The sequence below is a fragment of the Mycoplasma putrefaciens KS1 genome (genome assembly GCF_000224105.1).
Lineage (GTDB): Bacteria > Bacillota_I > Bacilli_A > Mycoplasmatales > Mycoplasmataceae > Mycoplasma > Mycoplasma putrefaciens.
In genome coordinates this window covers 749,729-832,603 of the sequence record NC_015946.1, presented here as the reverse complement: position 1 = coordinate 832,603, position 82,875 = coordinate 749,729, and the positions used below count along the sequence as shown (strand labels likewise).

The window sequence follows — 82,875 nt, the reverse complement described above, 5'->3', positions numbered from 1 at the left end:
AGTGTTTACTCCATTCAAAATTATTATAAATAAACATATGTTAAAATGTTTAAAAAGTTTATTATGCTTAGTAATTTAAAGGTTATCCACATTTTAAAATGATCACTATTTCATTTAAAACTGCATTTAAACTGGTTTATCTACATTTTCACATGTTGTTATATTTTTTGTTGAAAACTGTGTTAATTTCTTTTTGTAATTTTTGGTGTTGAATTAATCTTATTTTAGAGATGTAATTCTAAAACAAATTATTATATAATAGATGATGAAACATTATTTTTAAAAGCAAGGAGGTTTGGGTATGAAAAGAACTTGACAACCATCAAAAATTAAACACGCACGTGTTCATGGTTTTAGAGCTAGAATGGCTACTAAAAATGGAAGAAAAGTGATTAACGCTCGTAGAGCTAAAGGTAGATCTAAATTATCAGCTTAATTAATCACTTAGAATATGAAAAACAAAAGAATAATAAAAAAGAACTTTGAATTTCAAGAGATTATTGCTAATAAGAACTTTGCAAAAAATATTTGTTTTGTTCTATACTATAAACCCAACGATAAAGGTTATTTAAGATACGGAATAAGTGTTGGTAAAAAAATAGGTAATGCAGTGGTTAGAAACAAGATTAAACGCCAAATAAGAATGATTTTTAATGAAGTTGTTTCTTTATATGGTGATAAGTCATTTGATGTGATAGTGATAGTTAGAAAAGCAATGTTAGAAGTTAAATTTGACACATCATCTAATGCATTAAAAAAAATGATAAAAAATTTAAATAGTTAGGAGGAAACCGCTTGTATAAACAAAGCAGTAAAGTAATGAGTTACTTAAATCCTGAAAAAGGAAAAAAATCCTCAAAATCTTCTAAAGAAATTTTAAAAGTTGCAGTTAAATGACTAAAAGTTTTAGGTTTTTTATTTATTTTGGTTTCAATGCTATGAGGTTGTGTACAAATGTATCAACCACAATATACAGTTAACCAAATAGTTGATCTAACAGGTAAAAGTGTTTATGCTCCAGGAGTTGCATTTGAAATTATTATTAAATCTTTAGGTGAATCAGGATCAAAAATTCATCATTTTGCATACCAAAATGGAAAACTTATTGAATATGGTTTTCATTCTATAACTTCATGACAAGACACATTTGCTCAAACCCAATCACCGTTTTATGGATTTTTTGTCTATCCAATTGCTTGAGTTTTAACTGGACTAATTAGGCTATTTGCAGGAACATTAAATCCTATGTTAGATACTGCATCACAAACAAGTTATGGAGTTGCAGCTATCGCATCTATTTTTCTAACAGTGTTATTAATAAGAGCATTAACACTTCTTTTTACTTTTAAATCACAAGCAAATCAATATAAAATGCAAGACCTACAATTAAAAGTTGCTGATGTTCAAGCTAAATATAAAGATAAAAAAGATATGCAATCAAGACAAAAGCAACAAGCTGAGATTCAAGCAATTTATAAAAAAGAAGGTCTGAGTCAATTTTCAACAATAACAGGCTCATTTGCACCCTTACCGTTTTTATTTGCTATTTATGCAATTGTTAGATCTACAAGATCGTTAAAAATCGCAGCAATAGGTCCAATTGCTTTAATTGAAGGTCCTTGACAACAAATAACTCAAGGAAATTATATTTACATCACAATCATTGCTATTTATTTACCTTTGCAAGCAGTATCAATGTTATTACCAACCTTATTGCAAATGAAACGTCAAAAATCAATTTCACTAACTGAAGCTCAAAAAAAAGCCAGAAAAAAACAATTAATAATGCAAATTGTTATGATGGCTGTGTTTGTTATAGTTATTTTATCTGTAGCAACAGGAGTATGTATTTATTGAATTTTTTCATCATTATTTCAAATTATTCAAACTTATGCTTTTTATAAGTATAATGAAAAACATACCAAAGCTTCAAATCAGGAAAGACAAAGACGTTTACGTCAACAAGAAAAATTGAAACTTAATAATAACTAGAAGTGCTAAGTCACTTCTTTTTTTGTCTTTAGTTGAAGTACTTTAATGATTTTAATTTAGTATGATCTTTAAAATGCTTGTCTTATTTTTAACAATAAATAATAAAATTAAGATATAAACCAGAAAGGGGCGTTGCATGCCAAAATACTTATTTTCTGATTTTGATGGAACTTTAAGAAATCATAAAAATAAAAATAGTTTAGATATAGATCCTAAAGACTTAGAGTTTATCAAAGATTTTCAAAAAGATAATAAACTAGTTATTGCAACTGGAAGACCTTACAAGCAGATAAAAAAATATTTAATAGAGAACTATAATTTGTTTGCAGATTATTTTATAGTTAATACTGGTGCTGCTGTTTATGATAATAATGACAATGTTTTATATAAAATGATAATCCCAACAGAGATTAAAAATAAAATTATTGGATTTTTAAAAACTATTCAAGATCAGATTGAAGCTTTAGCGTTTACAACTGAGTATCAAGAAGCGTTTTTATTTCATAAAACAATAACACCAGAAGTTAAGAAATTCTTTTTAAATATTGATGTCTATCAACAGGACTTAAACTTTTTACTTGATAAAGACTTACTATGTTTTAAAATTCAAACCGATCAACAAACTTGAGATAGAATAGAAGACTTTTTAATCAAAAATAACTTTAAGGTTAATATCACTAAAAATAGTATCAAGAATAAATTATTTAATGAAATACACGCATTTGATGTAAGTAAAGGTGCTGCTATTAAAGGGTTGCAAAACCAATTAAATATTTTAGATGAAAATATTATTGTAGTTGGTGATGATTATAATGATCTTTCAATGTTTGAAATGTACTATCAAAACTCTTATATTTGTAAACAAGAACATAATAAACAGTTTAGAAATAAAGCAAGATATAGTATAGACTTTATAAGTCAAATAAAATATAAGTAAATAGAAACAAGGTGATTTTATGAGCAAAGATATAGAAAAAGTAACTGAATGAGTTATGAAAAAATTCCCGTTTAATGAAGATTTTGCTGAAGCTGTTGGAATCTTATGTATGGATGCTAATGATGATGCTGCTAAGATTGGAGAAACTAAAGAAGTTTATTTCCAATCTCCAGTTGGTGGGGCTTTATCATTGGTAAATTTTTGAATCGAAAAGTGAAGATTTCAAAGAGGCGCTAACTTTACTAATCTAGCTGCTGATATTATTTTTGATTTATCTACAAAAAATAAATTCACAGACGGAAATAAAAGAACAGCTTTATTAACACTTCTATACTTTTTAAAAATGTCAGGTTTTTGAATCAAAGAACCAGAATCAGCTGATTATTGAGACAAGTTAATCGAAGATGTTGTTGAAGAATTTAATCAAACAAAAGATACTGAAAAAATTAAAGAAAAACTAAGATCTAAAATTTTAGATAATTTAATTGTTGTTGATCAAAAGTATGAAGATATTACTGATGGTATGCAAACAGATCCAAATAGTGAAGTGATAACAGCAGAATATGTTAAAAATAATATGAGATTATGACAACAAGAAATTAAAGAAAATGAAGCTATTATGAATTCATTAAAAAGACTTGCTTCTAAATAGCTGATATTGCTAAGAGATCACAAAACAAATTAACAGACTAAATAGTAGTTAATTAAGAACTTTAGTCTTTTAGTTATTGAGAATAACTAACAAATTATAATATAATTAATATGCCGTAATAAAAATAACATCTGAATGAGTCAGGACCGGAAGGTAGCAGCTATAAGGAAATGTGTTTTGTATTACGGTTTTTTATTTGGAGGTTCTATGAAAGAATTTGATAAGATTTTAGAAATACTAATTCAAGAAGCTAAAAAAGCATTAATTAATCATGATATTCCAGTTAGTGCTTGTATTATCGATCAAAACAATAATATTATTAGTTTAAGTTATAATACTAATCAAAAAGAAAAAAGTATTTCTAATCATGCTGAAATCAATGTTGTTAATAATGTAATTAAAAAACTAGATAATTTAAACTTAACTAATTACAAATTAATTTCTACTTTAGAACCTTGTCAAATGTGTTATGCAGCAATTAGTTATTCAAAAATCAGAGATATTTATTATTTGTTAGATAGCATTAAGTTTGGAATTACTAACAAATATAGTATTAATGACATAAACATCAATTTAGTTCAAATAAAAAACCGTAAAAAACAAGAAGAATACCATAAAATACTAAATAACTTTTTTTGTAAAAAACGTTAATAAATATATAAGTTGTTTTTTAAAAAAATCTAAGAAGTTTTTAAAAACTCTTAAGTACCAGAGATATTAATTCTTATGTTCTTTTAGAACTTAAATATAAGATAAAATATATATAACCTGGCTAGGAGAATATATGAAATCAAATAAACAATCTCTATACAGAATTTACAGACCTAAAGATTTTTTGAATGTGGCTGGTCATAAAAATGTTATTGAAATTCTAAAAAATCAAATTAAAGATGACAAAATCAGTCATGCTCTTTTGTTTGCAGGTCAAAGAGGAACTGGTAAAACAAGTGTTGCTAGAATATTTGCAAAAACTATCAATTGTTTACAATTACAAGACTTTAACGCTTGTGATAAATGTTCAAACTGTATACTTGCAAATGATTCAAAATCATCAGATATTGTTGAGATTGATGCCGCTTCAAATAATGGTGTTGATGAGATTAGAGAAATTAAAAATTCTGTTTTAACAATGCCTTTAAATAGTAAGTATAAAGTTTATATTATTGATGAAGTTCATATGTTAACAAAACAAGCATTCAATGCTTTACTAAAAACATTAGAAGAACCTCCAGTTCACACTGTATTTATACTAGCTACTACTGAATTTGCAAAGATTCCACAAACTATATTATCAAGATGTCAAATTTTTAATTTCACTAAAATAGATAAGCATTCTTTAATTCAGAGATTGAGTTATATTTGCAGAGAAGAAGAATTTGAAATTGATCAGGAAGTTTTAAATGAAATTTATTATTTATCAGATGGAGCATTAAGAGATGCAATCAATATTTTAGAACAGTTAATGCTAATAAGTGATAAGCAAATCACTATTAATAATTTAAAATCAATATTTTTAATAGCGACTAAAAAAGAACAGCTTCAAATAGTTAAACAAACTTTAGATGATAATCCAGAATTTATTATTTCTTATTTTGAAAAAGCAAATGATCAAGCAATGAATTGAGATGTATTTGCTTTAGGTATCATTGAAATTATTAAGGAAATTGTTGAATATAAATTAACTAATAAAACGAATTTTTTAAGTGTACTAGGTATTGATGATGTTAGATTATTTGATGATCAAAAATTAGAAAAGATCTTTGTTTTAGCTGATAATCTGGCTGATGCTTATTCTAAAACTAGAAATTCAAATATAAGTTACAACTACTTGTTATTAAGTTTATTAAAATCAATTAACAGAACTGTAAATAACACTAGTACCAGTTTATCAGATAATTCAATACAAAATTCTCATCAAAATTTAACAGAAAATTTAGTTGCTGAATTTAAAGAAATTGAAAAAAATGCTAATAAAAAACAGCCACATATTGAACAAAAAAGTGTAACAATTACTCAAGATTCACAACCAAGCAACCGCACAAAGTTTATAAAACCTAAAATTGAGATTGTTCAAGATAGTAAAGATGATCTTTGCTTAACTATTACTGATTTAAAAGATAAATTAGATAATAGACTATGAGACTTTTTATCAACTCAGTCAACTTTATTAATTGATAACATTGATTTAATTAATTTCTTAGTGGCAACAAAAGAATTTAAAGAAGAAAAAAATAAAATTGATTACTTATTTGATGAATTATTTTCAACTTCAGAAAATGAATTATTAATTAACAGCACCCAAGCTAATAATTTGTACATGTTGTTGAACACAAAAATAATGACTGTTACTGATAGCGTAATAATTTTAAAAACACCAACTAAAGCACAAGCTAATTTAATTAATCAATTAATGTTAGATGAACAACTTTTAAACTTCATTAAAATTTGATTTAAAAAACCATATTTTATTTTTGCAATTGATGATATTAAAAAAAAGGAACTATTTACAATTTTTAGCGACTTAAAGTCAAAAAATAAATTGCCACAATACAATAAGATAACATTTGAACAAATAAAAAGTAAGTATTTTTCTAATCAATCAACAACTGATCAAAAAACTGAAGATTTAATTAGTAAAGCCAAAGTGTTGTTTGGTGATGATGACTTTATAATAGGTGATTAAGATGTCAGAAGTATTATTTGACAAAATAGTTGAAAAAATCAAAAATACTAAAGGTTTAACTAAAAAAACTTCAGAAAGATTATTAAGTGATTTAATCATGAGTAAAAATAAATTAGAAGAATTTATTGATCAGTTAATTTTATTAAAAGAACATATTTCAATATGTAAAATTTGTGGTTATTTGTCAGAAGACAAGCAATGCTTAGTTTGTGATTTACAAAAAAGAAATACTGATTCTATTTGTGTGGTTAGCTCAATACTTGATGCTAAAAATATTGAAACAATTAATAAATATAAAGGTGTTTATCATATCTTAAATGGAGAAATCAATTTAAATAGAAATATCACCCCAGATAAACTAAATGTTAATAAATTATTAGAAAGAATCAACTCTAATTCTGAAGTGATCTTAGCTTTAAATGCTACTTTTGAAGGTGAATTAACAGCAAATTATTTAAATAAATTGCTATCTGAACAAAACATTAAAGTTACTAGGCTTGCTAAAGGAATACCAATGGGAGCAAGTTTGGATTATATGGACGAATACACATTAGAAAATGCTTTTAACAATAGAAAAAAATATGGAGAATAGCATATGTTTATTACATTTGAAGGAATAGATGGAAGTGGTAAAACCACAGCCTTATTGGATGTTAAATCAGAACTAGAAAAAATGGGTTATAAAGTTTTAGTTACTCGTGAACCTGGTGGAGAGTTGATAGCTGAACAAATACGAAAAATCCTTTTAGATAATAACAATTTAACAATTAATCCTTGAACTGAAGCATTACTATTTATTGCTGCAAGAAAAGAACATCTAGAAAAAGTAATTAAACCTGCACTTAAAAATAATATTATTGTTATTTCAGATAGATTTATAGATTCAACTAGCGCATACCAAGGTAGTGCTAGAGAAATTGGAGTTGAAAATGTAGATCGTATTCAAAATACCGTTTTAGGAGATTGCATACCAGACTTAACCTTATTTTTTGATATTTCATTTGACCTTGCTGAAGCTAGAATAAACATTAGAGGAAAAACTACTAAAAACCGTTTAGATAAAGAAAAAAAAGATTTTAAGCAAAAAGTTTATCAAGGATATAAGACGCTAATTAAAAAAAATCCTGATCGAATTAAAGTGATTGATGCATCTAAAACTTTAGATATAGTCTCAAAACAAGCATTAGAATTCATTTTAGAAAAAATTAAAGAAAATGAAAAAAGAACAAGTACTTAATAGATTAAAACAAATGATAGATAATAATAATTTGTTTTCAAATATCATTTTAAACACTAATAACAATGAGATTGGCTTAGAAATTATTAGTGAAACTATTGCATATGCTTTTTGTAAAAATTCTGCTAACTATAATTTTGAAAAAATCAAAAAACAAGTTTTAGAAAACAAACACATTGATGTCATGTTTATTGGTAATAGTAGTGTTGCTATTACTAATAAAGAAGTTAATGAGCTAATAGAAAAAATGAGTTTATCAGCAACTGGTGAACAAAATTTAAAATTCTTCATAATTAGAAATGCTGAAAATTTGAAGAGCTCAGCAGCTAATTCAATTTTAAAATTTTTAGAAGAACCTCCTGTAAATACCTATGGATTTTTATTAACAAATAATTATAGCGAAATACTAACTACCATTTTATCTAGATGTCAGCTAATTAATATTGAAAATAAAAGAACTTTAAATTCTGAAATTAATGTTTTTGAACAATTACTAATTAGTAAAAATAAAGAGCAAATTTTATTATTTAATAATCAATTAAAATCAATGACAAGAGAAGAACAGATTAAGTTAGTAACTGATGCTTATCACAAAACTATAATTCATAAGTTTTATAACTTAATAGAACCGACTTTAGAATTTTTAGATGATCTTAAATTTTTACCAATAACTACAGTAGCAATTGATAATTATCTAATTAGAATTTGTGAGGAAATCTAATGAAAGTATTAAATGATCTGCTTGGATATAAAAATAGAAAATTATATCAAGATAGTGAAATGTTTAACTTTACATTAGATAGTGTTTTGGTAGCTAGATTTGCTAATTTAACAAGTAAAAGAAAGATGATTGTTGATTTTGGAACTAATAATGCCGTAATTCCTTTAATTATTAGTAAGTACACAAAAGCTAAGATAATTGGAGTAGAAATACAACCAAAAGCAGCCGAATTAGCACAACAAAATATTTGATTAAATAACTTATCTAATCAAATAGAAATTGTTTGTGATGATATTAAACATTTTGCAAAAACTCATAATCAAGTGTTTGATTTAGTAATTTGTAATCCACCTTTTTTTAAAATGGATGGTAAACCTAAGTTAAAAAAAATTTCTCAAGAAGTTGTTAATGCAAGACACGAAACTTTAATCACATTAGAAGAAATTATTTATTGTGCAAGTAAGTGTTTAAAAAATGGTGGCAATTTTACAATTGTTCATCGTGCTGAAAGAGTCGGAGAAATCATTAATTTATTTTATAAATATCATATTTATCCTAAAAGAATGATGTTAGTACAATCAAAACCAGACCAAGACGCTAAAACTATTTTAATTGATGGCATTTATCAAGGAAACGAAGGAATGCAAATTCTACCAACACTAATTACTCATAATACCGATGAAACTTATACTGATGAGCTTTTAAGATATTTTCATGATTAGATAAGAATTAAACATAGTCAATCGCTGTTATATGATAATTAAAAAGAAGAGGCACAATATCTATGAAAGTAGCAAGCACTATTTCAAAACTTAAACAGTTAGCAAAAGATCAAGATTCTAATGCCAAAATTACAAGTGAAAAAATTTTAGATAACATTGAACTAGTATCAAATTCAAACATTTCTAAAGTTGCTGAATTAATATACACTTCTCCTGCAACTATTATTAGGTTTTGTAAAAATTATTTAAACTTATCAGGATTTAGCGAACTTCAAACTCTTTTACGTATTTATTTAAGTGAACAAGATGAAATTGAAAAAGAGCACAAATTTATATTAAAATACAGTGAAATTATTGAAATTATTGATCAAACTGACAATTTAAGTGAGCTGCAAGAGATAGATAAAATTGCTAAAGCCATTCTTCAAGCACAAACTATTTGTATTATTGTTCATGACTTAAGTGTTGAATATCTGGCAATTGATTTGGTAGAAAAAATCAATTTATTAGGGTTATCTGCAATTGTTATTGCTCAACAAAAACAATTAGACTATTATTCAAAAATATCTGATCAAAATTGATTGTTTATAGTTATTTCACATAATAAAGAGAATATGACTTTTCAAAAAAAGCTTGAAAAAATCTATAATAGTAATTCAGTTATTGCTTTATTTTCTATGAACCAAGCAAGCGATTTTTCACAATTAGCTAATTATTGAGTTAAGTTTGCTTTAATAGATCCAGATAATAAAGATTTTGATACTATTTCTCCGCTTTATATTGTTGAGCTATTAATTAACAGAATTGTTAAAACAGATCAAAAACGTTTTAAGAAGATGACTAAAATCTTAAAAATTTAGCTAGGAACATTAATTATGAATGATCTAAGTATTGATATTACAAAAAAATATTTAGTTGCTGTTTCAGGTGGAGCTGACAGTATTTTTATGTTAGATCAACTTATAAAAATCATTGATAATAAAAACATAGTAGTTTGTCATGTAAATTATAATTACAGAAGTGATTCAAATTTTGATCAACAATTAGTTACTGATTTTTGTAAACAAAATAACTTACAACTAGAAGTGCTAAACGTAAAGCAAAATTATTCAGAATTAAAAAACAATTTTGAATCTTGAGCAAGATTTAAAAGATATGATTTTTTTAACAAGATTGCTAATCAGTATAAAATTTTTGATCTATTAGTTGCACATAATTATAATGATTTAATAGAAACTTATTTACTACAAAAACAAAGAAACAGTCTAGTCAGTTATTATGGCTTAAAATCAATAACAAAATATAAAGATCTAACTATTTATAGACCAATACTAGCTGTTAAAAAAAGCTATATTATTAACTATTTAAATGAAAGCAAAATTAACTACATAACTGATTGAACTAACGATGATCTTAAATTCCAACGTAATAAAATAAGATCGACCTTAAACGAAAATGATTTTGAAAGTATCTTAAATCAAATCAAGATTGATAATTTAAAGTTGGAAAAAATTAATCAAATCGTTGACAACTTTTTAGATGAGAATTTAGTAAATGATGAACTAGAATTAACTAAACAACTTTATGAGTTTGATCATCAAGTTGTGCAAAGAATTATTTATAACTATTTTAAGAAAATCAATAAAGAACATTTATTAATAAATCGAAGTAATAAAACAATTGTTGAAATTACTAAAACCTTAATTAGTTCTAAAAAAAACTTTTGAAAGATAACTTTAAATAATTTTAGCTTAATAAAAGACTATAATAAACTGTTTATAATTGCTAACGATTCATTAAAAACTAAAACTCTCGAAATTAATAATCTAGATGATTTAGCAAACCAAACACTTTTTAATAACATTTCTGAACTAGAAAAAATCATTATTGATCAAAAAAAATTTAGCTACATAATTACTAATGATTTTGAAAAATATAAGTTAGAAACAACAGTTGATCATAAAAAGACCAATAGATATTTTATAGACAAAAAGATTAGATATAAATCGAGAATTTTGAATCCGGTTTTATATAATAAAAAAGATAAAATAATCTTAAATAAAATTAAAAAATATTACTAATAATTTTTAATATAAATTAGTAAAAACCAAAGATTAAGATGTTAAAAAATTAGGTTAAATCTTAAATTTATGTTCATAATGTTCAAAATAATTTAATAAATTTAAAGTTATCAATTGTGATTTTGGTTTTAACTGTAGAAGCTGTTAAACTTGAAAAGCATCGTATAAGGACTATAATTATTATGCTTAGTGTTTGAAATTATTAATGTGATAATATAAATGTATTATGTAGATAATTCTAGATAGGAGAACATCATGGATAAGAAAAAAAGAAGAACGACCCTATGATTTTGAATTATTCTTATTTTAGCTGTGATACTGATCTTTTTTATTATTAGTATGACTGCTGCTGGATCAACTCAGAACTTGAGTCTTGAGCAACTAAATAACCTTTTTAAAGAAGGAAAACCTTTTAATAATTTAGTTTTACAAAAATATGCTTATGGCACAGATGTAATTACAGGATGATTTTTTAATGGAGCTGGTTGAACTAAATTTGTTGTAAATACAAGTGATGATGGTATTAAATCACTAGGACCAAGTTTTTCCAACTGAATTTTTGGTTCAAATACAACAGTTTATAAAAACTCATCATGAACATCAGTTCTTTCTTCATTATTACCAATGATTATTTTAATAGTTTTTTATGTTGGTCTATTCTACTTTATATTTAAAAGTGGAGCTGCTGGCGCAGGTGGTGCTAACGGATTATTTGGAATGGGCAAAAACCGAGCAAGAAGAGAAAAATCAAATGTTAGATTTACTGATGTTGCTGGGATTGAAGAAGAAAAAGGCGAACTAGTAGAATTAGTAGATTATCTAAAACAACCCGCTAAATATGCTTCAGCAGGAGCAAGAGCTCCAAAGGGAGTTTTAATGGAAGGTCCACCAGGAACAGGTAAAACTTTACTAGCTAAAGCGGTTGCTGGAGAAGCAGGAGTTTCATTCTTTTCAATAGCAGGTTCTGAATTTGAAGAGATGTTTGTTGGAGTTGGTGCCAGCCGTGTTAGAGAAATGTTTAATGAAGCTAAAAAATCAGCACCAGCAATTATTTTTATTGATGAAATTGATGCTGTAGGTCGTAAACGTAACTCAGGAATCGGAACAGGAACTAACGAACAAACTTTAAACCAATTACTAGTTGAGATGGATGGTTTTGAAACTAACTCAGGAATTATTGTTATGGCTGCAACTAACCGTGTAGATGTTTTAGATCCAGCTTTACTAAGACCAGGTCGTTTTGATAGGGTTATCCAAGTATCTCTTCCAGACATTAAAGAACGTGAACAAATTCTAAAATTACATGCAAGAAATAAAAAAGTTGACGCAAGTGTTGACTGACATAGAGTTGCTGAAAGAACACCGGGATTTTCAGGAGCACAACTTGAAAACGTTTTAAATGAAGCTGCCATTTTAATGGTTAGAGAAGGAAAAACTATTATTTCAATCAAAGAAGTTGATGAAGCTATTGATAGAGTGGTTGGTGGGCCAGCTAAAAAATCTCGTGCAATGACACTGCAAGATAAAGAAGTTGTTTCTTATCATGAATCTGGTCATGCACTAATTGGATTAAAATTAGATAGCGCTTCAAAAGTGCAAAAAGTTACAATTATTCCTCGTGGACATGCCGGAGGTTATACAATTATGACTCCGAAAGATGAAACATTATTCTCATCTAAAAGTGATCTATATGCAATGATTGCTGGGTATTTAGGTGGTCGTGCTGCTGAAGAAATTAAGTTTGGAAAAGACAAAGTAACTACTGGAGCTCACGATGATTTTGATAAAGCAACTGCTATAGCAAGAAGAATGGTAATGCAATTTGGTATGTCTGAATTGGGAATTACTAAGTTTCTAACAATGGCTGAAGAAGCTTATGGAAAAATGGAAGGAAGTTATTCTGAAGAAACAGCAGCTAAAATTGATGCTGAAGTAGCTAGAATTTTAGAAGAGTCATATAAATTAGCTATAAAAATTATTAAAGAAAATATGGATACTTTAGAATTACTTGCTGAATCATTAAGAGTCTTAGAAACTATTACTGCTGAGCAAATTGATTATATTAACACTCATAAAAAACTACCTGAAGCTGTGCTATATGAAAAAGAAAAATATGCCAAAGAACAAGAAAAAATTAATGCAGGTAAAATCATCGAATTAGATATTAATGATATTAAAAAAGAAACTGAGCAAGTTGAAAGCCTAGTTGAACCAACTGCTAAAAAACCAAAAAAGACAAGTACTTCAAAAAATAAAGAAGAACAAAGTTCTAAAGCTTTAGATAAGTTAAATGATAATAATAAAAAAGAGGAAGTTGAATAATTTCCTCTTTTATTATGATCAGTCAATTGTTTTTGGATCAGCTGGATTTGGATTACGTTCAAGTTTATCAATAACCCCATTACGAATATGAATAACAGTGTTAGCAATTTTAGCAATATTTGGGTTGTGAGTAACAACAATAATTGTGGTTTTATATTCTCTATTAACTTTAACTAAAATTTCTAGAACTTTACGACCCATTTCTTCATCTAAGGCACCTGTTGGTTCATCAGCAAACAAAATGTCTGGATTTTTTGCTAATGCTCTAGCAATAGAAACACGTTGCTGTTGCCCACCCGACATTTGGTGGGGGTATTTATTCATTTGTTCTTTCATACCAATTGTTTCAAAAATTTCTTCGATTGTCATTCCACCTTTTGACTTAGCTAAGTTTTCTCCAACTTCAGCATTTTCTTTAGAAGTTAGGTTAGTTAGTAAGTTATATTGTTGGAAAACAAACCCAACTGTTCTTCTTCTAAATTTGGTCATATGTGAGTCTTTTAACAATGATAAGTTTGAACCTAGGATAAAGACATCACCTTCGCTAGCCTTATCCAATCCTGAAATGATATTTAAAAAGGTAGTTTTACCTGATCCAGATGGTCCTAAAATAACAATAAAATCAGATTTATCTAATTTAATATCAATTCCCTTTAAAACTGGAGTTTCTAAATCTCCTGTGATGTAAGATTTTTTAACATTTTTTAATTCTATAATGTGTTTATCTAAGTTAGGAACATGATTTTGTGTTGTAACAACAAAACCCTTATTTAAGATATCTTTTGAATATTTACTTGTTAATTTTTTTTGAAGCTTTAGCTTTTGTTTTAAACCCTTAACACCATCTTCAAACTCTTCTGTTTGAGTGATATTAATAAAATCACGATCATGATTTTTAATTTGATCTGCCATTAGTGCTCCTTTAATTTAATAAATAAAACAATGTCTTTTTTATTGTATCACAGTTTAAATTTTTAATTAATTGAGTAAAGTTGCTATCTGGTCTGGGGTAATCAAACGATTTTGGTTACAAAAATTACAAGTAACTTCAGCATCTTTATTTTCTTTAACAATTTCTTTTAGTTCTTGTTTTGATAGTAATTTAAATGAATTTAGTGACTTTTCAAATGAACAGGTACATTTAAAAATAACTTTGTTTTGTTCTAGAATTTCAGCATCATTAATTATCTCTTTAATTAGTGATTGGTAATTAGTAGATTTTAGTAAAACATCTTTTACATATTTTGTATTACCTAGTTTTTCAGCAATTAATTTTTCATCATCAATGCTATGATTTGGTAACATTTGCACCATCATCCCAACAACTTTTTTAACATTTAAATCTTGATCAATCTCACATTCAGTGACAATAAATGAGTTTGTTTGTGATGATTTTGTCCAATATTTAGTAAAGTCATAATCTACATTTCCAAATTCAATTTCAATATTTGAAACATAAGGTTCTTTTAAACCTAAATCTCTTTTAACTATTAAAAATCCGTTATTTCCAGCAATCGCTTTAATAGGATCTTTATCAACAATATTTATATAATCAGTTGGATTAAAATCTCTGTTTTGTACATAAGTTCTTAACTGGTTATTTTGAAACTCAGTTATCATGGTTTTTACTGCTCCATTATTAGTCGTTCAATTTGAAAGAGTTTTTTCATTATTTTTTGATTCCATTCCAATTAAAGCATTAGCCGCAGTAAACTTAGCTAAAACAATACTAGCAAAGATATTTGTTTTTTGAAGATTAACTATTTTTTTAATTGACTCAGAAATATCTACAATTGAAATTTTTAGATTATATTTTTCACTTATTGCTCTAATACTTAGATCCATAATTACTCCTTTTATATGATTATATTAATTAGAAAAATCTTGAGTGTTGTTACAATAAAAGATTTTATTATTTGATAAAGTACTTTATTTTATAAACCATTATTCTAGTATCTACACTAACTTTTATATAATTGTTTATGGTAGATGTTACTTTCATCTACCGGTTGTTGTACAACCCCTACACAACCTTACTAATATGAAAATTGGAAATTAAAATTGATTTTTATACAAACTTTCTCATTTCTTTAAGGAACGTTTAATAAAATTAATAATTTTATTACCTTAAAATAAAATAATATAATAATCGAATATAAAACCAGTGCCCCTAAGCTGGTTTTTTTATTTTGTAGTAAATTAATTAATTTTTAGACTAGTAAAATATTGTATTTTCTGCTTAGTTTACATTACTTAGAGTGATAAGTACAATTAAGCTCGAGGGGAATTAATAATAAATGAAGAAATTAATTAATGTATTAGCTGGTTGTTTGTTGTTAACAACAACAATCGCACCAATAAGTTATCTATCAAAAAGCAGTCAAAACCTAATGACTAGTTTTAAACAAGAAACTGTAGAAGAACCAATAGTTGAAGCTAATGAAGACCAGCCAACAGTTGAAGTTGAAGAAAATATATCAGAAATTGGAGAAGAGCAACCAAACACTGAAGAAAACAAACCAGAAATTCCAAATAACAATGCTATTGTTGAAACAGTCAAAGCTGAATATAACCTAACCGAATGTACTAAAATAGGATATACAGTTTATCAAAATAATGAAGTTGTTATTGAAAAATTTAAACCAGAAACAACTAAAGTTCCTGATGTGTTACCTGAAAATATTACAAGTTTGAAAGATGCTTTTAAAGAACTGACAAGCTCAACTGTATCTGGTATTGAAAAATGAAATACTTCAAAAATAAAAGATATGACAAGCATTTTTGATACTGCTAGAGCATTTAATCAAGATATTTCTAATTGAGATATCTCAAATGTTGAAACAATGGATTTTATGTTTACTAGAGCAGAAGAATTTAATCAAGATATTAGTAACTGAAATACTAAAAATGTAAAAAGTATGAGAGGTTTATTTAAAGAAACAAAACAGTTCAATCAAAATTTAAATAACTGAAACACATCTAATGTAACTGATATGAGCTCGATATTTGAAAGTTCAGAAGCATTTAACAATAAAATATCAAACTGAGATACTTCTAGTGTGTTATACATGAGTAATATGTTTCAAAAAACTAAAGTTTTTGATTCGCAAATAGGCAGTTGAAATACCAAAAAAGTTATCAAAATGGATAATATGTTTGAAAAAGCAGAAATGTTTAATCAAGATATTTCTAATTGAAATACATCAGATGTAACTATTATGAACAGTATGTTTCAAGAGACAAAGCAATTCAATCAAAATATTAGCAACTGAGACACTTCTAAGGTTGTAAATATGAATTATATGTTTGCATCATCTGAAAAATTTAACCAAGACATTTCTAATTGAGACACAAGTAATGTGAGTGATATGGTTGGAATGTTTAAAAATGCAAAACAATTTTTTCAGAATTTAAGTAAATGAAATATTGCTGAAATCAAAGATCCTAAACAAAAAGCTTGAGAATTTAGTGACGGTTCAAAACTTACTGCTGAACAACTACCAAGATGAGATAAAAGATTAGACTCAGTTTTGGCTAAAGATTCAAATTTTAAAACTGCTAAAAATATTAAATATCAAAAACTTGATTTTAATGAATATGAAGTTTTTGGAACATTTGACTGAGAACTTAAATCTGAAAAACTAAAATCAGTTAAAGTTAATAAAAACTTAATTAAAGTTGAAAACAATACTGCTAAATTTCAGTTTGTACCTACAACCAAAGAACAAAAATTTGAAATCACTGCAACTTATCAAAAAAATGGTACTACTGAAGATGCAACATTAATAATAAATTTAAAAGCTAAAAAATCTATTACACCGATAATTATTGCTTCAAGTGTTGCTGTTGTAGGAGTTGTATTTGGTGTTAGCTTGCTAGCTTTTATAAAGCGTAAAAGCAAAAAATAAATTTATTAAATATTATAAAAAGTTTAAAAAATTATTTAAATTTTTCTAGAATGAAAGATCAAGTATAACACTAATGTTCTTGATTTTTTATTATACTTTTTTCATTTTATAAAAACATTAAAAATTATTTTTTGAATTTTGAAAATCAACAGAATTTTAAACATGCACTTTAAGTCAAAAATCGAAAATCTTGAAGGTTATCAAATACTTTTAGAGAATTTGTTTAGAACGCACGGATATTAGAAAAATTTAGTTACAGATAAGAGAAATAACTTTAATATGAGTGATAAATCACTATTTAGAACTGCTCAAGTTATTTTTGATAGAGGTATTAATTTTTATACATCATCAAATCTTATAACAAAATCACACATAAAAAGAAAACGAGATATAGTTCAAAAGAACTTAGCACTTTGATTTCTATGCAAAAGATTAAATTAGTTAATGAATTGAATCTAAGAAAACAAAAATAATTAACCCTTTTAAATTCTAAAGCTTATTGTCAAACAAGAAGTGTCAAATCAAGTTCTTTTACTTTGTTACTAAATAGTGAAAATTATAAATTCTTTGATTCACCAATTGAAAGAAAAAAAATATTAAGAAATGGTGTGATTGAGTATGACAATATTTATCTTGTTCTAATAGATGAAAATACAAAAGGAGTGAGACTTGAAAGTGAAAGTATTTTAGAATTTGTTTCAGGATCTGATAAAAAGCTTAACTTTAGATTAGAACTTTTGATAAACCTTATAAAGCAGAACTTTTAGCTAGAGATGAAGAAGAGTTTATTACCTATCTAGCAAATAAAAATGTTCTTGACTTAAATGACAAGACCGCTAAAAAACTATTAAAAATATCTTCAGTAACAAAAAATATAAACTTACACACCCAAAGAACTTATCAATAGTTAAGTCATTAATTAATAATGAATCAAGTGTAAATTTGGGAAATGTTAACTAGTTAATTAAGAAAGTAAATGAACTTATATTGAACTTGAACCTAATGAATTCTGGTGCACAATTTCTAATAAAAAGTAATACTGGATGAATGAATTAACGACTATAGACTTATTAGAGATCAATATTTATAATAATTTTGATCGGTTCAAAACAGACAAGAACGCATATTTCATAACTGAGAAAATATTATGTTTCGTCTTATAATTACGATCATAAATGATTAGAGGTGAATTAAGTGAAACTTAAAAGAAATCTATCGTTAGTAGGAGTTTCGCTGTTTGTTATTCCTATTACATTACAAACTGCAAATCATACTTACACTAAAATCGTAAACAAAAATAGTGATTTGAAAGTTTTTAAAAGTGCAGCCGATGAAATAGATGAGCACTCAAAACTTGTAGATGACGCCTTTTCTGGTCAGAAACAAGAAGAATATTTCAAAAATGCTAGTGATCTAAAATTTGAAGATCTATATTCAGAATCAGAATATAATTACGATAACCAACAAATTAAAAAAAGTTTTAATTACACTAATTTAGCCAAATTTAGTGCAAGTAATGATGAAATAAATAAAAAACAAGCTATTAAAGATAATTATGAAAAAATTATTAGCGGTAAATTAAAAGTTTCTGACATATTAAATGATGCAAAAAATATGCTTTTATCACATAAAAAGGAGTTCATTTCTTTTAAAAAAGAGTTGGATAAAAGTATAAAATTATATGAACTAGAACATTTGTCAGAACCAGAAGATAAATATACTGAAAATGAATTAAAACATATACAAACATATAAAAGTTTAACAATGTCATCTGACTGGAAAAACAAATCTATTAGTAGAGATGATATTGAATCAGTACTAAAACTAGAAAAATTACAATGAAAGCTAGATGAATATATAACACACAAAAAGAGTTTTGTGGATATTAAAGTTGCAATAACTGCGATTGCTTGGGGGACTGTAGCATTTTATACAGCTTCTTGATGAATGTTTGGGGGTAATATTCCTTTTATTGTAGCAGCAACCTTACAAGCAACAACGCTTACAATTTTAACAATTAAATCTAGAGAGGAAATTGATTTTCTAACAGGAACAGTAAATGAAATAAAAGAAAAAATAAAAAAACAAGATTCAAAAACATTATTTAAATTTATTAAAGATTTTCTAAGAATTGAATTTTATAAAAATTTAAAGGATCTTCTTGAAATTTATTTAGACAAGTTCTTGGAGTTTGTAGTTTCTAAAGAGGGATTTGAGTATGAATTTTTATACAACATAATTAGACAAATTAAATCATTACCCGATGAAATTGAGTATTTTTTACCAAAATATTATGATAATAAATTTAATGAAGTGATTTCAAAAATAAATATAACTATTGCACTTACTGTAGCTAAGAATGTTGTGTTTGCTACAACAGCATGAGCATCACCTGCTATTCTTCAAGTTATAAATTACGCTTCTCTTATAGAAGAAACCGCAGAAAAGGTAATATCATTAGCAAAATTAGGATTAGCAAGATTAATATAGGGAGAATTGAATATGACAAATAGTAATCTTGAAGAAAAATTCAAAACATATTTAATTGTACTTTATATTTATATGGTTTTGATTACAATATTTTTTATAATGTCTATTTATTTCATGTTGTTTAGGAGAAAGAAGTTTTTAAAAAAATATTTTCAAAAGTATATAGATATAGAATCTCTAGACCATATAAGAATAAAAAACATTCTTGAAATTATCGTTTATCTTATACTATATCTAATTGCATTAGCACTTCCTATTTGATATTTATGAACATCTCTAAGGTTTAGAACAATTTCAAGAAACAATTCATCGTTTATATGAATTCCGTTTTCAGTTTGTGTTTCGTTATCACTTATTTTAGTGATTCTTAGCTTTATAAAATTTTCAAAGATTTTCACAACTTCATCTAATTATAAAGAACAACTATGAGCAAATGAAGTTAAAAAGGTAATTGAAGATAATACAGGTGTAAATAATTTTTATAATTTAGAAATTCTTTATAAAAAAGATAAAACTACTAATCTTTATATTAATTCTGGATTTGAAATATGAATAAGAGCATATCAATGAAAGCTTAGTTTGAACATAAAAATAATGAGTATAATAAAATTTAATGATGAAAATTTTTTAAATAAGATCATAGGATATACTTTAATTGGGTTTATGGACTATTTCACAAGAAGAATCATGTTTTTAAGAAATCGTAAATTAGTAAAATTCGAAGATTATTCTATATTAGTAAATGGTTCTAAACAAATCACATTTGATGAAATAGGTGAATATTTAATAAGTAATTATTTATATTATGTCGATAGAAATATTAAAAAAATATTCCCTAAACAAGGATAAAATTATTCAATTTCTTTCTTTAGCAAAAAGTTTAAAAAATCTAAACCATAACAAAATTATTAGACTAAATATTATTACTATATACACCTCATAACACTTGAGGTGTTTTTCATTGAAATTTACTTCAAATTCTTGTATTGTTATATTAATCTATAAAATCGTCTTTATATTACTTTAATTCACTGAAGGTGATTTTCTTAATTCTATACCTAATTATAATACTTATATTTTTTATGTAGGAACCCTATCATTTTACTAGTAGGAACAAGAGTTTATGAATTTTCAATTTATAGGAAGTAAAATTTTTTCTTATTAAGAGCACTGTTTAAATATTTATCATAATATTCAGATATTTTTTTCATTCATTAACATTGAGTTGGTTTCTTCTTTTGATAGAGATTCCTTTCAAAAAATAAACTCTCTAAAGATCTACTCCTAGAAATTCTAAAAATTTTGTCGGCTTTAGTGAAGGAGTGTTTATCACCCACCTATCAAATAAAAATAGCCTTAACTTATTAAATGACAAGACCACTATTAAAAGCATCTTCAGTAACAAAAAAATATAAACTTACACACCCAAAGAACTTATCAATAGTTAAGTCATTAATTAATAATGAATCAAGTGTAAATTTGGGAAATGTTAACTAGTTAATTAAGAAAGTAAATGAACTTATATTGAAATTGAACCTAATGAATTCTGGTGCACAATTTCTAATAAAAAGTAATACTGGATGAATGAATTAACGACTATAGACTTATTAGAGATCAATATTTATAATAATTTTGATCGGTTCAAAACAGACAAGAACGCATATTTCATAACTGAGAAAATATTATGTTTCGTCTTATAATTACGATCATAAATGATTAGAGGTGAATTAAGTGAAACTTAAAAGAAATCTATCGTTAGTAGGAGTTTCGCTGTTTGTTATTCCTATTACATTACAAACTGCAAATCATACTTACACTAAAATCGTAAACAAAAATAGTGATTTGAAAGTTTTTAAAAGTGCAGCCGATGAAATAGATGAGCACTCAAAACTTGTAGATGACGCCTTTTCTGGTCAGAAACAAGAAGAATATTTCAAAAATGCTAGTGATCTAAAATTTGAAGATCTATATTCAGAATCAGAATATAATTACGATAACCAACAAATTAAAAAAAGTTTTAATTACACTAATTTAGCCAAATTTAGTGCAAGTAATGATGAAATAAATAAAAAACAAGCTATTAAAGATAATTATGAAAAAATTATTAGCGGTAAATTAAAAGTTTCTGACATATTAAATGATGCAAAAAATATGCTTTTATCACATAAAAAGGAGTTCATTTCTTTTAAAAAAGAGTTGGATAAAAGTATAAAATTATATGAACTAGAACATTTGTCAGAACCAGAAGATAAATATACTGAAAATGAATTAAAACATATACAAACATATAAAAGTTTAACAATGTCATCTGACTGGAAAAACAAATCTATTAGTAGAGATGATATTGAATCAGTACTAAAACTAGAAAAATTACAATGAAAGCTAGATGAATATATAACACACAAAAAGAGTTTTGTGGATATTAAAGTTGCAATAACTGCGATTGCTTGGGGGACTGTAGCATTTTATACAGCTTCTTGATGAATGTTTGGGGGTAATATTCCTTTTATTGTAGCAGCAACCTTACAAGCAACAACGCTTACAATTTTAACAATTAAATCTAGAGAGGAAATTGATTTTCTAACAGGAACAGTAAATGAAATAAAAGAAAAAATAAAAAAACAAGATTCAAAAACATTATTTAAATTTATTAAAGATTTTCTAAAAAGTGAAGCTAGTAAAAGTCTTGAAAATATTTCTGAAGCTTTTTCAGACTTGTTATTTAATTTTATAACTGTTATTAATGGGGAAAGTCCTCTAACTGCATATAATGCGATTAGACAAATTTCAACAGCATTTGATGATATTGAGTATTATTTACCAAATTTTTACTCTTCTAAATTTGATGAAGTGGTTTCAAAAATAATGGCAGCTGCATTGGTTCTTTCACGTGCTATTGCTGTGTGTGTTGCAACAACATGAGCGTCACCTGCTGCTGTTAAAGTTATAACTTTTGCTTCAATTATAGAAAGATTTGCAGATAATATAACATCACTAGTAAAATTAACACTAGTAAACTTGGTATAGATAGAATTGAATATGGCAATTAGTAATCTTGAAAAAAATATTATAATATATCTAATTGTGATTTATGTTTATATAGTTTTGATTACAACTTTCTTTATAATGTCTGTCCGTTTTATGTTGTATAGAAGAAAGAAGTATTTAAAAAAATATTTTCAAAAGTATATAGATATAGAATCTTTATACTCTATAAGACCAAACAACATTCGTGAAATTATTTTTTATTTTCTACTATATATTGCTGCATTATTATTACCTTTTTTATTTTTAGAATCATTATTTCTTGATCGTTCATCCTTGGAGTCTATAACAATTTTATGAAAATATTTTTGATTTTTATTAGTTCCGTCTCTAGTTAGTTTTTTCTTATCACTTATTTTATTTATCATTACCATTAAAAAATTTTCAAAAATTTTTACAACTTCATTCGAATATAAAAAAGAACTACTAGAGAATCAAGTTAAAAAAGTAATTAAAGAAAATGAAGGTGTAAATACCTTTTATAAACTAGAAATTCTTTACAAAAATAATAAAACTTCTAATCCTTATATTAATTCTGGATTTTGATGATGAAGAAGTGTGTATCAAAGAAGGCTTAACATTACTGCGATAATAATGAAAATAACGAATAAAATTAAAATTACTGATGAAAGTTCTTTCATTATGATGATAGGATATAACTTAGTTGAATTTATAGATTATTTTACAAGAAGAATCATGTTTTTAAGAAATCGTAAATTAGTAAAATTTGAAGATTATTCTATATTAGTAAACGGTTCTAAACAAATCACATTTGATGAAATAGGTGAATATTTAATAAGTAATTATTTATATTATGTTGATAAAAATATTAAAAAAATATTCCCTGAACAAGAATAAATTACTGATCTCTTTCTTTAGCAAAAAGTTTAGGAAATCACCTAAACTTTTTTTATTATTCAAAACCTTTACAATATTCTAAATTTACATATGCATTATATCCAAGTTTAACTGCATCATCATAAGTTGCTTTTACACATATTTCAGTAACAACTCCAACTATTTCTAGTTCAGTAACATTATTTTGTTTCAGATATTCATTTAAATGATTTGATCTACCTTTATCATCAAAAAAACCACTATAACTTTCAGTATTTTTATCGTGACCTTTTTGAATAATTAAATCTACATAAGTTGAGTCAAAATACAGTTCTGATCCTTTAGTATTTTGAACACAATGACTAGGTCACTGATTGAAAGAACAATGATTTTTAGGATGTCAGTCCTTAGTAGCTACTACTATTCATCCTTGTTGTTTTCTTTTTTTAGATAATTCAAATATTTTATTACTTAGCTCTTCAGCACCTTTTACATACAAACTACCGTTACTACAAGCAAAGTCATATTGATAATCAACTATAATTAAAGCTTTATTCATATAGCTTCTCCTTGTTAATATTAATACTAGCTTGTGCTTACAAATCTAGGACTATATTTTCTTTTTTGTTATGTTTATATTAATATATATTAAGAATTAAAAAGAAGGTGAATTTATGCAGACAAATTATGATGTTATTGTTGTTGGTGGTGGACATGCTGGAGTTGAAGCAGCATTAGCTAGTGCACGTTTAAATAAAAAAACAGCTTTAATAAATTTATATGAAGACAAAATAGCTACTATGCCATGTAATCCGAGTATTGGTGGACCAGCGAAAGGAATCGTTGTTAGAGAAATCGATGCCTTAGGTGGCGAAATGGCTAAAGCTGCAGATAAAACCGCTCTTCAAACTAAATTGTTAAATTCATCACGTGGTCCAGGAGTATGAGCTTTAAGAGTACAATCAGATAAAGATAAATACTCTGAATATATGAGAAACAAAATTAAAACTCAGCCAAACTTAGACTTAATTACTAAAGCCTGTGAAGGTTTAATTTATAAAGATAATGTTGTTAGTGGAATTGTGTTTGATGATGGATCATCTTTAAGTGCCAAAGCAGTGATTATCACAACAGGAACTTATTTAAAATCTGAAATTTTAAAAGGTGTTGAAAGATTTGAGTCTGGTCCCAATCATGAACAAACAACTAAAGGAATTAGTAAGTCATTATTAGATTTAGGAATTAAATTACTACGTTTTAAAACTGGAACACCTGCACGAGTTTATCGTGATTCAGTAGATTTAAGTAATGCAATTAAAGAACCTGGAACAGATATGAAACTAGCGTTTAGTTTTCTAACTGATAACTACACTCCAATTGCAAAACAAGAGTTATGTTATTTAATTCATTCAACACCTGAAACTAAAAAAATTATTGAAAAAAACTTAGAAAAATCAGCAATGTATTCAGGAACTGTTGAATCAATTGGTCCGAGATACTGTCCTAGTTTTGAAGATAAAATTGTCAGATTTAAAGATAAAGAAACTCATCAAATATTTATTGAACCAGAGACTTTAAATGGGGATACTTGATATGTGCAAGGCTTTTCAACTTCAATGCCAATTGAAGTTCAAGAGCAAATGTTAAAATCACTTCCTGGGTTTGAAAATGTTAAAGTTAAACACTGAGCATATGCAATTGAATATGATTGTATCGATCCAACCCAACTTTTTCCAAGCTTAGAATTAAAAAATGTGCAAAATTTATTTACTGCTGGACAAATCAATGGAACCAGTGGTTATGAAGAAGCGGCTAGTCAAGGTTTAATTGCTGGAATTAATGCTTCTAGAAAAATAGATGGTTTGGAACCATTAATTTTAAGAAGAGATGAAGCTTATATCGGAGTTATGATCGATGATTTAATTAACAAAGGTGTTTGAGAACCATACCGATTATTAACTAGTCGTGCTGAACACAGATTGTTATTAAGAAATGATAATGCAGAATTAAGATTAAAAGAATATGGAAGAAAAATTGGTTTAATTTCTGATCAAGAATGACAGGCATATCAAGTTTATTTAGATCAAATTAATGATGCTATTAAAGAATTAAAAGAATTAAGATTTACACCAAAATCTCAACTAGCAATTAATTTAAAAAATAAGAATCAAGCTAATATTCAACATGGATATAGTGCTTATGAACTTATTAAAATCCCGACTGTTGAAATTGAAGAATTAATTGAATTTATTCCAAGCTTAAAAAACTTAAAAACTAATCAGCTGCAATCAATAGTTATTGAAACCAGATTTGAAGGTTATGTTAAAAAAGAACGCCAACAAGTAGAAAAATTAATTAAATTAGAACGTAAAAAAATACCTAATAATATTGATTATTCTAAAGTTGAAAATTTAGCTACTGAAGCACGACAAAAACTAGAAAAAATAAGACCTTTAAATATCGGACAAGCATCAAGAATTACAGGAGTTAATCCTGCAGATATTCAAATGTTGTTATTTTATTTAAAAAAGCAATATTCTCAAGAAAGTAATTCTATTTAGTATAATCTATCCTTTTTATATAGTTTTATAATGTTGTAATAAAAAAACAGTAAAGTAAAAATAATATAATAAAAATAGGCTAGGAGTATGAAATCAACTCAAAAAAGCCCCAAATTAGATACTTTTTAAAAAATAGTACTAACTATAAAATTGAAGAAAGGATATTTTAAAATATGAAAAAAGAACGTGAAATGGCTAAACCCTTGTCATTGTTTGTTGCTAGAATGTTCTTAGTGTTTTTTTTCATTTCTTTAATAGCAACTATAGTTCTTAAATTTGCTAATGTATGATCATCATCAACAAATGGTGGTGGAAAACCTGATCCAAAATTTTTATGATCATTAAATAATTTCAGTTTGATGTTTAATGGTACTTTCGTGTGAGGTACTAGCGATCTTGACATGTTTTTAAACATTTTACTAGTTACATTAGTTCCTTTATGCTTATTCTTTTCATTACTTGCTTATATTCATTATTACAAACACCAACCAGCTGTAGAACACAAAAAATCTGCATCTAAAAAAATGGCTAAAAACTCAAGTTCTGAAATGAAACACAAAGACCCTGTTAAGCAAGAAAAGAAAGCTACAATTATTCAAACTCCTGTTTCTGAAAACATTATAATTATTCCAAGTGATTCAATGATAACAAATAAAGTTCATGAAGAAAAACCAAAACCAAAAACCGTTAAAAAAGAAAATGTTAAGGCTGCTGAACCAATTAAAATGGTGGCTGAAGAACCATTTGAAGACATTTTAGAATTAGTGTCTGTTAAAAAAGTTCGTAAACCAGCTAAGAAATACCCACAAGTTACTAAAGCGGCTCTTTTAGAATCTTTATATTCTTCAGAAGAACTAAAATCAATGACTAAAGTCGATGTTAAAGAAGTGTTTGAAAATGCATTCACTGTTCTTAAAAAACACTTAGAAAATGGTGAAGAAATCTTAATTCCTAAATTTGGTAAATTTGAAGTTGTTGAACGTGAAGCTAGAGAATCATTCAACCCTCAAACTAGAGAAAAAATTAATATTCCAGCACACAGAGTTGTTAAATTCCAAGTTGCCAAATCAGTTAAAGAAAAAATGAATCCTAACCGTTAATTTAAGTTAATTTAAAATGGCTTTAGCCATTTTTTATTATGCTTGTTTTTTTGGTATTGATACAATATTATAAATTTAAAAGGATTAGAACAATGTTTAAGAAAAAGACTAAACAAGAACAGTTAAAGTATAGTCATCAAGATTATGTTTTCAAAGTATCTAAAACTAATGTTAATAAATTAGAAAAACTTTTAGGATCTAATATCGGACTTGATGACCAACAAAGAGAGCTAAACACTTTAAAATTTAAAAATAATTATATAGTTACTAAAAAATTTGAAGTTATCAAAAAGTTATTAGAAGCTCTGTTTGAACCTTTTAATATTTTGTTATGAATCATAGGTATTTTAGAACTTATTATTTATTTAGTTGTTGATAATAATATCATTACTTTAATATCAGCAATTATGATTATTTTTATGATCTTTTTAGCTAGTACTGTTGATTTTATTCAAGAATATAAAGCTTATCAAACTAATATTAAATTAAATAAAATGATAGAGAATCACTTTTTTGTTTTAAATAATCAAATTACTGATTTTAGTAATTTGACTTTTGAAAAAATAAAATCTAATTTAATAGAACTAGAACAGTCGAAATTAACAATAGGTGATGTTATTTTATTAAATAAAGGCGATATTGTTCCAAGTGATTGTCGTATTATTTGAAATGATAATTTATATGTTGATCAGTCAACTTTAACTGGTGAAAATCAAGCAATTAGAAAAGATATTAATAATAAAAACAAAACCTTAATTACTTTAGAAAATATTTTATTTAAAGAAACTACTGTATTATCTGGAACATGTTTAGCTGTGGTTATAAATGTTGGAGAAAATAACTATGCAAATTCATTATTAAAAATAGCCGATGATGAATCATTAACTGATTATGAAAAATCAATGAGAAGAATTACTAAAATCTTAGTAGTTTTTATATTAACTTTAGTTCCTATCATTACAATTATTTCATTATTTAAAAATGGTTTTTTAACCTGAAGTTCAGCAATTATTTTTGGACTTTCGATTGCTGTGTCTTTAACTCCTGAAGCATTACCTGCAATTATTTCATCTAATTTAAAACTAGCAAGTAAAAAATTATCTAAACAAAAAGTAGTTGTTAAAAAACTATCTGTAATTCAAAATATGGGTTTAGTTAATGTTTTTGCAACTGATAAAACTGGTACTTTAACATTAGAAAATATTAAATTAACTGATTATAAAAATATTAATAATAACAGTTCTGATAAATTAAAAAAGTATTTATTTTATAATGCTTATTATCAAAAGAACTTGTTTAATAGTATTGATAAAGCAATTCTTAATTCTATTTTAGATGTAGATTTATCAAAGATAAGTTTAATAGATGAACAACAATTTAGTCATGAAACTAGAATTAATTCAGTTTTAATTAATGATAGCAAGCAAACTATTCAAATTACTAAAGGTAGTGCTGAAGAGGTTTTAGAAATTATTTCTTTTGTTTATAAAGATAATAAGGTTATTAAACTTACTAAAAAGTTAAAATCTGAGATTTTAGATCAGGTTAATTATTGAACAAAAAAAGGATATAGAGTTATTTTAATTGCTTCTAAAATAACTGATACTATTCAAAATAGTAATTTAGTTTATCAAGGTTTAGCAGTTTTTGAAGAAATTTTAAAACCAGATGTAGACAAAACAATTCAAACGTTTAAAAAATATGGTATTGAGATAAAAGTTTTAACAGGTGATTCAAAAAATACCACTAAACATATTACTGATAAGATTAAGATTAATTCATCCAAACTTATTTCAGGTCAACAACTAGAAAAGTTAAATTCTTTAGAGTTAGATGAATTAGTTCAATCAGTTAACATTTTTTATAAATTATCTCCATTTCAAAAAGCTCAAATAATTCAAAGCTTAAAAAAAGAGAATGTAGTTGCCTATTTAGCAGATGGAGTTAATGATGCTGTTGCACTTAAAAAAGCTGATGTTGGAATTTCAGTTAACAATGCTACTCCACTAGCTAAAGCAAGTGCTGATGTTATTTTGTTAGAAAAAGATTTAGATGTCTTAGAAAATGCTTTTATTAAAGGAAGACAAACCTTTGCTAATGCTATTAAATATATCAAAATTACTGTAGCATCAAATTTTGGAATTATGTTAACTTTATTAATTGCAGCTATGTGATTAAATTTTGAAGCAATGTCACCAGTTCAGCTTTTAATTCAAAATCTAATTTTTGATTTTGCTAACCTAATCTTTGTTTTTGACAACGTTGATGAGATTAGTATTCAAAAACCTAAAAAATGAAATTTTAAAACGATTATTCCCTTTGGTTTATTTAATGGATTAGTTCAAACGATCATTAGTCTTATTAACTTTTTTGTTTTATACTTTGCTTTTGATCTTAAAGGACAAAATCCCGATGTTATTAATCAATTTCAAACAGCTTATTTTATTGAAGCGGTTTTAACTCACATTGTGATAATTTTAGTGTTTAGAACTGAACAAATTGCATTTATTAAATCTATGCCATCAAAACAAATGATTTTTGGTATGCTATTTTTTGCTACATTACCTTTTATAATTGTTTTTGCTAATATTTATTCAAGCAATCTTTTTAACTTTGAATTAATAAATAATGGTTTAAATTGCTGACTTTTAATCCTATTAGGCTTGGAAATATTTGCTTGAGTTTTAGCTGAAATATTTAAAAAAGTTTATAAAGTAATCTTTAAATCTTGATTATAGGTTTTATTTTCAATAATTATTAGATTTTTATAAGTAAATTTGTCATTTAATTACTACTTAATATAAATATTGCTAAAGTATATAATATTAATTGAGAGGAGCAGAAAGGTATTTATATTTATGAAAAATAAAGGAAAAATGTTTGAGTTTCTTACTTTATTTGCCATGGTTATTGGTACTGTTGTTGGTGCTGGAATTTATATCAAAAATAAAGAGGTGCTAACCGGAACACACAACCCGATTATTGCAATTATTTTGTGACTAATAGTTGGGTTATCTTGTGTTGCGGTTGTTTATTTATTTTTAGAAATCTCATCTTCAACTTTGAAAGAAGGTAGTGGTACAGTAAGCGTTTAAGCTCAAAAATTTATAAATCGTAAATGAGGTTCATTTTTTTCAGTTTTACAATCTTATTTATATGCACCGATTATTCAGTCGGTTTTTACAGCTACTGCAGTTAGTTCCGCTCTTAAGATTGCTAAGTTTGAAATACCAGGTTATGCATACGTGATTTTAATGTTAGTTGTTGGAATTGCTATTATTGCAATCACTGGTTTAATTAACATATTAAGCTTAAACGCTTCAAAAAAAATTCAAACTTATGGAACAATCTTTAAATTTATTCCGCTAATTATTGCTTTGATAGGTGGGTTTACTATTGCTATAATCTTTGGACTAAAAGATGGAACATTTGGAAATAATGGAATAACTCCGGGTATAGCACCTAATGAAGCTTGAAGCATCAACAGATGAGAGCCTTTACTATTTTTTAGAGGTTTTGGTGGAATATTATTTGCATTTGACGGATTTATTTATATTTGTAACTCACAAAAAAGAGCAAAGCACAAAGATGTAGTTCCTAAAGCATTATTATTTGGAATGGTATTTGTTGCACTATTTTATTCTCTAATGGCTATTTCGCTATTTTTGGGTTCACCAGATGGAACTATTGAAGCATTATTAAAAAGAATGCTTAACAAAGGTCAAGTTTTAGAGACAGCTAATATTATAATTAGTTTAGTGGTTGGTATTATTTTAATCATTGTTCCTTTACTAGGAGTTATGGCATATTCTTATATAGCAATAACTGGTTTAGAATCGGATATTGCTGATAATCTACATCATAAAAAAATTGAAGAAATGTCAATTAAAAAGATCGGAATTACAACAACATCAATCGCAATTATCGCATACTCACTATTTATTATTGTTGGAGCATTTTCTGGCCTTGAGAAAGGCTTGCTTGCTACTTACTCATCTGTAGGTGTAGCCCAAGATCCGGGTGCAAGCGATAAAATAGCAAACTTAATAGGAATTTTTTCATCAGCTAGTTCATGTTTTTCATTTGGAATTGTCACAATAATTCTTATAGCAGCTTTATGAAATAGAAAAACAAATAAAGTTGAAGTTCAAAAACGTAAAGGGTTTGTGCCAATTTGTATTGCATCAATTATCGCATTTTCATTATTTACTATTATGGGAATCTTTACATTTGCAGTTCCACTTGATGTTATTGAAGGAAAAGCAAATTGGTTTAAATCTACAGGTTCTCAAGGTCCAATATTTGTTTTATCTACAGTTTTAAGTCTTGGGTATGTTTGAGTACTTTGATATATTCAAGAAAGAAAAATGAAAGTAATTTCAGTGAATAAAAATGATACAAAAAGATACATTTCAAAATAATAATAATAATAATAATAAGCAATTAGTAAAATTAACAAAACAAACTAAAAAAGCAGTGTGAAAACAATATTTTGCAATTTCAAGTTCAAAAGTAGCATTGCTCTCAATGTTGCTAGCACTAGAAATTGTTTGTACATTATTTTCTAAATATGTAATGGGTTTAATACCAATTTATCAATTTTTAGTCCTAGAGCTAAGTTATTGAGTAATTGCTGTAGTTGTTATTTCAACAAACTTATTCTGGGCTTCGATGTTTACTTTAACTGCAATTTTTATGAGATTTATTCTAGGAAGTGAACCTGTTGGGTTACTTTCTATGACTTTAATTGATCTTAGTGCGGTTATAGTTTTGTCAACATCACTATTTATAATTAAAAGAGTGCATTTAACTTCTAATAGATATCAAAGATTTCTTGACTATGAAATTTGATGGACAATGCTAGCTTGTTTTATTTCACTTGTTGTTGCTTCATTGGTTGCTCTTATAACTAACTATGGTTTTATTTTTAAGTTATATAACATACCTATAGAAACATATAAAGTATATCTACCAGTTACATTTGGGTTTACTATATTAAAATTTACAGTTAATTACACAATCTTTTTAATCATTTTTAAAAGGGTAAGTATTATTCTTAAACAATTAGAAAATATGAGCTAATTATTTTGGCTCTTTTTTATTCTTGGCTTTGGTTAACTTGACTTTATTTTTTCTAAAATTTAAGTGTGATAAAATTAAAGCAATTGTGAGGTTGGATATGAAAAAAAGTAATATTAATATACCAAATATATTAACTACTATTAGAGTCTTTTTAGTACCAATTATTCTGGTTTTATTAATAACAGATTATTATTTAGATGATCCTAAATTTAGTAGAATAGCTTGATATACTTCAGGAGTAATCTTTATTATTGCTTCACTAACAGATTATATTGATGGTTGATATGCTAGAAAATTTAACTTAGTAACCAGGTTTGGGAAATTTTTTGATCCTATTGCAGACAAGTTATTAGTTAATTCAACACTTATTTTGTTTGCAGTTTTTCAAGTGTTACCAATCTGAATAGCTATTATTTTAATTCTAAGAGATACAATAGTTGATTTTATTAGGATGATTTTAAGTTCAAACAACATTACCTTAGCAGCTGGTATGGGCGGCAAGCTAAAAACAACATTTCAAATGATAGGATTAAGTATTTTATTTTTCTTTAATACAAAATTTTATAATTGATCTGAATTTAGTTGACAAAACCAGTTAGTGTTAATACCTATGTATCTAGCTACTTTCTTTAGTGTTTATAGTGGAGTTGTTTACTTTATTAAAGCTAAACCTAACTTATTTTAATGTTTAATCATTGAGAAATATTTGATAACTATAAGAACTTTGCTATAACAGAAGAAATAAAAACTAAGTTAAACTTGTATTATGAACTATTAATAACTGAAAATAAAAAGTATAACTTAACAAGAATAACTGAACTTAATGAAGTATTTGAAAAGCACTTTTTAGATTCTTTATTATTTGTTGAAGAATTTGAAATAACTAATCAAAAAATTGCTGATATCGGAACAGGTCCTGGCTTTCCCGGGTTAGTTTTAAAGATATTTTTTCCAGAGATTAAACTAACTTTAATTGAATCTAATAATAAAAAAGTTAATTTTTTAAAACTAGTAGTTGATAAATTAACACTAAAAGATGTTGAAATTATTAATAAAAGAGCTGAAGAACTAACTAGTCAATACAAAGAAGCTTTTGAGATAATTGTTAGTCGTGCTGTTGCTTATTTAGATATTATTTTAGAAATTGGAGTGCAATTATTAAAAGTTGATGGAATGTTTATTTTACTAAAAGGACCTCGAGCATATCAAGAAATAAATGATCTAAAAAATAAGGATCAAAAATTAAGTTTAAAGTTAATAAATACTCAAAAAATATCTGATTCTGGTTTTGGACTAAGAGTTAATTTATTTTATAAAAAGCTAACTCACACCAATCCCATCTATCCAAGAAAATATTCACAAATTAAAAAAGAGAGCAAATAAAATGAATTACTTAGATTTAGAAATAGGAGATTTTATTGAGTTAAAAAAGACTCACCCAAGCAAAACCACCAGATGAGAATTGATCAGAATCGGAGCTAAGTATAAATTTAGAAGTTGTGATAAGTTTGATTTGTTTATTGAATTATCAAGAGAAAGATTACAAAAGCAGTTAAAAATAATAATTAAGAAGGAATAATTATGGGATTAAAAGTAGCGATCGTAGGTTTACCAAATGTGGGAAAATCAACTTTATTTAATGCAATCACTAATTCAAAAGTTGAAGCAGCTAATTATCCGTTTGCAACAATTGAACCAAATATTGGAATTGTTGAAGTACCAGATCAAAGACTTGATAGATTACAAGAGATTTTTAATTCTAAAAAAAAGATTTCTACAACAATTGAGTTTGTCGATGTTGCTGGTTTAATTGCTGGAGCAAGCAAGGGCGAAGGATTAGGAAATGCATTTTTAGCAAATATTAGAGAAACGGATGCAATTTGTCAAGTTGTTAGATGTTTTGATAGTAAAGATATCACTCATGTTGAAGGAAGTGTTGATCCTATTAGAGATATTGAAATTATTAATTTAGAATTAATATTAGCTGATGAAGCAACTTTAAAAAAGAGATTAGAAAAAATAAATCCTAAAGTTAAGAGCGGAGAAAAAACATTTGTAGCTGAAGCTAGTTTAATAAATGAGTTATTAGAAACTTTAAATAAAGGACAATTATTAAACACTCTAACTTTAGAGCCTGAAGAAACTAAAATATTAAAATCTTATCAATTGCTAACTTCTAAACCTATTATTTATGTATGTAATGTCAATGACGATTCATTATTTGAAGATAATGAATATGTTTTAAAAGTTAAAGAATTTGCAAAAAATAACAATAACCAAGTAGTAAAAATTTGTGCCAAAATTGAAGAAGATCTATCAGAAGCTAACCGAGAAGAAAAAATAGAATTCTTAAAAGAATTAGGAGTGACGCAATCTGGTTTAGATCAGTTAATACAAGTTAGTTATCAAACCTTAGGATTACAAACATTTTTTACAGCTGGAGTTCAAGAAGCAAGAAGCTGACAATTTAAAAAAGGTTGAACTGCACCTAAATGTGCTGGAGTGATCCACACTGATTTCGAAAAAGGGTTTATTAAAGTTGATGTTTATGCAATTAATGATTTATTTGAATTAGGTAGTGAAAAAGCTGTTAAAGAAGCAGGCAAAATGAGACTTGAAGGAAAAACCTATGTTATGCAAGATGGAGATATCTGCTTTTTTAAATTTAACGTTTAATTATGAAAGAAAAACACCAACTAATATATCAAAAAAATCTCATAACATATTATGTAATTTATAAAAATCAAAAAAATATCATTCTTAAATTAATTGATAATCAGATAGTAGTTTCAGCCCCAATAAACACACCAATTTATTTAATAGAACCCTTTGTTTATAAACATATTTCAAAATTACTAAGGGTTCAAAATAGTTATGAATTTTTAAAAGCTTATGATTTTTATAGTTCAAAACCTTGAGTCAAAGTATTTGAAAATCCATTTGAAATACAGTTAGTTGATGATAATATTCATTCGAAAATCATTGATAACAAAATAGTTATGAAAAACTATTTTAACAATCAGATTCAACTAGAAAAGATCTATAACCTATTAGCTAAAAGTTATAAAAATTGATTTGTAAGTCGAACAAATTTTTGGGCTGAAAAAATGCAAATTGAATTTAATGGCGTTTCTGTTAAAGTTTTGAAGTCAAAATGAGGTTATTGTAATACCAAACAAAAAAATATCGTTTATAACACTAAACTTATACATTTTGAACCAAAAGTAATTGATTATGTAATTGTTCATGAGTTATCTCATATTATCTATCCTAATCATTCAAAAGATTTTTGACGATATCTTTCAACATTTTTGCCTGATTATCAGAAGTTACAAGAGAAATTAAACTCTAAAGGAATTTAAAATAATCCAAAGCATATTGACAAATATGCTTTTATTTTGGATATTTTTATTTTGATGATTTTAAGTATAATTAATATCAAGTGCATCTATTTTGCTAGAAAGGAGAATTATATGAATAGTCATCAGACTAAGACAAAATCAGCGCCCAGTAATGATTTTGAAAGCAAAACAATCAAAAAAAAGCGTAAGTTTAAGATGATTTCTTCTTTTAGCATTCTTCTTTTAATCATGTTTGTTTTAATGTTAGTTTCTTGAATCTTATACTGAGCTAATGTCCAAACTGATATTGATAAAAAAATAGCTTTTGTAGATTGAAAATATGATTCAACACTAAAAAATGTCTATGACAAATGAGTTCAAACTAAACCAAATGTTCAACCAGGTAATAATCATGAATGAATAGAGTTTATGGATAATCTAGTCTCACAAGGTTGAACTAAAAACATGAAAGATAGTGTCTGACAAAACAATAGCTATGTTATTGGTTTTGATGGTGTTGCAAGATTTGTTGGTAAAGCAAGAATTCAAGCGATTGGTATTGCCGATGTTATGTACGCTCCAATCAAAGGATTTATAGATAAAGCAGACATTATTATCTTTGTTTTATGTATTGGCGCATTTATTCATATGTTAGTAGTTTCAAAGGCTTTGGAAGGATTTTCTCAAGCTATTGTTGCTAAATTAAAGGGAAAAGAAGTTTGAGCAATCATTCCATTAATGACATTCTTTTCAATATTTGGATCAGTTGAAGGAATGGCTGAAGAATCACTAGGATTTTATATGATTTTTATTCCATTAATGTTAATGGCTGGTTTTGATGTTTTTACTGGAGTATTGATTGTTATGGCTGGTGCTGGTGTAGGAGTTCTTGCTTCTACAGTTAACCCATTTTTAGTGCCAATTGTTATCGATGCAATTAATAGTAAACTACCTGAAACTGCTACAAAAATGACTGTTGGAAACGGACTAATCTTACGTATTATTTTCTGATTTATACTTACATCATTTACAATTGCCTTTACTATGATCTATGCGATCAGAGTTAAAAAAAATCCATCAAAATCTGTTACTTTTTCAACTTTAGAAGGAGATAAAAAATTCTTTTTACATAATAGAGTTGATCAAATTAAATTGGATTGAAGAAAAAAAGTTTCATTAGTGATTTTTGCTTTAACATTTGTGATAATGATTATTTATTTAATTGGTTGGGATGCAATATTTAATACATCAACTATGGCTGATCATGCTAATTGAATCAAACAACACATTCCTTATTTATCTGCTGTAATTCCAGGATGAGGAAATGGTGGGTTAGATGTAACTGCTGCAATGTTTTTATTTAGTGCCATTATTTTAGGTTTTATCAACTGAATGGGAGAAGAAAAATTCCTTAAAGTATGGTTTGAAGGTGCAAGTGACATTTTATCTGTATCTTTAATTATTGGAACAGCTGCAGGGGTTGGATTTATCCTAGATCAAACAAACCTACAATCATTATTTGTTGCTGGAATTAGTAATTCAATTGGTGGGATTACTAATAGTATAGTAAAATCGTTAGTTTTATTTATTCTATTTATTCCATTATCATTTTTAATTCCTTCAACCACAGGATTTGCTACTGCAATATTTCCTTTACTAACTAGTTCTTTGATGAAAAATAATCAACTAGATTTATATGCAGCAACCGGAGCTTTAACTGCATTTCAATTTGCTTCAGGAATAGTTAATTTAATAACACCAACTAGTGGAGTTGTTATGGGAGCTGTATCTATTTCAAGAGTTGGATATTCAAGATACTTAAAAGGAATTATGCCACTGGTTGGATGTTTAACAGTGTTATCAATTCTATTAATTGTACTAACTGGAATACTACCAATCTCAATTGTTGGATAAGATATTAATTAGGTAAGTTGTGAGCTTATTTGCTTGCAACTTTTTTAGTTTAAAAAAAGCATCAAAGTGATGCTTTATTGATTTTAAGTTGACTTTTGAATTTGAACTAATTCAACCATTTCACTTTGATCACGTCTCTTTTTAAGAATAAAGTGTAATCCAATCCCAGCAGCTAGTCCAATTGCTGCAAACACTAATACAGTAACTAGAATTAACTGATTACCTAGTTTATCTGCAACTTGAGTACCATCATTAAGATTCATATGATGATTTCTTTCGATTGCTGATCTAATTTGTTTAAAGAAAGCATCAGGACTAAAAGCAATAACACTAATTATGTTTACTGCAGCAGCGTAATTATGATTTTCAATTCCTAAATCGGTTCCGATTGGAGATCATCTAATAGTTACTGCTGCTCATGTTACAGCTCCTAATAAAATTAGGTTTAAACAAGCAGCTACTTGTAAAATTATTGACACTGCACTATTATCATTAAATTTTTGATTTGGGTTAAGTTCTGGTAAAACAATTGCCACAGCTACTAAAACCATTCCTATTGCTAGAGCAATACAAATTAGAGGTATGTATGATTTTTTCTTGTCAGCATATCTTCCAAACCATCCAGCTATTAGAAATCTCATGGCATAGGTTCTAAATGTTCCCACAATTCCAACAATCACTGTAGGAACTAAAAAGATATTTTTTAGGTAGTTGATATAAGAGCTTAATCCCATTTGTAACATATAAACACCTAAAATTAAAATAGCTAATAAAACAACAGTTTTTTCTTTTAAAACATCAATAATTGATTTAAAAGAAAATGTTGGAGGTTCTTTTGTTTTAGGTTCATGAATAAAAAATAAAGTTAATATTAGTGAAATGATAATTAGACTTGTATAAATAGAAATTAGAATTAAAAAGCTAATATTAACTCCTGCAACTTTTCCTAAAATCGCAGTACCACCATCTTCTTTACTTAAGTAGAATAATAATGTTCCAAATAAAGCAATTAACAATCCCATCAATCCATTTAACATTCCTTGGATTCCATTATTTTTACCAACCTTTTTTTCTTTTAATTCTTCTGGTAAGTGATCAACATTTTGGTTTTTAACTAATTTTCATAGTGGTGCTCAGAATAATGCACAAGTAGCAAATGCAAAACCACCATATATCACAAATAATTGTGTTCTAACTGCAATTAAAATTTCGCCAGTGATTTGTTGATCTGTAACTCCAGCAAAATATGGAATAAATGGTACAAAGATATATCAAATACCTAAAAGCCCGGTTATACCTATTCCAGCCATAATCAATGACTTACTTCTGAATTTATCTCCAAGTCAGGCACCTATTAAATAACAAGGCAATGAAACAAAACCATAAATTGCTCCAGCTTGTGAATAATCAGCTTGCGGAAGTTTGAAGTTGGCATTAATGTTTGGAATAAAGTTATCCATATAAAATGGAATTGCCATAATTGAAAGATCTGCTAAAGCTAAAATAAACAAGGTAAAGTTTTCTTTAATTAAGTTTTTTAGTTTAGCAAATAAACTTTTTTTCTGCTTCATACTTTCTCCTTTTGTTTTTTTATAAGATTGAAACATATGAAAAAATCCACAGTTACTAATTAATTTTACTAATTATTGTTTGAATTACAATTAAAAACAGTTGTTTGTGATAAACAACTGTTTAAACTATAAAAATCTTTTAATTTAGTTTTTTTCCTGCTTAGAATCTTGTTCCTTAGCTGCGGGAACATATTCTTTTCAAGTTCCATCAGGTTGTTCGTATTCTCGATATCCACATCCTGTTTTTGTAAAGTTTGAACAACCTCTACCTCGATTAAATTTAGATTTAATGAAAGTCAAATTTGCTTGTTTACATCTAGGACACAATACATCAGTTGTTACTTGAGAAATTTCTTCTTTAACTTTTTTGTCTAGAGAAGCAAAAATCTCACTTAATCATAATTGATAATCAAAATCGCCTTCAATAATTCTATCTAGTTTTTCTTCCATCTCAGCTGTGTAGTTTAGATTGAAAAAATCTTTGTAGTGTTGGTATAAGAAATTATTAGCCTCATAACCTTTAGTTGTCACAGTGATTGGTTTTGATCTTGGATATTCAATATATTGACGATCTTTTAATTTTGTTAGTATTGGGTTGTATGTAGATGGTCTTCCAATTCCTAAATTTTTTAGCTCTTTAATTAAACTTGCTTGGTTAAACATTTTAGGCGGGTTTGTTTTAGCATCTTCAACTTTAATATGTTTTTTTGATAGTTTTAACTCAAATCCCTTATTGAACTCAAAACGAGGTTTTTGTTTTAAAATTTCTTCAACTTCTTCATCTTCATTTAATTCAATATTTTCATCACTTGATGAGTGTTTAATAGCTTGATATCCAAGATCTAAAACTTCTTGTCATGATTGTTTAAATTCATAGTTATTATTTTTAAATGTTCATCTATGATTAAATCCGCTAGGACCTTTCATTAAAGATTTAATAGAGTTTCACCAAATTAAACTATAAACTCTTTGTTGAACTGTGTCTTGAATTTCTAATTTTGCTTTTTCTGGAGTTAGTCAAATATCAGTTGGTCTAATTGATTCATGAGCTTCTTGACTATTTAAATCTTTTTTACCAGCAACAGGCTCTTTAAATAGCTCTTCTGAATAGTTCTTATTAATATATTCTTTAGCATCTTTAATAAAATGATCAGAATATTTAACTGAATCTGTACGAATATAAGTAATATATCCAAGTTCATATAATTTTTGTGCAGCTAGAGTAATTTGACCAGCGCTTAATTTTAATTTACTGAATCCATCTTGAAGTAATCCAGCAGTTGAATAAGGTTTAAAACTTCTTGTTTCAAAAGCAGTTGATTTATAATCAGTACATTTATAAATTTCAGTTAGTTCTTCAACAATTTCTTTTGCTTGTTGATCTGTGATGTAGTATGTTTTTTCAGTATTTACTAATCTATCATTTTTGTCTTTAGTTAAAACCAGTCTAATAGTTTTTAATTTATCAATCACAAAGATCTTTTTATATAAAGTTTCTTTGAATTTTTTAATAATTTCATCACGTGTTGCAAGAATATTTAGTGCTGGAGTTTGAACACGGCCTGCACTCATTAAACCTGTTGATTTTTGTAGTGATTTTGATACTAAATAACCAATAATTTTATCTAACATTTGTCTTGCAAATTGTGCTTGAACTAGGTTCATATCAATTTCTCTTAAATTATTAAAAGCTTCGCTAACTGCTTCTTTTGTAATTTCATTAAAAGTTGCACGTTTAATTTCTTTATCTTGATCTTCAAATAATTTGGCTAAGTGTCAGGCAATCGCTTCTCCTTCTCTATCTGGATCTGAAGCAAGAACGATTAGATCAGCTTTTTTACCTTCTTTTTTAATTTCAGAAACTATTTTAGATCTAGTTTTTTCTAACACAAACTCAGGTTGCATTGTTTGAAAATCAATTCCTAATCCTCAAGTTCCTTTATCGGCTATTTTTGCAATATGTCCTCCACTTGCAAGTACTGTGTATTGATTATTTGGAAAGCTTTGTTGTAGATATTGTTGAATTTTAGATATTTTTGATGGTGATTCTAATAGAACTAAAACTTTCATAATCACGCTCCTATATTTCTGTCCATTTTTATATACTATCATATTTATAATGCTTTTGTTTTCAATAGTCAATTATAGATAGTTTGAGCTTAAACAGTAAGTTAGTAATTTTGTTATAATTTATAAATTAATTGTGAGATTTTTGCTAATACAATAATGAGAGCTAATAATTACAATCAAATTATTTTCAATGGTTTTTTGAAAATAAATAAATATAGTCCTTTTTTAAAATTTGGTATTACAATATATACGATTGTAAAGGAGATAATTTATGTCATACAGATTGCGTTATGCACCATCACCGACTGGATTTTTACATATCGGGAATACAAGAACTGCTCTAATGGATTTTTTATTTGCTAAACATTATAATGGTAGTTTTATCGTGCGGATTGAAGATACTGATTTAGAAAGAAATGTTTCAGGAGCAATTGAGTCTCAATTTGAAAATTTAAAATGACTAGGAATTAATTGCGATGAATCTGTTTTTAACCCTGGAGATGCAAAATATGGAAAATATGTGCAATCACAAAAGTTTGACAGATACAGAGATTTAGCCAATCAACTAGTTGAAAAAAAACTTGCTTATAGATGTTTTTGTACAAGTGAAGAACTAGAAAAAGATTATCAGCAACAAACATCCCAAGGAATTATTGCAACTAAATATTCTCAAAAATGTTTGAAATTATCTGAAAAAGAAATTCAACTAAAATTAACTAATAATAAAGAATTTTCAATTCGCTTTAAAGTTCCTGAAAATAAGAAGTGAATAATTAATGACATAGTTCGAGGAGAAGTTAGTTTTGATTCAAAAGATTTAGGTGATTTTATAATTATCAAAAGTAATGGCATTGCAACTTATAATTTTGCTGTTGTTGTTGATGATTTTGACATGCAAATTACTCACGTTTTAAGAGGTGAAGAGCACATTTCCAATACCCCTCGTCAGATGATGATTTATGATGCTTTTAATTGAAATTATCCAGTCTTTGGACACTTAACTTTGATTGTTGATTCAACAGGTAAAAAACTATCAAAAAGAAGTGGTAACGCATTATTTTTTATAGAGCAATATAAAAATCAAGGTTACTTACCTCAAGCAATCTTTAACTATATAGCTCTGTTAGGTTGATCTCCTAAAGGTGAACAAGAAATCTTATCTGTTAGTGAATTAATAGAAATGTTTGATGAAAAACGTTTTAGTAAGTCCCCATCTACTTTTGATATGATTAAGATGAAATGAATTAATTCAGTTTATATGAAACAATTAAGTGATGATCAATATCTTGAGTTTGTAACTAAATTTATTGATACCAATAAATTTGATATTACTAAAAAAGAAAAGTCTTGATTAAACGCTGTTTTATTATTATTTAAAAAAGAGTTAGAATATGGTGCGCAAATAAATAAACATTTAGATTTATTTTTTAGTGATTTTGATTTAGATGATAAAACCATCAACGAACTATCTAGTTTAGAAAATTCTCAAAAAGTTATTGATGTGTTTACAACTGCAATTAATAATTTAGATACTTGAAGTTTAGAAAATATTAAACAAGCCATCAAATTAACAAGTCAAAAAGCACAAGTTAAAGGTAAAGAATTATTTATGCCTATTCGAATATTTACTTCAAAATCTCAACATGGTCCTAGCCTAGCAGATGTTATTTTCTTATTAGGAAAAGAAAAAGTCTTAAATAACATAAATTCTTTTAGTAAGTAATAGGTGATTAAGATGTATGAAAAAGTAATTAGAGATAATGTTCACGGAGATATTTATTTTGATCATCCCGTTTATATTGAAATTATTAATACAAGTGAAATGCAAAGACTAAGAAGAATTTTGCAACTTGCTGGAACACAATTTGCCTATCCAAGCGCCACACACACAAGATTTAGTCACTGTATTGGTGTATATCATGTTTTAACAGAATTTTTTAAAAATAAAGCTTTTCAATTTATTGATAAAAAAGAACAAATGCTAGTTAAATTGGCAGGTTTGATGCATGATGTAGGTCACACAGCTTTTTCTCACACATTTGAAAAAATCACAAATAAATCTCACGAACAATACACAGCTGAAATTATTAAAAATCCCAATGGAGATATCAACAAAATTTTAAGAAACTATCAAATTGATGCAAATGATATAGTTTCAATTATCCAAGGAACGTACAAAAATAAAATTATTAATTTATTAGTTAGTTCACAAATTGATGCTGATAGATTTGATTATTTAATTAGAGATTCTTATAACTGTGGCGTTGATTATGCAACTTTAGATGTTAAGTGATTAATTAGAAACGCTCAAATCAAAGATGATAAAATTGTCTTTCCTTTTAAAACAATCTATGCTATTGAATCTTATTTGCTAGGAAGATATCATATGTACCAGCAAGTTTATAATCACAAAATTTCAATTAGTTTTGATGCTGTATTTATAAGTTGATTTAAAAGAGTTAAATCTTTATTTAAAAACAAATATCAATTTAAAGATGATAGAATAGTAGGGTTGTTTAATAATCTATTCAACAACAAAGATCTTGAATTAGAGCAATATCTTAAAATTGATGATTATTTAATGTTTAACATTTTTTCAAATTGTAAAGAAGAAAATGATCAAATATTAAGTGATTTATCAAAAAGGATTATTAATCGAGAACTATTTGCTTGTAAAGATCAACAAGTTGTTGATAGAAAAACAATAGTAGATAAATTACTTCAAAAAGGATATGATCCGGAGTATTATTTATTAGAAATTATTACAAAACCATCAGTTATGTATAAAGTAAAACAAGATAATTTTAAAGATGAAAATATCTATTTAATCGACAATGTTACAAATCAAATTAAAACTCTTGAAGAAGTAAGTAAATTATTTTGTACTATGAATGAAATAAACAATCAACCAAATGAGATAAAATACTTATTTCCAAAAGAAGTAGAGTAATAAACAGAAGGTGAAAACATGACAAACAAAACAAATTTAAACTTAGTCTATGATTATCTACACGAAGTTAAAAAACCAACAAGTCTAAATCAAATTTGACAAGCTATTTCAGGTGATGTGATAAGCCAGAAAAAAGATGAAATCTCAGTTATTGCTGATTTATATGGAGACATGGTTTTAGATAATCGTTTTGCTTTAACTTCAGATAGTTTATGAGCATTAAGTATAGATCCTGAAGTTGAAGATATTAAAAGACAATTTGCCAATAATTTTGTTGATGAGTCAGAAAAAAAATCAAAAACTTCTAATTCTCAAGATGATTTAGATGATCAAACAACCATATTAGATGAAGACGATTATTTTAATCAAGAGCTAGACGAAGATTATGATGATGAATTTTATGATGAAAATGATGATTATGATGATATAGAAGATAGTTTTAATTTAGATCATGACGATGATTATGATGAATAATTTCTAAAAGTTGTAAAACTTATGTTTTTACGACTTTTTTATTTTTATTATTAAAATTATTATTGAAAACTGAAAGGAGAAAAATATGGCAAAGTTTATATTTATAACCGGTGGAGTTGTTTCTGGGTTAGGTAAAGGAATCACAGCTAGTTCTATAGGAGCATTACTAGAAGCAAGTGGATTAAAAGTCTTTATGCAAAAATTTGATCCATATTTAAACGTTGATCCTGGAACAATGTCTCCTTATCAGCATGGTGAGGTTTTTGTCACTGCCGATGGTGGAGAAACTGATTTAGACTTAGGTCATTACGAACGTTTTGTTAATGAAGAATTATCAAAAATCTCATCAACGAGTGCTGGAAAAATTTATTTGGAAGTAATTGAAGGTGAAAGACGTGGAGACTCACATGGTAAAACCATTCAAGTAGTTCCTCATATTACTGATGCAATCAAACATAAGGTTTATCTAGCTGCTCAGAGAAGTAAAGCTGATGTTGTGATTTCTGAAATCGGTGGGACAGTGGGAGATATTGAATCTCAACCATTTATTGAAGCTATTCGTCAAATTAGAATGGAACAAGGAAAAGAAAACGTAATGTTTATTCATGTTGTTTTATTATTATGACTAGCTGCTTCTAAAGAATATAAAACAAAACCTATCCAATATTCAGTAAGAGAAATTGTTAAGCTTAGGAATTCAACCCGATGTTATTATTTCAAGAAGTGATAAAAATTCACCACAAGAAATTAAAGAAAAAGTATCTTTATTTTGTAACGTTCCTATTCAAAATATTATTGATGCTGTAGATCAAGACTCAATTTATCGAGTTCCACTGGCTATGGCTGATCAAAATTTACATAATTTAATAATTAGTCAATTAAGGCTAAAAGCAAAAACAATTGACCTATCATCTTGAAAACAGTTTAATAAAAAAATAGATACTTCAACTGAAGAAATCGAAATAACATTTGTTGGAAAATATATAGAATTACAAGATGCATACCTTTCTGTTATCGAATCTTTAAAAATCGCAGGTTGAGAATTTAATAAAAAAATTAAAATTAAATGAATTCAAGCAGATAAGTTAACTGAACAAAACTATAAAGAATCATTAAAAGTTTCTCAAGCAATTTTAGTTCCTGGAGGCTTTGGAAATAGAGGAATTGAAGGAATGATGTTAGCAAGTCGCTTTGCAAGAGAAAACAATATACCTTATCTTGGAATTTGTCTAGGAATGCAAATTGCAACTATTTCTATAGCTAGAGATTTATTGGGATGAAAAGATGCTAATTCAACTGAGTTTGATGAAACAACTTCTCATGCAATTTTTGATTTTATTAAAGGAATTGATCGACACAATATTGGTGGAACATTAAGATTGGGAACAATGCCAACTAAATTAAATCCAGAATCAATTGTTGCTAGATTATATCAGTCTGAATATGCATTTGAAAGACATCGCCATAGATATGAATTTAACAATGAATTTAAAAAAGATTTTGAAAGCGTTGGATTAAGATTTTCAGGAATTTATGAAGAAAAAAACCTTGTAGAAATAGTTGAAATACCTTCATTAAAATTTTTTGTAGCAAGTCAATTCCATCCAGAATTTACTTCACGTCCTAATAAACCAAATCCGTTATTTAAAGGCTTTATTGAAGCAATTGTTAAAAACAATAACTAATAGTTATGCCTAATTTTCAAACAATTAATAAGCTTTAAAGATGATAAAATAAACCTGTAAAAGGAGAAAATAAAATGCCAAAGTTATATCATAAAAGACTAGTCAATGCTACTAAAATGGTTAATGATGCCCATAAAAATAAATATGCAATTGGACATTTTAATATCAATAACTTAGAATGAACAAAATCAATTTTAGAAGCTGCTCAAGCTTCTAATACACCAGTTATTTTAGCAACCAGTGAAGGTGCTATTAAATATATGGGCGGGATTGAAACTGTTGTAGGAATGGTTAATGGATTATTGGACTTTTTAGATATTACAGTTCCTGTTGCTTTACATTTAGATCATGGTCAATCAGTTGAAATGGCTAAAAAATGTATTCTGGCAGGTTATTCATCAGTGATGTTTGACGGTTCACATTTACCATATGAAGAAAATCTAAAAATGACTAAAGAACTAGTTGAATTCGCAAAAGAATATGAAGTTTCAGTTGAAGCTGAAATTGGTTCAATTGGTGGTGAAGAAGATGGTGTTGTTGGACAAGGAGAGCTAGGTGATTCAGCTCAAGCAAAAGAAATTTCAACAACAGGAATTTCAATGTTAGCTGCTGGAATTGGAAACATTCATGGGAAATATCCAAGCTGATGAACTTCACTATCATTCGATACTTTAAACTCACTGCAAAAAGCATGCAACATGCCAATGGTATTGCATGGTGGATCAGGTGTTCCACAAGAACAAGTTAAAAAAGCAATTTCACTAGGAATTTCAAAAATTAATGTTAATACTGAATTACAATTAGCATTTAGAGATGCAACTAGAAAATATATTGAAGAACAAAAAGATCTAGATGATGCTAAAAAAGGATTCGATCCTCGTAAATTGCTAAAACCAGGTTGTGATGCTTTAAAACAAACTTTTTTAGAATTAACAGAATGATTTGGATGCAAAAACAAAGCTTAAAAGCTATAAATTTAAATAATAATAAATAATACATTCATTAATTTGGATGTATTTTTAGTAGTTATTAAATAGGTTAATATAGATTAACAATAATCTCATCATAAAGTAATTTATTAAAAAATAGTCTATTTAAAATCTCTATTAAAAATCCTTAGACTTAGTATTTAATTATTATTTTTTTGATGTAATTAAAAATTTTATTTTCTATTTTTTTGTTATATACTTTATATCGTATCAAATATCAAAATGATAACATAGCAAGGAGCAAAGACTATGCCAAAAAGTGATATTCAACCAAAATACTTTAATGAAGCAAAATTTGTTTGCACAACTTGTTCAAATGAATGAATTTGTGGAACTACTAAAGCAGAAGAAGTAAGAATTGATATTTGTTCAAATTGTCACCCTTTCTTTACAGGTGCCCAAACATTTGTTAATAATGCTGGACGTGTTGAACAATTTAAATCTAAATTTGCAAAAAGAGACTCAATTAAAGCAACTGTTGAAAAACATTCAGCTGATCAAAAAGCTAAAAATAAAACAAGTAAATAATCAATTTATACTCACAACTGCATTGTTGTGAGTTTTTCTTTAATAAAGAAAATAAGGCTTAAATAATTTAAAATAATATATAGATAAATGGGATCGGAGGTAGACAAATGTCGTATCGATTTAGTGAATTAACCTTTTTGTCCAAAGATCCGAAAATAGAAAAAATTAACTTTACTGCTGATGATGGTGAAATAATAAATGTTGTCATTCAAGAACCTGAAAAATTTAATTTCTTTAAAAGAGTTTTACTAGGAAAAGAAAAAAATAAAACAGGAAGATATCAGATAGATGATATTGACATTGTTAGCAAACAATTTGTTAAAAATAATGTTGAATACATCAAAAATAATAATCTTTTTAAGAGATTGATTCCTGCTAAATGAGTATTAGCTTTGTCATTATTATTTGATTCAAGATTCTTAAGAAAAGCGATGGTTAAATATAATGAAGAAAAATATAATTATTTTTCTTTTGTTGCTTCAAAAAATGAAATTAACGATCAAAAAGTAAGAAAAAATATTGATAAAGTTATGTCTCAGTTTATTACTAATTCAACCACAACTGAGCAAAAAGTATTAAACGATTATTTAAGAAATTTATTAAAATATAATCAAAAAAAACCTATTGAAATTTTTAATGATTTACCACCGCAAATAAAAGTTCTTTCAAGAATGATCGAAAACTTAAAAGTAACAATAAGAATTAATCAATTAATGTTAATGTTTCAACAAATTATGTGAGATAACATTTATACATTTGACGAATTGCGTGATTCTTGTAGTTGTGAGTATAATGTTAAAAGATCATCAAATAAAGAATTAAAAAAAGATTGAAAAAAATTTAATTATTCACAAACAAAATATGTAGTAGCAAAACAATTAAAAATTATTGGTTCAAAAATAACTGAATTAAGATTAGCAATTTATAAAGATAATAAAAAATTAAAACAGCTTCAAAAACAAATTAATTTTGAATTTAAAAAGTATTTCAAGCAAAATAATATTTCTAAACCTTTATTTAGTAAAACTGACTATGCCTACAAAAATTGACAAAAAACCGTTGAAGATCAACTAACTGATATTGAACTAAAACAAAAAGAAGATATGCTAGGATTACTACGTCAAGAGTGTAAATTAGTAGGTAAACAAATTGCTTATTTTATTCATAAATATCATGAGCAAATTATTTCTGGAAATACTAAATATAATAATAAAAATGAATATTTAGTTTTAAAAAAATACTATAAGTCACAAATTAAAAATGTTTTTCAGCAAGCAACCGAATGAATGAGTGAAAATGTTGAAAAATATAACATGAAATTTCAATGATTTATTAAAAGTAGTTTTCAAGTTTCGCCGCTAAACCTTATTTATATTAAGATCTTAAAAGCAATTAACTTAAGTAAAAAAAATATTGTGTTTTCAAATTTCACTCAACTTTTAACACAAAAAGATTTTGATAAATTAATTAATACAATTAAACGCATTCAAGAATTTAATCCTTCTTTAACTTTTATTTTTTTAAATGATTCACTTAGATATGTTCAAGACTTATCAAAACTAATTTATACAGTTAATAATAACAATTTAGAACTTTTATCAGCTGAAAAGATTTTTGATCTAGGTTTAGATTATGATTATCAAATTAATTTCAATAATTTGAAATATCAAAAAACTAAACTAGGTCAAATTGAAGTTGAAAATAAAAACTGAAACATACAAGCTAATTATCTTAAAAAAACCGGAACTATTTTTTTAAATCCTTTTAGGATTAGTTTAAATTTTAGCAATAGCAATGATTTACCAATTATTTTGAAATTAGTTAAATCTAATAAATTTAATGACAAAAATATTTACTGTGGAGTTACTGAATACAAAACCAAAATCTTTTTTTACAATCAAGCATCGCAATTAAAAATTAGTAACAAACTCGTTATTTATTTAAACAAAGAAAGCATAAGTAAGATTGTTTCAGAAGAGGTTAAAGATGTTAGACATTAAAAAAAGCGAAATTTTAATAGAAAAAATTAAACAATACAATAAGATCATTATTGCAAAGCATAAGCTACCGGACTGAGATGCTCAAGGTAGTGCTATGGGACTTGCTTATATTATTGAAAAAAATTTTGATAATAAAACTATTTATGTTGTTGGTGATAGACTAAATGATGATACTGATTTTTTAGCTAATCAAATTAGTGATCAGTTTGTAAGTGATTCATTGTTAATTACAGTTGATACAGCGGTTAAATCTAGAGTTGATTTTGACAGATTTGATTTAGCTAAAGAAACGTTTAAAATAGATCATCACATTAACGTTGAAGATTATGCAGATAATGATTTAATTTTAGATTCATCAATTGCTAATACAATGGTTATTAGTTTATGAGCAATGCAAATGAATTTAATAATTCCTAAAAAAGCGGCTCACAACTTATATTTAGGACTGTTAACTGATTCAGGAAGATTTTTATATGATAAAACTGATACCAAAACTTTTATGGTTGCTTCTAAATTATTAGAATTTGGAGCTGATCTAAAAAAAGCTAATGACTATTTATATGTCTCACCACTAAAAATGAGAAAATGAATGAACTTTGCCTTTTCAAAAGTTCAATTCACTGATTCAGGAATAGCCTATCTTATCTTGACTAAAAATGACTTAGTTGACTGAGACTTAAACTATGAAGAAATAAAAACTTCATTACTAACTATGGCAGGAATTTCTGAAATTAAGATCTGATTTACAGTTATTGAATATCAAGATCAATTAAAATTATCATTAAGAAGTAGAGATTATGAAGTTAATAAAATTGCTCAAAAATATAATGGTGGAGGACATAGATTAGCTGCTGGAGCTAAACTGGTTTCACTAGAAGAAGTCCCAACACTAATACTTGAATTAGAAGAACTATTAATTAAGGGGTAATAATATGAATGATATAAACGAAACTGAAATGAGTTGTTCAAATAATAAAATGGGATGAATTGAATTAATTACTGGTTGTATGTTTGCTGGAAAAACCGAAGAATTTATCAGAAGAATTAGAGTTTTATCATATGCAAAGAAAAAGGTTGTAGTTTTTAAACCTGGAATTGATCAGCGTTATTCAAAACACCATGTAGCTTCTCATTCTGGAACTATGCTTGATTCGTATATTGTGCAAAACAGTAGTGATATCAGAAAAATAATTGATAATGAAAATTTAACTAAGATAGTTGACGTTGTAGGTATTGATGAAGTACAATTTCTTGATGAAGATATTGTTGAATTAATTGATCAACTAGCAGATCAAGGAATTATTGTAATTGTTAACGGATTAGATAAAGATTTTAGATCTAAGCCCTTTAAAAATGTTGATAAATTATTAGCTTTAGCTGAATTTGTTACCAAATTAAGAGCACGATGCCATATATGTGGAAATTTTGCAAATCGATCACAACGAATTGTTGATGGCGAACCTGCAAAATGAGATTCACCATTAATTCTTGTTGATGGAACTGAGAGTTATGAAGCGCGATGCCGATCTTGTTATGTGCTGCCTAAAAAGGAGGATTAGTAAATGAATCCAAAAACGTATGAAGCGTTAGAAACCATGCAAAAACGATTGATTCAAATTGAACAAGACCTGCAAAAAGAAGAAGTTTTAAAAGATATTAAAAAGTTTACTGAATTAAATAAAGAAAGAGCTAATTTAGAAGAAGTTGTTCAAAAATTTGTTGAATATAAAACAGCAAAACAACAGATTCAAGACGCTAAAAAAATTTTAGAAAACGAAAAAGACCCAGAATTAATTGAATTAGCTAAATTGGAACTTGAAGAAAATACCTTAAAACTTGACCCATTAATTAAAGTAATTGAAGAACTATTATTACCAAAAGATCCTAATGATGATAAGAACGTTATTGTAGAAATCAGGGGAGCTGCAGGTGGTGATGAAGCTAATATTTTTGCTGGTGATCTATTAAGAATGTACAAACTTTATGCTGAAGAGCAAGGTTGGAAAATTAGTATCATGGAAGCATCGGTAGGTGAAGCTGGTGGATATAGTCAAGTTGTTTTTATGATTAAAGGCGACAGAGTTTATTCAAAATTAAAATTTGAATCAGGTGCTCATCGAGTTCAACGTGTTCCAAAAACTGAAGCAAAGGGTAGAATTCAAACATCAACTGCTACGGTTGCAGTTTTACCTGAAATGAGTGAAGTTGAAGTAGATATTAAACCTTCAGATTTAAGAATTGATACTTATCGTTCATCTGGGGCTGGAGGACAACACGTTAATACTACTGATTCGGCAGTCAGAATTACTCACATTCCAACAGGAATAGTTGCAGCTAGCCAAGATGGTAGAAGTCAGCATGACAATAAAGATGTTGCTATGACTATGCTGAGAGCTAAAATTTATGAAGCAGAATTAGAAAAACAACAAGCAGAAGCTGATGCTAATAGAAAAAGTGCTGTTGGTACTGGAGCAAGATCAGAAAAAATTAGAACTTATAACTACCCTCAAAATCGGGTGACTGATCACCGAGTTGGCTTAACTTTGAACAAATTAGATCAAGTTATGCAAGGAAACATTGATGAGTTTATCATTGCATTGATAAATGAAGAGCAACGACAAAAAGTTGCTAAACAATTAGAAAACAATAATGATTAGTATATATAAAGTTTTTAACAAAATTTTAAATAACAAAAACATCAGCTGTTCTAAAGCTGATGTTTATACTATTTTAAGTCATATTTTAAAAAAAGATTACCAGTGGATCGCTTCTAACTTAGATTACAATCTTTCTGATCATCAGCTAACTCAACTTGAAAAAATCCTAAATTTATTAGAAACAAATTACCCATTAGCTTATATTACAAAGAGTAAATATTTTTATAAACATAATTTTTATGTTGACAAAAATGTTTTAATTCCAAGAATTGAATCAGAACAAATTATTGATCTAGTTTATGATTTTGTAAAAAACAACAATAATTTAACTATTACTGATTTATGTACTGGTAGTGGATGTTTAGGCATTACCCTAGCATTATTAAATAGCTTAAATAATGTTTTGTTAATTGATATAGATGATAATGCACTAAATATTGCTCGTAAAAATCTTAAAAAATTTAATTTACATAATATTAGAGTTTTAAAATCTAATTTTATTAAAGTCCTTATAGATCAATCAATTAAATCAAATGTTTTGGTTTGTAACCCTCCATATATTGATGCCAATGATCAAACACTTTCTGAAAATGTTAAGTTATATGAACCTAATATTGCTTTATTTGCTAGTGATCGTGGCTTATATTTTTATAAAAAATTAATCAATAACATTGATAAAATTATGGATTTAGATCAAAATTTCATTATAGTCTTAGAATTTGGTTGAAACCAAAAAAAAATTATTGAAGAAATATTAAAAGATAATTGTTTAAAATATAATTGAGAATTTAAAAGAGATCATTACGGTAATTGAAGAAATCTAGTCATTAAAAATTTTTAGGAAAGATTAATATGAAAAATAACAGATCAAAATCTAAGTTTAAGCTCAAATTATTTGACAACAAATTTTCTGTGAAAATCACTGATGCCAATAAACAGGTTCAGAAGAAAAATGTTTCTATTTATACTAGATCTATTCTAGGAATAATTGTTTTTTTAATGACTATGATGCCATTTTATGCTTATTTACACATTATTTTTAACGATCCTGGACTAAACTTTTATTTTGAAAATTATCAAACAATTTCAAAATATGTCAATCTTCCTAGTAAATCTATAATCTGAGGATTTGCAATTGCAGGACTTGTGATGATGTTTTTAGTTGTTTTAATGTTTGTTTTATTTAAAGCTATTGTTAGTCTTTCAAACAATAGAAAATATAAACAAACTGTTATTGCTATAATCGTTTCTTTAAGTGTAATTGCAGTAATTTTTCAAACAATTTCTCAGTATTATTATGGTTTTATTGAAGACTTTTTAGATTATCAAATTGCAACAGCCGGATTTGCCAATAAACTACCTGAAATGAATCAAATAAATCAACAACTTAATGAGTTGTATAAAAATCACACGATTTTTAGATGAATAAGCGATGAAAAAATTTGATGAATTAGCTTTGCACAGTTTTTTTTAATCTTTACAGTAAGTATTTTACTTCAAAACGCTATATTTGCTGATTACTTAGAAGATTCAGAAGATAAATACATTACTTATATTAATCAAAAAACCCCTTTATTCACCGGTTCGAAGATAAAACTACTTATCAACAAAATATTTTCATATAAAGCAAGAATTTTAACTAATTGAGTGCTTGTTACTGTGTCAGGTATCTCATTAGTAGTTATTGTTTATGTAATAGGTATCTCTCTAAGTGGTCCTATTCAGTCATTATTCAAGTGAAGCTTTCAACTTTCTAATTTATTAAATGATTTTGAAGGCTATAGTACTATTTTTGAAAAGTATAAAGACAATTTAAATTTAACAAGAGTAGATCCATTGTTAGTGATCTCATTTCCTATTCTAGTCTTAGGAATTACCTTATCAACTTCATTATTTTTAGTCTCAATTTCATTGCGGGGACAAAAGTTTTATACCATTTCATTTAAAACACAATATATAGTATTATTTATTCAATCAATTTTATTAATTATTAGCACACTTGTCTCACAGCTAGAATTACAAAAGATTTTAACTGATTGAAATCATAATAACCAAGGAGCTAATTATATAGATGAGATAGAAGGAATTATAACAAAAGATAATTGAAATAAATTTTTAGAAAAGTTTCCATTAAATAAAATTGATCAAGAAATCGAAAGTATTTTCACAAATAATTATCTAATTTTTTCTGAATTTACAATTTTAATTACATCAACATTAGTTTCGTTTGCCATTATTGGTAAAGGTATTTACATTAAAGAAAGTATTATTAAAGAAGTTGAACAAGCAATAGAACAAAAAAATTCTAGGTTCTGAAGAGGTTATACACATGTTAAAAAAACATGAAGAAAGTAAAGCTATTGAATTATTAAAACAAAATAAAATAATCATTTTACCAACCGATACAATTTATGGGCTATCAGCTATTTATAGTCTAGAAAATGAACAAAAAATCAATCTTATTAAAAATGCTGATATTAATAAAAAACTAATTATTTTAATATCTAATTTAGACCAATTAAACGATTTAAAAATAATAGATGATCATGATAAAAATTACTTAGTATTAGATCAACCAACGACCGTGATTTTTGCAACTAGTAACAACTTAACAATTGCTGTTAGATTAGTAAAAAGAACTGATATTAAAAATATCATTAATCAGGTTGGTCCAATTATTTCAACAAGCGTTAATTTACATGGATCAAAACCATTAAAAAAATACCAAGATTTAAAAGAATTTAATAAAAAAATAACGTTATTTTTTGATACGGAATTAAATGGATCACCATCAAAAATTTATGATTCAATCAATAAAAAATATATTAGATAATCTTATAAAAAAGCTTATTTATACTTGATATTAAGGGTTAAAAATCATCAAAAAATTTATAGTTATGTAATAGTATAATTATACTCATATACGTTGAGTTTGCTTATAGTTTAGGTTAGGGGGAAAATTTTCTTATGAGTCAGTACAGTTTAATTTTTAATTACAGAGAAAATAAACATTATAATTTAGAGCTTAATTCGATAATTAAAAAAAGAGGTCTTAACACTTATGAAGAATGAGTTCTTAAAAATCAGTTAGATTCAGGATTTACTCCAGTTTGTGCTGTTAATGAAAGAAACGGAGTTTTAGGAGTTTGTGGTTTTGTTAAAAACGGGATTGCTATTAATAAAATGACTATTAATTCACTATTAGTTGCTAATCAGTTTATTAAATCAAAATCTGGAAATGATCATATGGTTGATCAACTAATTAAAGGACTAGTTGAAAAATACGAAAGAATAGTTGATGTTTTTTATAGTTTTTCAAATGTTGAAAATGATCCAGTTTTAATAAGAAATGGATTTAAAAAAGTTAGAGAATATACTTACTTTATGCAATGAGATCCAGAATTTGAACCAAAAGCATCAGTTGTGAAAAAATTATATCCCGAATTAAATAATAAAGAGTTAGAATTTATTAAGGAGCAATTATTTCACACAGCCAGAGACAACTCCTTGTTTTCTATAAAAGAAGATAGAAATTTACAAATTTATAATTTATTAAAATACTATAAAAACAATGTTTATTATTTACCAAATCTAGATGCAGTTGTAATCTTTGCAATTAATGGGCATACATTCCAACTACTAGGAGTTTATTCAAAAAAAGAGATCGATATTAAAACACTATTAGAAGCAGTAGTACCAAAAGGAATTTCATTAATTGAATTTTATTTTGTTCCAAACATTAAAAATAAATTTGTTGTTAAGGAATTAAGAAAAATAATGGTTGGTGAAGAACACCATAGATCATTTCTATATATTAAAGAAAACACAACAAATCTAGAGATTTCAAAATTTGTTTTCCCTTTATTAAATAGATTGAAATAGGCTTAGACCTATTTTTTTATAGTATAACTAGATAAAAGGTAGGTTAATTTCATGAGTAAAAGATTAACTAAAAAGAAAGTGGCTCTTTTTTTAAAAAGAGAAAAGTACTTTAAAGAATTTGTTAATCAAAACGATCTAGTTTATTCAGATTTCAAACAGAGTTTTGCTAATAAAAGAGTTGGTTTATTAGTAAAAAGTTATCTTAATATTTTAGGTATATCTGATATTACTATTAATACTGAAAATCATTGAGAGGTTTTAAATTTTATTAATTTAAGTTCCTATTATTTTTACTATCACTATACTAAGAAACTTTCATCAAAAAAATTAACCCAAATTCTAAATACAATTAGATTGACAGCTAAAAAACATAGTTTTACCAAACTTGAAAGCAATTATGAAAAAGAGTTGTTAAAAATTTTAAAAAGAGATTATCAAATTACTTTTACTGAAAAACAAATTCAAAAATATTTTAATTATCATGAAATTTATAACTATGTAGCTAATGCTTTTTGTAGAGCTTTTCAAAAAGAAAAAAAACAACAAATTTATGATTATGCTTATTGATACATTTTGCATGCTTACACTAGAAAATATTTAAGAGAAAAACAACAAAATAATATTTGATACAAACTGTTTTTTTTAGAACTAATTAGTAGTCAAAAATTTATTCAAGCAATATCTGATTTTTCGCCAGAACTATTTAACATACTAATTATTAGAAACAATAAAATTTTAAGCTCAAGAGAATCACAGCGAAAGGTAGAAGACTGATGAAAAAACCATTAATAACAACTTTTTCATTAATCTTTATGTTTGGATTAGCAATCGCAGTTTTAGTATTAACCGGGATTTATTTAACATCTTGAAACATAATTGTTTTTATAATTTTTCATGCTATTTCTTGTATCTGAGCTTTGGTTGTTATTACTCATAAAAAAAGAAGGTTTGAAACTAGAATTAGATGATTTTGTTTTATAGTTTTTGTACCAGTTTTTGGAATTATTTCTTATATTTTTTTTGGTAGACCATATAAGTATAAAACTACTACAAATTATTTGATGCCCGAATTTAAACAAACTCAATCAAAAAAAGAATTAAAAGAAATTGAAGAAATTTTAAACACAAAAATACCTCAATATAAACGCACATTTAAAACAGCTCAAAGCCAAGATAAACTAAACTTACATATTAATAGTGATGTTGAATTTTTAGATAATGGTAATAAATTATTTTCAAGACTTTTTAAAGATATACAAAATGCCAAAAAGTACATTTTACTAAACTTTTATATTATTAAGGAAGGTAAGTTGTTAGATGATTTAACTAAGTTACTAATTAAAAAAATGAAACAAAATGTTAGAGTTTATATTATTTATGATTTTGTTGGTTCTTATGATCTTTTTTCTCAGTCTAGAAAAAAATTAATTAAAAATGGAGCAAACATTGTTAGTTATGCTAAATTACACTTTCCATTTATAAAATGAACAGCTAACTATCGAAACCATAGAAAAGATGTTTCGATAGATGGAAAGATTGGATATGTTGGTGGAATTAACATTGGTGATGAATACATTAATTTAAGTAAGAAGTTTGGATATTGAAATGATGCACATCTAAGAATAGTTGGTAGTGCTGTGCAATCAATTGAAAAGATATTTGTAAGCGATTATGATTTTTATAAAAATAATAAAGCTGCCAGTATTTTAGAATTAGAAAAAAATATTGGAAAACCTCATCCACTTAAAAATGAAAAGAAATCATTAGTTCAAATAGTTTCATCAGGACCTAATCACAATGAACCAATTCACCTTTCTACTTTTACTAATTTAATTAACTCTGCTCAAAGTAGAATTTGAATTTCAACTCCTTATTTTATCCCACCCCAAGAAATTATAAGTGCGCTAATTTCAGCTGCTAACACTGGAATTGATGTAAGAATTCTAATTCCTGGATTAAGTGATAAAGCATTCATTTTAGATGAAACAAAACAATGAACAAGAGAATTATATAAAGCTGGAGTTAAAATTTATTCAATGAATAATATTTTTAATCATGCTAAAGTTTATTTATTTGATAATGAAATTTCATTTGTGGGTTCAACTAATCTAGACTTTAGAGCTTTGTTTGCCGACCAACAAACTATGGTATTAACTTACTCAAAAAAATTAAATAAACAAATTAGTAAAAAATTTGAATTAGATTTTAAACAGAGTTTTGAATTTAACTTTATACCTAATGCGGAAATATCTTGAATTAGAAGATTTTTTGTTAGAGTATTAAACATTATTCAGCCTTTGTTGTAGGAGTGTTATGCTATTAAAACAAATATATTTAGAAATTAATGATTTGTACAACCAATTTAAAATGTGCTCAAGTTTTAGTTATCTAGCTGAATACAATCATTTAATTAGTAACAATCATTTAATTAAAAATATAAGTCAAGCTCAAGAATTTAAAAAAGTAGTTGATTTATTATATCAAGAAGGAACAGTTAATAATTTTTTAAATCTAAGTATTTACAATCCGATTAAAAAAATTTCATTTAAACTTAGTTATTTTTTAAATTATTTATGCGTTTATTATGCTGAAATTAAAGATAAATCTAACTACATAAAAGTAACTAGTTTAATCAATTTAGCAATAATTATTAAGTTTGAATATAAAGATTATTTAATTTCTCAAACTAAGTTAAATGATCTTTTAAATGATTTTGAAAAATTAGATCTTAATAAAGTTTATAAGAATTTAGATAGTTCAATTGAAACTTTTATTAGAGAAATCTCAACAGTGTTAATTAAAAATGATCAAATTAGAAATGATTCTGATAAGTTAAATAACTTATATAACTATTTAGAAATATTAAAGTTTATAACAATAATTTAATAAGAACTTCAAGATTGTTTATCTTACAGATGATCAGTTTTGCAATGAAACTAATTAATGAATAAGAAAAAAATAGCTAGGTCTAGTTTTGATAAAGTTATTAAATTATTTGTTTAATAGATATTAAAAAGACATTGATAAAAATTTAATTGTAATAGAGATTTTTTGTTATATAAGTTATATAATATTAAAAGTGTTAATTCGATACACACGGAAGTGTGAAAGGAGGAAGACAGATGCCAACAATTAATCAATTAGTTAAAGTAAACCGTAAAGATAAGACATGAAAAACTAAAGCACCTGCTTTAAATAGAGGGATAAACTCTTTAAAGAAAAAAGTAACTAAGATTTCTTCACCTCAAAAACGTGGAGTATGTACTCGTGTTGCTACAATGACACCTAAAAAACCTAATTCAGCATTACGTAAATATGCTCGTGTTAGATTAACTAATGGAATGGAAGTTAACGCATACATCCCTGGAGAAGGACATAATTTACAAGAACACAGTGTTGTTTTAATCCGTGGAGGTCGTGTTAAAGATTTACCGGGAGTACGTTATCACATTATTCGTGGAACTTTAGATACTCAAGGAGTTAATAATCGTAAACAAGGTCGCTCGTTGTATGGAGTTAAAAAACCTAAAGCTAAAAAGTAATTAAAATTAGTTAATTTTAAACCGTGTGAAAGACAAACAAGACACATTTAAGTAGCAAATTAATAAATTAAAAAGAAAGGAGTTATACAAGATGCGTAAGAATAGAGCTGAAAAAAGAGATGTTCTAGCAGATCCAGTTTATAATTCAAAATTAGTAACTCGTGCTATCAACAAAATCATGTGAGATGGTAAAAGAGGGATTGCTCAATCAATTATTTATGATGCTTTTGACATTATTAAAGAAAAAACTGGTCAAGAGCCAATTGAAGTATTTAATAAAGCTATTGAAAATATTAAACCTCATTTAGAATTAAAAGTTCGTCGTATTGGAGGAGCTAATTATCAAGTTCCTGTTGAAGTTTCAGATGAAAGACAAATTACTTTAGCATTACGTTGATTAATCAATTATGCAAGATTAAGAAATGAAAAAGTAATGACAGTGAAGTTAGCTAACGAAATTATAGATGCATCAAATAACACAGGTGGATCAGTTAAAAAACGTGAAGATACTCACAAAATGGCAGAAGCTAACAAAGCATTTGCACACTATCGCTGATAATTTTAGAAAGGAAATGCTATCGTGGCAAGAGAATATAGTTTATTAAATACTCGTAATATTGGTATTATGGCTCATATTGATGCTGGTAAAACCACTACTACAGAACGTATTTTATTACATACTGGAAAAATTCATAAAATAGGTGAAACTCATGAAGGAGCTTCACAAATGGATTGAATGGCTCAAGAACAAGAACGTGGTATTACTATTACTTCTGCTGCAACAACTGCGTTCTGAAAAAACACAAGGTTTAATATTATCGATACTCCAGGTCACGTTGATTTTACTGTTGAAGTTGAACGTTCTTTAAGAGTTTTAGATGGAGCTGTAGCTGTTTTAGATGGACAATCAGGAGTTGAACCTCAAACTGAAACTGTTTGAAGACAAGCAACTAATTATCAAGTTCCTCGTATCGTTTTTGTTAATAAAATGGACAAAACTGGTGCTGATTTTATTTATTCAGTAAAAAGTATTGGAGAAAGATTAGGAGCAAAAGCAGCACCTATTCAATTACCAATCGGAGCTGAAGAAAACTTCACAGGTCTTATTGACTTAGTAGAAATGAAAGCTTATGAATTTGATGGAAAACCAGAAGAAGTTGCTAAGCAAATAGAGATTCCTGCTGAGCTATTAGAACAAGCCCAAGAATTAAGAAACCAATTAATTGAAGTTGCTGTTGAGTATGATGAACAGTTAATGATGAAATTTTTAGATGGTGCAGAAATTAGTATTGATGAGTTAAAATCAGCAATTCGTAAAGGTGTTATAAATGCTGATTTCTTCCCAGTTTTAGCTGGTTCTGCATTTAAAAATAAAGGTGTTAAATTATTATTAGACGCTGTTGTTGATTATTTACCATCTCCATTAGATATTCCAGCAATCAAAGGAATTTTACCAACAGGTGAAGAAACTGAAAGACACGCAAGTGATACTGAACCATTTTCAGCATTAGCATTTAAAGTTATGACTGATCCGTTTGTTGGAAAATTAACATTCTTTAGAGTTTATTCAGGTATCCTTACAAAAGGAAGTTATGTTTTAAACTCAACTAAACAACAAAAAGAACGTGTTGGACGTATTTTACAAATGCATGCTAATAATCGTACTGAAATTGAAGAAGTTTATGCTGGAGATATTGCTGCAGCAGTTGGATTGAAAAATACTACAACTGGTGACACATTATGTGATGAAAAGCAAGAAATTATTTTAGAGTCAATGGTCTTTCCTGAACCAGTTATTCAATTAGCTTTAGAACCAAAAACTAAAGCTGATCAAGAAAAAATGAGTATTGCTTTAAATAAGTTGGCTGAAGAAGATCCAACATTTAGAACTTATACAGATGAAGAAACAGGTCAAACAATTATTGCTGGTATGGGTGAATTACACTTAGATATTATTGTTGATCGTATGAGACGTGAATTTAACGTTGAAACAAACGTTGGAGCTCCACAAGTTTCATATCGTGAAACTGTTAAGTTACCAGGAAAATCTGAAGGTAAATATATTAAACAATCAGGAGGACGTGGTTCATATGGTCATGTTGTGATTGAATTTGAACCAAACCCTGATAAGGGATTTGAATGAGTTGACAAAATTACTGGAGGACGTATTTCTAAAGAATACATCAATGCAGCTCGCGCTGGATTAGAAAACGCACTACAAAATGGAGTTATTGCTGGATATCCAATGATTGATGTTAAAGCAACAATTGTTGATGGATCAATGCATGATGTTGACTCAAATGAAATGGCTTATAAAATTGCTGCTTCACTAGCATTAAAAGAAGCTGTTAAGAAAATGAATCCTGTTGTTTTAGAACCAATTATGAATGTTGAAGTAACAGTTCCAGATGAATATTATGGGGATGTTATGGGAAATATTTCATCAAAACGCGGATTAATTGAAGGTTCTGAACAAAGAGGAAATGCTCAAACTGTTAAGTCAAAAGTCCCATTAACAGAAATGTTTGGGTATGCTACTGAACTACGTTCATTTACTCAAGGACGTGGAAATTACACAATGATATTTAGTCATTATGCTGAAGCACCTAAATCAATTGCTGAAGAAATTATTAAGAAATCAGGTAAATAATTACTTTGTTTTTGCTAATTATAAAGTGTAAAATATAAAATAAAATTAGCGCCCCTACGGGGGCATAAATAAGATAGTAGATTCTATCTATTATGCTTGGTTAATTCATTAGAATAAGGAGAGTTATATAAAAATGGCAAAAGAACAATTTGACCGTAGTTTACCTCACGTTAATATTGGTACTATTGGACACGTTGACCACGGTAAAACTACTTTAACTGCTGCAATTACTAAAGTTTTGTCAGAACAAGGTGGAGCAGAATTTAAAGATTATGCTAACATTGATAATGCACCAGAAGAAAGAGAACGTGGAATTACAATCAACACTTCACACGTTGAATACAAAACAAAAAACAGACACTACGCACACGTAGATTGTCCAGGTCATGCTGATTATGTTAAAAACATGATTACTGGAGCAGCTCAAATGGATGGAGCTATCTTGGTAGTTGCTGCAACTGATGGACCAATGCCTCAAACAAGAGAACACATTCTTTTATCAAGACAAGTTGGAGTTCCAAAAATTGTTGTTTTCTTAAATAAATGTGATATGGTTGATGATGATGAAATGATCGATCTAGTTGAAATGGAAATCAGAGATCTATTAACTGAATACGACTTTGATGGAGAAGGAGCACCAGTTATTAGAGGTTCAGCTTTAGGAGCATTAAATGGTGATGCTAAATGAGTTGGAGCAATTAATGAATTAATGGCTGCAGTTGATGAATACATTCCAACTCCTCAAAGAGAGTCTGATAAAACTTTCTTAATGCCAGTTGAAGATGTATTTACAATTACTGGGCGTGGAACTGTTGCTACTGGACGTGTTGAACGTGGAACAGTTAAAGTAAATGAAGAAGTTGAAATCATTGGATTAAAAGAAGAACCAACTAAAACAGTTGTTACTGGATTAGAAATGTTCAGAAAACTGTTAGACTTTGCTGAAGCTGGAGATAATGTAGGAGCACTATTACGTGGTGTTGACAGAAACTCAATTGAACGTGGACAAGTTTTAGCTAAACCAGGTACAATTAAACCTCACACAAAACTAAAAGCATCTGTTTATGCATTAACTCAAGAAGAAGGTGGACGTCATAAACCATTCTTTAATAAATACCGTCCTCAATTCTACTTCCGTACAACTGATGTTACTGGAGAAGTTACTTTACCAGAAGGAACAGATATGGTTATGCCAGGTGACAACGTTGAAATGGAAATTACATTAATTAAACCAGTTGCTATCGAAGAAGGAACAAAATTCTCAATCCGTGAAGGTGGAAGAACAATTGGGGCTGGAACAGTTATTTCAATTGAAAAATAATATAATTAGAGACTAACGTGAGTTAGTCTTTTTTTATAAAATATTTAATTAAAAGATTTTGCTTTTTTTATTGTGCTTTTTACTTTAAACAATTACGTGTAGTTAAAATAAATTATCTAAAATTACTTTGTGTTTTAGTTTTGTTTAAGAGATATTCAGTTAATCATTATTTATAGTCATTTAAAATTAATTAAAAAGCCAGTTATTATTCTAAAAATAATAAAAATAAAAACTCACAAAATAATTGTGAGTTTAAGTAATTTATTATTAGTGTTTATTTCAGTTAATTCTAAATTTTGCATGCATCACATTCATAATTTTCGCTATCTTCTAAAACATCTTGACGAATCCTTACATAATAAATTGATGCGCATCCTTGTTTAAAGGCATTAATATAAGCACGGTTTAAATCTCTTGTTGTTGCTTTGTCAGTCATAAATAAAGTTAATGAAATAGCCTGATCAACATGCTGTTGGGCTGCTGCAGCTATGTTAATGATTGGATCTGGACCCATTTCATAAGCACCAACTGCATAATAACCCATATTATCAAAATTAATTTGATAAGCCGGAACATAAACTCTACCTAGTTTTCCTTCTTTTCTAACTTCAACTGTTGAAACAACAGGTTGTAAAGAAGGTGTACATGATGATAAATAACTAATTGAACCAGTTGGAGCAACAGCCATTAAGTGTGAATTTGCTAATCCAGTCTTTTTAATCTCTTCAACTAGTTCGATCCATTGTGTTTGTGTAGGAATTTCAACTTGATAATGCTTAAATAACTCTTCAACTTTTTTAGTAGCTGGAGTTCATTTATCAGCTTGGCATTTTGTGTATTTTTCAAATCATGAACCATCAGCAAATCTTGACTCATCAAAAGAATTAAATTTTCCAAATTCTTTAGCTAATCTATTTGAAGCTTTAAAGGCATTATAAGCAAGTGTATAAAAGAAGATATTTGTAAAATCAACAGCTTCAGGTGAATCATACATAATAGCATTAGTTGCTAAAAATCCGTGTAAATTCATTGCTCCTAATCCAACTGCATGATTATTTGCATTTCCAAATTTAATTGATGGAGCGCAATCTAAATCAGAATTTCTTGATACAACGTCTAATGCAGTGATTGAAATATCAACAGCTTCTTCGAATTCTTTACCAGCCTTCATCATTTTATCTATGTTTAAGCTCCCTAAATTACAACAAATATCTTCACCAATTTTTGTAAATGATAAATCTTGATTGTATTGACTTGGAGTACTTACTTGTACAATTTCACTACATAAGTTACTCATAATAATTCTCCCCTTTTTATCATGAGCATTTCTACGGTTAACTGTATCTTCAAATAATAAGTATGGATAACCACTTTCAAAATGTAACTCTGCAATTGTTAAAAATAATTTTCTAGCACTTATAAATGTTTTTTTAATGTTTGGATTTTCTAACATTTCATAATATTTTTCAGTAATTGAAATATCAGATAATGCAACTCCATAAACTTTTTGAACATCATAAGGACTAAATAGTGCCATTTCTTTATTTTCTCTCGCTAGTTCAAAAGTAATATCAGGAATAACAACTCCTAGTGATAAAGATTTAATTCTGATTTTCTCATCAGCATTTTCTCTTTTAGTATCTAAAAATGAAATAATGTCTGGATGATGAGCTGAAATATAAACTGCTCCAGCTCCTTGACGTTGCCCTAGTTGATCAGCATATGTAAATGAATCTTCTAGAATTTTCATAACCGGAATAGGTCCAGAACTTAACCCATCAATATTTTTAATAGGTGAACCAGTTTCACGTAAATTAGTTAAACAAACTGCAACTCCTCCACCTCTTTTTGAAAGTTGTAAAGAAGTAGAAATAGTTCTACATATTGATTCCATATTATCTTCAGTTCTTAATAGATAACATGAAACATATTCTCCTCTATGCTTTTTACCGGCATTTAAAAAAGTAGGCGTTGCAGGTTGAAAACGTCCTAACATAATATTTTTTAAGATATTTTTAGCTTTTTGATAACTACCATTACCTAAAAATAATGCATTCATTAAAGCACGATCTGTATATGTTTCTAGATATTTCTCACCATCAAAAGTTTTTAAAGCATAAGCATTAAAAAATTTTAGTGCACCCATAAAACTTGGAAAGGAATGATTAAATGATTTAGCATAATCGTCTAATTCTGTGATTTCTTCAAATTGATATTTATCTAGTATTTGCTTGTCGTAGTATTCATTTGCTACTAAATAATCGATTCTTTGTTTTAGATCATCAAATTGCATTAATCTTGGCTCAATATGATTAGTAATATAAGATTTAGCGGCTTGAACATCTAGTTTGAAATTATCTTGACCCTTTGCAAATATCTTGGATCTAGCATTTAATTTAATGTACTCATCGTTAGAATCATCTAATATAAGTTCTTTACTATCTTTCATTATTTCCCTCTTCTCAAAACTTGTTTAATATTTCTTTGATTTGTATTACGTCATGTTGTGTACCTAGCAATTCAAATTGATATAAAAACGGAACATTTAATTTTTTAGAAATAATTGGTCCTGCAATCCCAAAAGTGTCACCAAAATTGGTGTTTCCTGAGGCAATTACTCCTTTACAAAATTTGCGATTATCTGGATCATTTAAAAACTTAATCACCTGTTTTGGAACAGCACCAGCTAAGTGTTCGCCTCCACCACTATAAGTTGGGGTACATAAAACATAGTCTTTATCGACTTTAATTGAATCTTCTAATTCATATGGAATTCTTAAATTTTCAATTTCTAGTTTTTGCACAAATCTATGAGTATTATTTGATATTGATGAAAAATAAACCATAAAAGGTTTTCCCTTTGGTTTGACAACATCTTTATCACTAACTAGTTTGACATTATTATGCATAATAGTAGTCTCCTAAAATTCTCAATCCTCATCTTCAGTTTCTACTGAAACTCCCATAACATATGATGAACCATTACCTGAAAAAAAGTCATGATTTTCATCAGCTCTTGCTGATAACTGATTAAATATTTCAGGTTCAATTTTTGTTTCTTCTTCGCTAAATGGTGAATCATATCCTAGATTTTGTAAAAATTTACCTGCATTATAAATACTAAATCTAATAGCATCATCAACAATTCCAAACCCTGCGTATAATTCTTCTAAATACTTAGTTTCTAAATCAATTAGTTCATACATTAAATCAAATACAAACTTTTTCATTTCTGTTTGTTTTGCTTCTGATAATTTAGCTACTTTTTGCTGGTATTTATAACCACTATAGTAATTATGAATAACTTTATCTCTTAGAATTAGTCTAACAATATCACAAGTGTTTGGTAATTTTGCTCTAGCTGATAGGTAAAATGGTAAGTAAAATCCACCATATAATAAAAAACCAGGCATTAAGGCAGCAGCAACTTTAGATTTTAAAGGATCATCTCCTGCATAGTATGGAATTAAAGCTTTTGCTCTTTTTTGTAGTGATTCAGTCTTAACAACTCATTCATGAGCTTCTTCAATTTGTTCACTTGAACAAAGTGTTGAAAAAATTGTTCCATATGATCTTGCATGCACTGCAACCATAAATGCAAAATTAGAATAAATTACTTGCTCGTGATCAGTTAAAGAATTATCAATTTGTCTGACATCACCAACAGTTGCTTGAACTGTGTCTAGTAAAGTTAAACCAGTAAAAGTTCTAGTTATTAATTGTTGTCATTCTGGAGTTAAACTTCTTCAGGAACTTAAATCATTAGAAACAGGAATTTTTTCAGGTAATCAAAAATTTTGAGTAATTCTATTTCAAACTTCTAGATCTTTTTCATCATTGATTACGTTTCAGTTAACTGATCTCAGATTACCCTTAAAGTTCTTTTGAATAAACTCTACTGGGCTAACAGACTGATTGTAATATTTTTGCTCTTTTGACATATCTTCCTCCACTATTAGTAACTAGTTTAGAAATTAATTCTCTTCTTATAATTATATTTTTTTAAAAGCAGTTTAATTTAAAAACAGAAAAATTAATAAAATCTAAAAATATTTTTATATTGAAAATTAAGTTGATAAAACTAACAAATTATGATATTTTGTGCATTGTTCTTTTGATAAATTTCTTGACCTCTTTATAGTACTTTTCTGGATATTCAGCAATTGTTCTAACATGCTCACTTTTTGGTGGTGTTCAAATAAAAGTAATATCTTGATTTGCTTTTTGATACATTTCCACACTCATTAAATAATTAATAAAAGTATCACCTTTAGAATGAATAAATAAAATTGGTGTTTTAACTTGATTCATCTTTTTTAATAAATCATAATTTCTAACATCAGTCGAAACATGCTTATTAAATTTTTTGGCTACCCCAATACTTATTTTTCATCAATCTTTTTTAAATAATTGTGTAGACATATATCATCTGAATTGTCTTATTAAATTAGAAAAACCACAATCAGCTACAATCCAGTTAATTTGATTTTTATAATTTGAAGTTTGAGCAAATAAAACTGAAGTACTAGCACCCATACTATTTCCAATCATTCCAATTTCCTGAGCTTGTTCTATTTCTTTTAAGTATTTAATAACTGTGTCTATCATTTCTATAGTACTTTGACCAGTATCAGTAAATTCTCCATAACTTTTACCATGTGCAAATTGATCAAAAGTCAGAATATTATAATCATCTTTTAGAAATTGTTGAACCAATCTTAAAGCTAAATATTTATTTTCAGTTCAACCGTGTAACCCAATAACTCATTTTTTAGAATGATTATTTGTAATTTTTAGACAACTGATTTCACCATGTTGATTAGTTAATTCGAATTCTTTGATTTGCTCTTTTTTAATTAGAGCCTTATTAATATTTTTATTTTTTAGATCATCAAGATGCTGCTCATAAGTATTAATAAAATCATCAAATCTCTTATAGTCAAAACAAAAGTTAATAAATTGATCAATATATTTTTGCTGTTTTTTAAAAGTAAAAGGATAAATAAAAATTAAATATAAAAATATCTTTAAAAAATTAGATTTATTTACTGAACAAATTTTGTTATTTTTCTTCATAACTTTCTCCATAATTATTTTAGCTTAGTAATTATAATTAAATTTATTCTTATAGTCAGTCTAACTAACACTAAAATAAAAGTAAACAAAAAGCCATAAGGCTTTAATGTTATCAAATAATTGTTTATTATCTACTTAAAAATGTATTAAGTCCACCAATTATTAAGACTAAAATACCTGCTACTATTAAAGAAGTTGACAATAAACTTAAAAATGTGATTCTTTTAGTTGTTTTGCTTAAGTTAAGGTCTTTTTCATTTTTCTTTTTAATAACTATTTGTAGTATGATACCTATTATTAATAGAATTAAACCAACAACACTACTTGTAATTATAAAAACAACTACTTTATCCATACTCTCACCACAAAAATTATATTAAAATATTTTGAATTATGACTAATTTTTATAAGACACAATTAAAGTATTTTTGATAACTATGATCATATTTAACTGATCTATTTTTATTTAATTTACTAATTATTTGCTCATGAATTTGTTTAAAAGGATCAGTTAGAAAATCTTGATCTTTTATTTTTATATCAACATCAATACCGGTTGTATAAGAGCGACAACTTACCTTATCGATTATTTCTTTTTGATTGATTTTTTCAATTAATTCTCAAGTTTTTTTAGTATTTAGAGTTGCTTCAAAATTTAAATAAAATAGACTTTGGATTTTATGTTGTAAATATGCTCGGCCTTTGTTAATAAATTCAATATTATTAATTAAATTATTAAAAATTACTATTTCATCATTTCTAAATTCAACATAATAATCATAATTTTTAGCTAAAACTTTTAAAAAAGTAATTTCGTCAATACTTGGAATTGAATCAATATTTGTATTGTATCTATTAACTAGTTTGTAGTTTTTAATATGATTATCTTTTATTAGTGTTTGGATTCTAATTTTTAAATTTTCAAGCGATCCAATGTGTCGGTTTTCGGTGCAATTAATTGATAAAAAATTACCTGGTTTTTTCATCTCTTGATCAGTTGCATCACCAATAGCAATAATCTTTTGAGTGATTAAATCTCTTAATACTAAAGCTTTTTCACTTTTAATTAATTTATCATCATTTCAAATGTTAATTGTGTTCCAATCAAAATCTATATAAATCATTACTTAAGATCCTTTCAATCTTTTTTAGCTAGTTGTTTTAAATTATTAAAAGGATAATTATTTTTTAAATATGTATAAACTCCTAAATTAACTTTCATAAAAGGATAAATTTCAGTTACATATTTTTTTAAAGCTTGTTGGAAATCTAAGTTATTATCAATAACATTTTTAATAACTAAAAAGATAAAAATTGTTGATGCACTTCTACTAATTCCTAATTGACAGTGAGTATATAATTTTTCATTAAGCGGATTTTCTAATAAGAACTTAATTGCTGGAGCAAATAAATCATCACTAAAATCTCTATAATCATGAGAATCTAATAAATTAATTGCTAACTTATTTTCAGTTAGAATAAAATTTTTTGTTTTATAAAGTATTGGTTGATCACTATTAGCTAAAATATTGTAAAAAATATTACTTATTTTTAATTCTTTTTTAGGGTTAACTAGTTTTTTAGAAAATTGATCACCTAGATAAATGTTATCAATAATTTTCTCACAAGGCACTATGACTCAACTCCTAACTTTTCACGAACCAATGTTGCGATGTTTGTTACTTTAGGTCCGTAAATAATTTGAACCTGATCTCCAATTTCTTTGTATCCATAAGGATTTGTTTTATCAACAATTTCTTTATTAAATTTAGACTTATCATGCATTGTAACTCTTAGTCTAGTCACACAGTTGGCCATAATTTTAATGTTTTCAGCTCCACCACAACCTTGAATAATGTTATTAATAAATTCATCATCAAATTCTTCTTTTTTAGCAGTTTTTGCTTCTTTTGCTGTTAATTCTTCTAATTCATGTTGTAGTTCTTTTTCTTCAGATTTGTCTTCTTGGGCTTTTTTATATTCTTTTTTAGTGATTAAGTGAGTTAGACCTGTTTCATCACGTCCTGGAGTTTTGAAGTTAAACTTTTTAATCATAAAGTAGAATATCACAAAATAAATTCCAGACATTATTGGACCAACAACCCAAGTTCCTCAAACATTTTGAATTAGTCTTCAGTTAGCAGGATTTACTATTAATCAAGTAATAATTCCACTACCTCTAGTTGTAACTGCTCCAAAATTTAATAGATACATAATCATATTTTGAAATCCAGATAAAAATACGTGTACAACATATAAAATTGGAGCTACGAATAAGAATGTAAATTCAATTGGTTCAGTTACTCCTGATAGTGCTGATACTGCACCAGCAGAAATAATTGAAGATCCAAAAACTTTTCTATTTTTCTTAGGTATTAAAAAGAACATAGCTAGAGTTGCGCCAGTTAAACTAAAAATTTTAGTTACATAAGTTCCATTAATAACTCAAGTTTCTTTTGCCAAAATAGGAGTGTTATGTGCCAATTTAGCAAGAGAGACAGAAATTACTCCTTCGATTGTTGTTCCATCAGGAGCTTTTCAACTAGCACCAACAGGAGTGTAGTAAACAAAGAAATTTAATACGTGATGAATTCCAAATGGAAGTAAAGCACGTTCTGCTGATGCATATAAGAATGGTGAAAAAGCACCTAGATTTTGTAATCCTTTACCTGAAGCATATAACCCTTTACTTATATAAATTCATACAAATCCTAAACCTAAACCAAATACTCATCCTACTAAAGTTGCTGCAACTGGTGAGAATTTAGGTCCTCCAAAAAATGAAAGTACTTCAGGAAATTTTAATTTATAAGTGTATTTGTGCACCAGATATCCTATTAATCCAGCAATCATTCCACCAAAGGCACTATATTGAAATGACAACACTCCAAATCTTATACTTAGACCAAATGCTTTTGTTATTTCTTTTAATTGTTCTGGAGTATAAATAATTTTAAGCATAAGTGATGTTCCTAGATGAATAGCTGCATAAGCCATTAGCCCAGAAAGTGCTGCTGAGACTTTTTCTGATTTTGCTAGTCCTGCAGCTAGTCCAACTGCTACTAAAAAGTCAATGTTAGTAATGGCAATCATTCCCAAATCTTTGATAGCATTAACAATTAAAGTTGCGGCTTCTGGAGGTTTGGTACCACTTCCTTGAGGATATAATTGAGCTAAAATAGCTTGACCAGTATATCCAATAGCACCAATCAATGCCAGTAGCGGAATAACAGTAACTGGAACTAAAATAGCACGACCAAAAGACTCAAGACTTGCCCTAAAACTTGACAAACGTGATTTTAGTTTTTGCTTGCTAAACTTAGATTTTGTCGGTTGTTTATTCATGTTAGTTTTACCTCCTTATCTTAATTTTATTTTTTTAGAAATCAGCATAATTTAAAAGCTAATTAGAGAATTTTTATATTTTTGATAAGTTTTATAAAAAAACAGCTAAACTGAATTAGCTGTTCTAACTTTTTCTTGAAATTTTATATTATCTGCATCGATCTGGTTGATAATAGTTAAAATAAAGAGATCCAAAATATATTGGACTTTATATTTTTCTATCATAGGATTTGTTTTATTATCATTGATAAAAAAATCATTATTATTACCATAAAAGTGAAAATCAAAATTGATGTTTGTTTTGAAAGTTTGAGTTGAGCTAATAGCTATTAAAGTATTGATTTTTTGGTTATGTATTAAATTAAGATAACGATTAATTTTACTATTATTTCCAGATAATGACAAAACAATAATTGTAGCATTATCTGCTTGATAGGCATTTGAATCATATAAATCTGAATAAAGTTGCACATTCAAATTCAATTCTATTAGTGAAAAAAATAAAAAATTAGCAAGGATTTTGGTTTTACCTGTTGCAAAAATAATAATTCTTTTACTTTTTAAAAGCTTATTAACAGCTTGTTTAATTTTATTTAGATCAAGATTATTTTGTAGATGTTTAAAACTTAAAATTAGTCGCTTTTGAAAATCATCAATTAAATAATTATTAGGTTTTGAAACAAGATTTTTAAAATAGGTGGTGTTACTTTCTAAACTATAAATCAATTGCTTAAAACCTCCAATCTCAAGCTTGATTAATGTTTTGGTAATAACTGAAGGATTTACATCCAATCTTTTAGCTAGAGATTTTACAGAAAAATCTTTATAGTCTGAAATATTGTCAAGTATAAAGTCACATACTTTCATTTCTTGTGGTGACAAACGAGTTTTATTTTGCTTAATTTTTTCAATAACATTCATAACTACCTCAAAAATATCTAATTTAATTCTATCTATTTTTAGATAGTTTTTAATATTGTCAATCTGAATTAAAGTAGAGAAAAACCAAGATTAAACTATCTTAACCTTGGTGTTTTACTATATTAAAATTATTTATTTTAAATTTTTAATGATTAATTTATTAATGTTTTTATTTTGTTTATGAAATTTATTTTCATATTCACTAGCAACATTATCTTCTAATAATTTCTTATCTTTATACAAATCATTTGTCTTAGAAACAATTTCTCATTTATCAGTTAAACTTAGTTGCTCTAAACTAAATTGATATAATTGATCATTATCACTTTTAAATTCTAAAAGACCGCCCTTTTTTAATATTTTAGAATAATTATTTAAAAAGCTAATAAATGTTAAACGTTTTTTTGCATGTCTTTTTTTAGGTCAAGGATCTGAAAAGTTTAGATATATTTTAGAAATAGAATCTTTAGCAAACATTTTAGTTAAATCATCAGCAAAATCATTAAAGTATTTTAAGTTGTTCATTTGTTTATTTTGATATTGTTCTAAACTCTTTTTTAAAGCCACTCCAACAATGGTTGTTTCTTTTTCTATTGCTATATAATTGATGTTTGAATTTTTCAAACTTAGAGTTGTTATAAATTGACCTTTGCCACAACCAATTTCTAAGTGAACTGGGTTTTGATTATTAAACACTTTTACTAGATCAATTTGGTTTTGCTTGTCAAAATGAATTAAATATTGCTTATGTTTTTCTAAAAAGTCTTTAGTTCACGGTTTATTTCTTAATCGCATAATTTTTCTTTTTTGCTAAATAAATCATATTCCAATACCTAAAAAAACAATAACTGCAATGATATCAACAATTAAAGTAATCAAAGGAAGTGAGATCGCTGAAGAGTCGCGTCCAATTTTACGAGCAATTAAAGGTAGTATTAACGCTATTAAGTTAGATACTAAGATTGAAACTACGATCCCAATACTTGCTACTAAAATGCTTAATCAAATGTATTTATTATTAAAATCAGTTTTATATTCAATTAAATAAACAAGCATCATTCTAATAAAATTAAAAATAATTAAACTAATAGATAACATTAATGAAACTACGATCTCTTTTGTAAAGATGGTTTTATAGTCTTTTTTGTGTAATTGTTCTAGACTAATTGCTCTTCCGGCCATTAATAAAGTTTGATTAGCTGAACAAGCAATTACTCCAGAAATAATCAATGTTAAAGGAAACAACATTAACATAAATTGTTGAGATGAATTTTTCTCAAAATTAAGATTATAAGCTTTAAATAAATAAACCACCAAAATATTAGTAATAAAACCTAATAACAATACTAGAATTAATGATAAACTTCTTGATTTAAACATCTTTCAAATGGAAGTCTCAAAATAATTAGTTTCTGAAGTTTTGATTCCTATGTATTTTTGAATATCTTGATTAGTTTCTTCGATTAAAACATCGATAACATCATCAACAGTAATAATTCCTACTAAAATGTTATTATCATCAACAACAGGTAAAGTATTAATATCATATTTTTTAAACATATTTGATGCTTCTTCTTGTGATTGGTTTGAATTAATAGAAATAAATTTCTTATTCATAAATTCACCAATTCTAGTGGTATTTTCATTTAAAATTAAGTCTTTAACTTCAATAGTTCCTATTAGTTGACCTAGTTTGTTTACAACAAAAAGATCATCAATTTCATCATATTCATCGTGATTTTTTTGAATTAGTGAAATTGCTTTTGAAACTGTTTTAGTTTCTCTAATTGATAAAAAATTAACACTCATAATACTTCCAGCGGTGTAATCATCATATTTTAAAATGTTAGCCAATTCTTTTCTTTGGTCTTTTGAAGCGGCATCAAAAACTTTTTTTACAATTTCAGTTGGCATATCTTCAATAGCATTGATAATATCATCTGAATAAAGTTCATTGACCAACTCTTTTAACTTAGTAACACTTATATTTGCTAGAATATATTCTCTTAAATCATCTGATAGGTAAGTAAAAATTTCAGCTGCTTGTTGTTTTTTAATTTTTTTATAAATTACAAAAGCAATTACTTGATCTATGTGGTTTAACACTTCAGCAAAATCAGCTGGCTGAGTATCATCAATAATTGCCAGTATCTCTTGAATTTTTTTGGACTTATACAGCTTTAAAATTTGCTCTTCTAAATAGTTAGCATTTATCATTTTTTGACTCCTTGCTTAATTTAACATTAGTAACAATCGCAGTTTTTTTATATAATAAGACTGTAAACTAAAAAGTATTTACAATTATTTTAACTTATTTAAAAAAGTTTTAATAACAGCAATATTTTTGGTTTTTATTAATATTTAAATTGGGGATGTCATGGCTTCGACAGGATAAAATCAGCATATATAAGCAGTAGTGTGGTAGACTATAAATACTTCTAGGTTTTAAAAAAACGCAAACAAAAAAACTGAAGAATTTGAAATGCCAGCATTTATGATCAACAATGCATCAGCTGGAGCAAACTTAATGTTTGCTTAATAACTAGTTAATAGTTATAGTGTTTCACGAATTATAGGTATTTTGGGCTTTATCTATAACCGTATTACCCAAGTCTAATAGGATTTATGATTGCAATAAATATATCTAAAACTTAATTGCAAATGATTCTTAGCCTTTAGTTAATTTTAGTTAAGAATCAAATTAGAAAATTAACTAAACTGTAGAAAGTATGTGTAGGTTTATTTTGGACGCGAGTTCGATTCTCGCCATCTCCACCATTTTTATAGAAAATAAGCTAGCTTGGAAACTTTCCAAGCTTTTTTAATTTATTAATAACTTAAAACAGCAACATAAAAGATAAAAAATACCAACATGTGTTGGTAAAAGTCAAATAAAATCTCTCATTTAATAAAAAACAAAGTAATAAAGAAAAATGAATGTGGTGCATTTAAATTTCGCATGTTTAAAAATAGAGAAATTATCCAAGTTTTATAAATAAAAAGGTTCACTCAATTTTTAAATTTGCCCAAAAACACTCTAAAGTTAAAAGGGTTAATATTGATAAGTTATTGAATGTTTCACCAACAAGAAGTAGAGTAATATTAAATTAATTAATTTAAGACAATAAATTAACAGCAATTGGTTCTTTTAAAGATAAAGTATATATTTTAAAAGGCAAGCAAAGTTAATTAATCTTTTAGTGCGTTAATGGGAATAACTAAAATATCATCATCTCTTTTATATGCTAAATTTCCAAATCCAACAATAATACATTTTAATATCAGAGCTTTATTATTGTTTTTTTATAATATTATCAACTGTTTTATTTAAACTTTTAGCAGATAATATTGTAATTGGTAAGTTGCAATTCAGATGAAAAGATTCTGTTGATAAATTTACTTCAGATGTACAAAACATCAAAATCTTAGAAGCTTCAGATGTTTATTATACAGCTAAAACTTATGATTCTAATACAATAGTTGGTGTAGATAACTCAATGCAATATCTTCTAGCAAATCAAGATGGTAAATGACAAGAAATTATTGGAACTAAACTTAAAGGTTTAAAGAGAGGAACATATGAATTTAGAGCAAAAGCTCATGATAATTTCTTAGCTTCTAATATTCATAAAGTTAATATTAATTAAACATAAAAGTTTTTAACTTTTTAAGAGTTACTAAATTATAAATTTAAGTGTAAGTGCAAAATTATCAAAAGTGAAATTTTATAAAATTTTACTAAAATAAGCACTTTTTTATTGCAAATAAAAAGGTTCATCTTATTAAAAAAGAGAACCTATACCATTTATCCAAAATATTTTGCTAATTAATTTAAGGTTTAAAATAAGAGGTTAGCACGACAATTAATGTTGAAATAGATTTAACATAGTAGCATAAGCAATAGTTTTGCTAATTATTTTATTATTCAAATCAATCTCTATAAATATCATATAATTTGAAAGTTAATTGGGAAACGCAACTTCAAATTACCTTACTTCTTACACCTACAGGAAAAGGTTCTGATTTTATTACTATGTTTTTATATGGTGTAGAAATAACAATATAATATTTATCTCATTGAGTTGATTCTTTATAGCTGCAATCATTACTAAATTTATCATAATCATTTTGTCTGTAGCTAGTAATTGCTATACCAATCGTGGTTGGAAAAAACATAGATGATGACATTTTCTTTCTAGCCATCATAGCTAATTTTATTGTCTGCTTTATTCTTATTCTTTCATATTTTTTAATAATGTCTTTTTCTTTTTTAACAAATTCTGAAGTTATGTTATTTGAATATCCCTTATATTCACCCTTAAAATATTTTTTGTCCAGGTCTAGCTTTTCAAATATTTTAGAAAGAACACCTTTACTAAATGGTTCACAAGTAGCAATTGTAAAATAATTTTTTAGCAACACTTCTCTAAATACTTTACTAAGTAGTTCAGGATATGTTTCACTTAATTGATCTAAATTTGTCATTTTTAAACCTCTTTTTGTTCTAATTACTTTATTATTTTAATAACTTTATTTTATCTAAAAATTTAAAAATAAAATAGTCTTAAAAAATCTGTATGTAGAATAAATTAAGTTAGACACTATAAGAAATAATGTTAGCTAAAACGGACCTTATTCTTATTTTTTTATAGTTTTATATATTATTACTGTTTTTCCTAATTGTAAAAATGTATCAGATATTTTTCACTATTAAAACGTTTTAAAAACTTGTCATTAAAACTAATAGCAAGTCATAGTATTTAAAAGTTAATCATGATTAAAAAACATTTTAGTTTCAACATTTTTTATTGAAATAAAAGTCATTTATTAGTAAAAACTATTTTTAACTCATATAAAGAAAAAGCATCTACTATAACATTTTTTATTGATAAAACAAAAACTTATATTTGTGATAAATCTAAATTAACTATAAAAATAAAAAATACCATTTAATCTAAGTTTTTCGATAAAATGAGAGAAATTTAATATAAATTTAGTCAAATTATAAAAATAGTTAAAATGATTAAGTATTTAAAAAAGAGAGATCTATATTTAATAAACTTTAAATATCTGAGTTAGTAAGAATATCGATATATTGTTTAAGTTTTTATTTTTCAAGGTTAACAATAGATAAAACTATTAAATGTGTTGAACAATTTATCTTGATGATAGTTACTCTTTAATTATTGCTTATATCTTTTTGCTCACTAATATTACTAAAATTTTAAAATTTTAATTACAGCAGTTAAACGTATTATCTACTTTAAATACCTATAAAACTATTTTTAAAACTTATTAGGATTTGACCTAACTATTTACAAAAAGTCATAGCAATTAAAACTAATCATTTAGTAAAAATAGCTAACAAACATGCTATTGGTATTGTATATTTGTCCAAAACAGGTGTTAAGCATTAATTCTTAGATACTTGAATTAAGGCTTAAATAACATAGATTAAAAAAAATCAAGTCAAAGAAACAACATAATAAAAAAATAAATAATTAACTATGTCTAATATGCTATAACATCTAAAATAAACAATAATTACTATAAATACTAGTTATTTTAATTACAAAATACTGGATATTTTGTAATTAAAATTTTTTTATTTGTTTAAAAAGATCTAACTTAATTAGAATAGTTTTTTTTAAATAATTTATTTATCATTTAAAGCATTTATCAAACATCATTAAACAATACCTGAAATATATAAAAATTTAATTATTATTCTTTGTTGTGAATGCAAACAAGATTTATAATTGTCATCACTTTACATAAAATAATAAAATTAATATTTAAGTCAATTTTTTCGATAAAATGAGAGAAATTTAATATAAATTTAGTCAATATTATAAAAACTAAATAAAGTATAATAGTCTAAATAAACTAGTTTATAGAAAATAAAAATAAACCAACATTGAATTAAAAGATAATTGTTAACACTATTAATAAGAGTAAATAACTGCTTGAAAACAAGCAAAATGAAAGTAGTGAAGTAGAGGCTTATCTTCTCTTTAAAGGGTGCATGTGCATAGGAGCTAAGTCTCTTAACCAACTGCAGCACTCTGTAATAATATTTTCAATTTTCCAAGTTTTTTAAAAGTGATATCAAAAGCTGAGATTATCGGACATAAAAAAATCACACTTGAAGCTTACGCTTCCAATACGGACTTTAGAAACAATGACATATTGTTGAAATAGAAAATAAATTGATATATTATAGTAGACGATAAATAAAGTTGGAGATAGGAAAAGATATAACATGAAGAAACCGAAATGACATTTGTTATCAACTTCTTTTGCTTTGGGTTTGTTATCAATTAGTCTTATTACTAGCAGTTGTTCAACTATTAGATTAGAAAGAAACAATACTTCAAAAAGCAATGATTCTTATTCTGAAAATGAAACAGTAAATATTAACTCAGATGATCAACATTCTAATCCAAGAATTGATTGAACAAATTCTTCTAATAGTTCATCACACACAAATTTTTATGATAATGCAAGTAATGTTGTTGAACATGAAGTTGAAACTAAGCAAATGACTGAAGCTGAATTAAAAGAATTCTATACTAAACAAATAGCTGAACCTTTTAAAGAAAAACACTTGTTAGAACAAGATGTTAGAAATATTATCTTTAAAAATGATTTACCTTCAAATTATTATTCTCATCCCGATTTCAAATTAGAAAAATCTAGAATATCACTATATTCAAAAGAACAAAAAGTACAACTTAAATTATTAAATTCAAAAAATAGTCAAGTTATTAGTAGTGATGTTAATTGATATCAAAGAATTAGATATCCTCAAGATGAATTTATAAAAGCTGGTCAAAAAGGAAATTCTACTCTTAATCTATCTACAGACGGAACTGTATATTCTGAAAAGTTTGATCCGCAAAATCCACAAACAATTGAAGTTTGAGCAGAACATAAAGGAGCATTATATTTAGCTTTAGTTACTATTGAATCTGAGCACGAAGGCAAAGAATGAATTGCAAAAAATAAGGCAATAGAGATAGTAAAAGAAAAAGGTTGAAAAGATATGCCAACCTTAAAAGGAATTACTGAAGCTTATAAGTGAATAACAAAAGAGGTTAAATATCCCAACCTAAGTAACGTATATTATAAACAGTCAGCATATTCAGCATTGATCGATAGAGAAACAGTATGTACAGGTTATGCAAAAGCATTTAAGATGTTTATGGATGAGATGGGTGTTCCTTGCAAGATTATAACTGGAAAAAGTGCTAGAGAAATTTCTGGTATGAAACACGCATGAAACTTAGTTGAAATAGATGGTGAATGATACCATGTTGATGCTACAAGCGATAGAGTAGATCATAACCATGGTGAGACAAAGTTCGAATATTTTCTAACTCACGATGATGACTTTCACCCTGACGATAAATTAAAAAGCGAAGTTGAAAATAAAGGACAACGCTTTAGAAATTTAAAATTAGAAAATTTTGTAAAAGATGAAGATGATATTAGAGCACTAGCTGATATAAAAATTGGTGAATTAGAAAAAATTCCTTCTAAATTAGAGATTTTATCAAGAAAAGATCTTTATAAAAAAATTAATGAAGTTTTAGAAGAAAAAGGTCTAGAAATATCAGATGATGGTGCAGATGTCAATAAGTATCTTTATTCTTATACTTCATTTAGAAAAGTTACATATAAATTTAAAAAAGCAGGAGAAAAAATAGATGTTAAGACTGTTGATGCAAATATAGAAAAATTTGATGCATCAGCAAATTATGCAATTAAAGTAAGTTTTGGTTCTGATTATAATTTAGAAAAACTAACTCCAAAGCACTTTGTAGTTAAAAATGCTATGATCAAAAAGGTTGAACAAAACAAAAATTCTTACATTTTACATTTAGATCATTTTGATAGTTTTGGCAATGTTAATGTTAAATTAGAATCTATCAAAGTTAAGGGCTATAAATTTAATTTAAATAACAATGAGATTAAATTTGAAGTTAAAAGAGGACAAACTTCAGATGTTAAACTAGAAGCTATAAGTGATAAATCTGTTAAATTTACCAATGTAAAGACAAATCTAGAATATAGAAATAACTTTGGTGAATGAAAAGATGTTAGTGGTGAAGGCTTTGTTGCTAATGATGTTGTTATAGGAAAAGTTTATGTAAGACAAAAAAGTGATACTAACACTTTTGAATCTGATATAAAAGTGTTTGATTTAAATAAAGAACGCGACATTGATAGAATTGTTAGAAAAGATGGTTCAAATTCAATAATTGGAGTTGATAGCTCAATGCAATATCGTGTTAAAAATCAAGGTGATTGAATTTCTATAACTACAAACAAGCTAGAAAATCTAAAACCAGCGACATATGAAATCAGAACTAAAGCAAATGGTTTGAACCTTGCTTCTGAACCTGTAAAAATTAATATTTATAAATAAAAATTTAATACTTATAATATAAGTTGTTCTTAAGTTTAAGAGCAACTTTTTTAGTTTGTCTAAAAAGACTAACCCTCTAGTTATTTATTAAAATACAAATAAAAAAACCTAACCTTACAAACACTATTTTAGGTTTGGAGTTCCAATAATTGCTTATTTAAATTAATTTTTACTTTTTATAAGTCTAAACTATTATGATCTAATAAAAACTGTTTAAGTCCCATGAATAATATTCTGCTTTCATCATGTTTAGCAATAATATCATCTTTTACTATAACAATCTTTTTAATAAAATGATCGTTAACTTTTAAAAGAGAATTTATTTCTTGTTCTTTTTCTCTTTAGTATTTATATTATCTGCATATTGAATGTAGTATTTTTGACTAGATAAATTGATTACAAAATCAATTTCTAGTTGTTTTTTAACTCTTGTATCATCTTTTTTAAAATTATGTTCTACCATTCCGATATCAACTGAATAACCAGGTCTTATTAGTTCATTGTAAATTATATTTTCAACTATGTGATTATCTTCAATTTGTCCAAAATTTAAACGTGCATTTCTTAAACCAAGATCAGTAAAATAATATTTAAAAAGAGTTTTAAAATATTGTCTATCCTTGATGTCAAATCTTTTAACATGAGATAGAACAAAGCTTTCTTCAAAATAATCTAAGTATTTTTTAACTGTAGTGTGCGTTGTTTTAATTTTTGCTTCTGATTCAAATCTTCTAGCTAATTTTGTTGGACTTGTCAACAAACCAATTGATAAAGCCACAAAATCTAATAAAGTGTCTAATAGATCTTTTGGTTATTAATATTGAATCTAAGAATCACATCTCTAATATAAGTTGTTTGTATTAGATTTTTAAGATGTTCAGTTTTTTAATATCAGTTTTAAGTTATAAACTTCAGGCACACCACCATAATTTATATAGTGATTTAAGGCTCGTTCTTGACTATCAAACAAATAATATATCTCATCATATGAAAAAGGATAAACATCAATCTTGTCATCTCTATCGCTAAATTGAGTTAGAATTTCAGATGATAGCATTTTAGAATTGCTTGTAGTAACATAAATATCTAAATTTTTCATCTTCATAAGACCCAATAAAGTATCAACAAATGTGATACTTGGTTCTTGCTCATCAATTA

The 82,875-nt window shown here is 26.6% G+C and carries 71 protein-coding genes, 2 other RNA genes and 2 pseudogenes (1 of these 75 running past the window's edge); 56 read left to right on the top strand and 19 right to left on the bottom strand.

Annotated features, from left to right (window positions below; genetic code table 4):
- Positions 1-301: 301 nt before the first annotated feature.
- The 15 genes from rpmH to ftsH all read left to right on the top strand — a co-directional run bounded on the left by rpmH (position 302) and on the right by ftsH (position 13,347).
- Positions 302-436, top strand: a complete 135-nt coding sequence (gene rpmH, locus MPUT_RS03565; protein ID WP_014035413.1) for a 50S ribosomal protein L34 — start codon at positions 302-304, stop codon at positions 434-436.
- A 15-nt stretch (positions 437-451) separates the two neighbouring features.
- Positions 452-784: a ribonuclease P protein component gene (rnpA, locus tag MPUT_RS03560; protein WP_014035412.1), complete on the top strand. Its 333-nt coding sequence runs from the start codon at positions 452-454 to the stop codon at positions 782-784.
- Between the two features lie 11 nt (positions 785-795).
- Positions 796-1,992, top strand: coding sequence for a membrane protein insertase YidC (yidC, locus tag MPUT_RS03555; RefSeq protein WP_014035411.1), 1,197 nt, complete (start codon positions 796-798; stop codon positions 1,990-1,992).
- Positions 1,993-2,128: 136 nt separating this feature from the next.
- On the top strand, positions 2,129-2,929 hold the full coding sequence (locus MPUT_RS03550; protein WP_014035410.1) for a Cof-type HAD-IIB family hydrolase: 801 nt from the start codon (positions 2,129-2,131) through the stop codon (positions 2,927-2,929).
- A 19-nt stretch (positions 2,930-2,948) separates the two neighbouring features.
- Positions 2,949-3,581, top strand: coding sequence for a hypothetical protein (locus MPUT_RS03545; RefSeq protein ID WP_014035409.1), 633 nt, complete (start codon positions 2,949-2,951; stop codon positions 3,579-3,581).
- Between the two features lie 105 nt (positions 3,582-3,686).
- An RNA gene (gene ffs / locus MPUT_RS03685) (signal recognition particle sRNA small type) lies at positions 3,687-3,782 on the top strand.
- Positions 3,783-3,788: 6 nt separating this feature from the next.
- Positions 3,789-4,232 (top strand): nucleoside deaminase, encoded by a 444-nt coding sequence (locus MPUT_RS03540; protein ID WP_014035408.1) that lies wholly within the window; start codon positions 3,789-3,791, stop codon positions 4,230-4,232.
- A 133-nt stretch (positions 4,233-4,365) separates the two neighbouring features.
- Positions 4,366-6,264, top strand: a complete 1,899-nt coding sequence (gene dnaX, locus MPUT_RS03535; protein ID WP_014035407.1) for a DNA polymerase III subunit gamma/tau — start codon at positions 4,366-4,368, stop codon at positions 6,262-6,264.
- A gap of 1 nt (position 6,265) precedes the next feature.
- Positions 6,266-6,856 carry a recombination mediator RecR gene (gene recR / locus MPUT_RS03530; RefSeq protein ID WP_014035406.1) on the top strand — a complete coding sequence of 197 codons (591 nt, stop codon included), beginning with the start codon at positions 6,266-6,268 and terminating at the stop codon, positions 6,854-6,856.
- A gap of 3 nt (positions 6,857-6,859) precedes the next feature.
- Positions 6,860-7,501 carry a dTMP kinase gene (tmk, locus tag MPUT_RS03525; protein ID WP_014035405.1) on the top strand — a complete coding sequence of 214 codons (642 nt, stop codon included), beginning with the start codon at positions 6,860-6,862 and terminating at the stop codon, positions 7,499-7,501.
- A complete protein-coding gene (locus MPUT_RS03520) occupies positions 7,479-8,222 on the top strand; it encodes a DNA polymerase III subunit delta (protein ID WP_014035404.1) in 744 nt (247 codons plus the stop codon). The genes tmk and MPUT_RS03520 overlap by 23 nt, the downstream gene beginning before the upstream one ends.
- On the top strand, positions 8,222-8,944 hold the full coding sequence (locus MPUT_RS03515) for a tRNA1(Val) (adenine(37)-N6)-methyltransferase (protein ID WP_014035403.1): 723 nt from the start codon (positions 8,222-8,224) through the stop codon (positions 8,942-8,944). Before MPUT_RS03520 ends, MPUT_RS03515 begins: the two co-directional genes overlap by 1 nt.
- Positions 8,945-9,006: 62 nt before the next feature.
- Positions 9,007-9,804 carry a MurR/RpiR family transcriptional regulator gene (locus MPUT_RS03510; protein ID WP_014035402.1) on the top strand — a complete coding sequence of 266 codons (798 nt, stop codon included), beginning with the start codon at positions 9,007-9,009 and terminating at the stop codon, positions 9,802-9,804.
- A 15-nt stretch (positions 9,805-9,819) separates the two neighbouring features.
- On the top strand, positions 9,820-11,025 hold the full coding sequence (gene tilS, locus MPUT_RS03505; RefSeq protein ID WP_014035401.1) for a tRNA lysidine(34) synthetase TilS: 1,206 nt from the start codon (positions 9,820-9,822) through the stop codon (positions 11,023-11,025).
- Positions 11,026-11,280: 255 nt separating this feature from the next.
- The gene (gene ftsH, locus MPUT_RS03500; RefSeq protein ID WP_014035400.1) at positions 11,281-13,347 is read left to right on the top strand and encodes an ATP-dependent zinc metalloprotease FtsH; all 2,067 of its coding nucleotides are present in this window, start codon (positions 11,281-11,283) and stop codon (positions 13,345-13,347) included.
- A 12-nt stretch (positions 13,348-13,359) separates the two neighbouring features.
- On the opposite strand, the gene MPUT_RS03495 is transcribed toward ftsH, so the two are convergent.
- The gene (locus MPUT_RS03495) at positions 13,360-14,259 is read right to left on the bottom strand and encodes an ABC transporter ATP-binding protein (protein ID WP_014035399.1); all 900 of its coding nucleotides are present in this window, start codon (positions 14,257-14,259) and stop codon (positions 13,360-13,362) included.
- Between the two features lie 66 nt (positions 14,260-14,325).
- Positions 14,326-15,192, bottom strand: a complete 867-nt coding sequence (locus tag MPUT_RS03490; RefSeq protein ID WP_014035398.1) for an Hsp33 family molecular chaperone HslO — start codon at positions 15,190-15,192, stop codon at positions 14,326-14,328.
- A 452-nt stretch (positions 15,193-15,644) separates the two neighbouring features.
- On the opposite strand from MPUT_RS03490, the gene MPUT_RS03485 reads away from it, so the two are divergent.
- The 6 genes from MPUT_RS03485 (at position 15,645) to MPUT_RS03460 (ending at position 23,648) form a co-directional block, all read left to right on the top strand.
- Positions 15,645-17,255, top strand: a complete 1,611-nt coding sequence (locus tag MPUT_RS03485; RefSeq protein ID WP_014035397.1) for a BspA family leucine-rich repeat surface protein — start codon at positions 15,645-15,647, stop codon at positions 17,253-17,255.
- 536 nt (positions 17,256-17,791) lie between these two features.
- Positions 17,792-18,022: a hypothetical protein gene (locus MPUT_RS03880; RefSeq protein WP_014035396.1), complete on the top strand. Its 231-nt coding sequence runs from the start codon at positions 17,792-17,794 to the stop codon at positions 18,020-18,022.
- A gap of 427 nt (positions 18,023-18,449) precedes the next feature.
- Positions 18,450-19,745 carry a hypothetical protein gene (locus tag MPUT_RS03475; RefSeq protein ID WP_014035395.1) on the top strand — a complete coding sequence of 432 codons (1,296 nt, stop codon included), beginning with the start codon at positions 18,450-18,452 and terminating at the stop codon, positions 19,743-19,745.
- Positions 19,746-19,757: 12 nt separating this feature from the next.
- Positions 19,758-20,594 carry a hypothetical protein gene (locus tag MPUT_RS03470; RefSeq protein ID WP_014035394.1) on the top strand — a complete coding sequence of 279 codons (837 nt, stop codon included), beginning with the start codon at positions 19,758-19,760 and terminating at the stop codon, positions 20,592-20,594.
- 882 nt (positions 20,595-21,476) lie between these two features.
- On the top strand, positions 21,477-22,772 hold the full coding sequence (locus MPUT_RS03465; protein ID WP_014035393.1) for a hypothetical protein: 1,296 nt from the start codon (positions 21,477-21,479) through the stop codon (positions 22,770-22,772).
- A 114-nt stretch (positions 22,773-22,886) separates the two neighbouring features.
- Positions 22,887-23,648, top strand: a complete 762-nt coding sequence (locus MPUT_RS03460) for a hypothetical protein (protein WP_231992253.1) — start codon at positions 22,887-22,889, stop codon at positions 23,646-23,648.
- A gap of 55 nt (positions 23,649-23,703) precedes the next feature.
- On the opposite strand, the gene MPUT_RS03455 is transcribed toward MPUT_RS03460, so the two are convergent.
- Positions 23,704-24,186, bottom strand: coding sequence for an isochorismatase family protein (locus tag MPUT_RS03455; protein ID WP_014035391.1), 483 nt, complete (start codon positions 24,184-24,186; stop codon positions 23,704-23,706).
- Between the two features lie 115 nt (positions 24,187-24,301).
- Between MPUT_RS03455 and mnmG the strand changes: the two genes are divergently transcribed.
- From mnmG to MPUT_RS03400, 11 genes and pseudogenes are all read left to right on the top strand, one after another.
- A complete protein-coding gene (gene mnmG / locus MPUT_RS03450; protein ID WP_014035390.1) occupies positions 24,302-26,188 on the top strand; it encodes a tRNA uridine-5-carboxymethylaminomethyl(34) synthesis enzyme MnmG in 1,887 nt (628 codons plus the stop codon).
- A 173-nt stretch (positions 26,189-26,361) separates the two neighbouring features.
- Positions 26,362-27,288 (top strand): HU family DNA-binding protein, encoded by a 927-nt coding sequence (locus MPUT_RS03445; RefSeq protein WP_014035389.1) that lies wholly within the window; start codon positions 26,362-26,364, stop codon positions 27,286-27,288.
- Between the two features lie 92 nt (positions 27,289-27,380).
- Positions 27,381-30,026, top strand: coding sequence for an HAD-IC family P-type ATPase (locus MPUT_RS03440; protein ID WP_014035388.1), 2,646 nt, complete (start codon positions 27,381-27,383; stop codon positions 30,024-30,026).
- Positions 30,027-30,146: 120 nt separating this feature from the next.
- Positions 30,147-31,709 (top strand): annotated as a pseudogene (locus MPUT_RS03435) (APC family permease).
- Complete coding sequence (locus MPUT_RS03430; protein WP_014035387.1) at positions 31,681-32,370, top strand: ECF transporter S component; 690 nt, start codon at positions 31,681-31,683, stop codon at positions 32,368-32,370. Before MPUT_RS03435 ends, MPUT_RS03430 begins: the two are co-directional and overlap by 29 nt.
- A gap of 97 nt (positions 32,371-32,467) precedes the next feature.
- Positions 32,468-33,055 carry a CDP-diacylglycerol--glycerol-3-phosphate 3-phosphatidyltransferase gene (pgsA, locus tag MPUT_RS03425; RefSeq protein WP_014035386.1) on the top strand — a complete coding sequence of 196 codons (588 nt, stop codon included), beginning with the start codon at positions 32,468-32,470 and terminating at the stop codon, positions 33,053-33,055.
- Positions 33,055-33,753 (top strand): 16S rRNA (guanine(527)-N(7))-methyltransferase RsmG, encoded by a 699-nt coding sequence (rsmG, locus tag MPUT_RS03420; protein WP_014035385.1) that lies wholly within the window; start codon positions 33,055-33,057, stop codon positions 33,751-33,753. The genes pgsA and rsmG overlap by 1 nt, the downstream gene beginning before the upstream one ends.
- Before the next feature lies 1 nt (position 33,754).
- Positions 33,755-33,949 (top strand): DUF951 domain-containing protein, encoded by a 195-nt coding sequence (locus tag MPUT_RS03415; RefSeq protein WP_014035384.1) that lies wholly within the window; start codon positions 33,755-33,757, stop codon positions 33,947-33,949.
- A 2-nt stretch (positions 33,950-33,951) separates the two neighbouring features.
- Positions 33,952-35,046, top strand: coding sequence for a redox-regulated ATPase YchF (gene ychF / locus MPUT_RS03410; protein WP_014035383.1), 1,095 nt, complete (start codon positions 33,952-33,954; stop codon positions 35,044-35,046).
- Between the two features lie 2 nt (positions 35,047-35,048).
- Positions 35,049-35,732 carry a YgjP family zinc-dependent metalloprotease gene (locus MPUT_RS03405; RefSeq protein ID WP_014035382.1) on the top strand — a complete coding sequence of 228 codons (684 nt, stop codon included), beginning with the start codon at positions 35,049-35,051 and terminating at the stop codon, positions 35,730-35,732.
- Between the two features lie 111 nt (positions 35,733-35,843).
- Positions 35,844-37,625, top strand: coding sequence for a YfcC family protein (locus MPUT_RS03400; RefSeq protein WP_014035381.1), 1,782 nt, complete (start codon positions 35,844-35,846; stop codon positions 37,623-37,625).
- Positions 37,626-37,708: 83 nt separating this feature from the next.
- Here MPUT_RS03400 and MPUT_RS03395 read toward each other — a convergent pair whose 3' ends face one another.
- Positions 37,709-39,196 (bottom strand): MFS transporter, encoded by a 1,488-nt coding sequence (locus MPUT_RS03395; protein ID WP_014035380.1) that lies wholly within the window; start codon positions 39,194-39,196, stop codon positions 37,709-37,711.
- Between the two features lie 144 nt (positions 39,197-39,340).
- Positions 39,341-41,266, bottom strand: coding sequence for a type IA DNA topoisomerase (locus MPUT_RS03390; RefSeq protein ID WP_014035379.1), 1,926 nt, complete (start codon positions 41,264-41,266; stop codon positions 39,341-39,343).
- A 271-nt stretch (positions 41,267-41,537) separates the two neighbouring features.
- Here MPUT_RS03390 and gltX point away from each other — a divergent pair, with 271 nt between their 5' ends.
- From gltX to tuf, 21 genes and pseudogenes are all read left to right on the top strand, one after another.
- Positions 41,538-42,989: a glutamate--tRNA ligase gene (gene gltX, locus MPUT_RS03385; protein WP_014035378.1), complete on the top strand. Its 1,452-nt coding sequence runs from the start codon at positions 41,538-41,540 to the stop codon at positions 42,987-42,989.
- 12 nt (positions 42,990-43,001) lie between these two features.
- Positions 43,002-44,216 carry an HD domain-containing protein gene (locus tag MPUT_RS03380; protein ID WP_014035377.1) on the top strand — a complete coding sequence of 405 codons (1,215 nt, stop codon included), beginning with the start codon at positions 43,002-43,004 and terminating at the stop codon, positions 44,214-44,216.
- Between the two features lie 18 nt (positions 44,217-44,234).
- Complete coding sequence (gene rpoE, locus MPUT_RS03375; protein WP_014035376.1) at positions 44,235-44,690, top strand: DNA-directed RNA polymerase subunit delta; 456 nt, start codon at positions 44,235-44,237, stop codon at positions 44,688-44,690.
- An 85-nt stretch (positions 44,691-44,775) separates the two neighbouring features.
- Positions 44,776-46,375 (top strand): annotated as a pseudogene (locus tag MPUT_RS03935) (CTP synthase).
- Positions 46,376-46,449: 74 nt separating this feature from the next.
- Positions 46,450-47,340: a class II fructose-1,6-bisphosphate aldolase gene (gene fba / locus MPUT_RS03365; protein ID WP_014035375.1), complete on the top strand. Its 891-nt coding sequence runs from the start codon at positions 46,450-46,452 to the stop codon at positions 47,338-47,340.
- A gap of 273 nt (positions 47,341-47,613) precedes the next feature.
- Positions 47,614-47,892, top strand: a complete 279-nt coding sequence (rpmE, locus tag MPUT_RS03360; protein WP_014035374.1) for a 50S ribosomal protein L31 — start codon at positions 47,614-47,616, stop codon at positions 47,890-47,892.
- 107 nt (positions 47,893-47,999) lie between these two features.
- Positions 48,000-49,892, top strand: coding sequence for a hypothetical protein (locus MPUT_RS03355; protein ID WP_014035373.1), 1,893 nt, complete (start codon positions 48,000-48,002; stop codon positions 49,890-49,892).
- The gene (locus MPUT_RS03350; RefSeq protein WP_014035372.1) at positions 49,879-50,820 is read left to right on the top strand and encodes a DHH family phosphoesterase; all 942 of its coding nucleotides are present in this window, start codon (positions 49,879-49,881) and stop codon (positions 50,818-50,820) included. Before MPUT_RS03355 ends, MPUT_RS03350 begins: the two co-directional genes overlap by 14 nt.
- Before the next feature lie 4 nt (positions 50,821-50,824).
- Positions 50,825-51,451, top strand: coding sequence for a thymidine kinase (locus tag MPUT_RS03345; protein ID WP_014035371.1), 627 nt, complete (start codon positions 50,825-50,827; stop codon positions 51,449-51,451).
- A gap of 3 nt (positions 51,452-51,454) precedes the next feature.
- The gene (gene prfA, locus MPUT_RS03340; RefSeq protein WP_014035370.1) at positions 51,455-52,549 is read left to right on the top strand and encodes a peptide chain release factor 1; all 1,095 of its coding nucleotides are present in this window, start codon (positions 51,455-51,457) and stop codon (positions 52,547-52,549) included.
- Positions 52,542-53,390, top strand: coding sequence for a peptide chain release factor N(5)-glutamine methyltransferase (prmC, locus tag MPUT_RS03335; protein WP_014035369.1), 849 nt, complete (start codon positions 52,542-52,544; stop codon positions 53,388-53,390). The genes prfA and prmC overlap by 8 nt, the downstream gene beginning before the upstream one ends.
- An 11-nt stretch (positions 53,391-53,401) precedes the next feature.
- Entirely contained in the window at positions 53,402-54,904 is a 1,503-nt protein-coding gene (locus MPUT_RS03330; protein ID WP_014035368.1) for a hypothetical protein, read from the top strand.
- The gene (locus MPUT_RS03325; protein ID WP_014035367.1) at positions 54,879-55,382 is read left to right on the top strand and encodes an L-threonylcarbamoyladenylate synthase; all 504 of its coding nucleotides are present in this window, start codon (positions 54,879-54,881) and stop codon (positions 55,380-55,382) included. The genes MPUT_RS03330 and MPUT_RS03325 overlap by 26 nt, the downstream gene beginning before the upstream one ends.
- 134 nt (positions 55,383-55,516) lie before the next feature.
- On the top strand, positions 55,517-56,431 hold the full coding sequence (locus MPUT_RS03320; RefSeq protein WP_014035366.1) for a hypothetical protein: 915 nt from the start codon (positions 55,517-55,519) through the stop codon (positions 56,429-56,431).
- Positions 56,432-56,482: 51 nt separating this feature from the next.
- A complete protein-coding gene (locus tag MPUT_RS03315) occupies positions 56,483-57,220 on the top strand; it encodes a hypothetical protein (protein WP_014035365.1) in 738 nt (245 codons plus the stop codon).
- Positions 57,205-58,737 (top strand): cardiolipin synthase, encoded by a 1,533-nt coding sequence (gene cls, locus MPUT_RS03310; RefSeq protein ID WP_014035364.1) that lies wholly within the window; start codon positions 57,205-57,207, stop codon positions 58,735-58,737. The genes MPUT_RS03315 and cls overlap by 16 nt, the downstream gene beginning before the upstream one ends.
- 7 nt (positions 58,738-58,744) lie before the next feature.
- Positions 58,745-59,317 (top strand): hypothetical protein, encoded by a 573-nt coding sequence (locus MPUT_RS03305; protein ID WP_014035363.1) that lies wholly within the window; start codon positions 58,745-58,747, stop codon positions 59,315-59,317.
- A 236-nt stretch (positions 59,318-59,553) separates the two neighbouring features.
- Entirely contained in the window at positions 59,554-59,973 is a 420-nt protein-coding gene (gene rpsL / locus MPUT_RS03300) for a 30S ribosomal protein S12 (protein WP_014035362.1), read from the top strand.
- 91 nt (positions 59,974-60,064) lie between these two features.
- Entirely contained in the window at positions 60,065-60,532 is a 468-nt protein-coding gene (rpsG, locus tag MPUT_RS03295) for a 30S ribosomal protein S7 (RefSeq protein WP_014035361.1), read from the top strand.
- A gap of 21 nt (positions 60,533-60,553) precedes the next feature.
- Entirely contained in the window at positions 60,554-62,623 is a 2,070-nt protein-coding gene (gene fusA / locus MPUT_RS03290) for an elongation factor G (RefSeq protein ID WP_043714040.1), read from the top strand.
- 133 nt (positions 62,624-62,756) lie between these two features.
- Complete coding sequence (gene tuf / locus MPUT_RS03285; protein ID WP_014035359.1) at positions 62,757-63,944, top strand: elongation factor Tu; 1,188 nt, start codon at positions 62,757-62,759, stop codon at positions 63,942-63,944.
- 289 nt (positions 63,945-64,233) lie between these two features.
- Here the strand turns inward: tuf and nrdE are convergent, their stop codons facing one another.
- The 11 genes from nrdE to mgtE form a co-directional block, all read right to left on the bottom strand.
- A complete protein-coding gene (gene nrdE, locus MPUT_RS03280; protein ID WP_014035358.1) occupies positions 64,234-66,393 on the bottom strand; it encodes a class 1b ribonucleoside-diphosphate reductase subunit alpha in 2,160 nt (719 codons plus the stop codon).
- On the bottom strand, positions 66,383-66,853 hold the full coding sequence (gene nrdI / locus MPUT_RS03275; RefSeq protein ID WP_014035357.1) for a class Ib ribonucleoside-diphosphate reductase assembly flavoprotein NrdI: 471 nt from the start codon (positions 66,851-66,853) through the stop codon (positions 66,383-66,385). The genes nrdE and nrdI overlap by 11 nt, the downstream gene beginning before the upstream one ends.
- A 12-nt stretch (positions 66,854-66,865) precedes the next feature.
- Positions 66,866-67,885 (bottom strand): class 1b ribonucleoside-diphosphate reductase subunit beta, encoded by a 1,020-nt coding sequence (gene nrdF / locus MPUT_RS03270; RefSeq protein ID WP_014035356.1) that lies wholly within the window; start codon positions 67,883-67,885, stop codon positions 66,866-66,868.
- Positions 67,886-68,033: 148 nt separating this feature from the next.
- Positions 68,034-69,020 (bottom strand): alpha/beta hydrolase, encoded by a 987-nt coding sequence (locus MPUT_RS03265; protein ID WP_014035355.1) that lies wholly within the window; start codon positions 69,018-69,020, stop codon positions 68,034-68,036.
- A gap of 127 nt (positions 69,021-69,147) precedes the next feature.
- Entirely contained in the window at positions 69,148-69,375 is a 228-nt protein-coding gene (locus MPUT_RS03260; protein WP_014035354.1) for a hypothetical protein, read from the bottom strand.
- 49 nt (positions 69,376-69,424) lie between these two features.
- On the bottom strand, positions 69,425-70,144 hold the full coding sequence (locus tag MPUT_RS03255) for a hypothetical protein (RefSeq protein WP_014035353.1): 720 nt from the start codon (positions 70,142-70,144) through the stop codon (positions 69,425-69,427).
- Positions 70,144-70,653, bottom strand: a complete 510-nt coding sequence (locus MPUT_RS03250) for a protein-tyrosine phosphatase family protein (RefSeq protein WP_014035352.1) — start codon at positions 70,651-70,653, stop codon at positions 70,144-70,146. The genes MPUT_RS03255 and MPUT_RS03250 overlap by 1 nt, the downstream gene beginning before the upstream one ends.
- Positions 70,653-72,365 carry a PTS transporter subunit EIIC gene (locus tag MPUT_RS03245; RefSeq protein WP_014035351.1) on the bottom strand — a complete coding sequence of 571 codons (1,713 nt, stop codon included), beginning with the start codon at positions 72,363-72,365 and terminating at the stop codon, positions 70,653-70,655. The genes MPUT_RS03250 and MPUT_RS03245 overlap by 1 nt, the downstream gene beginning before the upstream one ends.
- 105 nt (positions 72,366-72,470) lie before the next feature.
- The gene (locus tag MPUT_RS03240) at positions 72,471-73,286 is read right to left on the bottom strand and encodes a MurR/RpiR family transcriptional regulator (protein WP_014035350.1); all 816 of its coding nucleotides are present in this window, start codon (positions 73,284-73,286) and stop codon (positions 72,471-72,473) included.
- A gap of 132 nt (positions 73,287-73,418) precedes the next feature.
- A complete protein-coding gene (gene trmB, locus MPUT_RS03235; protein WP_014035349.1) occupies positions 73,419-74,081 on the bottom strand; it encodes a tRNA (guanosine(46)-N7)-methyltransferase TrmB in 663 nt (220 codons plus the stop codon).
- Positions 74,082-74,096: 15 nt separating this feature from the next.
- Positions 74,097-75,503, bottom strand: coding sequence for a magnesium transporter (gene mgtE / locus MPUT_RS03230; RefSeq protein ID WP_014035348.1), 1,407 nt, complete (start codon positions 75,501-75,503; stop codon positions 74,097-74,099).
- Between the two features lie 151 nt (positions 75,504-75,654).
- On the opposite strand from mgtE, the gene ssrA reads away from it, so the two are divergent.
- Positions 75,655-76,064, top strand: a transfer-messenger RNA (tmRNA) gene (ssrA, locus tag MPUT_RS03680).
- Positions 76,065-76,648: 584 nt separating this feature from the next.
- Positions 76,649-76,933, top strand: coding sequence for a hypothetical protein (locus MPUT_RS03730; protein ID WP_043714038.1), 285 nt, complete (start codon positions 76,649-76,651; stop codon positions 76,931-76,933).
- Between the two features lie 274 nt (positions 76,934-77,207).
- On the opposite strand, the gene MPUT_RS03220 is transcribed toward MPUT_RS03730, so the two are convergent.
- On the bottom strand, positions 77,208-77,771 hold the full coding sequence (locus MPUT_RS03220) for a CinA family protein (RefSeq protein ID WP_014035347.1): 564 nt from the start codon (positions 77,769-77,771) through the stop codon (positions 77,208-77,210).
- Positions 77,772-79,548: 1,777 nt separating this feature from the next.
- Between MPUT_RS03220 and MPUT_RS03210 the strand changes: the two genes are divergently transcribed.
- Positions 79,549-81,717, top strand: a complete 2,169-nt coding sequence (locus MPUT_RS03210; protein ID WP_014035346.1) for an MAG6410 family transglutaminase-related lipoprotein — start codon at positions 79,549-79,551, stop codon at positions 81,715-81,717.
- 319 nt (positions 81,718-82,036) lie between these two features.
- On the opposite strand, the gene MPUT_RS03930 is transcribed toward MPUT_RS03210, so the two are convergent.
- The gene (locus MPUT_RS03930) at positions 82,037-82,495 is read right to left on the bottom strand and encodes a DUF4143 domain-containing protein (protein WP_331838523.1); all 459 of its coding nucleotides are present in this window, start codon (positions 82,493-82,495) and stop codon (positions 82,037-82,039) included.
- Positions 82,496-82,585: 90 nt separating this feature from the next.
- On the bottom strand, positions 82,586-82,875 hold the 3' end of the coding sequence (locus tag MPUT_RS03925; protein ID WP_331838522.1) for an AAA family ATPase. It continues 310 nt past the right edge of the window; only the last 290 of its 600 coding nucleotides appear in the window; its start codon lies beyond the right edge, outside the window — the gene reads right to left on this strand; its stop codon occupies positions 82,586-82,588.